Below are 115343 nucleotides of genomic sequence, written 5' to 3'. Positions count from 1 at the left end.
TTTATCTCCTCTCCGGTTAGGTCCATTACATACAGCATGTTCTCATACTTGTAGAGATTGAACATGTCGCTTACGGTAATCTCTCCCGCAGGAATAGACGCATCGTAGCTCAGCGGCGCCACAAACGATACGTCAGCGCCTGTAATGCCGAGCTGAAGTTCATGTATGAGGTCGACAAACGCCGACGGTCCGAAGTAGGCGTTGCGAGTGGTTATACCTCGTGTCATAGTACCGATAGGAGTGTCGACATACTCCTTTATCGTAGCCATCTGCGGTGCGAATTCTGCCATAAACAGACTGTCTGGCTCATAAGAATCCATGTCGGAGATATGTCCGTCGATTTTTTTGCCGACAACATGTCCGAGGCTGTCGACACTGAAAGTCATCTCGACATCCACAAGGTGCACGGCATTGTTGGCCGGATTCATCACCAATACGCTGTCACCGTCGACATTTACAGTCCATTTGTTTTCAGTGCGGTGGTCGTGTCCCATGAGTACAACATCGAACCCAGGCACCCGCTGAGCCACCTCGAGCGATGCATTCTCCTTGTAGTTTACAAGAATATTGCCGGCCTGACCCGAGTGGAACAGACCGACAAGCACATCGGGATACTCGCGCTCCATGATTACTGGCACCCATTTGCGGGCAGTCTCCTCCATGTCGTCAAAACGGAGCCCTTGCCACAATACCTCGGGCAACCACGCCGGTATGCCGGGGGTAATCATTCCGAGCACGGCAATCTTTATACCCTTGCGATTGATTACGGTATATGGGCGGAAGTGAGGTTCGCCTGTAGCGGTATTTATTACATTGGCGCCGAGCACAGGCATTGAGCACTCCGCGGCCCAGCGGTCCATCACCTTGCGTCCCGTCTCTACGTCGTGGTTGCCGATTGTGCCGGCGTCGTATCCTATAAAGTCGAGCATACGAGCTGCAATATGGGGAGAAACGGTATCGACATAATTATAATAATATACTGTAGGCTGCCCCTGAAGTATATCGCCGTTGTCGACAACGATGACAGCATCGTCGCCCATCCGGCTGCGCACGTCTCTGACGGCAGAGGCCACACGCGCCAAACTGCCGTCGGATGGCTCTCCGGTAATAAAATTGTAGGGATAGAAATTGCCGTGCACGTCGCTTGTCTGAAGCATTCGCAACTTTACATCTTCGGCAAAAAGAGTGGCTCCGCAAAGCGCAGCCATGGCAAGTATAGAGATTCTTCTCATAATTAAAATTTCATCACCGGCATACATCGCTACATGCAGCCGGCACATTAATCGGTAGCTTATAAAAATTGCATGGAAGCGGACGGTATGGACGCCACTTCCATGCAAAAATATCGAATTTTGATGAGACAGACAAAAAATCACAGAGCCTCAAGCACCAACACACGCGAAGAGAAGTCGGTGGCATCAGCTTTATCTACACTGTGGAACGCCGGCATCGGCAGACCGTTTGACATGAGAGCACGTCCGCTGAAAGTCTTGCCCTCAAACGGGAGCGCTTTGTTGTCGATGCGGTTAAGCTCCTTAACACGATAGATTTTATCGGGGTCGAGGCCATCCATAGGTACGCGGTGGAGCTGCTCGGCAGCCATCGACTCGGTCTTCCACCAGAAGAAAGCAGCCTGCTTCTTGTCGGGTGACACATACATCAGTGATGCCACTCCCTTCTTGTCGAAGGGCGACTGGAGACGATACAGGTCGCCGAGTTGCACCACAGGACGTATGGCTTTATAGTCGGCTATGGCACGACGTGTCTGCTCCTTTTCAGCAACGGTCATATCCTTAGGCTGAAGCTCCATGCCGAGACGTCCGGCCATGGCCACGTCGGTACGGTATTTCAACGAAGTACGCCGTCCGGTCTGATGATTGGGCGCGGCGCTGATATGGCTGCCCATACCTATCGCAGGGAAGAAATAGCTTGTGCCCCACTGGATATATACACGCTGCAGAGCATCGGTATTGTCGCTGGTCCAATACTCGTCAAACCATGGCAGATAGCCGTAGTTGACACGTCCGCCACCGCTTGAACACGCCTGTATCACTACATCGGGATGCTTGGCACGAATACGGTCGAGCGTCTTCGTAAGCCCACGCCAGTACTCGATATTGTTGTGGCTCTGACGGTCGGTCGACAGATACTGCGAGCCATGTATTGCCATTGCGTTGTTTGCATCCCATTTTATGTAGGCGATTTCCGGATACTTTGTCATTAGCGTGTCGACTATGGTGAACACTATATCCTGACATTTCGGATTGGCCAGGTCGAGCGCCACCTGCGCTTTACCGCGCCCGGGCATATTTGCACGGTTTGACGCCTTGATAATATACTCAGGATGCTTTTCATAAAGCTCACTCTTCTCGTCGAGCATCTCCGGCTCAATCCATATACCGAACTTTACACCCGACTTCTTTGCAGCACCGGTCAGTCCCTTTATGCCATTGGGGAGTTTATTGGTATCGACCACCCAGTCGCCAAGCCCCTGCTGATTGTTGTCGCGGGGATATTTATGGCCAAACCATCCGTCGTCCATCACAAACAGTTCGCCGCCAAGAGAGGCAATATCCTCCATCATCTGCACCATCTCGTGCTCCTTTATGTCGAAATAGACACCCTCCCATGAGTTAAGCAGCACATCGCGCAACTTGTCGCCATGGGCGAGTTTGGTATCACGGCCCCAACGGTGGAAGTTGCGGCTCACCTGCCCCATACCGTTGTTGCTGTATGTAACGGCCAGGACGGGAGTAGTGAATGTCTCTCCCTTTGCCAGATGATACGGAGAATGCTCCTCGTTGATACCGGCAAAGAAGTGAATCCAATTGCTGTTATCGTTAAGCGTGCGCAGCTTGAACGCTCCGGGGTAGCATAAAGCGGCGCCGACTATGCGGCCACTGCGTTCCTGAGGCTTGCCGTCGAGCGAGAACATCATTTCGCCATGAGCGGCATGATTGGGACGAAGCTGATCGCGCGACTTGACTACCTTCACGCCATGTGGAAGAGGCAACTCCTCAAGCCAGCCCTCCTTGGCCCATTCGCCATACAGATTGCTGGTCCATACGTCGCCGTAAGGGAGGGCAATATATCCGGAAGCGTATTCAGAAAGAACCACATCGCCCTTCTCGCCATGTGATATATCACTCCACATTTCTATGATATCAGTCTCCGGATAAGTGCGGTAATTGAGCCGCACGTAGAAGGGATAATACTTGTCTTTAAGACTCACCGAAGTGACATTTCCCTCACGCTCCACACGGTCGACAACAAGGTCGAGTGTCATATTGCCGTCGGTATGGGTGGCGGCCACGGCTGTCTCGCGACGCGTGTTCATTCCATAAGGAGGATATGCGTTTACAGCCGGAGCGCCGGATGACGTCATCGACCGGATATCCTCATCACTTAATTTATCACCGTAGTGGTAGAAGCGTAATTCCTTGCCCTTGTCAGCCTTCAGCACAAGCGATGTGGCAGGTGTAGACACATGGACAATCTCGGCAGAAATGTCTGACAAGCCGAGCATAGGCAGTGCCAGGAGAGAGGCATATGCCATGGATAACTTAAGGTTCATAAATTTACTTTAAGGTTGATAGTTTAGAATTGTTGTAGACAATCACTTAGAGCATGCTCTAATTCACATTCGGAAGCAAATTTAAAAATTATTTAGATGTTTCGCAAATGGTTTCATTGCATTTTCATATCATAACGAACCATTTTCGCCATGAAACAGGGCATTTCATTGAAGCAGACTGAATTTATCGGAAAAATTTGGGGAGTTGCCAACGTATTGTTAACTTTCCTCTAAAACGTATTTACCTTATAAGAATGTGATATCCCCATAAACGGACAAGAACTGAGACAAATGTACATAAACACGGGTTCCGGCAGTCATTAGACAGCGGAATATAGATATAAGATTGCTACTTTCCTCTACAAGCTTGGTTAGCTTATGCCGGTATCCAACTCCTTCCGATGCTATTGCAAATTTGCGAACCGGGCTGCGATGCACCACAAAGTTAATTACATTGCACCGGAAGGTATGTCGAATGGCCCTCAGGCCATTTTCGATTCGAAAGATTTGAGTTGCTCCTCCAGGAGCCTCTGCTGCTCAAGTCTTTTGAGGTAGATGTCGATGAAGTCCTGCTCTTTGGAGAGCATGTGCCATATGGCGACGAGTATCTTGCGTGCGATGGCCACCTGAATTTTCATCCTGCTCTTTTTCTTGACCGTGGTCTGGACGTAGCTGAAATTTGAGAAGAAACAGTTCCGGGTTCTTGATGCGACCCATGCGATTTCAATCAGTATTTCTCTGAGATATCTGTTTCCGTGCGTCACTTTTCTGCTTTTGTAGCGACCATTGCTGACATCGTTTCGCGGTTTGAGTCCGCACCATCCGACAAGAGATGCCGCTGTTGCAAACATCTTCATGTCAACCCCTGTCTCCGCAATTATTGCCGTGGCCGCGCGTTCCTTGACTCCGGGGATGGTCTGAAGACGTCTGTACTGCTGGGGAAAGTGTTTCCCGCACAGGGCGGTGAGTTCCTTCTGGCATTCCGCCATCTGTGCCTCTATCAGGTCTATGACCGCCTTAGTCTGCCTGAAGATGATAATATCTGTATCCGAGAAGCAGCCTGTGACGGCCGCCATTATCGTCTGGCGGCCATGCTTGTTGATGGTGCGGCCATGAACCTTGGCGATCAGCTTTCCCGGATCACGCTCACCGTCGATTATGCAGGAAAGTACCGACTGATAGCTTTTCCCCTTTATCCGGCTCACGTAGTTGCTCAGCCTGAACCCGCAGCGCTGAAGGGCCGCATCAAGCTTGTTGGTGTTGTAGGTCAGATCTTCGTTGAGATCCATGATGCGGCGGTTAAGCTTGCGCATGTCCTGAACTATTGTCTCGGGAACGAAACTTCCTCTGATAAGATTCTTCAGCAAACATTCGGCTATCCACTGGGCATCCTTGATATCGCTCTTGCGTCCCGGAAGCTGTTTGATGAAATAAGGATTGACAAGCTTGAGTTCCATCGACCCGCAAAGCTCGTTCCATACGGGCACCCAATATACAGCTGTACTCTCCATGGCGGCCTCGGTTACGCCCCGGGCTGTCATATCATTACACATCTGGCGCAGGTCGGGAGTAAGAACTCCATAGGTTTTTTCGAAAATGATGGCCTCGTCATGCCCCATAATACAAAGATAAATGCTATCTTTGTGGACATCAAGGCCGGCGACTGTTCGGTTTCTGTCCATACCATTGAATTTAAATTATTCCTCCAAATTACTAAAATTGTGACTAAGAGCACGCAGGAGGGGACAGAAATCGGCGCGTCAGCCTTGTTTTTATTCTGCCGGTGTAGAAATCTCGCTGTTTTTATGTAAATTTGACAAAAACGACCCATATGGATATCAGAGACCACATAACAGGCGTGCAGCATATAGGACTGCCCACCGATGACATCGACAGAAGCATGGCATTCTACAGTTCAATTGGATTCTCCCCTATTTATGAAACCGTCAACGAAGCCGCCGACGAGCGCGTTGCATTCATGTCACTTGGCAACCTTGTGATGGAAATATATGAAAATCGCCATGCGACTCACAGAACAGGAGCCATAGACCATGTGGCCCTTGACGTACACGATATCGACACACTGTTCACACATGTGACTGCTCTTGGATACAATGCTATTGAAGGCCATGTATGCTCGCTCCCTTTTGGGGAGAAGGGGGTGAAGTTCTTTACCATACAGGGTCCTGACGGCGAAAAGATTGAATTCTGCGAACGCCTTAGATAGGCTAAGGCCATTCCTTGCATATGCCGACAAACCGCCAGGCAGATTTGTTATACAAAAGAAAACAGCACAGACATGTACACAGCATCGCAAAAACGCAAAGAAAACATAGCTGAATATCTGCTATATATGTGGCAGATTGAGGACCTAATCCGCGCCAACAATCTCGATATAGACAAAATACGCTCTTCCATTATCGACCTCTACGACCTCCCCCCCGAGAAGAAAAAAGAGATGGAAGAATGGTATGAGTCGCTTATCGACATGATGCGGCGCGAGGGTGTAGAGAAAAACGGCCATCTGCAACTCAACAAAAATGTGATAATACAACTCGACGACCTGCATCGTCAGCTAATGGCCGACCCTAAGTTTGTCGACTATCAGTCGGCTTTCTACCATACGCTACCCTACATCGTGGAACTGCGAGCACGCCAGGGCGATGACAAACTCGGTGAAATCGAGACATGCTTCGCCGCACTCTACGGCACGTTGCTGATGCGTCTGCAAGGTAAGGAAATCTCGAAAGAAACATCCGCGGCCATCTCAGGCATAACCCGATTCCTATCCCTTTTGGCCCGCTATTTCAAGCTCGACCAGGAGGACAAACTGTTTGACAACCCCGATACAAAGTAACCCGCAAATACCCGCATTCAAATATGAGCATCCTTGATTACTTCAAACGCAAAGGCATTGACAAACGAAATTACGACCTTGTCGTAACTTCCGACAAGCCTTACCAGACAGGAGTGACAGACAAAGATGGCATAATATGCCACAAGACATTTACTCCTCCGCTAAACATGGTTGCAGGGGAGGAATATCACCTGCCGGTAAAGGTCAGTTTTGACAAACGGAATCTTTACAGCCTTGAGCTATATCTGCCGGATGCTTCTACTGTAGAAATGCTGAAATCATTGCCGGAAAATACAACCGTGATGATCAGTCTATGGCTGTTTCTTGATGACGGCTCTTTCTTTATCATTTTTCCCGATGAAGTAAATCCTTATTTCGATGAAAACAGAATGATTACATTCTATCGTATATCATTTTCAAGAGCAGGATTCCACTCCGAACGTAAAAATCTCAAGGATGTATTTACATCGGAAGAGATATGCAACTTTCTAAGGGAGGAGCTTACCACTCATGACATTGTCGAGATACAGCCGAGAATCCTTGGCACAACCGACGACGGCGTAGACTGCCGGTCAATAGAAATCAGCTCACCAACCGCAGAGTATATAGCCAGAGCCATTGAGTCAATACACAACTCCGGCATATGACACCAATACAAGGCGCCTTGCGTCACCCATCTGTGCCGATACAAACAGCGCTGTGTCAACGGGATTTTGACACAGCGCCACATTTTTTTTGATAGGGTCAGAGCAGAGCAAGCACTTGCGGAAGGAGTGGCTGCACGTCGTCATTGACAATAAGATTGACACATGGATGTTTCTCGGGATGCGCAGTACGCTGCTGAGCCTCTATGCGTGCCTTTACCTGCTCGGCAGTCATGGAGTTACGCCGCATCACGCGCTTTATCTTCAACTCTTCAGGAGCAGACACTTCCCATACATCATCAACAAGTCTGTCAAGACGGCTCTCATAAAGCAGAGCAGTCTCAAGCCATACACGCTCAACGCCTGCCGACTCTGCCCACCGGCGAAAATCAGCACGCACGGCGCCATGCACTATAGAGTTGAGCAGCTCAAGCAAAATTGCATCGGCAAAAACTACAGCACCAAGACGCTTTCGGTCGATATTTCCATCGGCATCTATGGCATCGCCGCATATCTGTGTGGCAATAGCCTGCTTAATTTCTTCATCGCCATCCATAATCACTTTGGCCCGCGAGTCACAGTCATAGACAGGATAGCCCATCGTGCGCAGCATTTCCGATACTACGGACTTGCCGCTGCCGATTCCTCCGGTAATTGCGGTAATCTTCATGGTGTAATAAGTGTTTTAGTAAGAGTTTGTAATAAATGGTATTAAAGATTATATAACAGGTATGATTTCAAAGAGATAATAGTAATGGGACATCATTACTGATGACGCTGCTCTACAATGTACTCGACGCTGTCGGGAGAAATGGTCACATCACGGTACAGTTCAGGCATGAGCGACATTGTAACAGGAATCTTCGATGTTGGAGCCGACAGAGCATCGGCAAAATCAACATAAGCCTTTATATCGTAAGGCTCTGTATTATATGCACTCATCGGAATAAGATAGCTGACCTCTATCTGTGACGGGAATGTAAGCAGTCCATAGCCATGGGGCATGTTCTTGACTACAACCGATGCCATCTGGCTGCGCGCGATAAGAGGCTCGACAGGTATGGTTACGGTAACATTGTCGGGAATGATACGCACACCGTCGATAGGCTTTATCTTGACCAATACGGAAGTAGTATCGGTAAGTTTTGAGCGTATGATTGGCATCGTCTCGACCGATGTAAGCGAATGTGGCATATCGGTGACAGAATATAAAGTCACCGAATCGGTATTGATAGTAAGCGGACCGTTTACGATATTGCCAAGGGCCGGGCGCACATCAGCATTGACATGCACAGCCACTTTGCGGCCCGGACTTGTAGTATATATAAGTTTAAGCGAATCGGGCGCTACGGTAACAATCTGTGATGAACTTCCGAAATAGTCGCGCAGACGCGCCCCGAGATCCTGCCGGCCCATCAGAAAACGGTTGTCATCAGTGCGTCCCACATACTCCGCCCAATCGATTTTCATCACCTTGGAGTTGTTGAAGCGGTAACGCATCAGTATCGACCCTTTGTCTCTTACACTTGCCTTTATCACAGGCGGTACGTCGGTAATAAATGTAACGCTGTCGGGCACATTGACAATGGCTATGGGCACATCAATGTCGTCCTGCGATTCATTGTTAAGAGTAAGAAGCAGCCAAAATATGTAGGAAATGGCCAGAAACAAAAGAAACAGACCCACTTCACGGCCACGTGAAGACGTGACCGCAAGGTGGATTCTGTCTGTTATTTTACGTATTTTTTCCGTCAGTGCCATCCTCGCTATAGTGATATATCTGAGGGGGTTGATTACAAATTAGGCGCATCCGGAATACCGACGGCCGAATTATTTCTGAGCAGTTGCCTCGGTGATTTCCTGAGAAGAAGGATATACCGAATTCTTGTCGATTGTAATGCGCACGCCTTCGGAAATCTCTACGTCAAAAGTAGTAGTGCCTACATTGCGGATTTTTCCGTAGATACCACCAGCAGTAATAATCTTGTCGCCCTTGGCAAGTGCGTCGCGGAATTTCTTAATCTCCTTCTGCTTCTTCTGCTGCGGACGTATCATAAAGAAATAGAATACGGCGAAAAGTATTACAATTAGACCGATATTCATTATTCCGGCACCGTTTCCGCCGGCAGCCTGGAGAGCTATTAGATTGTAAATCATGTTTAAAAAGTCGTTGTTGTATTTATTATTAAATTTCTTCTCCTGCAAATATACACATATTTGCCGAGAAACCATCACTCAAGGCCTTTTTTGAGGCAAAATACTCAAACCATCGCAACATTCCCGACAATGGCACAGGATTATGCCGACCTTGATGTCACTCCTTTACCAGTGTGCCGTCGCTCTTAAGTTGATTGATTATACCATAGAGCATGCCGGTAACAAACTGTCCGCTCTTTGCAGTCGAATAGTAGTTGGCTATTTCGGTATATTCATTAACTGTCACAACGGTAGGTATAGAGGGGAAGTTAAGTAGCTCGGCTATTGCAGTCTCAAGTATCACTATATCCATGAACGCGAGACGCTCAGGATCCCAGGTGCTACCCTCAAGGCGCGAGTCGATAAGAGCGCGGTACTCCTGCTGATGGGCCACAGCCGCATCAAAAAGACGCGGACCGAAGCGCTCATCCTCAATATCCTTAAACTTGGGCATCAGATTGACACTCTCCAGGTCGTCGCCGGCATGAGCGAAGCGACGTATAGTCTTCAGAACGAATGAGCCCATTATTGCCAGGTCATCATTCCAGAATACAGACTGAGCCTCAAGAGCCTCGGCCAACTCGTCGCTGTCGGCTATCACATTCTTGAAAAGAGCGTACCACAACTCACTGTCTTTTTCCATATCGCTCACCGGATCGGCCATGTAAGCCTTGTATATCTCCGACTCCATGATTTTGTCAAGCAGATGGCGCAGAGTCACCTGATCGTCAATCCAGCTTATGGGGGTAGCCTCAAGATATGCTTTCATATCGGCATTTTCAGCGATAGCGCGCACAAACTGATTCTCGACAAATTTCATATTCGGGTTGAGATCGTCATGGCTTGGGAGATATTTATGCTTGGCCTCGTCAATCTGTATCTCGCGTATATGCGTCAGGTCTATCATCAACTGCAGGAGCGAATGATAAAGTTCGTAGGCCTTATCGAGCGATGTGCCGAGCGAACGGCGGGCATCTATCAGCGAAGAGCGCACGTCGGCATAATCGTCAATCGTGGCATCAAACATTCTGAGAGCCTCGTTGTAGCCGTTGATTGTAAAGTCGGGATTGGAACGCACCAGAGTGTCGATACCCTTGTCGCGCAGAAGCACAGTGCGTATCAGATTCTTCCACAGGCGTGCTTCATCATCAATCTCCATCGGAGTGCGCTTGCGCATGTATTCCTTGAATATGGCCGATTCTTTCAGAGCGGCGCTGTATACTCCTCTCAGCGGAGTCAAGGCTTCAATCCATGAACGCTGCGCAGTAATAATCGGACGGAGTTCATCGTTGGTTGACAGTGCGGCAGCAATGCGGGTGTACGGCTGTCCTGATTTCGAACGTTCGGGAGCAATTATGCGCAATATGTTGTCGCTGTCGAATGTTATGCGATAACCCGAGTTGTCGAGAAGCAGCAACAGGAGTTCATTGTATAGCGAGTGGGCGAAGCGCTTGTCGCGTGAAGGTGCGTCGGGTGCCGGGATAATATTAAATCGGCTTCGTGTAAGAAGGTAGGAATAAAGCATTTGTACTACCTTCATTCTGATGAGTATTCTATTAATCATAACTCGCTTTTTTGAACTCTTTCAATTATCGATTCTGAACTCTTTCAATTTTTTTCGGCTGCAAAGTTACAAAACATTCTCCACTCCAACCTACTTTTATCCCGGAAAAAATGAAGATTTGTTAAAATATAGAAATATTCGCAAATCACGCCAATATCGCGCCCCATCCGTAGCTCAGTGTCACCGACAAAAATACACAATCAAGCATGTGCCGGTACAAAGTCATGACCCGCTACAAGGAATTACATTATAGTATGTCTACTTTACGAGCAGAGGCGCGATATACCTGCCTGTATAACTGCCGGCACATGCCGCAATCTGCTCGGGAGTGCCGGAGGCCACTACATTGCCACCGAGGTCGCCACCTTCAGGACCGATGTCAATAACATGGTCGGCACACTTGATTACATCAAGATTATGCTCTATAATCAATACGGTATGTCCCTGCGCAATAAGTCTATTGAAGCTGTCCATCAGTTTGTTTATATCATTCAGATGCAGTCCGGTAGTCGGTTCGTCGAATATAAACATTGTAGGCTCAGGCTTCTCCTGCGCGAGATAGTAGGCAAGTTTAACACGCTGGTTCTCTCCTCCCGAAAGCGTTGAGGATGACTGACCGAGTTTGATATATCCCAGTCCTACATCCTGGAGCGGTTTCAGACGCTTTACTATCTTCTTGGCAAGAGAAGTTGCGTCCTCGCCAAAAAATTCGATAGCCTGGTTGACAGTCATTTCAAGCACATCATTGATATTCTGTCCGCGATAACGTATATCAAGTATCTCCGGCTTGAAACGCTGGCCATGACACGTCTCACACGGGATGACGATATCGGCCATAAACTGCATCTCGATAGTGATGGTGCCCTCCCCCTTGCATTCCTCACATCGTCCGCCCTCAGTATTGAACGAGAAGAAAGCGGGAGTAAATCCCATCTGCTTGGCACCCTGCTGATCTGCAAACAGTTTGCGTATCTCGTCGTAAGCCTTAAGGTATGTAGCGGCATTGCTTCGCGACGAACGTCCGATAGGGTCCTGGTCGACAAACTCTACTGCCTTTATGCGCGACAAATCGCCACGCAACTCCTTGTGAAGCCCCGGAGCGTCGCCGGCTTCTCCGAGCCGACGCACCATGGCACGCCAGAATACATCGCGCACAAGCGTAGACTTACCGCTGCCGCTTACTCCGGTTACTACAGTCATAACCCCGAGCGGAAAACGCACATCAATATTTTTCAGATTATGTTCACGTGCACCGACCACTTCTATATAATCTTTCCAACGGCGACGTTGCGCAGGGAGAGGCACCGACAAATCACCGCGCAGATATTTTACCGTATACGAATCGGTAGAATCCTTCGGTAGTGGATTCACAGGACCCTGATATACAATATTGCCGCCAAGGCGTCCGGCATCGCGTCCCACATCAATAAGATAGTCGGCCGCACGCATGATATCGGCGTCATGTTCTACGATTACCACCGTGTTACCTATCATCTGAAGACGTCGGAGCACTTCCACAAGTTTGGCCGTGTCGCGCGGATGCAGTCCAATGCTCGGTTCGTCGAGTATATACAAAGAGCCGACAAGGCTACTACCTAACGAAGTGGCAAGGTTGATACGCTGGCTCTCGCCACCAGACAGAGTCGATGACAACCGGTCGAGAGTAAGATATCCGAGCCCTACGTCGCACAAAAATCCGATGCGGCTGTTGATTTCCGTAAGCAACCTTGTGGCCACACGCGATTCTGTATCGTCAAGCACCAGTTCTGAAAACCAACGGCGAAGGTCGGCAACCGGCATGCTTACAAGTTCCATAATGGTGCGGCCGCCGATTTTCACATACGACGCGTCAGGCTTAAGCCTTGAGCCATGACATTCAGGACATACCGTCTTACCGCGATAGCGCGCTTTCATCACACGGTACTGTATCTTATACTGATTCTCGTCGACCCACTTGAAGAAACCGTCGATACCGTAAAACTTGCCGCGCCCATGCCAGAGGATATCAAGCTCGTCGGGAGTAAGCTCGCAATATGGCTTATGGATGGGAAATCCGAGCTGAGGAGCCAGACGTATCAAATCGCGCTTGCATTCGCTCATCTTCTCCCCGCGCCAGCACACCACGGCGTCGTCATATACCGAAAGTGAGGTGTCGGGCACCACCAGCGCAGGATCAATGCCGACAGTCTTGCCAAATCCTTCGCATACCGGACACGCCCCATATGGATTGTTGAAATTAAACATGAGTTCGCTTGGCTCGCGGAAGGTAATGCCGTCGGCCTCGAACCGCTTGGAAAATCTATGCTCCTTCAACCCTTCGTCAGTCCACACAAGAAGCACCATCTCGTCACGTCCTTCGAAGAACGCAGTCTCAGCCGACTCTGCCAGCCGACTCAATTCATCACCGTCACCGGCCACAGCCAGACGGTCAATCAATAGCATAAGCCCGTCGGACGCCCCGGGCAAACTGTCCCCGGCGAGTATCTCCTCTATTTCAAGAAAATGTCCGTCGGGCACTGTCACGAGGCGCGAATATCCCCCTTTCATAAGTATCTCGAGCTGCTGCCGCAAAGCTCGCCCTTCGGGAAGGACAATCGGTGCTGCAACTGCAACACGTGTTCCCTCCGGATATGAACCGGCGACAGCGAGCACATCGCTTACAGTATGCTTGCGCACCTGCTCTCCTGAAACCGGAGAATAAGTGCGCCCTACCCGACCGAAAAGCAGACGCATATAATCATATATCTCAGTCGAAGTGCCTACCGTAGAACGCGGATTGCGGGTATTCACTTTCTGCTCAATGGCGATTGCAGGGGGCAGACCTCTTATAAAATCGACCTCAGGCTTGGCCATCTTGCCGAGAAACTGACGGGCATAAGCCGACAGGCTCTCGACATACCGTCGCTGCCCCTCGGCATAAAGGGTATCGAATGCAAGACTCGATTTTCCGCTACCGCTCACCCCGGTTATAACCACCAGACGATTGCGGGGAATCTCCACGCTTACATTCTTCAGATTGTTGACTCTTGCCCCTTGAATTAATATATTGCGTTCAGACATTGACTTTTCAAATTAACTTGCAAATGTACGAATTCCATGCCAAACGCTGATATATACAAAACTTAACCCTCTACAAAAAAGTGTTAACCATACACATCTACAATCAGACGCACCTTTTATCCGTGAATACATCCGGATTTTTCCGGCATTTTTTTTGGAGGATTCAACCAGAAGAACTATCTTTGCGTTATAAAGACAAAGGGAAAGAGATCCTGATGACACTCTACAGACATTCTGGATAGGCAATTTTTCAATATCCGAGTCTGAGATGTCGAAGATGATAACACCACATCAAAGTAGATTGGGAAACTCATCAATTAATAATGAAATACCGAGACAAGCTTAGCTGTCTGATGGCGGGCCCCATCCCTCTTTTTCGGAGAGTGGAGGTGTCTACGACACCAAGGCGGATTACAAAGGATGGCGAGCGCTCAAATCCTGTCATTCGGAGTTTCATCGCATTCCTTTGATGTGGCACTTTAAAAGAAAGGGCAGACCCTATTGCGGGCTGCCCTTCTTTTTGTTGTTTCGGAATACCCCCATTACATATGAAAGATATTACATACACCATGATATTGCGAGGCTGTGCTGTAGCCGCCGCATCTATTATTATCGCAGGGACGACTACCGCATCCGCACAGCAGAATGCTGACAGACGCACTGCCGGTGACAATCTGCCTGAACTCGGACTGCCGCTCGACATACCATTGATACTCAGTGGCAATTTCGGCGAATTGCGGCGCAACCATTTTCATTCCGGACTTGATTTCAAGACCCAGGGTCGCACCGGACTGACCGTACGCAGCGCCGACGACGGGTATGTAAGCCGAATCGTGGCCTCGCCATGGGGGTTCGGACGCGCGGTATACGTAACACATCATTCGACCGGACTCACCACAGTATACGGCCACCTCGAAGCATTCTCTCCGACAATCGACAAACGTGTGCGTGCCGAACAATATGCCCGTGAGACTTTCTCCATCGACATGAATTTTCTCCCGGGAGAGCTGCCCGTAAAACGTGGGGAGGCGATAGGCCGTAGCGGAAACGCCGGCTCATCAGGAGGCCCACACCTGCATATGGATGTACGCGACACCCGCACAGGCGATCCGCTCGACCCTATGGTATATTACCGACGCCATATAAAAGATGCCGTAGCCCCTGAAGTGAGAGCGCTTGGCCTGTATGCCGTCGATGGAGAAGGCACCGTTACAGGAGCATCCACACTCGTGCCGGCAAAATTCGCCCAGGGATTCACAGCCTGGGGACGTGTAGCTCCGGCAATAAAAGCCTACGACCGTATGAACGGCACAACAAATATCTATGGAGTAAAACATCTCTCACTGGAAGTTGACGGCAAAGAGGTATACCGACGCACAATTGACCGTTTTTCATTTGACAACACCAAGGCGGTAAACACTCTCACCGACTATGCCGGAGTAATCAACAGCGGCTCATGGATGATGTGGACACTGCTACCCGACTCCGAACCGCTTGGCGACATGATACGCACAGTCGACCGCGGCACACTGCTCATAAACGAAGAGCGGGATTACAAATGCCGCTGGATATTGGTGGATGAACATGGCAACCGGAAAACACAGCCCTTTACAATCCATGGCCGAAAAGCCGACATACCCGAAGGCTCGCGCAAGGGCAGTCTCATAGACCATCGCGGACGCAACACTTTCAATGTAGACGGCGCAGAAGTAACATTCCCCAAAGGCACATTCTACAATGACGGCTATATATCGATAACATCCACTCCTTCCGAAAAATATCTCACACCGGTGTATTCCGTAGGGAGCGCTACCGTGCCGGTTAGCGGTGAGTTTGAAGTCAACATAGATGTTCAGTGTCCACCGGCGACCGACACCGAAAAGCTATGCATGGTACGACTTACTCCAAAGGGTGGCTCTGCCCGTGTCGATGCCACATGGCGCGACGGACGCATGGAAGGACGTCCGTCGGCACTTGGCCGCTTCACCGTCACAACCGATACAGTAGCACCAAAGGTACGTCCCGTCAAACCGGAAACCTGGGGACGTAACGGGCGCGTGAAATATGTGCTTTCCGACAATCTCAGCGGTGTAAAGACCTACCATGGCACCATCGACGGTAAGTTCGCACTGTTTGAGCTCGACGGCAAAACGGCTACCGCGACTTTCGTAATGGACCCGTCGCGCTTTACAAAAGGTAAAAAACATGAGGTGACAATGACCGTTACTGATGCTTGCGGCAACACGGCGACCTCCCACGACACATTCATCTGGTGATAATTGACAGACTCCTGGCCAAACGGCAGGCTTCGGCCGAATTCTTCACCTGAAGTTTGGCCAATATTTCCTGACGATGACGACTTACGGTATGCACACTTATCGACAACACATCGGCAATCTCACGGCTCGAACGTCCCATGTCAATCAGTTCAAGCACCTGTTTTTCCCGTCTGGACAGAATACTGTCGTCGGAAGCGGATGTCAGAGGATGAAGTTGACCGGTAACGGAATTTACGGCAACACTCCTGCCGGGAAAGTCGAATGCCTGAGGGCCATAGAGACATAGCGCGTGACTCAAAGCATCACCGTCGGGAGTATATATATAGTACATACGGTGGAGCACATCTACCGGCGACACACCGCGAGGCAAGAAACGCAGTTTGGCGGCAAGGAAGTATACATGTCTGCGCCCGCGGGGCATATGTCGCAGAAAGTTATAGAACCTTAACTCTGCCAGATACTTCTCCTCACGGTCGGCCTCCGGAATCAGTTCAAGTATCTCCTTTTCCCAGATTGAGTTTTCAGAGATATAGCGTCGTAATCCTATGCTGTCACTGAACGCACCGTGAAATATACGGCTCGTGCCGGCCTTAAGGTCACTGAGCACCGCCACAACATTCTCCATCGTAGCTATAGCCTCGGCATAGCGCTCCACCGCCATCCGGTAGGTGCTTGCCGGCGAATGAGGCTGGTTTTTCATTATGGTATCGAGTCTGCGAAAGGTATCCATATGCAAAAATGGTTATTTTCAGCCATTGCCCACTATAAAGCAAGCCATTAACTTTGCAAAGTTAATTGATTGAATGGTTATTTAAAAATAATAAAGCAATGAATATAAAGGCAACATTAGCTACAGCATTATCACTTATTGCAGCTCAATCGGTTTGTGGGCAGAGACTTGAAAAAATGAATTGGTTTAACGAACCGGCACAATGGAACATAAGCGGAGGGAAACTCTCTATGGACGTCACTCCGCAGAGCGACTACTGGCGGATATCACACTACGGATTCACCGTTGACGACGCACCCTTCTATTATGCCGAATACGGCGGCGAATTCGAGGCAAAAGTAAAAGTGTCGGGCGACTACAAGGTGCGATTCGACCAGGCCGGAATGATGATACGCATTGATCATGAAAACTATATAAAGGCCGGAATAGAATTTGTCGACGGCAAATATAACCTCAGCACTGTAGTTACCCATCACACATCCGACTGGAGTGTTATAGCCCTCGACCGTCCAGTCGACTTCATATGGATAAAAGCCGTACGCCGCCTCGATGCCATCGAGATATTCTACTCTTTCGATGACAAGGAATACACACTCATGCGCAACGCATGGATGGAGGCCAACCGCCCGGTAAAAATCGGCATGATGGCCGCATGCCCCGACGGAAACGGCTTCCGTGCCACATTCTCCGACTTCTCGGTAAAGCATCTGCCCGACGCCACACGTCTGAAGTGGCTGGAGCAGAATGCCGCAGAATAAGAGCTTGTTTAAAAATATTGGATATCGGGAGAGAAAACCGATATCCATTTTTTCAAGAGTATCGTTATATCTAATTATTTAGAATCGATTCTTTTCATTTGTACCTGCACCACGGCCTTTGTAACGGTCGCGGCTTGAGTTGAATGTGTACTGTAGTGTCAAGTAGAATGAACGACTTAAATCAGTGACACAGACATAGCGTGTTATATCTCTGCTGAATGACATAACACCATAATTGCGCTGATTGAAGATGTCGTTTGCCTCGACAGAGACACTGAAGCTATTGTTAAAAAACGCCTTGTATAGTTTGGCATTTACGTAGGAGCAAGCCTTGCGATACAGGTTTCTGTCATTGCCTGCGCTCTCCCATGCCATATCGACGTTTAACCAAACGTCATAGGGAAGATGTATGGCATTCTGCCACTGAACCATCCCTTGTGGGTTATTCAAGTGTTTGCGCCCTTTCCAAGTGTCGATTGCAAACCACTGCTTCGTTAAGCCGAGATTTATGCGGGGGTCCCAAATGCCGATATTGCAACTCGCACCTATAAACGCGCGGATTGAATGTATTTCCGGGAAATTATCCAGAGTCATGAGCTTCACCTCGCCGCTTTCTCCGTAGGGCACGGTTGTAGATATGATGGGATCCTTTTTATAGGTATACGACAGTTGTGCGAAGAATCGTCTCCAAGCCCCGGTAAGTTCTACAGAGTGTATTTTCTCAGGCTTAAGATATGGATTCCCACCTTGAAGTGTATAGCGGTTGATATAGTCGATTGTGCCATCAAGGTCGCCGTAGTTTGGTCGTTTTGTCTTGCCTGTATAGTTTAATGAAAGTTGGACTTTATCTATTGTTGTCGACATAAAGAAAGAGGGGAAAAGATTATTATACGTCTTACTCTGATTCTCTTTTTTCTGCCCGTTTTCAAGATAATCGAAATTCACATGCTCATACCTCAATCCGGCTCCGAAATTGAAGCGACCGAATGTCTGTCGGAAATCAATGAATCCGGCAATATTGTTTTCGTCAACACGAGTATTGGCATCATCTACGATTTCCGCGTCAGTCACATAATCGGAAGAGAAGCGAGAGGATACGAATTCCTCACCTGCCTCAATCGTGCCGTTCCATACAGGATAACTTAAGACCAGTTTCTCTGCAAACATACGTCCCCGATTCGCGCCGAGGGAGTGTATCAACGATTTTCCATCTGTCAGGCTGATTCCATCCACCGTGACATTGGATCTTGACTTGTTCCACAGATAATCGGCATTCAGATCAATGCCGAGGTCTCCAATTTTGCCGTTATAATACATATTGGCATAATGCCGCGGGAGCTTCTTTGTGTCGCCTGAGCGCAGACTTGTGGCTACGTCTAAAATTTCATCGTCAGCCGACAAGTCAGTTACATGGGAGTGTTGCATCCTGTCGTTTGTGATTCCATTACTATAATAGGCTCCTATTGAATGCTTCTCATTAAACATATATGAGAACCACGCCTTTCCGAAGAAATCTTTCACGTTGCCGTAGCCGTTCTGAGTTATCTCTTCTTTCCACGACATAGAAGAGTTGGATATACCATATTGGTTACTCTGGAACTTTGCTATTGCCCCACCGAAATTGGCGAATACCTCCAGTCCTCCTGTCCTGTATTTGAAATTCGCTTGATTCACACTGGATACATATTTATTCTCCCTGAGGACACTCCGAAGTAAACCGCTAAAACCATCTCCCTGCGGTCGTTTCGTTGTTATACGGATTACGGAATTGACCGATGCGTCATATCTGACACCCGGATTTGTCACAACTTCAACGTTTTTTATATCAGCCGAACTTATCTGCATCAGTTCGTTGGAATCACGCACAAGACGACCGTTGATATAGATTGCCGGGGAGCCCTTGCCGAAAACCTCGAATGATCCGTCGCGTCCGACAACCATAGGTACTTGAACCAGAACATCCTCGGCTGTTCCGGCATGTTCAAGCTGTGTGCCTGCCACATTCGTCACAAGCGCATCTCCCTTGATAGCCGTTACTGGGCGATTTGATTTTACCACGACTTCACCAAGCATGGTGCTTTCGGTTGCAAGGACAATCATACCAAAATTTCCTGTCAAAGGAATGTCAAGTGTTTGTGAGGCATAACCGACAGAAGAAACTTTAATGAACCGTGGACTGTCATAATCCCCCTTGAACGCAAACGTTCCATCTTTATCCGTAATCGTACCTGCGAGATATGTAGAGTCAACTTTTAGTAAGACTACATTTACAAAATCTATTGGAGTCTTGTTTTCATCTACAACAACTCCTTTTAAATTGGGCGATATAGCAATATCAACTCTCGATTGACTCGTAGCATTTGTGTGCGCGAATGCCGCGGACGACATCACGGTCATTAGAAAAAATAAGATTGATTTAATTATTAGATTATTCATTTGCCGATATTATTCGGCAAAGTTCGGAAGACAAAATGACTTCGGCGTAAAACAAGTTTTATTCGCCCGTATTTATTGCGATAATCTTTCGGATTCGGCTGAGATATACGGGAGTAATAAGTAAATACGAAGCTATATCGCGTAGCGAAACTATGTCAAAAATCTGAGGATACTGATTGATCAAATCAATATAACGCTCTGTCGGAGTCTTGCGGTAGAGTTCAAGATAGCGAACATAAATCTCATTGAACAAGATGCCATTAAGAGAGGAAAGATTACCATCGAATGTGGTATTAATCAATTCCCTCGCTTCTGATATTCGGATTTGCGACACAGATGAAGCGGATCCGGCTTTGATTGTAATTTCAGATGGACAGCGATTATATGAGTTGTAAAAATCGACGACAATCTCACCCTCGAAGGCAAATCCAACAACGGCCTCTTTGCCGGAGGAAGTGATAACTTGATATTTGAAATAGCCGGATTCGACAACTCCAAGATATTTACCGACCTCTCCCTGTTGCACAAAGTGTTCCTCTTTTGCATAAAGGCACAAACTGCCTTTCTCGCGACAATAACTCTTTATCATCGAGAGGTCAATCAGAGAGTCATATAGATTAAACTGCGCCATATCGTTACACAAAATTAACGTTTTTTCTCAATACCCCTGCCATTCAAATCCTCAAAAATAATTAAGAGCTTGTTTAATAATAAATGTTGCTGCCAGGGTCGTATAGCTTGAGTCGATTTTCGACATGTGACGAAGGAGTGTACTTTATGTACATGACCACAGGAACCTCCGGCATTAACAAATATTGGGAAACAGAATATAATATTTTCATCGCCGCCATGCGTTAATATCTATACCGGAGTCATCCTAATTCCGGTCTGTTTATAATCGGCCCATACCAAAATGAAAGTACTCATATTCAACGGAAGCGCCCATATCAACGGGTGTACGGCACGCGCTCTTACCGAGCTTGAAAACACACTCCACGACAATGGTGTAGACACCGAGCTTATAAATATCGCCAACCGCGACATACGCGGATGCATAGCATGCAACCATTGTCGCGAGCACGGACAGTGTGTATTCAACGACATCGTCAACGAAACCGCACCCAAATTTGCCGAAGCCGACGGCATCGTAGTAGGCACTCCGGTATATTACGCACACGCCAACGGACAGGCTATTGCATTTCTCGACCGATTGTTTTACAGTACAATGACCACTGTCGACAAGACAATGAAAGTAGGAGCCGCCGTAATCTCATCACGTCGAGCAGGCTCTACATCGGCCATGGATGAAATCAACAAATATTTCACTATCAGCTCCATGCCGGTAGTATCAAGCACATATTGGAATGAAGTCCACGGCTTCAAGGCCGCCGATGTCGACAATGACCTGGAGGGACTTCAGACAATGCGCAACCTCGGACGCAACATGGCGTTTCTAATCAAAGCTATCCGCTCTCAAAGGGAAGCCAACGGAGGAGTGCCCGAACAAGAGCGCAGATACTTCACCAGCTTTTTCGATGATTAAACCCGCATTGTATCCTGCATGAACTCGGCACCACACGGCGCCGAGATAAAAACGTGGCGTTTCGTTTTGAAAAATGACAGGAAGTGACTAACTTTGCGTAGTGATATCGATAATCGAGCATATAGAATATCTGGTGCTCCGACATGACTGCGTTGTCGTGCCGGGCCTTGGTGCGCTTATAGCACACCATACTCCCGCATCTATTGACTCGGAACTGGAATGCATATTTCCACCCCGACGTTCGATTACCTTTAATGCCGAACTTGTACACAACGACGGACTGCTTGTAAGTTCCGTTGCCCGTCGCCACCGCCTTACATACGACCAGGCCGCACAGATTGTGACCGATTGTGTGAATGCGATGCGCTACCAGTTGCAACAGGAAGGTGAAACAGGCCTCGGACATCTCGGAGTATTGTCGCTGTCCGAAGAAGGTGTCCCGACGTTCGAGCCATTCGAAAGTGCTGATGTATCCCCACGCTATATCGGATTGAGCGCAGTAAAAGCCACTCCGCTGAGTTTACATTCATCAGCGCAGCATGTCGCCGATGAAAACTCACAAACGACTGAGGCCTCGGGTTCATATGCGCCTGTCAGGCGCGGAATACTCCAGGTAGCGGCTGCTATGGTAGCGCTAATTATGCTTGGACTCATGCTGTCGACGCCGATTGTCGACAACCGCGCCATGCGCGCTTCAATGGCCCCGTCTATCGAACGGAGCAAATCGTCGGCATGCGATGAGCTAAAGACACTTGACAGCCGCACACGCCGGCTCACTTTGGCGATAGCTATGCCTGACTCGACATACGGCACAGCCACAGTCATCACCACCCCTATCGTAAAACGCGAAGGACCTGCTCCGGTAGAAAGCATCCGCTGCGACGCCACCGACCGCTACTTCCTTGTTGTAGCATCCCTTCCTTCGGCTTACAAGGCCTCGGAATATATCGAAGAGCACCCCAACGGCAATGAAATGCATCTGCTTGAATGCGACGGCCGTTATCGCATATACGTGGCCACAGGCAAGACTTTTGAGGCTGCCCGACGTCCAATGTCGCAGGAAGGATTTTCCGACCGATACCCGCAGGCTTGGGTATGCCGCAGATAACCTTCATACCGTGAGTTTTCATGGCAATCGTACAGAGATTGCATATGTCAAATATATCCTTCAATACAATGACTTCATTCCACGACCTTATAACAAACCGTCGCAGTATACGCCGATATACCGACGAAGAGATATCAGCTGAAGATGTCAAGACCATCATGGAGGCTGCCTTAATGGCCCCCACAAGTAAAAGCAGCCGCCCATGGCAGTTTGTAATAGTAGAGGACGCCGCCAGGCTTGAAGCTCTCAGCAAATGCAAAGAAGCCGGAGCAATGCCGATTGCTAAAGCACCGCTTGCCATAGTGGTAGCTGTCGATGTGGAGGCAAGCGACCCATGGATTGAAGATGCTGCAATCGCCGCGACTTTCATACAGCTTCAGGCACAGGATCTCGGACTCGGCTCTTGCTGGATACAGATACGCGGACGATATACCGACCGCGACCTCGAGTCTGAAACTTACGTACAAAATGTACTTGATATGCCTGACACCATTCTTCCAGTTGCGATAATAACAATCGGACATCCTGCAGAAGAGAAAAAGCCACAGAATCTGGAAAAACTGCTATGGGAGAAGGTACATATAAACGAATGGAAGGAACGTTGACCGGGCAGTCATCAGACGATTCAGTGCGCATTGTACTGCTGGGCTCCGGAAACGTGGCCACACATCTGGCCAAAGTGCTTGCTCCGAATATCGTGCAGATATGGTCGCGCAATCCACGTCATGCCGAAACTCTTGCACACGACATCGGCGCCGAAGCCGTAGAAAATATCAATGACATAACACTCGAAGCCGACCTGTATCTGATTTCGGTAAGCGACGACGCCATAATCCCGCTTGCAATGCAGCTTAAAGGCCGCAAAGGCATATGGGCGCACACCTCCGGCTCAATACCGGCTACGGCTTTGGATGGTGTCGGCGATGCCCATGGTGTATTCTATCCGTTGCAGACATTCTCACGTGATGTAGATGTCGACATGGCACAGGTACCGGTATTCATTGAAGCCTCCACACCTGAGGCCGCCGGCAAACTGAAGAAGACCGCCGCGATATTCACATCCCACATATACGATGCCGACTCCGACAGGCGCCGCCGACTTCATATCGCAGCTGTTTTTGCATGCAATTTTGCCAACTACATGTGGCTCAAGGCCGACACTCTTCTCCACGATGAAGGACTTGACATACGTGTATTTGCACCACTTATCGAGGCTACGCTCACTAAAGCGATGACAACCGGGCCTCGCGACGGACAGACAGGGCCTGCCCGACGTGGCGACCGGTCGGTAATAGCATCCCACGAATCAATGCTCCAGGGCGATGACCGGGAAATATATTCACTGCTATCAGACTCAATACTAAAATATTTCAACAAATGAGCAAGATTGACTACGACTTGGAGCTCATACGCGGCATAGTATTCGATGTAGACGGTGTGCTATCACCCTCTTGCATACCTCTGGGAGGCGACGGGATGCCACAACGCATGGTCAATATAAAGGATGGCTATGCCATACAGCTTGCCGTGAAATGCGGCTACAAGATTGCTATTATCACAGGAGCCGACTCACAGGCCGTATACGACCGCTTCAGCGGACTCGGCGTTAAGGACATATATATGAAAGCCGGCGTCAAAATCAACATTCTACACGAATGGATGAAAAGCCGTGGCCTTAAACCGGAAGAGGTGGCATACGCTGGAGACGACATACCCGACTATGAAGTAATGCGCCATGTCGGACTCCCGGTAGCTCCTCGCGATGCGGCTCGCGAAATAAAGGAGACTGCACGATACATATCGCCATGCGATGGCGGATATGGTGTAGGCCGCGACCTTATTGAGGAGATAATGCGTGCACAAGGCCACTGGATGAAAGATGAAAAAGCCTTCGGATGGTAATACGCCAATAATTAAGAAATAAATAATCTACTGATTTTTATATTTGCCAATCAATCTTCAAACTATAACTATCCCCTTAAAATGAACCTAATGAAAACTATGATTTCAGCCGCAATGACTGCCGTCATATGCGCCACAGTACCAAACACAGCTGCAGCCGACGAAGGTGCGTTTGATCTTTCGTCGCAACGTTCAGAGGTACAGCAACTCAACCCTGTGCCCGGAAAAAAAATTGATCATCAGGGGCTGATAATAAACCCCACCCCCCACAGCATCGACATCGACCGCACATCAGTCTACACTCTCCCTGCCACAAAAAAAATCAACGATAAAAAAGGAAAATTTGCTTATACAATAGCAGAAGTCGTACCCGGAGGAATAGACCTGTCTATTGATTTCGGAGAAAAACAGGCTAAAAAAAATGGAGTCGAACTTCGACCGGAAGCCTATAAACTTACCGTTGATAAAAAAGGAGTCACCATAACAGGATATGATGAGGCAGGCGCTTTCTACGGTCTGCAGACCCTGCGCCAGATACTCACATCGGAAATTGCCTCATCTGGCACTATTCCGCATATGACTATCAACGACTGGCCATCGCTGTCGCGCCGAGGTGTCATAGAGGGATTCTATGGTGCTCCATGGAGCCACGATGTGCGCCTGTCGCTCATTGACTACTATGGGAAAAACAAGCTCAACAGCTATTTCTTCGGGCCTAAGGACGACCCCTATCACAGCACTCCCCACTGGAGACAGCCCTACCCTGAACCCGAAGCTAAAAAAATCAAGGAACTGGTAGAGGCCGCCAACCGCAACCATGTCGACTTCATCTGGGCAATCCACCCCGGGGGAGATATCCGCTGGAACGAAGCCGACTACGATAGCCTTGTCAACAAGCTCGATATGATGTACGACCTGGGAGTAAGGGCATTCGCTCTATTCTTTGATGATATCGACGGCGAAGGACGCAATCCGGTGAAACAGGTCGACCTGTTCAACCGTCTCAACCGAGAGTTTGTGAAAAAGAAAGGCGATGTAAGCAATCTCGTAGTATGCCCGACCGATTATTCGCGCCTATGGGCCAAAACCGATTCGGCCGGCGCACTGGCCACATACGGGCGCTCGCTCGACAAATCGATAGAAGTATTCTATACCGGCGACGTAGTTTGCAGCGACCTTACACACGAAACAATGGACTTCTTCAACGGTCTTATCCGCCGCCCCGGATTCTGGTGGTGGAACTATCCCGTATCTGACTACTGCCGGAATTTCATACTTCAGGGCCCGGTATACGGACTGGACACTACAATCACAGAAGAAGATGTTGTAGGATTCGGGACAAACCCCATGGAACATGGCGAAGCCTCTAAACTGGCTCTTTATGGTGTAGCCGACTATACCTGGAATACCCCCGCCTACAATGCCATCGACAACTGGGAACGCGCCCTATCCGATCTCGCCCCCGATGCCACTGACGCATACCGCACATTCGCCATACACTCTGCAGACACCGAAAACGGATACCGACGTGATGAATCGTGGGAAACTTCGACCTTCTCTCTCAACGAATACACTCCTGAAAAAGCCGCGGCTATGCTGGCTGAATTTGAGAAAATCGAGAAAGTGCCTGCCACTATGGAGGCGAAATGCAACAATCAACTGCTGATGAAGGAGCTTAAGCCCTGGCTTACCGAATTTGGCAAACTCGGCAAGCGCGGAGTTGAAGCCATCGGCCTGATTGAACAATACCGCGCCGGCAACGACTCAATATTTTGGACCGGATATGTAGATGCGCTTATGACTCCTGAAGAACGCAAAGCCTACGACGCCCACAAATCAGGCACCCTGAAACTGCAGCCTTTTATCGAGAATGCGCTCGAAGACATGGTAATCGGATTCTACGGTCGAGTTGCCGGAAACACTCCGGCCATTCATATCCCTATCGGCTCATATCCCAACCTGGCCACACGCCAGTCGCGCCTGATGACCGACAGAGATACCACAAACCACTATACCTCGGCTGAAGCGCAGAAAGATGGCGACTGGATTGGTCTCGACCTCGGCACACTCCGTAAAGTCAACAACATACGCGTGATGCAGGGACGTAACTCTACAGCCGACACCGATTATTTCGACAATGTCGTACTTCAGGCATCAGCCGACGGACATACATGGACCGACCTCACATCTCCGCTAAAGGAGACGTATGATATCATCTGGAAAGATGACAACGGAATCGATGCCCGCTACGTGCGCATAAAGAGACTCGACTCCAAGCGCACAAGCTGGACCACAGTGAGAGAATTCTTCGTAAATCCCGTCACCGCCGACAATCTTCCCTACAGCGCTACCGCATCTGCAGTCGACATCATGCTCAACGCCTTTGACAATAATCCCGACACATATTCTACCCTTGCGGGAGACACTTGGAACATCACTCCCGAGAGCGGAGCCAACTCAATTCTTGTACTCAGCAAGACAATCGACAATCCTGTCACTGTCGACCAGATAGACGCAAAAGGCAATATCGTGTCATCCGATACAATTACTACACCTTGGCGCAAAATCAATCTTGCAAACGGCACAACTAAAGTCAACTTCAGCTCGGCAGGAGCTGACATTTGCGAGATAGTAGTGCTCTGACACCGATAATTCATACACAGCCTACCATAATGGCAAAGTCAACAGTCCCTACCGATTTTATCAACGGCCGTAGATTGCTCCTCGCAAGCCATTCTCCTCGTCGACGTGAACTCCTCGCGATGCTTGACATTCCGTTTGAAATAGCCGAAAGCATCGACGTCGACGAAACATACAGCCCCGACATGCCAATCGAGGATGTGCCGGCACATCTTTCTCAGAAAAAAGGCGACGCTTATTGCAGCCACCTGAAAGATGACGAAATAATAATCACCGCCGATACCGTGGTGATAATCGACGGTATGATTCTCGGCAAACCAAAGGACGAAGCCGATGCCATAGAAATGCTGAAAGCACTTCGTGACCGGAGTCAGACTGTAGTTACCGGAGTCACCCTCACCGACTCAATCCACCGACATACATTCTCGGTAAGCACCGACGTACGGTTTGCCGCCATTTCCGACGATGAGATACAGTATTATGTAGAGAAATATCGTCCGCTCGACAAAGCCGGAGCCTACGGTATCCAGGAATGGATAGGTGCAATCGGTATCGAAAGTATCAGCGGCAGTTTCTACAACGTGATGGGACTCCCTGTACACCGACTATATAACGAATTGAAAAACTTCATTGACCCTGTATAAATTAGAGCATATCTATAAGCGCACATTCACACTCGGATAATATCCATGTGCAAAACATCATCCTAAATTGTAGAAGTGGGGTGGCCCGATTATTGGCCACCCCACTTCTACAATTTTACAGTTATGTCTAACGCAATTATCTTATAGGGATATTAAGCGTAGCCTTACGAAGCCCCGATGCAATAGCTGTAACAGTCACTACACCGGATGGATTGTCCGCATCATCGGCATTGATGCCCTCAATGATTGCTGTACAGCGCCCTGAAAACAAATGCATTCTTGGCTCTTGCAACGGGTCAAGAGAGGTGGGGTCACCATTAGCTGCAGCGCGGAACCGACCCTGACCTTTCACCTCGAATTCTACAAGCCGCGAGTCATCAGGACAAAAATTGCCATCCCGGTCAACAACACTTACAGTGATGTAAGCCAAAGGCCGGTCGGCATCGGCATTGGCAGTCAGCTCGGCCTGCGATGAAGAAAGAGATAACGCATAAGGTGTGTCTGCTGTACGCACCGTCTGCTCCATTGCTGCACGTCCGTCGTCATCATATGCAACGACACGTATTTCGCCCGGGGTGTAAACAACATAGTCCCAGACAAGACGATAACGACGTATCAGCGCAAGAGAATCACCTGCAGCTACGGCACTGTCAGCTTCCACAGCCGACAGTTTACGGCAACGGCCCATGCTTACCCCATTTATCCAAAGCTCGCCTTCATTAAAATCCGTATAGGCGATAACAGGAGTAATCTTTCCCTCGCGTCCGGGATGTGTCCAATGAGGAGCGACATATAGCGTGTGGTCATCTTTACGCCATTGTGAGCGATACAACCAATAACGGTCCTTAGGTATTGACGCAAGGTCTATTATCCCAAACAGAGAGCTATGGCTCGGCCATGCATCCGTATTGTAAGGCGAAGGTTCGCCAAGGTAATCAAACCCCGTCCAGACAAACTGCCCCATGGTCCAGGGAAAATCATCGGCAAGAGCAAAATCAACTTCGGGAATATTGGCCCACGCACATGATTCAACCTCATAGGCATTGCTTTGATGGTCGGGATACGTAGCATTGCCGGAAATCTCGACAGGCCATTTGTATACTCCACGCGAACTTACCGCCGATGCCGTCTCCGACCCCAGCACAACACGCTGAGGAAGCATATCGTAGGCTTCGTGGTATTTATGAGTGCGATAATTGAGTCCGGGCATATCGAGAGCGGCGGCAAAGCCGTTTTCGAGCGTACATGCCACCTGGTCCATTCCCGCAGTGACAGGACGTGTCGGATCCTCACGATGGCAGATATCGCGTAGCCATGCAGCCATAGCCGCGCCATCCTCGGAACATTGGGTAGGCACCTCATTGCCCACCGACCACATGACTACCGAAGGGTTGTTGCGATAGTGTCGAAGCATTTCTACCATGTCACGCTCGGCCCATTCGTCCCAGAAGCGATGGTAACCGTTGCGGCACTTGGCAATCTCCCATTCGTCAAACGGCTCAATCATCATCATAAAGCCCATCTCGTCACAAAGCTCTACAAGCTGAGGATCGGGCATGTTATGGGAAGTGCGCACCGCATCGCAGCCCATCTCCTTCAGCATCTCAAGCTGATGACGCAGAGCATTTCGATTGACTGCGGCACCGAGTGGACCAAGGTCATGATGGTTACATACTCCCTTAAACTTGCGATGATGGCCGTTTAGATAGAATCCACGGTGGGGTATCACTTCTATCGTGCGTATGCCGAAGCGGGTTGTCACAGAGTCACACAGATATCCTCCTGTATCGTACACACGTGTCACAGCGGTATACAGACATGGAGATTCGGGCGACCATAGCGCGGGAGAGGATACTTCGATATTCTGCTCCACACAGCCGGTCGAATCAATATGAGACACAATACCCGACATACGTCCCGACGAAATGCCATTCGGATTGATTATCTCCGTATCAACACGTACGCCGTGTGTCGGCGAAACGGCATTCACCAATGTGCGTATCCTTACAGTGGCAAAATCATCCTTGACATAGGGTGTGGTGATATGCACTCCCCATACAGGCACATACAATGAGTCTGTAGTAAGCAGATGTACGTTGCGGTAAAGTCCGGCACCAGGATACCAGCGCGAGCTAAACGGAAGATTTTCAAGCCGCACCATCACCACATTGTCTCGTCCATCGGGATTGAGATACGGGGTGACGTCGAAATGAAACGAGGCATAGCCATAAGGCCATTCGCCTACCTTATGTCCATTTACCCATACCTTAGCCTCGCTCATGGCTCCGTCAAAAACAAGTGTAGCCATTTTGCCGGGCCTCACATCGAAACTTCGACGATACCATCCTATGCCCATGTATGGCAGACCGCCGGTGCGACCGGTTTTCAACGTGGGATGCGTCTCTCCATCCTGTATGACCTGTACAGTCTGGAGATCGTTGCTCATGTCAAACGGCTGGTCGATAGCCCAGTCGTGTGGCACACTGACACTCTCCCACCCTGTCGAACGGTCGGCTTTCAAATCGATATTTGCTATATCGCCGCGATGAAATTCCCACCCTTTTCGAAGCGTAACCATCTCCCGGGCTGTTGAGTTCAAGGCCATAACGACCAGCGACAGTAAAAATATTCCGGTTCTTCTCATAAGCAAGTCAGAGTGTGACGGTGGCTGAAAGCAGCAGATTGTCGGAAGAATGGCCTACACGTATGGTAAAGTCACCCGGTTCTACGCGGAAACCTCCGAAATCCATATCATAAAAAGCAAATGCCTCTTTACCGAGCGTGATGGTGACATGACGTTTCTCTCCCGGTTGTAAAAACACCTTCTCATAGCCTTTAAGCTCCTTGGCAGGTCGGGGCACGGAGCATGACGAATCGGATACATATATCTGGGCTACCTCGGCTGAGGCAACACGGCCTGTATTCTCTATATCAAAATCGACAGTCACACTGTCGGAAGATATACGCGTCACCTTCAGCCCTGAATAATCGAAAGTAGTATAACTCAGTCCGTGACCGAAAGGATAAAGAGGCTTCACTCCCGTACGGTCATAGCCACGGTAGCCTGTAAATATGCCCTCGCCGTAGTCGATACGAGCCGATTCCCAACGCGGATTGGAAGTAGCATGGTAATATGCCGATGAGGGATTGTCAGCCTCTGTTCGTTCTATGCTTATCGGCAGACGTCCGGAAGGAGAGAGTTTACCTGTGAGAATTTCTGCAATGGCTTGCCCCCCTTCCTGACCGGTATGCCATGCCATCAGAATGGCCGGGACATCATTGTGCCACGATTCCATTTCTACCGCACCTCCGGCATTAAGCACTACGGCAACTCTGGGATTGAGTGCTGCGACACGCCTGATAAATTCCACTTTATATTCAGGAAGAGCAAAAGGACGGTCAAAGCCCTCGCCTTCCGTATCGCTGTCAAAACCTGTACACAACACTACATTATCGGCTCTCTTTAATTCTTTCGTTAAAGTATCATCATCAAATTCCATCATCGCAAAATCAATTTTCGCGTCGGATATATTGTCGAAATACTCGATACGCAGATTCAACGCCTGTCCGGCATCGACCGGAAGCTGTATCTCCCGTCTGGAGTAAGAATGATTTCCCCAGTCACCTGCAACCACTTTTCCATTGACGTATACACGATAGCCGTCATCACCGCCGACCGATAGCTTGAGATTACGCTTACTGTCGGCAGGCGCTACCCAACCGGTCCAGCGCACTGAGAATCCGTCAACAGGGATTGACGCGTCGGGCGAACCGCTTCCCCAGTCAAATGAAATAACCGAATCGCAACGCACTGCCGCAGGATTACCCTCAAATGATTTATTGGGGAAATACTCTCCGGTAAATCCGCGTGATGTGCGAGTAGAGTCAGTCCATACGTCACAGCCTACTATATCACGAAACAGAACGCTGTCGGTAAGAACAACGGTATTACGGCGAATTTTCTTCATTCCACCGGCAACCGTTGTCGTGCGGAACGGACTTACAAACCCACTGCCGCCTCCGGTAGTAACATGGTCGGCATAAGGACCGAGCACTACTGTGCGTCCCTTAAGCGGAAGCATGTCATTATCATTTTTTAGCAGGACTATTCCGCCACGCGCGGCATCAAGAGCTGTGAGCGATGATGACTGCGCGTCGAGAGCTATAGAAGAGTCACGTTGCTCGCGGTCGAACAATCCGAATCGGGAATATGTACGCAGAATCCTTGCTACCTTATCATCAACAGTAGCCTGCGACACACGGCCTGTCTCAATGGCGGCCTTGAGTTTTTCCGGAGTAAACCATACCGCTTTTGGCATTTCAAGGTCAAGACCGGCATTAGCGGCACCGACTGTCGAATACACTGATGTCCAGTCGCTCATAAGTATGCCGTCGAACCCCCATTCACCCTTGAGTATATCGTTGTTGAGCCATGCATTCTCGGTGGCATGTACGCCATTGAGTGGATTATAACTGTTCATTACCGCCCCGACACCGGCCTCCACAGCCTTTCGGAATGCAGGAAAATATATCTCATTGAGAGTACGCTCGTCGACCTCGCTCGACGCATGATGGCGGCTCCATTCCTGATTATTTGCGGCAAAATGCTTAACAGTAGCCATGACCCCGCGCGACTGCATGCCTCGGATATATGCTACAGCAGTTTCCGATGCGAGGTAAGGGTCTTCGCCCATGTATTCATAATTGCGGCCGCACAGGGGGGAACGATAGATGTTGACACCAGGTCCGAGCATAATGCCGACACCTCTGGCCCTGGCATCATCGCCGATGCTCTCCCCTACACGCCGGGCGATATCACGGTCCCATGACGCGGCGGTAAGGATGCCACACGGATAGAGAGTAGAGTGCGGTGCATGATTGCGCACACCCTGAGGGCCGTCGGCCAGCAGCACCCTGGGGATACCAAGGCGCGGTATGGCGCGTATAGAGAACGATGTTTCGCCCGACAGGAGCGAGATTTTCTCGTCAATAGTCATTTTGTCGACCAGTTGCCTGGCCCGGGCATCATGGTCAGTCACACCTGCCGCAAAAAGTGCAGTTGAGAGAGTGGCGGCTGCCAGTGTAGCAGCGCATTTTTTGTATAAATTCATGATAATAAAGTTATTCCATTACAAGATTTACAGTATGTGGGCCGACAATTATTTTGAAATCGCCCGGTTCAAGTATAATATTGCCGTCGGCATCAGGAAATGAAAGATGCTTCACCGGATCGATGACAAACTTGAATGTCGTTGTCTCACCCGGCTTTAACTCACGCTTCTCAAAATGCTTCAACTCCATTATCGGACGTGTGATTGATGCTGCCGGATCGGATATAAACCATAGTACCGCCTCAGCTCCGGCACGCGATCCGGTGTTGGTCACCGGTACCGTTACCGTCACTTTCTCGCCCTTCCTGAAAGTGGATGAACTTACCGACGGCTCTCCATATGCGAATGTCGTATAGCTGAGTCCATGGCCAAAAGGATACAACGGGGTCGACGGGATATCCTGGTAGAAACCCTGATGGCGGCGTGCAGAGCCGCGTCGGTTGTAATAGATAGGAATCTGGCCTGTAGAACGCGGGAATGTCATTGCAAGTTTGCCTGAAGGATTGACGTCGCCCGACAGTATATCGGCGGCGGCGGCACCTCCGGCAGTACCCGGTTGCCATACTTCAATAATCGCATTTGCAAGTGGCTCCATCTGCGAAAGGTCAAGCGGACGACCGCTACTGAGAAGCATCACTACCGGTTTGCCTGTAGCTGCAATTTTCTCGGCGAGCTGAAGCTGTGCCTCAGGCAAAGCGATAGTGCTGCGTGATGCATTCTCCCCACTCCAGCGGCGTTCCTCGCCGAGGCAAAGTATCACGACATCGGCCCAGCAGGCTGTATCTACGGCCTGTGCCAGTTCTACCTCAGTGGTTTTGTCCAGATCGGAGCCTTTGGCAAAGCGAATTTCAGCCTCCGGAGCAAAACGGTCAAGGATACCCTGATAGAGAGTTACGGTTTCATCATAAACGCCACGTCCGTTCCAGCTGCCCTGAAGTGATGCACTGCTTTTCGCAACCGGTCCAATCACAGCTATGCGACCGACACCATTGAGGGGCAGGATTCCGATAGAGTCGTTTTTGAGAAGAACCATAGACTCGGCGGCAAGCTGTCGGGCTGCGGATAAAGCGTCGGGACGCATGAATCTGTCGGGATGATTGCCGGTATAAGGTTTCTCAAACAAACCGAGCAACATCTTCACACGTAACACACGACGCACCGATTCGTCAAGAAGTACAGAGTCAACCTTACCCTCATCAATAAGATCTTCAAGATACTTGTCGTAGGCGTGGCTCATCATATCCATCTCCAGACCAGAGTTGAACGCCCGCAATCCGGCCTCTTTCTTGTCGGCTGCATTTCCTTGGTTTACAAGCTGCTCTATCGAGCCCCAGTCGCTCACCACAAATCCTTTATGTTTCCAGCGGTTCTTCAGGATTTCAGTAAGTGTGTAATAATTGGCAGAACCCGGTATACCGCTTATGTCATTGAACGAGCTCATAAGTGTCAGCGCTCCTGCATCTACTCCCGCTTTGTATGGCGGAAGATATGTATCCCAGAGTGTCTGTGGCGACACCTCGGTATATACATAATCGCGGCCGGCCTCAGATGCCCCATATGCCACATAATGCTTCAGACATGCGGCTATCGTTGTAGAATCGGCAAGCGACTTTCCCTGATATCCGCGTACAGTAGCGGCACAGAAAGCGGCATTGGCATAAGGATCCTCTCCATAGCCCTCCGACACACGCCCCCATCGAGGATCGCGGGCAACGTCAATCATAGGCGAGAATGTCCAGTCAATACCAGACATACGGCCCTCTGCGGCAGCATACGATGTCATACGCTCCACAAGAGGAACATTCCATGAACATGCCTGCCCGAGCGATATAGGATAAATCGTGCGGAAACCATGTATCATATCGTAGCCGAAAATACACGGTATGCCCAGACGAGACTCTTCCATACACCTGCGCTGGTAGGCATTACGCAAATCGGGATTATCATTGTAATATATTACAGAACCAAGTTCGGCAGGAAGCTCTCCAGCTACCTCTCCCACATTATTCTCATTGTTATTATTACCAAGCGTGTACTGATTAAGCTGCATCACCTTCTCATGGGTGGTCATACGGCTCAGGAGGTCATCTATACGTATCTCAACAGGTACCGAAGCATCCTTGTAGAGTACAGTTGACGGCTTCATCGCCGAAAGATTGGTAACCTGCGAGGGATGTTTCGCCGCAGCGTTGCCGGCAGCCTTGGCAACAGCTACAAGATCGGCATTCATGCCCTCTGGCATATATGAACTGGCAGTCACATCACGTCCTGTAAGTGCACCATACCACGCACAGGCAGCTGTGAATCGTCCGAAACCGAGGTCAAGATGGTAACCGTCGCGATTCAGATGGTCTCCGGCGAATGATGTACGGGCATTCTGTATTGCTGTGCCGGAGGGCATGATATACTTTATCTTATACTGTCGCGCGGCTTTATTGACAGCCCCCACGATGCTGCGGTACATGGAATCCTGGTTGCAGCCATAATTTCTGAAGCCGCTATGTCCAGAATCACCGGAATATGCCCATGTCTGGTGTAGCATGAGTTTTGCCTTTTTAGGCACACGTGCCTTCACATAATCCTTAAGTTCCGGGAGCCAGGCACTCCATGTAGAATAAATGCCGGAAATAGGACTTGACTGCTGCATGCTCACATAGTCCCAAGGCTCGTCGGCAAGAGCACGGGCAAGAGTCATACTCTTGGTCTCTACTCGCTTTCCGTCGACACGGACTTTGCGATATACATAATCAGGACGGTCGTTGCGCGCACATTGTACATGACGCTCCAGCGAACATCCGGGGATAAACAGATTACCGACAATCATTGTATCGCCGTCGGCCATTGCCAGTTCATGCAGATGCTGCTCTACGGCGTCTCGCGAAAAACTGTTGCCTACTGCAAGAACTCTTAGAGTACGCGCAGCCGACGGCATGACGGCAAGAACAACAAAAATTATTGAGAATAAGATACGATTGTGTATCATGGGATGAAATATAAGATTGGTTATAAACTATAATTCAGTGTTTGATGACCGGTTGTCACTGAGCACCATTTTTCTTTGACATATAGAAATCGTGCATCACATGCCAGGCTTTCTTCCTGTCGCCCCGATCACCGACCAGCCCCTTTCTGTTCCAGCCCTCCTGATTTAATGGATGGAAGCGGAACGGAGACCTGAAATCATAAAGTACCCATGGAGATATGCCGGCAAGATTGGGTATACGTGACATCATGGCGAGATTGTCACGATATAGTCTTTCCTGATATTCCTCGCTCCATGAACTCGCAATATCCTCACTGCCAGACTGGCCATACAGAGCCTCTCCACCGAACTCCGATATCAGAAGTGGCTTTCCGGAAGCAAAATCCCATACACATTTCTCAGGGTCAAGAGGCCATGGGGCATACCAGCCCATGTATTTATTGACAGCTACCACATCAAGAAGCGACGGTATATTGTCAGCGCCGGTAAATGTACCCGACTTCTTGTCGTAGCCGATATTGTCAAATGCAGCTGTGACGAGACGCGACGAATCAAGAGCACGCACGGTATCGATAAGAGCCTTTACAAAACGGTCGCGTTCGGGAGAAGGACGCGTCTCGTTGGCGACACTCCAGAAGGCAACGGCACATCGGTTTTTATCGCGGGTAATCATCTCGGTCATCATACGCTGTGCTTTGGCCAATGTCGCACTGTCGGTAAAACTGATGCCTTGCCATACCGGAATCTCCTCCCAAAGCAGGATACCGCGCTCTTCGGCAAGGCGCACGATATGCTCGTTCTGAGGATAATGTGCCGTACGTATCATATTCACGCCAAGCGCCTCGGCCTCTCCAACAAGCTGCACGGCATCCTGCATAGTGCACGCACGTCCTCTGCGCTGAGGTATCTCCTCATGGAAAGATATGCTACGCATAAACTCCGGTCTGCCGTTGACTAAGATTTTTGTTCCGTCGACTCCGAGAGTACGGAAACCGATACGCTCTGTAACAGTGTCGGCCGGCGATGCGACAACCACATCGTATAACACCGGAGCGCCCGGAGCCCAAAGTTTCAATCCCTTTGCGCGAAATCGGCCTGTTGCCCGTCCGTCGGCATCTGTAGTAAGCGTGACCTTGCTTTTAAGAGAAGGTATGGCAACATCAACCGGTACTCCTCCCTCGGGCTTCGACAATACCACCTCAGCCTCTACAATATCGGAAGTCCCCGGAGCAAGACGTACCGTATAGTCGGAGACATGCCGCTCAGGTAAATCGAGCAACAATACATCGCGGGTTATACCGCCATAGTTCCACCAGTCAAATGACTCGGCCGGTATTGCATCTGGCGTACGTCGGTTATTAGCTTCGACTACGAGAAAATTTTTACCGTCGGAAGACAGAAAGTCGGTGACGTCAACCTCAAACGGTGTAAAACTCCCCTCATGTGAAGCAATTTCGTTTCCATTGAGATAGACGGTCGCACGGTAGCTCACACCTGCAAAGTGGAGCACCGAGCGTCGTCCGGGTATTGCCCTCGCCTCAAACGGTCGGGCATACCATACTGTTCCCTCATAGTATTTGAGTTCGGGAGTCTGCGAATTCCAGTCACCAGGGACATCAAGCCGCAGACATCCGGTGTCGAAAGAATATTCATAGAAATCTGTGTTTCCCTGCGGCGTACGGTTTTTATATACTTCCATACGGCGGCCTTGGTCGTATAAATCAGGTATAGCCGACCACTTGCCGTTGAGCGAAACATGACTACGGCCATAGGCATTGACTGTCAGACCGGGTCCACCGGCGGCAATCGCCGGCGCAAGGAGCGAGAGGAGAACCGATAGTGTAAAAATACGAGGAAACTTCATATATATATATTTCGATAAACTTTTTGCGAATTATTTTTTTCTGCCGATTATTTTATATCTGTACATGGCAAACGAATCGGGATTACGCAAAGAGACTCTGATACGGCCATTCTCAGCCACCGACATTTGAGTCTGCCCCGTATCGCCAAGGACCGGGATAAGCTGCACATCGGTTCCCTCCGGAAGCCAAGTGTCGATAATCCGAGTAGATTCAGGAGTCGATTCACGATAGAGCAGCAGAAAACCCTCGTAAGGTGATATTACAGACTGGAATCCTGTAAAAGAACGGCCCGATGGCTCCTCCCCAACCGGGAGTATGGTACCTTGATGGAATGCGTGTTGCATACTGCGATACTCCTTTATCAAACTGCCGGTAGCGAAGGCCTCCTCGAGAAGATTCGCAGCCTCCATCCATGCCAGCGGCTGCCCGGCCATTGTAACGGCAAAAAGATAGTCAAACGAGTAATTGACCGGAGCAAACGGATCACCTGTCGGATATTTGTCGGGGTTTCGCCACTTGTTCAGGAACTCTATCTGAAGTATCTCAGCAGGCACATACTTCGAAAGCATCCACAGATTGCGCAAAGTATGATAAGGATAGTAATTACCCCAGTCAGTATACCGGTTTTCAAGAAATATATTTCCATAACGGTTGAGCATATGATATCCGGCGCGACGACCTGCGGTAGCGTCGAGATTAAACACAACCTCATTGCCTGATTCCAGCATCACCTTGTCAAACAGTCTGCGCAAGCGCTCTTCCCCGAGCTTTGAGTTTATCGCAAGTCCGTCAATCTTGAACATGCGTATGCCATAGTCCCGGTAAAGGCCGACAAGCGTGGCTGCATCCTTCTCCCAGTCGGCAAAATCATCCTGCACCGAAGGGTTAAACCACAGGCCAATTTCGATTCCAAGCTCATGGGCGCGGTCAACTACCGGACGAAGTCCGCGAGGATACTTCATCGTGTCGGGTTTCCAGTAATCGGCGTTGCGCCATATATCCTTAAACGAGCCTTTGGCCACTGCCGAGTTGGGGCTTTTGCCGGACTGCCATCCGTCATCAATCTGGAAATGTGTTATACCTAGACGTGACGCACGCTCAAGCTCGGCAAGGCAGAATGCCTCATTTACCTTTGAATCCTGAGATCGATCGCCCCACGTGTTCATCATCACCATCTCATCGCGTCCCGGAATCATGATTCGCCGTGTTTTCTGATATGACCTTAATGCCGTGAGCGCATCGAGCTCGCTGCCGCAATATGGAATCATCACCGTAGAGTATGCCTGTGTCCACTTGTCGGGAACGACATCGGCAGCATTCAGGCCGGTTCCTGTCACGGTGAAGTCTCCGAAATCAGAGAAAAAGTCGGCATTGGTATAAGATAGCTGCGAAGATGACGATGGAGCTTCCTTGAGCATCACTACACCTCCACGACTGCCTGTGCCGTCGCTTACAATCAGGATATTGCCGCGATGAGGAGTACGTCGATATGATATAAAGTCCTGCTCTGATACAAGATTATTGTTCCAGTCGGTCACATCACGGAATTCAACAGCACGACCATGCCAGTGAGCTCCGTTAAAGCGTATGCGGTCAAGCACAGAGGTAACCGTCGTAACCTTCATTGCCTCCTTGCTCTCGATGTTTGTACGGTCGGCAGCATTGTCATTACCTGTCGGAATGTTGTCGCCAAGGATTCCGCGAAGATATGTGTCGCAAGCAATAGCAGGCACACCCGGGACAATACGATATACACGACGCACGTCAAGAGGACCGGCCTTATATGAAACAGTGGCGAGAAACTGCTCTGGAGTGACTCCGTCGGGCGCCACTGTAATGGTGTCGAGTCTGGCATCGGCAGGTACCGACCGGTTGACTATGAAGTCGGGAGACGACGCATCAGCGACAAGCGGGGCGGCACCCTTGACGGCGATACGCGCTGTAGCAAGCGCGCCGTCATTCCATACGAGCACACGCTCTACAACAGAGTTGCCAATACGCAAGGTATCTCCATCAAGTGTGGCATAGCATTCCGAAGCCTTAGAAACCGATGTGGACAATGACAGTAGTAACAGAGGATATATGAAACGTGACATGGCTTGATTGGGTTATGGTCAGACTGTGACAATATGATATCGAGATGGTCAATGAATTAATATACGCTACTTGTCGCCGGAACAGTCAAGGAGCGCTCGGGGAGCGGGAAGCAGTTTGTTGGCGAGGTTGAAGCGCTGGTTGTCGGGAAGTTCATCAGCAGGCCGTCCGGCACCCTTCGCCATAAGTTCCTTCAATTCGGGAAGATACTGCTGGTACACCCCTCGCGGAGTGGTGCTGTTGCGGTAGCATATGCCGGCAGCCATACCGACCACCTCGCCCATCATGCCCGTAGTGCGCATTACACGTACCGTGCCGAGGGCCACATGGCTGACGCTGATACAGCGTCCGGCCATAAACAGATTATCGATATTGCGCGAGTATAGACAACGGTAGGGCACAGCATAGGGATGGATAAATATATGATTGGTGACAGCCTTAAACTCTCGGCCCGGAAAGTGGCGGGAATTTTCCGGATCGGGGAAATGAAGATCGATACTCCATGTAGTAGTAAACGATGCGTCTTCATGCGTCACACCTTTGTCGATATCATCCTGCTTAAGAATATAGTCGCCCAGCAGACGGCGGCTCTCGCGCTTGCCGTTGACATACGCCACCCAATCAAGCGAGCGGTTGCGGAATTTATCATTGTCCGCGAGCCTGTTCTTTAGATAACTCCAGTTGGCATATACAACGAGCATACCATAATCGCGTATTTTCTCGGCATCACGGACAGGATCGAGACGCATACCCGTCTCCCACTTCCACTCGCCCATAGTAAGCCTTTGGCATGTAGAATCGGAGAATGTTATCCCATAGTCAAACACCGGAAAACCGCTCTTTCGCCCATCATCCCTGCTATACCATTGTACCGAAGCTCCCATTACAAGCGAATCGGCAACTTCTGGCGCAAGCGGTTCTCCATAGGTAGACCGAGCCTCGCGTCCTACGGTCCAGTCGGCACCGGCCCAACAGCCGATAGACCCGTCGCCTGTACAGTCAGCGAAAAGAGGGGCTGACAGACGCACCCTGTCGCCTGTAGAGGTATGACATATTGTGACTCCGTTGATTCGATTGCCGTCGGTATCAACAGAAACCGCATGATATGGAGCAAACAGAGTGACCAGCTTTTCAGCGCGGATAAATGAATCTTTCTTTTCGTCCTCATAGTTGGCGGCAGGCTGTGCATTGCCTTTGCGGCTATGCCCGAACTCTCTAATCATACGTCCAAGAGCCGGATAAGGACCTATCTCCGAGTGGCCGCCAAGATGCACTCGTATCTCAGAAGAATTACACCCCCCAAGCACAGGACGGTCATTGACAAGAGCTGTGCGGAGACCCTGCCGTGCGGCCGACACAGCGGCACACATGCCGGCAATACCGCCTCCTACGACTACAAAATCAAACTGCTCGGTATCCGGAATATCGAGTGTCGCTGTTTCAGTATAAGAATCACCGGGCACAAATCCTGGCGTAGAACTCAATAGCACGGCATCACAACGTCCGTCGAAGCCGGTAAGGTCATGAAGCGCTATGGTTGCTTTCCCTTTTTTCAGATACACTTCTCCAAGACGCTGCCATTCCCACGCCGAACCCGAGTCGCCGGCTGTAGATGCAAGTCGGCGACCGTTGACGCTTACTCGGAATGCTCCCGGCCCCTTGCGGTCGGGTTCCCATGGAGAAGTCCAGTTATAGGTACGCACCCATGCTGTATATCTGCCTGCCTCCGGAATATCGACCGTGGTGACAGCATCCTCCACAGGCTTACCAAGGCCATGGGCAATAAGATAGGGCGAACCCATATGGTCCATAAACTGCTGGTCAAGACTCCATCCTCCGTGAGAATCAAAAGATTCGGCCTGCACAAGCAACTCGGCTCCGAACGCGCCACAGGCACCTAACAGAATCGAAAGCGCAGATAATATATTACGTTTCATCACCATAAATATTTGGAGCATGTCGTAAAATCGTTACTTTAATATGACGTCTGACAGTTTTACCCACCCTAACGTAGTCACGTTATTCCTGGCGGCAATTTTCAGGCCGATTTCATTCCCACGTGTAACATCAACAAGCCCCACAGCCCACACATACTTACCAGCCGGAACTCCGTCAATAGTAATATATGTAGTATACTCTGTAGGCGAGCCCTTGAGCCACAGGTCGAGACGTGTATTTTTGTCGGCCCATACCTTTACAGGCTCAAGTGTAGATGAATCGAGCAACGCAAATCCCACCTTGTATCTCTGATTCCACTGCGGGATATTGGTCGGGCAGTATCCCCACCCAAGATTATTCCAGCGATGTGTAATCGAGACTTTCTGACCGCGTGAGGCTGATAACGGTATTGATATCATATCCGGATATAGGCGATACCCTCCTTCGGCTATGAATTTCTTTACAAGCGGAAATGCCTCCTGAAACCATGAGCGCGTCTCGTCATTGATGCGGAAATCCATCATATTGACATGAGCCTCGCGTGAGGCTTTATACTCGCCTTCTCGCACGTCGACTGCATGTCCCTGACGATATTCGCCGGAAGGGTCAATCCAATAGCGATGGTGGGCACCGGTAATCCAACCGCCTTCCATTATGATGGGACGCGTGAAATTCCATTTCTTAGCCTGTTCTTTCTCCCACTCCTGATAATACCCTGTCATACCGAAAGCATCGTGACGTAAAGAGAACCCAAGGTCAACTGCCTTGCTGATAAGTCGGGCGGCGTTCTCAGGCACAGCACCCCAGCCATCATAGGTAGGGTCGCCAAGCATACGATGGTAGTGCACAAGCATCGGCACTCTCTTGAAGCAGCTTGTAGCAAGCGACACAACCCATTCAAAAACAGGCTCTTTATTGGCATTATCCTTGTAAATCATCGAATGGCTTTCACCCCACTTGCCAAGAGAGTAAGCGTCAATAAACTCTACTTTGTCGGGGTCATCGAATTCACGGGCCATCGCATGGAAAAATTTGGTATATTTCTCCTGAAACACAGGGTCGTCAGGATAAGGCGAATAATTTTTCCCGGGATTTTTAGGGTCATAGTATCCCTCGGCACCAGCATCGAACACATATTGTGGAGTATTCTGCGCCTGATCGCGACCATCAATCACCACACGGAAAGCGATACGCATACCGCGGTCCCATACTGAACGAATAAGTCGCATCAGTCGCGAATCCGGATCGTTCCAGGCATACTTTCCCTCTTCCGGCTCAAAAGAAGCCCATGATGTACGTATATATGCGCATGATGCATAATCACTGACCCGCACGGTATCGCCGGTGGATGTCACCATCGAGTCATAGCCGTTGGCAGTCCAGAAATCGGCGTCCCAGGTACGACCGAGATACATCACCCATCCCGTCAGAGGATTGCGAAAAGTGCTTACTGTATCAGGCTCAATAGTCACGGTAGTCATCTCCGAAGCGGCAACCGCAGGGACTGCAGCCCAAAGAGCACTACTGACAATAATAGATTTGCAGAATGTTGATAATGGTTTCATTTATATCGTGTTATCGTGGTTGTTGAGGTTAAGTGCACAGACATGGTGATAGCTCTCCGGAAATTTACATCCCGGACAACCAGCCGTGTATACTTGTCTTTGATTTGTGATTATCGTCTAACTTGCGGCGACAATCAAATGGAGTCATGACGGAAGGTCAGACTCCTGTATAGGACGCAATCTTACATCACGTCCATGACTCTCCATATTCATCGGAACGATTGTCTGGATAGAATTAAGTACCTCGGAAGCCTCTCCCTTGAGATTGAGTTTTCCGTAAATTTTGACCCCGGCAAGAGCCGAATCGCATGTCACATTGAGGTCATAGAAGGCATTCAGTCGCTTTATCACCTCGCTGAGAGGCTCACCGTCAAGATGCAGCTTGTAATCAATCCATGACGTATAGTCGGCCGGATTGACACTCTGCATGGAAGTAATATTACCAGCGCAAATGTCTACAAGGTGGTTGGGCTTCATTTTCACACAATTATGAGAATCAGTGTAAATCTCGACAGCACCTTCCACAAGAACCACACTGGCCGTGGAGTCAGAGGAGTTGCGTACATTAAAAGTAGTGCCGAGTACCCTGATATCAAATCCGTTGCTCTCGACAACAAAAGGATGGTCAGCATCTTTGGCGATGCGGCAATAAACCTCGCCATCTGCGAATATCCGACGCTCGACGCCATCGAATTCAGCCGGATATTTTACAACAGTACATGAATTTGCTATAATCACCGACCCGTCGGAAAGAGCTATTTCACGACGTTCTCCGGCAGGAACAGTCACAGTAGTGTATCCTGCCTCGGCAAGAGTCGCATCAGAGGCCTCGGATAAATCAATCGCTGATACCGGACGCATAATCCAGAAAGACACACAGACTACTACAGCCACTATTGCGGCCACTGCTGCCCATTGAAGTATATGGCGGCGCACAATCATGCGGTTTTGCATCCGCTCTCTGCGAATCTTATCGCGAGTGAGTATCTTGATACGTTCCACATCAACATCATTGCCTGAACGATAGTTGTCAAGAAACATGTCGATACGGCGGTCGACCGTGTTGTCAGATATATTTCGGTTATGTCGATTGTCGTAATTCATATTAATGTCTCTATAATATATGACGCAACTTCCCCGCGAATCTATAGGTTAAAAACGATATTTTTTCTAAAAAATTTTCATCGGGTGAGTAAAATACGAATTTTAGAGGGTTTCATGACAACAGTTATTTCCGGATGGTTCCCTCTTGTCAATCATGCCGGAGCACACGACGAAGAGCATCCATCGCATAGCCTACATGATAACTGACAGTAGCCACTGTAATACCAAGCATCAATGCAATCTCCTTGTATGGCATGCAATCTATCTTGGCCAGATAAAACACATGTCGGCATTTTTCAGGAAGCGATTGTATGGCTTGATTAAGTAACGATGCGTCCTCTCTGGAGATTATTTCCTCGTCAGGAGACGGAGCTGTGTCAATATTGAAGTTGACAATATCGTCAATAGACACACCTTCCGGACAGGAATAATCATGTCGCAAGGCAGTCACGGCCTTACAGTAAGTAACCTTTCGCATCCAGCTCTCAAGCGACGAAATTTCAAGAAGAGATCCGCGCATCTTCCATACTTCCATAAACACATCGCTGACAATCTCTTCGGCAACCTCACGTGAACGGACTATACCTAACGCATATCGATATAGCGATGGCGAACACACATCCATAAGAGTATCAAATGCATGCTCATCGCCTTGGCTAATACGATATATAATATTGGCTTCCATTCACTAATCAACATTCATTAATCCGGCATGAAAAAAGTCTCATTCACTCTTCAAAGTTAGTTCTTTTATGGTATATATTCAAATGAGTGTATATTTTTACATAACGAATACTAAAGCCAATACATCTATGCCCATAAAAATTCTATGCTTTGGCAGGAATTGCCAAAGCATAGATAAAAAGTAAGTAAGTGGTAAAATTTATTATAACTCAACGCATAACAGCTATCTTTCTGCCACCCATAAGGTATATTCCGGCCGGAAGTCGGTCAAAGTCAGCGACGCCATGGCCAACCTTTATGCCCGTAAGCGTAAAGATATCAGCATCGTCCTCCATATCGGCCACAACAGCCGATATGCCGCTTGTCGATATCACCACCTCATTGGATGCACCGGATTCACCGCGGTCATAACGTACACCTACGAAATATGCATGACTGCCACCAGCCCGGATATCAGTATATCCCGGAGCCACGACAGAAGCGAGCAGTTTGCCGTCGCGATATACATTATATCCCTCCACTACTGCAGAAGCTGCCTCATAAGTGATATCATCGACAAATAGAGCATAACAGTTGACAGATATCACATGGATGGCAAAATACCGTGTGCCCTCAGGCAGTTCAAATGTATACAGCGCCCATCCTGCGCGATTGGCTGTACGGCGACCTACCAATGTAGTAAAATCAGACAAAGAGCAGCCGCTGTCCGAGGCAAGAACCTCGAATGTCTCCGGTGAGCCATAAGGGTCAAGACTCCGGGCGTAGAAAGATATTGTCTGAGCATCGCCTGACAGCATCGGCGAAATCAGCCAGTCATCATTGCGCACATCACCTACATTGACGGGCTCTTCAGGATCGGCTCCGAAACATGCGAGAAACTGCTTTCCGGAGTGGGCCATGAACTCTTCCTCATCGCCATCAAGTCCGGCAGCAAGCGAAGGATTGAACACAATGAACGCATGAGGCTCCATCTTGCCCGGCCACTCTACATCGTATATTCCGAATGTACGGAATCCGTCGGCATCTACCGTTGTCCAATCGCCGATACCTGCAGTAGTCCACGGCTCGCAATGTTCAAACGATTCTGTGACAGTGCCTCCGACTATATTCTCAGGAGCACTCCATGACAAAACGACATCACTCCCGCTGACTGTAGCTGAAAGATCTATCACAGCATCAAGCCCTTCGGCGTCTGTAATCTCAATCTCGGCTTCCGGTGTAACATCATTTGCGGCCACCTCATCGGCTTCGGAAGATACAGCGGCGACAACCTTTAGCATTTCGCCATCGGCCAGAGTGGGTGTATATTCAATCATAAATGTGCGTTCCTCTCCGGAATCAAATGTATCGGTTATCTCCGGCATGTCAGCACCGTTGACTGTAACCTTCAGTGTAAATGGCGCATTGGCTGTACTGCCGTTGTTGGCAACAGTCACAGGAATTGAGACCGGGCATCCACGGCGAGCCCGTACAGGTGCTGACATCTTTACCCCGAAGTCGTTTCCTGGCATATCTGTTACAAGAATGTTGTCAATAGCTACGATAGCATTCTCTTCTCCGGCAAATCCCCTAAAGCGTATACTGATATAGTCGAGTGCCGATGCACCATCCAGAGTAAGCTGCATCTTGCGCCATCCCGTTTCGCCTTCAAGTTCTGAATAATTTACCGTAGCGAGATTTTTGATTTCCTTTCCGGCACATGACATATACACTCCCAGTCCGTTAGGTGTGGCAGGATATGCGTAGTACCAGAATGTAAGTACCGGATTTTCCGCACCTCGGGCCGAAATCTTTGCTGAAGCTATCCATGATTCTTCACCTGCGCCACCGGAACGCCATGAATTAGCGCCAAGGTCGCCATCCTGCGACATCAGAGTAGTGGCACGGAATGAATAAAGGCTGTTGGGGGACTCCAAAAACCAATGCTGGACCGGGGTGCCGCCGGCAAACGAATCTGCAAACGGAAGTTCTGCCGACGGACCGAGGAGCATCACACTCGATCTGTTCTTGGCACTCTCTCCCTTTGAGTTGGAAGCTGTGACGCGATATATTACTGACGATGGCACAGGTGTCTGCTCAACGGATGGTATCTCGTATGAAAGTCCAGAAATACCGGATTCAACAATATCATTGGAGGAAGTATATACGGAATATGTGACCTCATCGGGGTTGACATATCCGCCGTTTTCACCTACAATGGCCACAGACTCCCAGCGCAGGGTAGCAGAGCCGTCGCCATTGTCGATTAGCTCTATTCCGCTGACAGGAGCGGGAATGTCAGTACCGACATAACATCTTGCTGAAGCCTGCGCACCAACAAGTTCTCCGACATAAGCCACAATGGTATATATGTTGAATCCATCAGCAGGCTCATTGTCATCTACAGAATAAGCAACACCCGGCTGTGGAGTGTCGACTGTGGCGACAATACGGTCGTCCGACTTAACTACAATACGGCTTATCGAGCCAAGGGCATCGCCACCAACCGTCACCGACGGAGCTACAAATGTAATTCTGGCCCGGGAAGCGCCGTTGCTGCCGGGAGTAGCGACAATATCTCCACATACATCCGGCGCCGAAAGCATCGCACCTTCATCAATGCCGACATTTTTAAGCGACAGAGAGTAGAAACCGCTTGATGCGGTGCAGTGGAAAGCTATTTTGTAGTTGCCATCGCGCAGCGCCCGTATAGTGGCCTCCGTACTTGTCCACTCCTCGTTGTCAAGCTCGGAAAGCGGCATAATTACATCGGTATATTCGGTAGGATCGCTATCGGCACTACCCCACAACACTGTAAGAGCCTGCGGCATATATGCCTCTTCGACGCTCGTCATGAAGCTGACTGTGTAAGTGCGGTCGGCCTTGAGATGAATAGGAGGAGTGACAAGCCAGTCGTCATTGTCAGCATAATAGCTGTTGGAACATTTTGCATACCCTTGGGACATCCACAACCATGTCGACCAGTCTTTATCAACATCAATCACTTCAAACATTGAGAATCCATCGCGTGTGTCAAATGTTTCAAGCCAAGGTACTTCCAAAGCATTGCCGGCGATGAGCGAACCCGACCGTCCTGGCCGGCTCTGTTTGTCGTTTGAAGAAGCATACACATTATAATAATATGTGGCCAACGGAGCATCAGGTACTTTTTCAGAAAATTCAGTAGCCGCAAGCCCCTCTGCGACAATCATCTCACCCGGGTAACGCACTACGGTATATGTAATAGCCTCAGCATCGACATATCCATCATGCGAGCCTATCTGCCCGGGAGCGCGCCATCTAATGGTAAAGATGCCATCGGCCACTGTAAGCACGACATCGGAGGGAGCCTCCGGATTGTCATTTCCTACGTAGACCGAAGTCTTGGCTTCCTGTCCTACGCCATCGGCATTGGCTGTGACTACCGAGATATTGGCCATGCCCTCCGAAAGAGTAATATCGAGCGAAATATGGTCACCAGGTGTGCCGGCCCCCTTAGAATGCTCTTTGCCATTGACCGAAACCGTATACTCTACATTCCCATTGAGGAAATCGCCCACGACAGTCTTTTCGGGAAGGGTAAACGATATATTCCCCGCAAGCTCTCCACCGACAAACTCCGCCGTAAGATTAGCGACGCGCACAGGTGCGCCTGACACGACAGCATCGTTGACAACACGGAGTGACACAACATATTCATTGTTGGGGAAATCAACCAATTTCTGACAAGACTTTCCGGCCACATCTATGCAATATAGAGCAGTAGCTCCGTCGTCAGCCTTTGCCGTCCAGTAAAGTAATCCTGTATCTTCATCAAAGGCAGCGCTCTGAGGCTCTGACGCCACGTTTATGCCGGTATCCACAGCAGTCTGGGCGAAACCAAAACCATATTGGGTGTTCCAGAAACTGCATGTGCCTCGGCTGTCAATCCAATATACCACACCGTCTTTGCTCACGGCTATCGCCACAACCGGGAAACCGGTATATATGGTTGTGACCGGAGTTGTCTGCATTGTGGCAAAGTCAAGAGTCGAAATCTTTGATCCCTCATTAAAAATACCGTATACGAAACCGTCCTTCGGATTGTAGGCAATATCCCATGGCACAGCCGTGTCGTCAAAGAAAAAATTTCCGTCGACATTGCGCCAGTCGTCGGTGTAATCGTCGGCATACCAATTGCCCATGCCATACGACTCCCAGTTAATCCAATAATGCCTGCCGTCGAAATATGTGCCACCGCCATTTACGTTCATCGAAGTCTTATGCTTCAGCTGACGGAATTCAAAATTCTCGGCATCGGTCTGAAAAGAATACACACCGTAGTTGTCGCGCGGATTGTCCCACGCTGTGGAAGAGAGAATATTTCCCCACAACTCGGCCGCGTCGGCCAATGCGGGAGATACGAGCATCATTGCCGCAAAAGCCCATTGAGCAGTCGTCCTTGTCATACGTGGTGATATTATGAAAATGATTGGTAAAGAAATGTATATATTCGCAAATATATCGATTAAAATTCGTTTTTCACTTATTTTTTAGAAAATATTCCTATATATTATTAATAAATAGAGAACCAATATACTATTCGTTGCATAACATTACGTTACATAGATATCTCTAACTGTAAATACCGGTTCACTTCTAAAATGGATATAATCAATACAATCAATGATATTCTCTGGAGCTATCTGCTGATAGCAATCCTGCTTGGTGCGGGATTGTATTTTACCATACGACTTAAAGGTGTACAGTTTCGCCTATCCGGAGAGATGGTAAGACTGCTTTTGAACTCAGGTACAAACCGACAACACTCGGAGTCGGCGCCTATCGGACACCGGCGCATCAGTTCGTTTCAGGCATTCGCTGTATCTCTGGCAAGCCGTGTAGGCACAGGCAATATAGCCGGAGTAGGCATAGCCATCGCTGTAGGTGGCCCAGGAGCAGTGTTCTGGATGTGGGTTGTAGCACTGTTAAGTTCTGCCAACGCCTTTGTTGAGTCAACACTTGCCCAGCTGTTCAAGGTGAAAGGGAAAAACTCATTCTGCGGCGGCCCTGCGTATTACATACAGAAAGGCACAGGGCGACGGTGGTGGGCTACAACATTTGCGATACTGATTACAATCACTTTTGCATTTGCATTCAGCTCAGTACAAAGCAACACCATTGCAATAGCCCTACACGGCAGTTTCGGGTGGAGCCGTATGTGGATAGGCATCGTGCTTACCGCACTCACCCTTTTGGTTATCTGCGGAGGCATACAGCGCATAGCTCGTATCAACGAAATAGTGGTACCGGCAATGGCTCTGCTTTACATCGCTCTCGCGCTTTATGTAATAGTAGTGCGCATCGAATACTTCCCCCATGTGATGAAAATGATTTTTGAAAATGCATTCGGCATCAATCAGGCTGTCGGAGGTTCTCTCGGAATGGCAATGATAATGGGTGTGAAACGCGGACTTTTCAGCAATGAAGCAGGCGAGGGTTCTACTCCGAATGCCGCCGCCACAGCTACTATAAGCCATCCTGTAAAGCAAGGGCTGATACAGACTCTTGGCGTATATGTCGACACGCTGATTGTATGCACAGCCACAGCTTTCATAATACTTTGCAGCGGGATGTTTGATAGCGGCCTTACCGGTATAGAGCTTACCCAGGCCGCCCTTTCCGAAGAGGTAGGAATAGCCGCTACCGTTTTTGTTGCAATAGCCATAATGCTCTTCGGATTTACAAGCATAATCGCAAATTATTATTACGGCGAAAACAACCTTGATTTCATACACCGTAGCCGGCATTGTCGCTACATATTACGCATTTCAAGCGCGGCATTGGTGATGGTAGGCTCTGTGGTATCGCTCGACATAGTGTGGACGCTGGCCGACATAACCATGGGACTAATGACATTGTGCAACATAGCCGCCATACTTGTGCTCGGACGGTATGCACGCCTATGCCTTGATGACTATCTCAGTCAACTCCGCCAGGGGAAAGACCCCGTATACCGCAAGGAGACCATACGCGAGATTGCCGACCAGACCGAATGCTGGTAACACATTCTAAGACCCCGTTCCCCAATATTTCTTAACGCTGGGGTCGCATATCTCTGAGTGATTTTTGTCTTGTGATGAAGGAGCGTAGCCGTAGCTACGTGACTGAAGAACAAGGCAAAAAGCGCCGGAGAGATGCGATGATAAGGTAATTTATACATCAGCACACAATTAATTTCACCCCAATTTATAACTTGTTGGATTAGATTGGGATATACCACAGATTTGACACTTAGACAGTGCAACTTTATTTTAGAAAAATTTCCGAAAATTTTCAATACGAAATCAAAGGCTGATATATTCGAGATTATTATTAGCTCAGTGCAAAATGAGAAACTTGCATAAACGCTCGATTTTCATTGGGATGAAGCGGAGAGTCAAGATTCTCTCTATTGATTATCAGGTATTTATATAGATTTAGATAGCTGAGTAGTTACCTTAGGTCACAGATAGTCATATGATGGAGAGAAAGTGTCGCCCCGCAGCGGATCGCCGGAGGAGATACCACCGGAAAGCCATCGCACACGCTGCGATGACCGCCCGTGGTTGAAACTTTCGGGCTGCTCATAGCCATAGGCCTTGCGCTGCAGATAGTCATCACCGATTTTTGAGGCTGCATTGATGGCATTCTCGACATCACCCTCCTCGATAGAAGAAAACATTTTGTTATCAAGATTACCCCACACTCCGGCGTAATAATCGGCCTGTAGCTCAAGGCGGACGCTGATTTTATTAGCCTCACTCTCGGGAAGACGCGACATCGCAGAATGAGCCTCGTCAAGGGTGCCGAGCAGATACTGCACGTGGTGGCCTACTTCATGGGCAATCACATAAGCATAGGCGAAATCACCGCTTGCTCCTATCGACTGCTCCATCTGCTTGAAAAAATCGAGATCTATATATACCGTCTGGTCAGCCGAACAATAGAACGGGCCTACCTGGGAAGTGGCATTACCACATCCCGACTGTATCGAACCTGAATACAACACCATCTTGGGACACACATATTCGCCCCACCCCTGTCGGCGGAATTCCTCGGTCCATACATCTTCAGTGCCGGCAAGTACTTTCGAGGCAAGCTCGGCAAGCCGCTGGTCCTCGGCATCGGGCGTATATTCCTGACTGGCGTAAGAGTACGACCCCTGCCCCTGATTTACGACATTGGAAACTATATCGCCGATACCACCGCCACGCATAAGGGTGATTATGGCAACTATGATAGCACCCACTATACCTCCCCCGATGCCGAGGGTACGTCCTGTAGAGCGTCCGCGTCTGTCGCTGATATTGCTGCTCTGCCGTCGTCCGTCAAGTCTCATAATGTATGATTATACCTTTCTTTTTTAAACTGAATATAATGCCAGTTTGTTTTATTATTACACTAATAAATTTTATAATCATGGCATACAAGATTGAACAGGTGGAAGGCATAGGCGAATCTTATGCCGCCAAACTAAGGGAAGCCGGTATCAACACCACGGATGATTTGCTCGAAAAATGTGCCACCCGAAGCGGACGTGAGAAAGTGGCTGAGGCAACAGGCATCAGTGGTAAACTGATACTTAAATGGACCAACCACGCCGATTTGTTCCGTATAAAAGGTGTCGCCGGCCAGTTTGCCGAACTGCTTGAAGCCGCAGGAGTGGATACGGTAAAGGAACTGCGCCATCGTGTGGCCGATAATCTCGCGCCCAAACTTGTGGCTATCAACGATGAGAAGAATCTATGCAACCGCGTGCCATCTGTGACCGAGATACAGCGCATGATTGACCACGCTAAAGAACTTGAGCCGATTGTAAGCTACTGACGCACATAATGCATCGGTTATAACCGATTAGATATTAGCCGTGTATCCAATAATTACCGGGTACACGGCTTTATCTTGCATTTACGTCTGTTTAAAGAAAAATTAGTACCTTTGTATAGTAATTCAGATAAACGATGAACCAGTCAAAACTTGATAAACTCCGCAGCCGCATAGACGGCATACGTCCTGTAAAAGTATTGTTTGTATGCCTCGGCAATATATGCCGGTCGCCTGCCGGCGAGGGTGTGTTGCGTTCTATTGTAGAAGAAAACGGAGCAGATAACGACTGGGTAATTGACTCTGCCGGTACCTACGGCGGACATGCCGGACAACTGCCCGACCAACGCATGCGCATACACGCACGCCGTCGCGGATATGAACTCACACACCGTGCCCGCCGTTTCTCCCCGTCCGACTTCGATGATTTCGATATCATAGTGCCAATGGACAGTTCAAACGAGCGCAATCTGCGCGATATGGCACGCACAACCGAAGACATCGAAAAAATAATCCCTATGATTTCATTCGTCGGCATGGCCACACGCTACGATCACGTTCCCGACCCTTATTACGAAGGCTCGGAAGGTTTCGAGCTCGTGCTCGATCTGCTTGAAGACGGTTGCCGCAATATGTTCCGACAGCTCGCGCCATCGGAACATTGACACCCATTATGTAGCCGGCCTTTCCTCATCAAACACACAGTATCTTGCTTACCAAACATCACGCATGACCGACAGTCAGGAACAAAAATCCATATCCGATTTATCGACCCGCCCTATCGGACGTCTGCTATGGGAATACAGCATGCCCGCAATCGTGGGTATGGTGGTTATGTCGCTGTACAATGTAATCGACCGAATATTCATAGGCCGCGGCGTGGGCGCTGAGGCTATTGCCGGATTAGCCATCACATTCCCGGTAATGAACATCAGCGCTGCAATAGGCGTGCTCATAGGAGCCGGTGCCGCGGCAAGAGTGTCAATAATGCTTGGCCAGCGCGACAGGCGCGGTGCCGAGGAGGTGTTGGGCAACTCTACTGTGCTCATACTCGTAAACGCAATTGTCTACCTCACATTTTTTGCCATATTTCTGGATGACATATTAAGGCTGTTCGGCGCCTCGGATATCACTCTGCCCTATGCCCATGACTTTATGGCATACTTGCTTCCGGGAATGCTGATAATGAACGTCATGTACTCGCTCAACAATGTAATGAGGGCTACCGGATATCCTAAACAGGCAATGATAACCATGTTTATCGGCGCAGGATGCAATGTAGTGCTCGCTCCCATATTCATCTTTGTGCTCGACATGGGTATCAAGGGGGCGGCAATTGCCACAGACATATCAATGACTGTAGGCATGATATTCGTGCTCGCCCACTTCTTTAATAAGAAATCGACAGTACATTTCCGCCGCGGAATATACCGTCTGAAATGGCGCATCATAATTGGCATAATTGGCATCGGCGCTGCACCGAGTATCATCAACGCGGCATCATGTGCAATAAACATACTGATAAACCGCACTCTTGTAGATCTCGGAGGAGACCTCGCCGTAGGTGCCGCAGGCATATTTTCTACATTTACCTCGCTTCTGTGCATGGTAGTCGTGGGGCTGTGTCAAGGCGTACAGCCCATTCTCGGCTACAACTATGGTGCGGGCCATATCGACCGAATGAAACGCGCATTCTGGCTCTCGGTAACGATTGCCACGGCCGTAACTACTGCCGGATGTATATTCGGTCTCTTCACCCCTAAGTGGATTGCACTTGCATTTACCGACAATCCCGAGCTTATATCTGTCACTGTAAACAGTCTTGAGATATCAATGCTGGCATTTTGGGCTGTTGGATTTCAGATTGTATCGACTACGCTGTTCCAGTCTATCGGCATGGCCGGCAAATCTATATTTCTTAGTCTCATCAGACAGGTAATATTCCTGATACCGCTGTTGATAACACTTCCCAAGACTATGGGCCTCGACGGTGTATGGGCTTCGTTTCCTACATCCGATGCCTTTGCAACGGTAGTGACTCTAGTAATGGTAATATGGCAACTGCGACGCATGAACCGCCAACATGCGCTTAAGCCAATGGAATAAACAAAGATTGTGTGTCATACGTTTTTATTGTCGATACCGGCACTCCTATTTACTGCTCCTCCGCCGGTTTCATATCACTCTAAAAACGTATCTATATGAACACTACCGACAAAAAACTGGCCGACGCACAGGCCGCTGCAGCCGTAAGTATGGCTGAGGCACGCGAAAGCGCATGCGAAGCAAAGACAGCAGTAACAGATGCAGCATCGGCTGCAAAGGAGTCCGCTGCTGACAAACTCGGTGATATCAAGGACGCTGCTGCTGACAAACTCGGCGATATCAAGGATGCTGCTGCCGACAAACTCGGCGATATCAAGGACGCTGCTGCCGACAAACTCGGCGATATCAAGGATGCCACTGCCGACAAACTCGGTGATATCAAGGACGCCGCTGCCGACAAACTCGGCGATATCAAGGAAAAGGGATCCGACATCCTTGATAAAGTAAAAGGATTTGCCGCCGATATTCTCCACAAGGGTGCTGCAGGAGCCGAAAATCTGGCAGACAAACTCGACAACTGATTATACCCTCAATGTAAACATTCTATTCGTTTTGTAATAAAATGCACATTATGCGCCTTGACAAACGCGCATAATGTGCATTTTTTCTTACTATATTATGCTTTCTATCTATCTTCTAATCCTCGCTGTAGTGGCGCAGCACACGCCGGTATGAATTGAATATCTTTGATTTAGACACAAAGCCAATGTATTTACCATCCTCTACAACAGGTAGATTCCATGCCGACGTGCGGTCGAATGTCTTCATTACGCTCTCCATTGTGTCACCAACCTGTATCGTAGCTGGAGGAGTAGTCATAAACTTGCTGACATACATTTTCTTATAAAGATCGGGACGGAACATGATATTGCGTATATCGTCGAGCAACACGATGCCCATAAGCCGCCCCTCCCCATCAAGCACCGGGAAAAGATTGCGCGATGACTGCGATATTACATCGACCATCTGCTTGAGATTCATCTCCGGGCTTACAGGTTTGAAATCATTCTCAATTACATTGTTGACTTTAAGCAGACGGAGCACCGACTTATCCTTATGGTGGGTAAGGAGCTCGCCACGCTTGGCCAGACGTATGGCATAAATGCTGTATGGCTCGAAAATTTTTATTGTACCGTAGGATATCGTACTCACAATCAGCAATGGCAAGAATAGATCGTAGCCTCCGGTAAGCTCGGCAGTAAGGAATATCGCCATAAGTGGCGCATGCATTACACCCGACATCACTCCGGCCATGCCCATAAGAGCGAAATTTTTGACCGAAAGGTCAAATCCAAGTCCGATGTGATTTAAAAAGTACGCGAAGAAAAAGCCTGTCATGCATCCCATGTAGAGCGACGGAGCAAATGTACCGCCTACTCCGCCGGCACCGTTGGTCGACGATGTGGCAAACGCCTTTGCCAAACAAAGACCCGCAATATAGAGTCCGATAATCCACACTACATTGCGGTCGGCATAAAATATCGAGCCGTCGGCCACTGATGCCGTGTCACCGTTGATCATCGATGTAATCACATCGTATCCCTCGCCATACAGCGGAGGGAAAATGAAGATAAGTACCGCAAGGATACTGCCTCCGATAGCCGCACGCATCCAGGGATTCTTGATTTTCCCGTAGAATCCCTCCATCATGGCCATGACACGAATAAAGTATAGCGACGCAAAGCCACAGACTATACCAAGAAGTATGGCAAACGGTATGCGCACTGTAAGGAAGTTCTCACTCTGGGTAAAAAAGAACTGCACATCGTAGCCGGTAAATATATATGCCACAGAGGCTGCCGACACCGACGAGATAAGAAGGGGCATTACCGAAACGGTGGTAAGATCAAGCATCAGTACCTCCAGTGTAAACAGTGCGCCCGACAAAGGCGCCTTGAAGATTCCCGCAACACCGGCTGCGGCACCGCATCCTACCAGAATCATCAGAAGTCGCGGCGATAGTCTGAACATCTGTCCGAGTGTAGAGCCTATGGCCGACCCGGTATATACAATCGGTCCCTCCGACCCTACCGAACCGCCGAAACCGATAGTAATCGATGCAGCCACAACCGATGTATAACAGTTGTGGGGCTTCAGTCGGCTTTTATTCTGCGATATGGCAAAAAGCACTTTGGTGACACCATGCGATATGTCGTCGCGCACCACATATCGCACATAGCAACTCACTATCAGAATGCCGATAAGAGGATATACGAGATATAGATAGTTGCCCCCGGTAATATCGATATTGAGCAGAAGCGATGATGATATATAATGTATCAGCCATTTGAAAGCCAGAGCTGCAAAGCCGCATACGATACCTACTATCAGCGCAAGGAAAAGCACGAAATTTTTTTCCTTTATATGCTTCTCGCGCCACATGAGCAGACGGTAAAACCATGCGTTGCCTGTGGTCGATATGTTATGTAATACTGGATTCATGTGTAGTTACAATTATATTTACTGTATATATCATACACCCTTCCCGGTAATGACCGTGCGTATGGTATATATCATTATTTTAAAGTCGGTGGAGAACGAAATGTTCTCAAGATACATCAGGTCATAGCGCAGACGTTGCAACATCGCATCTATATCGCCGGCATATCCGTACTTGACCATACCAAGCGAAGTAAGGCCGGGACGCACCTGCTGAAGCAATGTATAATAGGGCGCACGCTCCATGATTTTCTCAACATAATATGCACGTTCCGGACGTGGACCGACGAGCGACATGTCGCCACGCACTACATTCCAGAACTGAGGCAGCTCGTCGATACGATATTTACGTATGAAATGTCCGATACGGGTCACACGAGAGTCATCGGGAGCGCTAAGTTCCGGCCCGTTAATCTCGGCATTGGCTCTCATCGACCTTAGCTTGTATATCGTGAATGGTTTCTTGTTTTTTCCTATACGCTCCTGAGAGAATATCGCCGGTCCGGGCGAGTCGCGACGTATAGCCAGTCCGAGGACAAGAATTATAGGCGCGGAAATCACAAGCCCCAAAGTGCCGAATACGATATCACACAGGCGTTTCACATTCAATGACGACTCCGAGGCCCTGGCATGTCCAATGTTGACCAACGGCTCGCCGGCAATCTTGTCGATACGCATCTGAGACGTGAGCATACGATAAAGATCCGGCGGTGTGAGCACATCTATACCAAGAGGCAGTATGCGGCATATTATATCCATAGCTACGGTGGCATCTCCGTCGTGAGGCATAACCACAAGGCAGTCAAGTCTGCGTACCTCCACTTGATGCATGAAGTCATCATCTGCCGAAAGACAGCCGAGTATGCGCATCCCGCTCCATTGGCTCTCATCGCGCAAGCGCGATGCCATAACCTCGGCGGCATCGCCATCGCCGACAATCATTGTGTTGCGCATCCATTTCCCGGAATAGACCTCGCGACGCACATATGCCGTTATAATCGAGCGACCGGCGTAGACAATGACAAAAAGCAGCCCCCACAGATATGCGGTGTTGAGATAAATTATCATGCGCCGGTGCTCAACATTGTTTATCAGAGCCAATGCAAAAAAGACGCAGGTGCCGGCAAGAGTGGACAGAATGGTGCAACCTAACTCCTGGGAACGCGACTTCAGAAACACATTATTGTAGTAGCCCGACAGCCAATATATCCCTATCATAAGAATCGGGAACAATGCCTGCTCAAGTACAACGCTGGAATCACACAAAAACTCGCACAAGGATCCGTGCCTTACTCCACTATCAATATAATAGCGCAATGTATTGTAAAGCAATACAGCAACACCCGTCGTAAGAAAATCGACAGTTATATATATCAGTCTATGACGTTGCATCTGCGTCACGGGCGCAATACTGTAATTTGACCGTTACAATCGATTTTTATCACTCTCGAGGGTGAACTCTCTGAAACTTCGTCGCGACGCGATGTGCATACATAGTCTACCGCTTTGATTATCGAAGATGATATATCAGAAAAATTTGCCGCTGCAGGCTCTCCACTGACATTGGCTGACGTGGACACAAGCGGACGTCCGAACTCACGGCACAGAGCGCTGACAAACTCCTCGCGCGGTATGCGCATACCTACGCTACCGTCAGCGGCAAGCACCTCCGGGGCCAGGTCTCTGCCACCGTCAATCACCATAGTGGTCGGCCGCTCATCGGGATTGGCAATCATCTGCGATACCACGTCGGGCAGCGGAGCAGCATGCGCACGCATCATGTCGCCATCTGCGACGAGGAGTATCAGAGCCTTGCTGTCGACCCGGCGCTTTATCTCATATATGCGTCTTACAGCAGTGCTGTCTGCTGCGTCACACCCGATGCCCCACACCGTATCGGTCGGATATAATATAATGCCGCCCCTGCGCAATACCTCGCAGGCACGCACGATATCAACACCATACATATAGGAATCGCAACTTTTATCCATACGTTGTTAATATGAATTTAAGAATGACTTGCATAACTTGGTAAGTCATAAAAATCATTATGACTTAATTACGCTTAGCCACACAACAAAATTAATCAATGAATCTTAATCCACGAAATTTAGCGTCCCTAAAAATCATATCCCATCCCCAAAACCTCATCAAGAGCACTATGGCAAGCTGTAGGCAATATGTCGCTTTAGCATTCATTGACAGAGGGGGTATTGTGGTGTCTGTTATCCGATGCGTTCACGGATTTTGTCCCATATCGGGTCGTGGTCAATACCTACCTCGGACATAAAAAGGGATAAAGATACGGCTATAATCAGTGGCAATATACCATAGTATTTATTCATGGCAACAGTGATAATGATTTTGCCAATTTATACAAAATACTTAAAACATGCAAATATTATCGAAATATTTTTTACATACACTTCTGTATAATAACTGAATGTATGATTTGTGGCCTGCAATACACGTCAGTCGGCACAGGAGCCATCGGGAAGGATGCGTTCGCCGCGGTAAGGTTCGATATGGCTTGTAACTATAGTAGACGGACCAAACGTTTCACACAACTTCCGCTCTACATCCGTGGCAATAGCATGCGCCCGGCTTACCGTAAGCATGGGATTGACCTTTAAGTGTACATCAATTATTATGGTCGAACCATTGCGGCGTGTACGCAGATGATGATATGTGTCCACTCCGGGGGTTGCAGCAATTACCTTACGTATACCGCTAAGCATGTCGGCAGGAAGAGCTTCTTCAAGCAGTTCACGCACTGCGGGTATGGCCATCTTTATCCCCACTATTATTATGAATACCGACACTACCATAGCGGCTATGGGATCGAGCACCCTGAACTGAGAGCCGAGCCACATCGCCCCGGCTACCCCCGCAACCGTGGCTACAGATGAAAAACTGTCGCTGCGGTGATGCCATGCATTGGCCACAAGAGCTCCGGAGTGTATCCGCTCTCCCGCACGACGCGTATAATGGTAGAGCCACTCCTTTACAACGATTGAGGCCACACACATGACAAGAGCAATCATGCCGGGCCGGGGAAGTTCCTCGCCATGCACAGTAAGAATCACTTTGTGAATCCCGTCGACGAGTATGCCAATGCCTACGATTACGAGCAGCACCGCTATCAGCATCGATGCAAATGTTTCATACTTGCCATGGCCGTACTCATAGCGGCTGTTGGCCTTGCGATGGCTTATAGTCACCATCACGAGCACAATCACGTCAGTAATAAAGTCGGAAAACGAATGTATGCCGTCGGCCACAACTGCACCTGAATTGCCGACTATGCCACCAACTACCTTGGCTGTACCGAGCAGGGCGTTCCATACAAACCCCACCCATGTGACATGACGGGCCACACGCAATCCCTCGTCACCAATCTGCGGCGGCTTGGAATCGTGATAATCTCCGTTTATATGTACATGGTCGGGCATCATATATAACAGTCAGACTGCAAAAATAGCTTTTCTTTTCGACAACAGCCCAAATCATCGTAAATTTGCGCCCAAATAATACACATATGCCATATATCAGACTGTTCAACCCAGAAAACGACATCATGCTGCAATGGCCGGCAGAGCGCACCATCGCATCGGCCCATACCCTCAGCCCCAATGTCGAGGCACTCCGGCGCGCGGGAGCCATGCTCCCCGTGTGGTGGTCGTCGCCGGGCGATGCTGTCATCGTGCATGACGACGACAGCCTGTACAGCAGGAAATGGCTCGATGAAATGTCGGCATTATTCCCATTCCTGTCGCATGTGTCAATCGTATCTGCGACCGATACCGGAAAACCGGGAGCCCCCTGGGGATGGTCGGGCGATGCGGCCCGCCGTCTGAGCCGCGCCGGAGCGGAATGCCCGTCAATCGCGCAACTTGAAAGGATGCGCATGCTGAGTCACCGCTGTACGTCATTAATGGTTATGGAATATCTGAAACAGAACTCCACCATTCCCCTACCCCTCCTACCTACCGAGGCAACGACAGTTGAAGAAGTGCAACTCGCCGTCGCATCTTCGCCTAACGGATTCTACATCAAATCGCCATGGTCGAGCAGCGGGCGCGGAGTAGTACGGTTCGACACTATCTCGGAGAAAGTCCTCCAACGCATCGGCGGCATGATACGCCGTCAGGGGAGCGTGATGGTCGAACAGGCTCTCAACGGCATACAGGACTTCGCCATGCTCTACCACATCGCCGACGGAAAAGCGCAGTGGAAAGGATATTCCCTTTTCTTCAACTCACACTCAAGCTATAGCGGAAACCTGCTCTGCGATGACGCCACAATAGAACACCGCCTCGTAAGCGCCGGAGCCGACCGCAAGACCCTTATCGCCATACGCCACTGCGTTGCAAATGCTCTATCGGAAATCATAGGCCGCGACTACACAGGATGGCTGGGAGTAGACATGCTGCTCGACCGCGACGGCATGATAGCACCATGCATAGAGGTCAATCTACGCATGACAATGGGCGTTGTGGCCCACTTTCTGGCCGAACGCATACTTGCGCCGGACACCGAGGCCGTATACTCGGTCGAGCCACATTCTCCACGGGAGAAAAACAATTCTCCGACAATCGTCGACGGGCGACTTATTGCCGGAGAACTAATGCTTACACCTCCCGGAGGAGCGTTTGACTTCAAAATATCCGTAACCGAAAGAAAACGCTGACACGGGGTGACGCGCACCGACATGCATGCAAGTCTACATGCGATTACGCCTTGGCTCCTTTCAGGCCGCCTTTGGCTCCACCGGTAAGATTGAATATATTCTGGTCGTATGACACTGTCTTCATACCCTCCTCACGCTTACGCCGCAGAGCGAGCTTCACAAGCTCGTCCATCAACTTGTCAAAGCTGAGCCCGGTAGCCTCCCACAGATAGAACGACAGAGAACCGGGAATGGTATTGATTTCATTTACATAAATCCGTCCGTCGGTACGGTCGATCATCACGTCGACACGGCTTACTCCGTGGCAAGAAAGCACGCGGAACGTTTCTCCGGCAAGATGCTGTATCTCTTTGGTCACATCATCGGGCAACTCGGCGGGAATACGCTTCTGGCTCGATTGCATACCCTCACTGCCTTTTCCGCCGCCCATGTACTTCTTTTCATATGTAAGGAAGTCGCCGCTCTTGATAGGCTCCTCAAGCACCGATGTACGGTAGTCGTCGCAGTCACCGAGCACCGAGCAATTGATTTCCTGCATGTCGGCAAGCATATGCTCCACGATTATGCGTGTCGAGTAGCGCTCCGCATCATCTATGCGTGCTTTCAGCTGATTGCGGTCGTGGGCTGAGCCGATACCTACGCTTGAGCCGAGGTTGGCGGGCTTGATTATCACCGGATAGCCCAGAGTGTCCTCAATCTGCTCGATAAGCGCGTCGCGGCGTGTGTGCCACTGCTTGTCGGTAAACCATACATAATCCACCACAGGCACATCATTGGCGCGAAGTATCATCTTCATCGTGATTTTGTCCATGCCGTTGGCCGACGAAAGCACGTCGCATCCGGCATAAGGGATACCTATGGTCTGGAGCACACCCTCGAAAATACCATCCTCCATATTGGTTCCGTGAAGCACAGGAATCACCACATCGAGCTTGCCCACAGGCTTCATGGCCGATGACGAAAAGAATCCCTTCGGATTGGCCGGATACAGATTGTAATCGCCATACACGGGGCGCATGTATACCTCGGTACACTGCTTCAGCAATTCCGGAATGTGACGGTAGTTCTTTACGTCAAACAGCGGAGCGCCGGTGTACCAGTGCCCTTGCTTTGTGATATATATCGGTGTCACGTCATACTTTTCGCGGTCGATTGCGGCCATGGCCTGCGAGGCCGATATCACTGAGATTTCGTGTTCGGTGCTTCGTCCGCCGAATATCACGCCTATGTTGGTTTTCATTATATTGTATATTATTTGAATGTATCTGGAAGATCGTTTTCATAAAGCACGGTATCCCCACTGCGCGCAATCGAGGATAGCACATTCTGCGCCTGTGCGAAAGTGTCTACAGCATGTATCCTGTCGGCAGGCATGCCACCGTCACGCAGTCCGGCAAGGATAGCGTCGCGGTTGTATGCGCCCACTACCACCGCTACATCGGCCGAGCGTGCCATGTTGCGCCCGAACTCCTCGTTGGCCTCCCGCTGGCGGTCGCCGAGCTCTATCATGCCGGGAGTAATCACTATACGCTTTCCGCTATCCATAGCACGCAACACATCGAGAGCCATACGCGAGCCGTGGGGATTGGAGTTGAAAGCATCGTCGATAATGGTAATGCCACCGGGCGTATGCTTCATATTGAGGCGGTGCTCCACCTGCTCCACTCTGCTCACGGCAAACCGCACCTTATCTACAGGCATGCCAAGGCGCAAGGCGATGGCGATGGCAGGAATGAGATTGGATATATTGCACTCGCCTACCAGTCGCGTCTCAAACGGATACTCTGCGCCCTCGGGCGTATGTACCACAAATCGCGTGCCCTCCTTGCCGTATACGATATCAGTGGCGTAGTAATCCGCATCCTTGGCCTCTATGCCATAGCGCAGGGCTGTGGTATTGGTCACCTCGCGCGACGCGGCATACGGAAAGTCATTGTTCACGAGCACAAAGCCCCCGGCCGGTATGGCATCGGCAAGTTCAAACTTGGTGCGCTGCACATTCTCGATTGTCTTGAACGACTCGAGATGCTGCTCGCCCACAGCTGTGATTATGCCCATGTCAGGATGCACGAGATCACATATCTCCTTGATGTCGCCTATATTCTTGGCACCCATCTCGCATATGAATATCTCGGTATAAGGCTTCATCATCTCACGCACAGTGCGTATCACACCCATCGTGGTATTATAGCTCCCCGGGGTCATGAGCACATCCCACTGCTCCTGGAGTATACGGTTGAGATAATGCTTGGTCGAGGTCTTGCCATAACTGCCTGTTATGCCAATTACCTTCAGTCCGGGCATTGAGCGGAGTATGCGGGCGGCATCGTCGTAATATCCCTTGTTGATACGCGCCTCCACAGGCTTCAGCATCCATACCGCGGCCATTATTATTACATGGCTCAGCACGTAAAGCGCTACCGTCCACCTGGCCACGAACACCGGATTGCGCGACACAAACCATGCGGCCACACAGGTAGCGAGAGCCACACCGGCAGCTACCCCGTAGATACGTCGCGCACGTGGAGTCCACACCAGCGGCTTTTTGTACTTAGCCGTAGTGAGCCGCAGGATATTGTACATTGACAGCAGCAGCACGCACGTGCAGGCCGTCACCAGCCCGACAAACGGCAACTGTATGATGACAAACACCACAAGAGCCGCCATACGTAGCCATGAGGTCATATCGCCCGAAGAGCGCAGCCAGCGCATGTACCGCTCGTTGCGGTAGCTGTTCTGCTGCATCATCATCAGGTCGCGCTTCAGTTCAAGCAGGAAACTTGCCGCACCGGCTATACCGGCCACCGCAAGAAATATTATTATCAATGCATTGATACACATAGTGATTATTTTTTTCATTCACCTCCTGAAGTCAGGAAACTGCGCAACACCGCGGCAAACTGAGCCGGGCGATCAAGAAAGCTGTAATGTCCGGCTCCGGGAAAGCTCACCAGACCGGCGTCAGGTATATGCTGTTCCATATACCGGGCGTCGGATATGGGTGTCGCCGTATCATCCTCGCCCCACACGAGTAGCGTCGGACAGGCGATAGTCGGCATGCAGTGTTTCAGATCCTCGTTTACCACACGGCTCAATATGGCCCGCATCATCGGCGTGGCCTTGGCATAATCGGCCGACCCGGCCTTCGCGCGCCTTGCCGCCAGTATATCCTCGGCGGCGACTTTGCCGTGCAGCAGATAGAGCAGACGCTTCATAGCCTTGAAAGTATACACCTTGTAATAATATTTCCATGTACGGCGCGGCTTGATGCCCGCTGCATCGACCAGAATCAGGCGCTCCACCTCCGACGGATAGCGCGACGAATAAAGTATGCCGACACGCCCTCCGAAAGAATGGCCCAGCAAAGCGGGGCGCTCCAGCCCCTCGGCCTCGACCACTGTGCGCAGACATGCCGTATACTCTTCGACTCCCCACACCTGCGTCGGCTCGCCCGACTTGCCATGTCCGGGAAAATCGATATTGACCACCTTTCTGCCACAGGCCAAAGCGGTCTTTTCTATTGAGGCAAGAGTGGTGGTGTCGCAGCCCCAGCCGTGCATCAGCACCACCGACGGCCCATCTCCCTCTACGGTATATACCACCCGCACGCCATCATGTTCGATATGCTTTTCCATAATTGCTCTTTCTGAAACCGTCACATACCTTAATATCCCTACACAAAGTTCCAAGGAGGGGACAAAATCAATTTCATGTGGTTTCTATGTGCAAAGTTAACATTTCAATGTGGAATACACTCCGCTTTTACCTTCAAATTACGGAATATTCCCACTACCGCACAAGCAAGCCCGACCATTGCGTATGGCCGGGCCATAATAAGGTATACCGGCAGGAGGCCGCCGGAATGAAAAGCACGGATAGAACCTGGACTGACAGGCTTGCTATATAATATTATTACTTCTTGGAAGCCTCGAGAGAAGCCTTGCGGAACTCTTTCATGAGCTTTTCGAGCTCAAGAGATGCCTTGCGGGCACGTGCGCCGGCAGCCTTGTTGCCATTCTCTACCTGTGATTCCGCCTCTTTCTTGAAAGCCTCGTAGAGAGAGGCAGCCTTTTCTACTAATGTTTTCATTTTAAAAATTGGTGTAACTTTTTAATAAGGTTAATAATATCTTGTCACAAAACTAAGAAAAGATTTCTTAACAAGCAACATTTTACTATGGCATTATTTACAAAGTGGTTAAAAAACATAAAATTATGTCGCATTCTGCTCCATTTCCCTCCAAACGTCTCACCTGTCGGGGGACGGGGCGCTCTTCCCGAGCCCCTTGTAGGTAAATGTCAGCAAAGCCTGGTCGCGATGCTGCTCCTGGTCGCCCACATGCTCGCGCACCGAACGTCCGATACGATTTATCATATCCCTGGCCGATAGATTGGGATAGTTGGCCATTATTATCGTCACGGTATGATACAGCGTATAGTCGGTATAGGCGGCACCACCGGCATTGGTGGCAGTGATGATGCCGTCGGTAAAGAACACCATCCGCGAGCCGGGCTTCAGCACGAGCGACGCCTGGGCGCACTCTTCGAGCACATCAACTCCCAGCGGCAGTGACGACGAGCCGGGGAGAAACTCGGTCATGCCGTCGGGCTGCACCAGCAGCGGAGCGTTGTGCGAGGCATTGGCATAGGTGAGCTCGCCGCTGTAGAGGTCAAGGGCCCCCACAAATACAGTTATGCTCATATCCGACTCAGGGTTGTCGTGGAGTACATTGCTCATGGCTTTTATAGTCATTTCAGGCCCCTGCGCGGCCGATATCGACGAGCGGAACACCGAACGGGCAACAGTCATGAGCAACGAGGTCGAAACTGTGCCGGCACACGACACAGTGCCTATGCAGAAATAAAACTTTCCATCGGCGAGCATGAAGTCGTAGAAATCGCCGCCGATTGTACTCACCGGATTGAGCATCGCAAACACATCGATGCCCGCGCCGGCGGCCGAGGTCGGAAACGTGCGCGGCATCGTCTCCTTCTGTATCGCGTGGGCGATGTCGAGCTCGCTCTGTATGCGTGCCTGGGCGAGTGTCGACTGGCGCAGACTCGCCACATAGTCGGCAAGCGACTGCTGCATGTGGGCGAAAGCATCGACAAGAGTGCGCACGCTACCGTCGGGAGTGTCGCGCGGCAGACGCGCCGAGAAGTCGCCGCGGGCTATCTTGTAGGCCACTTTCGTAAGGTCCTCCAGTGGCCGCGTATTGCGTTTTATCACATAGCGCAGCACTATCAGCAGCCCCACGAGCCCCACCACAAGCACGGCGAGCATGTAGCCCGTGACCATACCAAGATGATTTACCACCTCGGAATAGGGACTGAACGTAGCTATCGCCCATCCCGTGCGAGGGATGGTAGTGTAGCTGACAAGCATATCCTTGCCGCGCAGAGTGCGGCGGTCATATCCGGCCAGACCGCTCAGCATGTCGCGTCCGAGCTGTCTCATCGGCTCGCTGTCGAGGGAGTCGGCATAGGAGAATATCGTCTGGTTGAGTATCACGCTGCGACGGGGATGCACGATAAATGTGCCGCGACGACTCACCACAAACGAAAAGCTGTCGTGGTACGGACGCAGATGGGCCACATCCTTCACAAGCTTCTCAAGCGACATGTCGGCCGTCATCACCCCTATCATATTGCCATATTTGTTGAAAAGTGGCAGCACATAGCTTATCATCATCACATCGCCGCCGCCGTCGTCATAGTACGGCTCCGACCATATGCCTTGGCGCGCCTCTTTGGCCGACTTGTACCATTCCATCTTGAAATAATCATAATCCTTGCCGCCGAGATACACACTCACCGGCTTGTTGCCGAGCGTCGTGGTGACGTAAGGCATGAAGTATTCCCCCTTCTTGGAATAATAGTACGGCTCGAAGCAGATACTCCCTCCGATTACAAGCGAGTCAGACAATGTCCATTCCTCCACGAGCGCCATCAGACTGTCGGGGGTAGAGAGTGTTTTTTCCACTATAGGCTCATAGCGCTTCACTACATTCTCCACCATAAGCAGACGCTCGTTTATGCTGTATACCATCTCGTTGAGCATAAATCCGGCATAGCGGCCGCCGGCCTCTTCCTCGCGTTGGCTACTATAGGTGTGGAATATGGCGGCTATGCCGCTGAATGTAATCAGAATCAGCAGTGTGGCCCATAGGTACAGGCGGGTGGAGAAACTAAGATTGAATTTTCGTTTCATAGCAAAATCCTTACATTATCAGGAGTGCGTCGGCTCAATATCCCCGGCGAGAGAGTCGGCGCAACGGTCGCCGTCGATGGCGGCCGACACTATACCGCCGGCATATCCGGCGCCTTCGCCGCAGGGGTAAAGTCCGCGCAGACGCACATGGCCGAGGCTCTGGGGGTCGCGGGGCACACGCACCGGCGACGACGTGCGTGTCTCACACCCTATCAGCACTGCCTCGTTGGTAAGAAAACCCGGCTGCTTGCGCCCGAACTCGGCGAATCCCTTCCTCAGGCGCCCCGCTATCTCCTTGGGCAGCAACCGGTCGATACGCGCCGCATGTATGCCGGGGGCATACGATGTAGGCGGCAGGTCGGCTGACAGACGTCCGGCCACGAAATCCGCCATACGCTGGGCGGGAGCGTTCTGCGAGCCGCCGTCCTCCTCAAAAAATACCTTCTCGATACGCTGCTGGTAGCGCATCATCTTCAGCGAGGAGGGAGCGCCCTCCTCCTCGGCCACATCTTCAGGCAGTATCTCTACCACCATACCAGAGTTGGCCCAGCGGGTGCCGCGCGACGAGGGCGACATGCCGTTGACCACAAGCTGGCCCGGCTCGCTCGCCGCAGGGATGATGAATCCACCGGGACACATGCAAAAAGAGTATACCGCACGCCCGTCGACACGGGTGAGCATCGAATACTCGGCGGCGGGGAGCCAGCGCCCGCGCCCCTGTGGGGAGTGGTACTGCAGTCGGTCGACAAACTGCTGAGGATGCTCCAGGCGCACACCGATGGCGAGCCCCTTGGCCTCAAGCTCGACGCCCGCGGCGGCAAGCGACTCATAGACATCGCGGGCCGAATGCCCCGTGGCGAGGATTACCGCACCGCGGTATATGTCGCCCGTGGCGGTGGCTACGCCGGTCACAGTGTCGCCATCAGTCAGCAGACGTTCCACGCGTGTGCCGAAAAGCACCCGTCCGCCACATCTCTCTATGGTGTGGCGCATCGCCTTTATCACCTCAGGGAGGCGGTCGGTGCCGATATGCGGATGGGCGTCGACGAGTATATCCTCGCTCGCTCCATGTTGCCACAGCACGGTGAGTATCTTGTCGACACTGCCGCGCTTTTTGCTGCGGGTGTACAGTTTGCCGTCGGAGTAAGCGCCCGCTCCTCCCTCGCCGAAGCAATAGTTGGAGTCGGGGTCGACAACCCCCTCGCGGGCTATGCGGGCCATATCGCGGCGCCGTGCATCCACATCCTTTCCGCGTTCGAGCACCACAGGCCTTATGCCAAGCTCAATGAGACGAAGAGCGGCAAACAGACCGGCCGGACCGGCGCCCACCACTATGGCCTCCCGGGCGTCAGGGCCTACCGGACGGTAGACTATCGGCTCGGCTATGGCGGTAGAGTCTGGGAGAGTGTCGAGATAGAGGCGCACGCGCACATTGACCACCACCTTGCGCTGGCGGGCGTCGATGCTGCGCCTCACTATTTTCAAGGCCTTCACCCTGTCGGCGTCCACTCCGGCCTCCCTGGCCGCCTCGGCCTTCAGCAGCGTGTTGGGCTGTCCGGCTACAGCGGGCGCGACACGCATATCAATATCCAGGTACATAGCTTATAATTCGTTATTGTTCGATTGGCTTCAGACCCTTGAATCTGACGTTAAGACGCTTTACCATCACTATAACGGTGACGAGCGCGAAGATAAACGCTATCAAGTCGGAGCCGCACATCGAGGCCCACACACCCTTGACTCCATAATAGCGCGGCAGTACTATCAGGAAGGGTATCAGAAACAGCAGCTGGCGCGTGAGCGACAGGAAGATGGATATCTTGGGCTTGCCTATCGACTGGAAGAAATTCTGTATCACTATCTGGGCGCCCACCACAGGGTAGAATATGAAGTATACCCTGAATCCCTCGCGGGCTATCGTGGTGAGGGTCTCGTCGGTGGTGAACAACCGGCTGATGGCGTCGGGAAACGACTCACACACGGCGAAGCCCACGAATGTAATGCCGACTCCAATCCATATACCTATATATAATGTGCGCTTCACACGGTCCCACTTGTGGGCGCCGTAGTTGAAGCCGAGTATGGGCTGCATACCCTGGGTCACACCGAACACTATCATCACGAAAAACATCGTGGTGCGGTTGATGATACCGTAGGCGCCGACGGCGAGGTTGGAGTTGCCGCCGCCGTAGTCGAGGAGGGCGCGGTTGATAAACACCACCACTATGCAGGCGCATACGCTCATCAGAAAGGGCGACAGCCCTATCGAGTAGATGCGGCGTATGATCGAGGGGTTGAACCACCGGTTGTCGCGACGGAAATGGATGAAACTTTTCTTCGACATGAAGTGGCACAGCACCCATATGAACGAGGCTGTCTGGCCGCACACCGTGGCCCAGGCGGCTCCTGATATGCCCCAGTCAAACACAAATATAAATGTAGGGGCAAGCACCAGATTGACGGCCACCGACAGCAGGGCCGACACCATGGCCTTCTTGGGATACCCGGTGGCGCGCATCAGGTTGTTGAGCCCGATAAACACATAGCTGACAGGGGTGCCGTAAAGGATGATGCGCATAAACTCGCGCGCATAGTCGATAGTCTCGGGGGTAGCGCCGAAAAAGAGCAGTATAGGATCGAGAAACAGCAGGGTGACACCTCCGAACAGTACGGAGTGTATCAGACAGAGCACCATCACGTTGTTGACACAGTCGGTGGCGCGGCTCTCGTTTTTCTGCCCGATGAATATCGAGCTGATGGTAGCGCCCCCGACCGCTATCAGCGTACAGAAGGCCACCACGAGGTTCATAAGGGGGAAGGTGATTGCCAGGCCGGCTATGGCCATGGGCCCTACACCCTGCCCGATGAATATGCTGTCAATGATATTGTAGAGCGACACCGCTACGCTCGCTATGATTGCCGGCACGGAGTACTGTACCAGCAGCTGGCTGATCGATTTGGTGCCGAGTGTGAGCGGTGTGTCGCCACCCTTCGCCACGCTCTGTGAGGATATCTTGCTATTGTTGTTTTCGTCGCCCATGTCTAAGAAACCCTAAGAGCTTGTTTAATAATAAATATTACCGTCAGGTCGGTCAGTCGTAGGGCAGGTTTTCGCTTGTGATGAGGGAGTTATGGGGTTACATAACGACCGAAGAGCGGGCGGAAATATGCCGGCGAATGGCCGAAGGGAGGTAATTTGTTTCATATCTTTGATATATCTTTTTGTATTTGCATTACAAGCAGGCAAGAGATTGTAGTAGGTATAAAGTTACCTTTTGTCTCATATATCCTGGCAGCAACATTTATTATTAGACAATCTCTAAATTGTAATTCCATACAAAGTTACATATAAATCGCCGATATGGTTCACCTAAATTTTATTTATTTATCAAACTTTTAGTGAACATTTGATTAGCGGGTGTGTTATGTACACTGAGTATTATTCAACAAAATATTTGTTCATTAAACAAATTTTGCCTAATTTTGCCGAATAGTTTTCATCACAGCATGCTAAAATCATGCGGCTCATTGCTTGCGTCTACAGTCGACAGAGGGCTTATATCCAGCACAAAGCAGCTGGGCGCAGGGCTTGCGTATGAATGGATGCATACATAAATCTTATCAAAATTTTGAAACACTTGACATACTAATCAGCAAACATACACTTCACTTATTTAACATATCAGACCAAATTTTACCAAAATCAATATTCACTTTCAAGATGAAGAAAATCATTAGCGGAATGCTCATCTGCGCCTCTTTGGCTGGCGCCATGGGCTCTTTCACATCCTGCAAGGACACTGACGATGACCAGTATGCCGTATTGCAGCGTGAAGACTTTAGACTGATGCAGCTTATCCAGCAGCTCCAGGGCGATCTCGAAGCTGCAAAACAGCAGTTGCAGCAAGAGCTGAACAAAGCAATCAACGACCTCAGAACAGAGATTGCCAACGGCTACGTTACAAAGACTGAGTTTGAAGCTCTCGAACAGCGAGTTACGACTCTTGAGCAGCAGATTGCTAACATCGAACAGTGCGGATGCGACCTTGCTGATTTGGAAAACAAAATCAAAACCTGGGTAGGTCAACAAGGTTATCTGACTGCCGACGACCTCAACGGATATCTTAAAGAAGCCAATCTCGACCAGACTATCGCCACTCTTATTGCCGATAGAACCTCGCAGACATATCAGGCTCTCGTAGCTGCAGGTCTCGGCCAGGGCGGCACATCATACGATGACTCCACAATCAAGGCGCAGCTTAAAGCCGCTCTCGAGTCGCTCGGTTGCACTGTGAACGAAGACGGCTCAATCACATATCCCGAATGGGCTCAGACACCCCAGGATATCGCCGACGCACTCACTGCCGCACATTGGGTAGACCTTAACAAGCAGGCTCTTGATAAACTCCTTCAGGATTACGGTAACCTCGACCCCAGTACTCTCCTGACTAAAGATGATGCCGCCCAGACATATCTCACCCAGGCCGACTTTGAGGCATTCAAGAATTCGCTGAAGGATGACCTCGCCGAATTCGTTAAAATCTACAACGAAGTGGCAGGTCCCCTCGACATGAAAGCTGACTTCGCGAATCTCAACGAACTCCTCGCCGACTGGATTCAGTGGCGCTCCGATATCGCCGGTAAGGTTGCAGCCAACGAGACGGCCATCAAGGCTCTTCAGGAAAAATACAACCTCGTGGGCGAGCGTCTCGACGCCATGATTACAAGCATCGTGGCTGAAGGCACATGGAACCCCGTATTCGGCACATTCGCAGCTCCCGTGGGCGTGGCATCCAACGTGCTTATGACTTACTGCGGCGACATGGGTTCTGTACAGTTCCCCTACGACGGCTCTATGTATGAGTTTGACGGCGAGCAGATACTCACCACTAAGGATATGCAGATGCTCGGCGTTACTCCCAAGCAGTATAGCGGAGTTGTGCTTCAGGGCGACGAAAACAACTATGTGGGCAACGCCGGTACTCTCTATATGACCGTCAACCCCGGCAACGCCGACATGACAGGAAAGACCTTCACCCTCGTCAACAGCCAGAACCAGCAGACAGGCATGACCCTCGCCACTCCCGTGAAGAGCGACAAGGTGCTCACATTCGGCTACAACCACGGTCGTGCTACTCAGGACGTCTCTCTCTACGAGGCTGAGGCTACCCTCCTCCCCGCTGATATCGAAGGCTGCCGCATCACTATCGAGGAAGGCCTGAAATCAGCCGCCAAGGACTTCTACAACAACCGAGACAAGAACTCGCTCGTAAGCCTCATGAAGGCTGTATACGACCAGCTCAACGGCATCCTTCCCCGTATGGCAGTGAGGGCTGAATGGCAGTACAACACCTCGAAGTGGAACGACGTTACCTCTACTTGGGTTGACGCTACCGAAACCGGCATCGTACGCTCGGGCCTCGACATCGCAGCCACTACCTTCAAGCCCCTTTCTTACAAGTCGCTCGAAGGCAAGAAGTTCAACCGTAAGCTCCCCATCCTCGACGAAATCAGCATCGACTGGGACAAGCTCATCCCCGAAATCGAGAAGATTAAAATTGATCCTATCAATCTCGAGGATAAAGAATTCAACTTTACACTCTCCGGCGTCAATTTTGACAATATCGATACTAAACTTGAGGTGACAGTAACCGGTAAAGACAGTAACGGTAACGAAATCACACTGACCGGTGACGTATTACTTGATGACTTTGTCGAGAAGATGAAGGAAGACTTCAATACGGCCATGTCAAACTCAAGCGCAAATATTACCAAAGAGTTTGAGAGAATCATGAAGGAACTTCAGGACGAAATCAACGGTATGCTCACCAATGTTGAGGACCAGATCAACCAAACCATGAAGGATCTCATGAACCAGATCAAGAACAACATCGAGGGCGAGACAGGCAAGTACTTCGACAAGGTGAACAGCCTCATCAACAAGTACAACTCTATCGCCAACCGCATCAACGCCCTTCTGGAGAACCCCAGCCACTACATGCAGGTGACCATGCTCTACGGCAACAGCCAGGGTGGTATAAGCCTCCTCTCTACCAACGAGACCGCTCCCAGCAAGTTCAAGGGCACAGGTGCTATCATGTTCTACCCCACTACCTACAACCTCGAAATCGTATCTCCCGCCTTCAAGAAATTCGTAGGTATCTGCAACGCCGTCAACGTAGCTACCGGCAAGAGCGCCCAGGATGGCGACGCCGCTGCCAAGGCTGCTCTCGACAAGGCCAACAAGGGTACACTCTTCAATGAAGTAATCGACGGCCGCAACCTCCGCGTGGCTACCGGCGACCTCACTCCGGGCTTCATCTACGAGGTGGCTTACTCCGCTCTCGACTACCGCGGATTCACCTCTACCAACAAGTACTATTTCCAAGTTAACAACTAACACCAACTCCTGACCTATACACGCCATGCTGCCGGGGGACAATCCCCCGGCAGAGGCTGTAAAATCAGGCAAATCAAGGCTTAAATATGAAATTCAAGAAGATATTTCTCACAGCTACCCTTGCCGCAGTAGCCATGGGCATGTCAGCCCAGGAAACGGTAATGGTCGAGGAGTCGGAGACCGTATATCGTCCCAACTGGTACGTACAGGGACAGTTCGGCTTCCAGGAAACTCTCGGCGAGACCTCGTTTGGCAAGTTGATGGCTCCCAACGCACAAATTGCCGTGGGCTACAACTTCAATCAGGTGGTAGGTCTGCGTCTTGCAGCCAATTCCTGGCGCTCTAAAGCGGCCCTCAGCCTCGACGAGCACTACTACTGGAAGTGGAACTACATCGCCCCGATGCTCGACGTGACATTCGACATCACCAACCTCATCGGCGGCTTTAACCCCGACCGTCTCGTGAGCTTCGGCGTATTCGCCGGTGTAGGCGCCAATATCGCCTGGGACAACGGCGAGGCTGTGAAGATCAACGATATGCTCAAGCCCACTATCGGCGGCGAGAACGTTCTCCGCAACATCTGGGACGGCACCAAGGTACGCATGGCAGGCCGTATGGGCATCAACCTCGACTTCAACGTGGCCAAGAACGTACAGTTCGGCTTCGAGGCTCAGGCCAACTTCCTCAACGACGACTATAACTCCAAGCTCGCCCACAACGCCGACTGGTATTTCAACTTCCTCGCCGGCGTGAAGTACACCTTCGGCGGCAACTCCAAGAAGTCGACCAAGATGGTGGCCGCTCCTGTGGTTCCCTGCGAGCCCCAGATTATAGAGAAGATTGTAGAAAAGGTAGTGGAAGTACCCGTGGCAGCTCCCGCACAGGAGCAGGCCAAGGCTGAGCCCCTGCGCCGCGACGTGCTCTTCGCAATCAACCGTTCTACCATTGCCAACGACCAGCAGTACAAGGTGAAAGAGGTAATCGAATACCTCAAGGCCAATCCTGCAGCAAAGGTTGTTGTCACCGGATATGCCGACAAGGGCACAGGCTCTCGCGCTATCAACCTCCGTCTGGCCGACCAGCGCTCGAAGGTTGTGGCCAAAGCCATCATCGCCGGCGGTATCGCCGCTGACCGCGTGGTGACAAAGAGCATGGGCGACGACATGTACCAGCCCTACATCGACCCGATTCAGAACCGCGTGGCTATCTGCGTGGCCGAATAATCAAGAAACCGCTAATTCTCTGATAAAAGTGGCTGTGACAAATTTTATTTCGTCACAGCCACTTTCCTATATACACACCTTTATTATATACACATATTATATACACACGCACGCTTTTCCCGAACCGACACACACGGGAAGGCTACGGCCGGCAAAACCGTTAAAAATTGAAATACAAGCGATTTATTAACAGCACGATGTAATGTAATTGCAAAATAAATCGTAACTTTGCCGAACGTTTTCCAATACAACTTCTAACCGATCTGGATTGAACATATGAATAAGTTTTTACCTGTATTGTTATTGTCTGTGATATCTTTGCCGGCTGCTGCAGCGCTGCCCCCGACCGGCTACTATCGAGTACAGAATCAGACCACAAAACGCTACACATACGTAAGGGACAACAAGGGACGCATTGACGTGGGAGCCACTACAGCCGACTACGACGCGATATGGCTCATCAAGGATGACGAACGTCCGCACTACGACCCCTCAGGCATAATCCGCCTCATACAGAAAGGCGGCTCAAGATATGATATCGAGGCCCAGGGCACATCGGTATACGATCTTATAGAAATGCTTCCGAGTATCTATGATGTAAACGGTCAGCACTACCGCATCGGCGGCACCTCCAACGGTATGACAAAATATCTATGCGACGGCGAGGCCAACCTCGAAAAGGAACTGAGCTTCCCGCGCGACGCCGGAGGCACTGCCGCACAGAACCGACAGAGATGGGACATATTCCCGGTAGATGACATGTATTTTGGCATCAAACCCGAAGTGACATCCGAAGGGAAGGGATATGCCACATTCTTTGCCGACTTCCCCTACACCACACAGTCGGAAGGGATGAAGATGTATACCGTGGTTAAGACCGGCAACGGCATGGCCGCGCTCCGTGAGGCGACCGGCGTGATACCCGAAGGCACTCCCATGCTGATGGAATGCACCGGAGCCACTCCGTCCGACAACCGTCTGACAATCGGCGGCACCGCCTCGGCCGATGTCGACGGCAATCTCCTCACCGGAGTATATTTCAACAATACACACAGCACCCGCCACTGGAACGTGGTGGAATACGATGCCGCCACAATGCGTGTGCTCGGACTGGACGCCTCGGGCAAACCGGCATTCATCACCGCCGGCTCCGATCTGAAATATATTCCCGCCAATACCGCATACATCAAAGTATCGGCCGACGCCGATGCAGAGCTGCGCCTGGTAAGCGAGGAAGAGTTTGACAGCAGTTCGGCAATCGACGGCATAGCCGCCGACGACAATGCGGTATCAATCGACATAAACGGTCTCGACATCACAGTCACAGCGTCGGCAACAAGCGCGCCTGCCGCCGTAGAAATCATCAGCCTCGCCGGCAACACAGTGGCAAAGACTGTGCTCCAGCCTTCGGAATCGGCCACATTCACCCTCCCCTCCCACGGACTGTATATACTCCGCACTCCGGGAGCCGCCCGCAAATTTCATCTCTAATCCTCGGCCAACCGACTACAGATGCAGGTAATAACACTATCCCCGCCCCTTCTTGACCGGGCATGCGAAAGCATGTCGGAGATGGTCATGGACATGCTTGCCTCTGCACCGGATATCGTGGTCGGCATACAGTCGGGAGGAGCGCCGATAGCCGAATCGATAGCCGCAAGAATCGGCATAGCCAACATAGCCTATGCGAGCGCCACGCGCCCCGGAAGCACGGTGCGCTCGCTGATGGCCCCGCTGCTGAAGCGACTGCCACGCGGTGTCAACAATGTGCTCCGAAGCGCCGAGAGCCGACTGTTACGCCACAATCCCGGAGGCGACCGTAAAGTCGCATTCTCGATATCGGGCGAGATGGTGGCCATGATAGCCATGGCAAAGGCTCCCGTGCTGCTCGTGGTCGACGATGCTGTCGATTCGGGGAAGACTTTGTCGGAAGTGGTGACCCGCCTCAAAAGCATGTATCCCCACGCGCGTGTGGTGACAGCCGCGGTTGCCGTCACTACCCCCGACCCGATATTCCGGCCCGACATCAGCCTGTATGCCGACACTTTGGTAAGATTTCCATGGTCGGCCGACTATAGCAGCCCGGCGGAAGCCGACTGACACCGCGCCGACTATAGCCCGACAGCTACATATCTACTACACTTCTCCCCTCACACCGGCAATCCGTAAAAAAATATCCATCCGCATTCTATGACCCGCAAAGCTATTGCTGTAGATCTCGACGGAACACTATGCCTCAGGAATACGTTCAACATATTCCTGAGGCAACTTGTATATGCGCATCGCTTCCGGCTGCTCCGGCTGGCGGAACTGTGCGCATGGATAGGCGCGCGCCGGCTTCGTCTCATAAGTCATGCGCGCATGAAGCGACACATCCTCGGGCGATTCTGTCCGCCGTCGCCGGCACTGGTCGACTCGGTAGTCGACACGGTATGGCGCCACGCCAATCCGGAAGTGACAGCACTCGTGGACAGATGCCGGCGCGAGGGATATGCCACCATACTCGCCACGGCCGCTCCCGAGGCGTATGCGTCAGCGATAGCGCGCCGGTTCGGACTTGAATACTGCATAGCCACGCCGCAGCCCGACAGTGGGAAAGCATGGGGAGAGGCACGCGGATGCGCCAAGCGCGACGCAGTAGTGCGACTGGCCGAGGAGAAGTCGCTTGTCCTTGACATTGCCGTAAGTGACCATGCCGATGACATGCCCCTGCTTGAGGCCGCCGCTACGGCGATATTGGTAGAACTGCCGGTAGGAAATCTGCGACGGATTTAATATCTTTGCAGATGAATGCCCACGCCATGCGATGTGGCCCGAGCCATGGTCATGTATAGTTGGGAAATAACAATTCTCTATGGAAGATATAGTGAAGCTGCTGCCCGACTCGGTGGCAAACCAGATTGCGGCCGGAGAGGTAATCCAGAGGCCCGCCGCCGTGGTAAAGGAACTGGTGGAAAATGCCGTCGACGCCGGAGCGACAATAATCAAGATAAACATAAAGGACGCCGGACGCACCCTCATCCAGGTAATCGACAACGGATGCGGCATGTCGCCTATGGATGCCCGCATGGCCTTTGAGCGCCATGCCACATCGAAGATAGGCAATGCCGACGACCTTTTCGCATTGCACACGATGGGATTTCGCGGCGAGGCGCTTGCCTCGATATGCGCGGTAGCCGAGGTGGAGCTTAAGACAATGCGCCGCTCCGACCAGATAGGCACACGCATAGTAATCAGCGGCAGCAAGGTGGAGCTACAGGAGCCGGCAGTGACAGCTCCCGGCTCGACGATGACGGTAAAGAGACTGTTCTTCAATACGCCGGCCCGACGCAAATTCCTGAAAAGCGACCATGTGGAGATGTCCAACATCCTGCGTGAGTTCGAGCGCCTGGCGCTGGTCAATCCCAGTATCGAACTTGAGCTCAGCCACAATGACGTAATCGTGCACCAGTTGCTCAAATCGACATTCAAACAGCGCATCATCGACCTCTTCGGCAAATCGCTCGACAGACAGCTCGTACCGGTAGTGTCGGATACGTCGCTTGTAAAGATAAACGGGTTTGTGTCGCGCCCCGAAAACGCCCGACGCCGCGGCGCACTGCAATATTTCATGGTCAACGGTCGCAACATGCGCCATCCATACTTCCACAAGGCGGTGATGCAATGCTACGAGCAGCTTATCCCCGCCGACGAGCAGCCACAATACTTCATAAGTCTTGAGGTCGCCCCCGAGACGATAGATGTAAACATCCATCCGACGAAAAACGAAATAAAGTTTGAAAACGAGCAGCCGATATGGCAGATACTGACAGCTACCATCAGGGAGGGGCTGGGAAAGTTCAACGCCGTGCCGTCGATTGACTTCGACCAGACCAACGCGCCGGAGATACCGGTGTTTGACCCGAATGCCAACGGTGCCCACGGACTCGACCTCGACCCCGACTACAATCCCTTTGCCGGCAGTATTCCCCCGTCGGGAATGACCGATGCACAGGGAGGCACACCACTATCGGCTACTCCATCAGCAGCCGACTGGGAGAAACTGTATGCCGACTTCACAGCTCCCGGAAACGGAGCGGACACACACTACCGTGCGTCATCATCCGGCAACGGGAGAGTGGCCAGCAAGGGCTTCAACAGCATGAGGGACTTCGATATGCCGTCGCTGCAGGAGGGCCCGGACATGAAACTGCATGCAAGCGCGTTCAATGACCTGGGAGCCTCTCTGCCATCCTCAAGCAATGCCGACAAAGTGGCATCGATATTCAACAGCATGCGCCTTGAGGAAGCGTCGCAGCCAATCGACGAGGTTGCGGCAATCACGGCGTTGCAGATCAAGGGACGGTATATACTGACTCCATCCCACGACGGAGTGCTCGTAATCGACCAGCACCGCGCTCATGTGCGCATACTTTTTGACAGATATATGGAGCTTGCGGCCATGCAGGCATTCACATCTCAGCGGGTAATGTTTCCTGAAGTCATCGACATGTCGGCCTCCGACAGCGCTGTGCTTGAGGAAATCTGCGATGAACTCGCCACACTCGGATTTGACATGGCGTTTCTGGGCGGAAGTTCATGGAGTGTAAACGGACTCCCCTCGGTAATCGGCGACGCCAACCCGCGCAGTGTAGTAGAGCAACTCATAGCCACAGCTTCGGAGACAGGCAACGGCCTCGGCGACGACATGCGGAGCCGCATAGCCCTGTCAATGGCCCGCTCGGCGGCAATACGCCCCGGCCAAACGCTCACATCGTCGGAAATCGACCACCTGCTCAGCGACCTCTTCAAACTGCAATCACCGGCATATACACCCGACGGCAAGCGTGTGCTCGCCTCGCTCACTCTCGATGACATAGGCGCCATGCTGTAGCCCATGTCGGGCGAACACATACAAGTCGGCGCCACCGGAATTTTCCGATGACGCCGACTGTTGTATCAAGACCTCACGAGGGAGGTGTTACCGCATTATCAGCTCTCTGGATTAAAGATATGGCGCAGACGCGAGAAGATACGCTTCTTTATCGAGTCGGTAGCCTGCACGTTGGGCTGCCCCTGGAGGCTCTCTATAGCCTTGCGCTCGGTGTCGTTGAGCTCTTCGGGTATATATACCATTATGTTGATTAGCTCGTCGCCGCTGCCGTATCCTTCAGGCGAAGGGAGTCCCTTGCCGCGCAGACGCAATACCTTGCCCGGCTGCGTTCCGGCGGGAATCTTTACCCTGGCCTTGCCTGTGATGGTGGGCACCTCGACAGAGCCGCCGAGAGTGGCGGTAGGGATGTCGAGCATAAGATTGTACACAACATCGTTGCCGTCGCGTATCAGTTCAGGGTCGGGAATCTCCTCGATTACCACGAGCAAATCGCCGTTGACACCGCCATGGCGGGCGGCATTTCCTTTCCCCTTAAGCTGGAGAGTCATGCCGTCGCTTACACCGGCAGGGATGGTGAATTCCACCACTTCCTCCTGGCGTACGATGCCCTCGCCGTTGCAATACTGACATTTCTGGGTGATGGTCTTCCCCTCACCCTGACAGTCGGGACATGTCGAGGTAGACTGCATCGGACCGAGGAATGTCTGCTGCACATGCTCAATGACACCCGAACCATGACAGCGCTGGCATGTCTGGAACGCAGTGCCGTCCTTGGCTCCTGTGCCGTTGCAATGCTGACACTGCACGAAACGAGGAATCTTCAGTTTCTTTGTCACACCTGTGGCCAGTTCGCTCAGAGTAAGTTTTACCTTTATGCGGAGGTCGCTACCCTTAGGCTGACGGCGACGACGCGGCGCGCCGCCCGCTGCAGAGCCGAAACCACCGAATCCGCCATAGCTTCCGCCGCCGAATATATCGCCGAAATGAGCGAAAATATCCTCCATCGACATTCCGCCGGCGTGGAAACCACCTCCCCCGCCACCAAATCCGGTCGGACCCATGGACGGCCCCCACTGGTCGTATTTGGCTCGCTTGTCGGGATCTGAAAGAACATCGTATGCCTCGGCTGCCTCCTTGAATTTCTCCTCGGCTGCTTTGTCACCGGGATTCTTATCGGGATGGTATTTCAGGGCCAGCTTTCGGTAAGCCTTCTTCAACTGCTCGGGAGTAGCGTTTTTCTCAACCCCGAGCACTTCGTAATAGTCGCGTTTATTGTCCATAACGGCAGCTGTTTATATATTACTGGCCTACCACCACCTTAGCGTGGCGAAGCACCTTGTCGTGAAGTGTATAACCTTTCTGAACAGTGTCAATCACCTTGCCCTTCTGACTCTCGTCGGGAGCAGGGAACATAGTGACCGCTTCATGCAGTTCGGTGTCGAAATCGACACCAGGTGCGGAATCTATGGGCTTTACGCCGTTCTGTTCAAGATATTTTACGAACTTGTTGTAAATCAGCTCAACGCCCTCGCGTATCGACGCTGCATCGTCGCTCGACTTAATGGCCTCAAGCGAGCGCTCGAAATCGTCGACTACAGGAAGCAGACCCTTCAGAGCATTTTCGCCGCCATTCTTTATCAGCTCGCTCTTCTCCTTGAGTGTGCGCTTGCGGAAGTTGTCAAACTCTGCCATAAGGAACAGATACTCCTTCTTCTCCTTTTCAAGCTGCGCCCGAGTCTGGTCAAGCTCCTGCTGAAGAGCGTCAACCTTGTTCATCTCCTCATCGGCAATATCCTTTGCGGCCTCGGCCTCCTGCTGCTCGACAAACTCATTATCAATATCATTGACCGAGATTTCGTTGTCAGCTACATGCTGAGGTTCAGTTACATTGTCGTGATTCTTATTCTTGTCCATATATTTAGTCTTTTTTCTTTTCATCGTATATCATATTTATCACTGCAAAAACAATGCCGTATTTCTATTTATTCCTAAATATATAAACGTCATCGCAGTGATAACGTTCATTCACACGTGGTTGGTCGATACAAAGAAATCAAGCTCGGGGAATCTCTCTGCAGCCACAAGTGACAACTTGGCACTGTCAGCACCGGGGAATATGCCGAACACCGACGACCCCGAGCCAGACATCGAGGCGTATGCCGCACCCATGTCAAGCAACTCTTCCTTAAGAGCGGCAATCTCGGGATGAAGAGGGAACACACTATCCTCAAACTGATTGACCAGCCGTCCCTGCCACTCTTCGACAGGTGACGACAGGAGCGCGGAGAGGTCGATATCGGGAGTGCGGGGTGTGACACGCGAATATGCATCGCGTGTAGGCACATGCACCTTTGGCTTTACGATAAGCACCGGCACTCCGTCGAGATTCACCTCGCACGGAGTGAACACGTCACCGATACCGGTAGCCACCATCGGCCGGTCGTAGATGAAAAACGGACAGTCGGCACCTATCTCCGATGCTATTCCGGCCATCTGCGCCGTAGACATACCGAGACCGAAAAGATTGTTAAGCCCGAATATCGTAAACGCTGCGTCGGAACTGCCCCCGCCAAGCCCGGCACCATCAGGAATCACCTTATGCAGATATATGTCGACCGGCGGCAACGGCATCCTCTCCGCAACCGCACGATAAGCGCGCATAATCAGATTTTCCTCCGGCGCGCACTCCACGCTTCGGCCTGTGACTGTAAGAGTAGTCTCACTACCCTTTGCGGGCACGATTTCAAGTATGTCGCGCCATCCTACAGGATAGAACGCAGTAAGCAGGTTGTGGTATCCGTCGGGACGCTTTGCAGTAATATATAAGCCTAAATTAATCTTTGCGTTGGGGAAAAGTATCATATTGTAATTTTATTTGTCATAGGAACGGAGCCACAGCCTTGCGCTCAAGCATTACGTCACATCCGGGAAATCCTTGACGGATGAGCCTGTTGACGCGAGCCGTATCGGCCAAAGCCGTAGTCAAGGGAAACGGAAGCCGCACCAGGTCGGTAACTATCGCTCCAGGAATAACCATTTGTCGCAGATGTCTCAACGAGGGGGCCACAGGCAATGTACTATATTCGTCGTAGGTATATCGGGTAAATGCTGAATTTATACCCACGCCGTGGCGATCAAGCAGATATCCTTCCGCAAGCTCGACAGGAGCCACATCAGGATGTATGTCGGACGGTGCCGGAAACGAAACAATCTCCTTGCGGTTAGCGCTCATTATTATCGGCACATTTTCGTAAAACGGACCATTCGTTCGGTAGACCACCGCTTTCGGAATCATCGAGCTATGTCCCACAACCATACTCTCAGGCCGCGCGCTTACGACAGCATTCTCCGCCGTGACACCATTATCTTTCTGAGTGTGACACGCCGCAACAGCCATGACAAGAATTCCGACTGCAAATATCGCTATCTTTTTCATTTTCCTACAGTTCTTGAAAGAGATATCACCTCTCCGGGAAATACAAAATTAAGTAAAAAAGCATTAACAGGGTGCAGAAACCGGAATAATTTATATTCGTCATAGGAATATACGCTTTATTTGCAACGCATTACACCTATAAATCAAATAATCAAAAAACGCCGGAACAAGCCCTGCCGTATACTATGAATAACCCCTCATGCCGAGCGTTGGTTCAATTATCGCAAATCAGTATTATCCAATTCACTCTACAGCTTGCATAATATGATAGTTTTGCATATCTTTGTGATTATCACGACAATTATCATCACCTCAATTCCTCGCGCATATGGAAGGTTCCAGTCTTTTCACATTATTGATATCCATTGGCATCATCATTGCGATATGGCTTCTCATGATGCTACTCAGCCGGTTTAAGGCTTTTGAAAATAGACTTTATAATATCGAGTTGTTCCTCTTCAACAATTCGCGTCAGGAAACAGAGACATCCACTACACCATGCAATGAACCGGACGTACGTGCAGACGAAAACACGGCTGATGCATCGGTCATACCCGACATTCCGGAACATTCTATCCGCGAAGAATCCATGGAACTATATTACCCGGATGAGCCTGAAGAAGAGGAATACCATACTCTCCCTGCAAATATTCCCCCTATCCCGGCCGCCATTACAGAGCCATCCATATCTCCTGAGTCCAAGGATATCGAACCATACACGCGACGCCACAATATCGAACGTCAAATCGGGGTAAACCTGTTCAGCAAGATAGGAATCCTGGTATTGATTATCGGCGTCGGATTCTTTGTAAAATATGCTATTGACAACAACTGGATTAACGAAGTCGCCCGCGCTCTTCTCGGCATGGCCACGGGCCTCGGTCTCTGGGGCATAGCATACCGGCTGCGTGATTCATACCGCAATTTCTCGTCAGTTCTCGCCGGAGGTGGATTCGCGGTATGCTTCGTGACAATCGCCATTGCCCACAACATATACGCACTAATCAATCCTTTGGCTACAATGTGCTCGCTGGTGGCCCTTACCGCGGCCATGATAACGATTTCACTCGTTTTCGACCGCCGCGAGCTTGCCATGACAGCAATAATAGGTGGATTCATAGCTCCGTTTATCGCCAGCAATCCCGACAGTAGCGTTACAATCCTGCTGTCATATGTGCTCATACTTGACATTGCTATGTTTATAATCAGCATCAGACGCAACTGGTGGGAACTGTCGGCGGCCTCGACTCCGCTGACATGGATTGTAGCCACTATAGCATTGCACGCCACGATGTCATCCGGTTTCCCGCTATTGATATTCGGGATACTATATTTCATTCTCTTCTCTCTGCCACTCGCTCTGGTACTGAACCGCAACATTGACAACCGCCGGCTCTTCATAGCGCTCATAGGGGCTGTGTTGCTCAATAATTTCGCATTCCTTTCAATCGGTACTGAAGTAATCGCCAACATTCCGTCAGGCAATTACATGAAAGGGCTTATACCATTGATTGCAGCCACAGTCAACGGCATGCTCTATTTCCGTTTCTATACCGAAGACAACAACGGAATTATACGTAAAATCCTTACAGGACTCATAATCCTGTTTATCGCCCTCATATTCCCCATTCAGTTCTCTTCGCCCTCCATAATCCTGTCATGTATCGCATGCTACGGAGCCATACTCAATCTCGGATATGCGCGTCTCCACAATCCACTACTCGGAGCCGCAGCAGCCGTGATAGCCGTAATCATCATATTCGCGACTCTGACACCATTCATCGAGTTTTCCGGACTTAACAGATGTACCCCCGGAGGCAGAGCAACCACCGAACTCATATGTGCGATTGCCTTTGCAGCCTCGGCTTGGACCATCAACCGCTATAAAATGGCGTATGCCACACGTTTTGCCATATTCTACACCATACTCATTTGGGTTGCCGGTCTGTTGGCACTGTCAGGCATGGATACACTTTACAACATCGGCCTTGACACCACCACATCGTCGCGCGCACTTATGGTATCAGGCTTTATCATAATGCTTATATTATCGCTGACCACATCACGCGGAGGCAACAGCGGCTGGCTTTTCCCTGGCATAGGTGCGATATGGTTTGCCTACGCTCCATTCGCTGTGCCCGACGAAAACCAAATCATTGCCGACATTCTCCTATGGACCGGTGCCGCAGTATACATTGCTCTGGCCACAGTTGAAGCCATAAAGGCATTCCGCCACAAACTTGTCGGGCCAATCAATATGCCCGAATATACAGTATATTTCAACATCTCCGCAATTATATTTGCGATAGCCGCCACCGAGTATATGCTGCGTCAGTTTGGACTGCCACATCTGTATAGCGCCGGCCTGTCTGTAGCGCTTACGTTATGCGGCGCGACCCAGCTTATCATTGGCATGAGGGTTCATACGCGGCTTATGCGCATAATCGGGCTGTGTGTCATGGGTATCGTGCTTATGAAACTTACCATATACGACCTTTGGGTACTCCCGACCATCGGAAGAATTATTGTGTTCATATTGCTCGGCATAGTACTTCTTGTAATCTCATTCCTATACCAGAAACTAAGGGCGGCCATATTCAGTGACAACTGATTTTAAGGCAAAAATAAGAGCATGTTTCAGAAATTACAATGCTTTGGAGCAATCCTTTTGCATTTATAATTTCGAATTGCTAACTTTGCGAGGAATAGTGTCTGCTCCAGTATCTACCGGTCATTGCGTGCAGGCTGCAAATGATTTAGAATAATATGAACTTCAAGCAATTTTGCATGACCACACTGGCTGTAGTAGCCGGTATTTTCATCACAGGCGTGCTGAGCATGTTCGGCATGATTTACATGATGCTCCAGATGATACTGTTGAACCTCGGAAAGGAGCATCCGTCAACAGAAAGACAATCTATACTACATATTGAACTCTCTTCCGAAATAGTAGAGAGAGAGCAAGGCACGACAATCATGCAACAGCTTCAAGGAATCGAGAACAACTCCATATCCCTAAACCGATTGCTTGATGCATTGAAAATAGCCTCTACCGACCCAAAAATCGAAGGCGTATATCTCGATTGCGGCGGAGTATCGGCCGGAGTGGCTACATTGATGTCGGTCAATGAAGCCATCAATACATTCCGCAAGTCAGGGAAGTGGGTGGCCGCCTATGCCGACAGCTATGCACAGGGCGACTATATACTGGCCTCCGCAGCCGACTCGCTATGGCTCAATCCTGTAGGAGAAGTCGACATCCACGGTGTGGGTGCCGGACTGTTCTATTTCAAAGGCCTGCTTGACAAACTTGGTGTAGACGTGCAGGTATTCAAGGTAGGCACCTACAAAAGTGCTGTAGAGCCGTTCCTGCTTACACAACCGAGCGAAGCAAATATACGCCAGACCCGCGAATATCTCGACCCGATATGGGCCGATGTGCGCACTGTCATAGCCGCCGGTCGCAATGTAAGCCCCGAGACAATCAACACATGGGCCGACAGCATAATAGTGACCGAAGACCCGGCAAATTATACCGACATGAATGTAGTGTCGTCGCTACGCTACCGTCACGACGCAGAGCAACTGCTGAAATCAATGTCGGGTATAGATTCCGACGACGAACTGCGCCTCGTGACTCCTGCAGAATACCTCAACCAGTCATATGCGCATAAATACCAAAAAGAGACGTCAAAAGCCGATTACAAAATCGCGGTGCTTTACGCTGTAGGCGACATAGTACAGCAGGGCGACGAAGGCATCATAGGCGCCGACATGACTCCACTCATTTACGAACTCGCTGACGACGACAACATATCCGCACTTGTGCTCCGCGTAAATTCAGGCGGCGGAAGCGCATACGCCTCCGAACAGATATGGGAGGCTCTGGAATACTTCAAATCGACAGGCAAGCCATTCTATGCCTCAATGGGCGATGTGGCCGCTTCCGGAGGCTATTATATATCATGCGGTGCCGACAAAATTTTCTGCCAGCCCACCACACTCACCGGTTCGATAGGCATATTCGGCATGGTGCCGAATATTGAAGGGCTGCTTGACAAGCACCTCGGTGTCACATCCTACACAATCGCATCCAACCCTAACGCCATAATGAGCATCACAAAGCCTTTCACCCCTGTACAGCGCCGTGCCATGCAAAAGATGATCGACCGCGGCTACGAGACATTCGTAGGCCGTTGTGCTGAAGGTCGTGGAATGCCTGTCGACTCAATCAAAGCCATCGCGGAGGGTCGCGTATGGGCCGGTACAAAGGCACTTGAAATTGGCCTTGTTGACAGGCTTGGAAATCTCGAAGACTGCATAATGGCCTTGGCCGAGGAGAATGGAGCAAACTCATATTCGATTATTGAATATCCCGATCCCGAAGGCTCTTGGTGGGAAAAACTCATTATCAACAATGCCCAAATGAAGCAGGACGCTATTAAAAAAGAACTCGGCACAGCATACCCGATATACAAATCGATAGAATCCCTGAACAATATGGATCCCATCCAGGCTCGTATGCCGTTCACTGTCATCGAGTAGCCTCCTGAAAAAACAACATCCGAACCTAAAAAGCATATGCGCCACAGCAAAATAGCAGACTTACTGATTCTTAAACCATTGTCGTGGATTTACGGCATGGTGACAGCTGTGCGCAACAAGCTCTTCGACTGGCATATATTCAAACAGCACACATTCCCGGTCCCGGTTCTTGTAATCGGCAACCTTGCCGTAGGAGGCACAGGCAAGACTCCACATACAGAATATATCGTAGACCTGTTGCGCAAGGAATACCATATAGGAGTTCTGTCACGCGGCTACAGGCGTCGGACAAAAGGATTCATCCTTGCCGACAAACGCTCCACACCGGCAGCCATAGGCGACGAACCATATCAGATATATCAGAAATATGGCCACGACATACGTGTGGCTGTATGCGAAAGCCGGGCAAAAGGAATCAAAGAGTTGTTGCGGCTTGATCCGCGTATCAACCTCATAGTACTCGACGACGCATTCCAGCACCGATATGTAAAGCCATCGACATCGATTGTACTCACCGAATGGCACCGCCCGGTATATAACGATGAAATGTTGCCGCTGGGACGTCTGCGCGAATCGGTGCGCGCACTGCTCCGTACCGACATCGTGATTGTGACAAAATGCCCAACCGACATCAGACCCGGAGATGTAAGCATCATCTATGACAACCTCAAGCTGTTTCCATTCCAGCGTCTTTATTTTTCACATTACCGCTACGGGCATCTTGTAAGCGTATTTCCCGACGAAGTACGGTATGTGCCAGGACTTGAATGGCTCAATCCCGACGATGCTGTGCTTGTAGTGACGGGAATAGCCAACCCTCGTCCGCTTGTACGCTATATAAAAGGATTCAAGGCCAAAGTAAATGTAGTGCGCTTCCCAGACCATCACAATTTCTCGCGCCGCGATTTCAATGAACTGGCTAAAGCATTCAACCAGCTTGAAGGCACACACAAATACATTGTTACCACCGAGAAAGACTCGGTACGCATGGCCAATAATCCATACTTCCCGCCTGAGCTCAAGACATCGACATTCTATCTGCCGATAAAGGTTGAGTTCATGCCGCAGAAAATGCCACAGAACTCTAATCCATTTGATATGGAAATACGCCATATACTGCGCAATTTCAATAATCCTCAGGCATCACAGGTAAGGAAATAGATACCTACGGCATATCACATCCTGACGTATTAAAGTAAATCATATTGAAAACCATACATTCAAGAATCACGTTATAATCTCATGTTAGCAAAAATAAAAGAAACCGCCGAATATATCCGCGGACGTGTCAGCACACCTATCCCTACAACAGCCATAATTCTGGGCACAGGTTTGGGTGCGCTTGTCGACTCAATAGCCGACAAACAGTATATACCCTACAACGAGATACCCAATTTTCCTGTATCGACTGTCGAAGGACATAGCGGCAACCTGATTTTCGGTCGTCTCGGCGACCGTCCGGTAATGGCCATGCAGGGCCGTTTTCACTTCTACGAGGGTTATGACATGAAGACCGTGACATTCCCAATCCGCGTTATGCACGAACTCGGAATAAAAACCCTCTTTGTAAGCAACGCGGCAGGCGGCATGAATCCTGAATTTGAGATTGGCGACATAATGATTATCACCGACCATATCAACCTCTTCCCCGAGCATCCTCTGCGCGGCAAAAACTACGAGGAATGGGGTCCGCGCTTTCCCGATATGAGCGAAGCATACTCTCAGCGTCTTATAGCACACGCTAAAGACATCGCCAAAGAAAAAGGCATCCGTGTCATGCACGGAGTATATGTCGGCACACAGGGCCCGACATTCGAGACACCGGCCGAATACCGCTACTTCCACATCATCGGAGGCGACGCCGTTGGCATGTCGACAGTGCCTGAGGTAATCGTCGCACGCCATATGGGAATCGAAGTATTCGGAGTGTCTGTAATCACTGACCTCGGAGTCGAGGGCATAGTAGAAAAAGTGTCACACGAAGAGGTGCAGAAAGCCGCTCAGGCCGCACAGCCCAAAATGATGGAAATAATGACCGAACTGGTCAACCGCTTCTGACCACCCGTCAACCGCAACATATCATGATGCCGGCGGCCGTCGTGGGCTACGTCCCGACACCAGCCGGCATCAATAATTCATACAAGTCTGCCATATGGACCAAAAACTGACCGAAATATCAAGTATCGGCGAATTCGGCCTGATTGACCGGATTACCAGAGAGTTTCCACTGGTAAACGCAAGTTCTTTGCTTGGCGCCGGCGACGACGCCGCAGTGATGCGCTATGCCGATACCGATGTGCTCGTCACCACCGACATGCTGCTCGAAGGAGTACACTTCGACCTCACATATGTACCGCTCAAGCATCTGGGCTACAAATCAGCCGTGGTCAACTTCAGCGACATATACGCAATGAACGGCACACCCCGCCAGATTGTCGTGTCGCTCGGTATCTCGAGCCGGTTCGCCGTTGAGCATATCGATGCACTTTACGACGGCCTGCGCACAGCATGTCAGGCATACGGAGTAGACCTCGTAGGCGGCGATACTACATCGTCGCGTCAGGGTCTCGTGATATCAGTCACATGCATCGGTGACTCTCCCTCCGACAGAATCGTATACCGAAGCGGAGCCAAGGACACCGACCTTATTTGCGTAAGCGGCGACCTCGGTGCGGCATACATGGGCCTGCAACTGCTCGAACGCGAAAAAATAGCATCGGCCGGAGAAAAAGACTTCGTACCTAAATTTGACGGAAAGGAGTATCTTGTCGAACGACAACTGAAACCCGAAGCCCGCCGCGACATAATCGCCACACTCGCCGGCGCCGGCATAAAGCCCACAGCCATGATGGATATTTCCGACGGCCTGTCGAGCGAACTGCTCCATATATGCCGGGCAAGCCACACGGGATGCCGGGTATACGAGGACCGCATACCTATCGACTACCAGACCGCGGTAATGGCCGAAGAACTCGGCATGAATCTCGTTACGGCCGCCCTCAACGGAGGTGAAGACTATGAATTGCTCTTCACAGTACCACTCTCCGACCATGAGAAAATAAAAAATCTCCCCGGCATAAAAGTGATTGGACATATAACAAAAGAGAGTCTGGGATGCGCGCTTGTTACGCGCGACGGCAATGAAATGCAGCTGCGTGCACAGGGATTCAACCACATGGCCCCCTCATCTACCGATGCCTCATATCCAGCTACCGCAGAAAGTGAGGAAACAGCCGGATAAACACATCCACAGCGCTTGCATCTTACACCAAAAAGCATTATCTTTGAGGAAAAGTTTCTTTTACGAATGCTCAAATACAACACCCAGCAGCGGCGACTGATTCTTCCGGAATATGGCCGCAACATACAACAGATGGTTGAGCACTGTCTCTCTATAGAAGACCGCGACGAGCGCAATGCCTGTGCCCGTTCGATAATCGACTGTATGCTCAATCTGTTCCCCGATATCCGCCAGAAAGAAGGATACGAGCAACAATTATGGGACCATCTGGCAATAATGTCAAACTTCCGGCTCGACATCGACTATCCGTTTGAGGTAATACAGCCCGACAGTCTGGAGTCGCGTCCGCAACCGGTGTTCTATCCACGCAACGGCATAGGCTGCCGACACTACGGTCATAATCTGGAAGCCATGATTGAGACTGCCTCGCATATGGAGCCGGGAGAGGAACGCGATGCACTGATAAGCCTCCTTGCCAACCATATGAAAAAGATGCTGCTGGCAATCAACCCCGAGGGTGTCGATGATGCCAAAGTATTCAAAGACCTCGCCAACTATAGCCACGGAGCCATACGCCTTGACCCGGCCAGCTATCGCCTGCACCAGTTTAAGGTCGTAGCACCTCCCGCACCGTCAAAAAAGAAGAAAAAGAAAAAATGAGCACATTCATAGTAGAAGGCGGCCATCGCATGCATGGCGATATCACCCCACAGGGTGCCAAAAACGAAGCATTGCAGATAATATGCGCCACGTTGCTCACTCCCGAGCGGGTGGTGATAGAAAATGTGCCCGATATTCTTGACATAAACAACCTAATATCTCTCCTGGCAGAGATGGGCTGCAAGGTCGAGCGCCTGTCGCCGCATTCCTATGCCATACAGGCCGATAATGTCAATATCGAATATCTTTCAACTCCGGAATACAGACGTCGCGCCGCCGCTCTGCGAGGATCGGTAATGTTGCTCGGCCCCCTTGTGGCCCGGTTCGGATATGCGGTGCTTCCAAAGCCCGGCGGTGACAAGATAGGCCGCCGACGCCTCGACACCCACTTCATCGGCATACAGAGACTCGGCGCCACCCTCGAATATCGAAGTGATATTAAATCCTATGAGGTAAAAGCCGACGGCCTCAACGGATGCTACATGCTCCTTGACGAAGCCTCCGTCACCGGCACTGCCAACATAGTGATGGCGGCAGTGCTTGCCAAAGGCACCACCACCATCTATAATGCGGCCTGCGAACCATATATCCAGCAGTTGTGCCGTATGCTCTCTGCCATGGGGGCAAAAATCGATGGTATAGGCTCAAACCTTCTGACAATCCACGGAGTCGACACTCTCGGAGGAGCACACCACAAAGTGCTTCCCGACATGATTGAAGTCGGAAGTTTCATAGGAATGGCAGCGATGACCGGGAGCGAGATACGTCTGCGCAACGTTGCCTACGACGACCTTGGGATTATTCCCGACAGCTTCAGTCGGCTCGGCATAGCAATAGAGCGTCAAGGAGATGACATATTGATTCCATCACATGATTCCTATGAAATAGAAACATTCATGGACGGGTCAATCATGACATTTGCCGATGCCCCTTGGCCGGGACTGTCGCCCGACCTTCTTAGCGTATTTCTCGTGGTAGCCACACAGGCACGAGGCAGTGTGCTTATACATCAGAAAATGTTTGAGAGCCGACTGTTCTTCGTCGATAAACTGATTGACATGGGCGCACAGATAATACTCTGCGACCCACACCGCGCTGCAGTAATCGGCTCCGGACGGCTCAACTCGCTAAAAGCCACCACAATGGTATCGCCCGACATACGCGCAGGAATAGCTATGCTGATAGCAGCCATGAGCGCAAAGGGCACAAGCCAGATTCAGAATATCGATCAGATTGACCGTGGATATGAAGGCATCGACAAGCGCCTGAATGCCATCGGCGCAAAAATCATACGTGTGACCGACTGAATAACCCTGAAATCCACCACACTCTGATGATTACACTTGACCGGCTAACACCAATCGGGCGTCTTGGAAAACCTCACGGCATCAACGGCGAAATCAACGCATATCTCGATGTCGACATAGATATAGACTCCCTGAAGCGAATCATACTGATGATTGACGGAATATATGTGCCGTTTTTCATCGCATCCATGCGCCAGAAGCGGTCAGACACATTTATAATGGCGCTTGACGACATAAACAACGAGCGAGAGGCGGCCGAGCTTACCAACCATCCATTGTATGTGCTTACCTCCGACAATGTCATTGCAGAAGATGATATTGACGAAGACGACCGGGGCCTTTACGCTTCCGACCTTATCGGATTCACGGTAATTGACGACGCCACCCGACAGACTGTCGGAGAAATAACCGACATCAACGACAGCACCGAAAACGTGCTGTTCGTCGTAGCCACCCCATCGTCAGCCACAGTCTATCTCCCTGTTGCCGATGAATTCATAACGGAAATAGACACCGACCGGCGTATCCTCAGAATGAATCTCCCCGAAGGCATACTCGACCTTTGAGCTTATTCCGCCGCCCACCCGCATAATCGCAGATACAACCGGCACACATAATAAAATTTCTAAAATCGGCATATGCCGTTTGGCCGCATTACGCTTTTTTGCGTACCTTTGTGAGTTATGTTAAAATCCGTCATCAACGAGGACAACGTAAAAGCTGTGCGCAAACTGCTTGAGGAGAGCGAGCGCATCGTCATCACATGTCATAAATCGCCCGACGGCGACGCCATAGGCTCGGCATTCGGTCTGGCGCACACTTTGGCCAACATCGGCAAAGAAGCAAAAGTGGTCACTCCCGACCGACCGCCACGCAACCTGAGGTTTCTTCCCGGGGTAAAAGAAGTGGTACCCTACACCGTGTACCCCGATTTCGCACATCAACTCCTGCAGGATGCCGATTTGGTGTTCTGTCTCGACTTCAACGCACTTTACCGCGTAGACCGCATGCGCGACGAATTGGCGGCATCACCTGCTAAGAAAGTGATGATTGACCATCACGAAGGTCCGGAACCATTCACACATGTGACCATATCCCACCCCGAGCAGTCATCTACATCAGTGCTTGTATTCCGACTGCTATGCCGGCTGGAGCTTTTCGACCGCATCGACCGCAAAGCCGCCACATGCATCTATACAGGCATGATGACCGACACCGGCAACTTCACATACAACTCCAACGACCCCGATTTATATATAATAATTGCCGAACTCCTGCGTAAAGGCATCAATAAGGACGAGCTGTACAAAAAGGTAATGAACACCCGCAGCACATCCACACTCAAACTTCACGCCTATGCTGTCGCCGAACGCATGCAGATATTCCCGGAGTTGCATACCTCGCTCATCGTGCTTACCAAAGATGAGCTGAAAAGATTCGATTATCATCCCGGTGACGACGAAGGCCTTGTCAACGCGCCGCTCGGCATAGAAGATATGGTATACTCTGTATATCTGCGAGAGGATAAAGACCAGATAAAAGTATCGACACGCAGTATAGGCAATTTCCGAGCCGACTTGCTATGCTCGAAATACTACCACGGAGGCGGACATATCAATGCTGCCGGAGGTGAGCTTAAATGTTCGTTGGAGGAAGCCATCGAGATATTCCGCTCAACCTTCCCCGACATAGAAAAGTATCTTCACCAGTAACTTATCACATACACCCGCAATACGACACATATGAAATATCTGCAAAATATACTGAAGTTACTCGCAGTGGTGATTCCTGCTGCGATAACCATGAGTTCGTGCAGCCACACCAAAAGCTACGCCGAGCTACTGAATGACGAGACAAAATATATCAACGCCTATCTTGCCGACCAGAGAGTGATTGGCAGTGTACCCGCCGACAGCGTCTTCCTCCAGGGAGAAAATGCACCCTACTACCGAATGGACGAGGACGGCACGGTATACATGCGCGTAATCAAGGATAATCCCGACGGAGAGAAAGCAAAATACAACGACCTTGTATACATGCGTCTCACTCGCTACAACCTGTACAGCTACGCCAACGGAACTCTTCCGGAAGGAGAAGGCAACAACGACAACCCTCTCACCCAGTTCAATTTCCGTTACCAGAACATGGAGATTACATCTTCATCGCAATGGGGCGAAGGCCTGCAATTGCCACTCGATTATCTTCACTACGACTGTGAAGTAGAGCTTGTCATCCGCTCTCAGGCCGGTATGACCGACGAAATAGCATCGGTTATCCCCTACCTGTACCGCGTACGCTATACAAAGAGCAAGATATAATACATACACACCGCACATTTTTGGTTCACAAATCTTATTATACAAGCTGCAAATGTCACTTATTAAATCCATTTCCGGCATACGAGGCACAATCGGAGGCCGCCCGGGCGAAGGCTTGAGCCCGCTTGACATTGTAAAATTCACAGCCGCATATGCGCGCTTCATCAAAGAAAACACCACCCGTAAAACTAACGTAATCGTAGTAGGACGCGATGCCCGCCTCTCCGGCTCTATGGTATCTGACCTTGTCACCGCCACTCTGGCCGGCATGGGCTTCGACGTAGTAAATATCGGCCTTGCCTCCACACCGACAACCGAAATCGCGGTTGTTATGGAAAAGGCTTGCGGAGGTATAATACTCACCGCATCTCACAATCCGATGCAGTGGAACGCACTGAAGCTACTCAACGAAAACGGCGAATTCCTCAACGCCGAGCAGGGACAGAAAGTGCTTGAATACGCCGCCGATGACGACTACACATTTGCAACAGTCGAAAATCTCGGACACGTATATAAAAACGACACATATACACGCCGCCACATTGAGGAAGTGCTCAATCTCAAACTCGTGGATACCGAAGCCATCCGCAATGCCGACTTCACCGTAGCTGTCGACGCGGTAAACTCCGTCGGAGGTGTCATCATACCCCAATTGTTGCGTGCTCTTGGCGTAAAAAATATCATAGAACTCAACTGCGAGGCCAACGGAAAGTTTGCCCATACCCCTGAGCCAATCCCGGAAAACCTCACACAGATTGCCGACCTCATGCGCGAAGGCCGTGCCGATGTAGGATTCGTTGTCGACCCCGACGTCGACCGTCTGGCCATTGTAATGGAAAACGGCGAGATGTTTGTAGAAGAATACACCCTTGTGGCTGTAGCCGACTATGTATTGTCGCACACCCCCGGTGCTACCGTAAGCAACCTTAGCTCCTCACGCGCGCTGCGCGACGTTACAGTAGCACACGGTTGCACCTATTCGGCTGCCGCTGTAGGCGAAGTAAATGTTGTGGCAAAGATGAAAGAGACCGGAGCTGTCATCGGTGGAGAAGGCAACGGTGGTGTAATCTATCCCGAAGCCCACTACGGACGCGACGCCCTTGTAGGCGTAGCCCTGTTCCTTACCCTACTTGCTAAGAGCGGCAAGAAAGTAAGCGAGCTTAAAGCCGGATATCCCCCCTACTCCATAGCCAAGAACAAAATCGAACTTACTCCCGACATCAATGTCGACGCCATTCTTGAGGCTATGAAAAAGAAATACGCCTCCGAGAAGATAACCGACATCGACGGCGTAAAGATTGACTTCGAAGACTGCTGGGTTCACCTGCGCAAATCAAACACCGAGCCCATTATCCGCATATACGCCGAAGCCTCAACAATGGATAAAGCCGATGCTCTCGCGCTCGACATCAAGGAGGTTATCGCCGGCCTTGCATAAAAACAAGTCACCCCTCTCATTAATGGAAGAGTCCATGACCGACCACTCATACCAGGCGCCCGGCATAACAAAATATGCCGGGCGCCCCAATGATGACACAGTTCGTAATGAATCCGAGACCGCAGTCTATGATTATCTCGACCGCCTCGGCATAGCATATACTACATTGTGCCATCCGGCCGCATTTACTATGGAAGAATGCGAAGCTGTAAGAAAACGCCTTGACGCACCGGTATTCAAAAATCTGTTCCTCACCAACCGACAGCAGACCGAATACTACCTGCTTATGATTCCGGCAGACAAACCATTCAAGACCAAATATCTGTCGTCGCAACTCGGATGCGCGCGCCTGTCATTCGCATCCCCCGAGGCCATGATGGAGATGCTTCATATTGCACCAGGAGCCGTATCGCCAATGGGACTTATCCACGACACCTCCTCTCGCGTGCGTCTCATAATCGACAGCGACCTTGCAGCTATCGACACATATGCATGCCATCCGTGTGTCAACACAGCCTCTATAGCCCTGTCGCTCTCCGACCTGCTGAAAAAAATCATCCCCGCCACTGGACACACCTATACTTGGGTCACACTCCCCGTGGAAGGATAAACGGCACAGCACGATATCTACCCGTCAGCCTTCACCCCTCGCATCCGCCGGAGTGAAGGTTATTTTTATAGCCTCGACCGTGCTCTTGCCAATGGTCATATGCCGTGATGTTCGCAGTCCCACAGCCCATACAATCTGTCCTCCGACTGTTACAATCCAGGCATTTTCCTTATCCGAAGGCGAGTAATGGGCGTCGCTGAAAAGATCGCTCACCAGTTTTGTGCCGTTCATGCCATAAGGCGCTATTCTGTCGGCAAGCCTCCACCTGCGCACCACAATCTTGCGGCCTCCGACCTTGTCAGTGTCAAGAAAAAGTGTATTGCCGGTACGGTCGTATAACACGTAATCGACCGGAATTCTCTCTATGGAAAAACCCTCCGGACAGGTTGCCATATCATCCGGAGAAATGATGTAACTCTCCTCTGACAGCGCTACATCCTGATTCCTCGCTCTCACTGTCAGCATTCCCTTATAGAGCACCCCGACATAACCGCGAGAATAAAAGCGCCGGCTTTCAGACTCTTCAATACAGGAAATCATATCGCCACATTGCACAGCATTGAATCCATAGCCACGGAGCATCTCATAAAGCATCATCCCGGCATTAGTCATCTCTCTGCACAACCTTGATATATCGATATCACCATGCTTGTTGCGATAGCCCTCTGAACAATGCGCGATAAGTTCCGTATAGAGCGCCAGATTTCCGGTAAGATTATGTATCGAACGCGTCAGCGTGGTCTGCGCATCCGGGAAATAAGCCCTTACGGCAGGGAGAATCACATTGCGTAGACGGTTGCGTTTCACATCATTGAGCAGATTGCTTGAGTCCGTGACATAGGTCAGCCCCTTGTCGGCGAGATAATCAAGCACATCTTTGCGAGTAACGTCAAGCAGCGGACGCACAATCATTCCGTGGCGAGACTTCATTCCTGTAAGGCCGGTAAGCCCGGTGCCACGCAACAAGTTGAGGAAAAGAGTCTCCACATTGTCGTCATTATGATGACCTACCGCCACCATGGCACCGCCATGCCTGACAGAAAGCTCGGCAAACCAGTTGTAGCGTAGGTCGCGACATCCCATCTCAAGCGAAATCCCGCGCTCCACACAATATGTCGACGTATCAAAATGCTTCTCAACATACTTAGCGCCATGCATGCGTGCCATAGATTCCGCATGCATACGGTCGCGTTCCGACTCTTCACCACGCAAATGATAGTCGCAGTGTGCTGCCACACACTTGTAGCCGAGCGATGTCATTGACGACAGAAGTGCCACTGAATCAGCGCCACCGCTGAGAGCGACAATCACCGTCGCGCCGGGCTCAATAAGTCCGGCGCGCTCTATAGCTTTATATACTTTTTCCTCAAACGGATGTTTCATGAGGTCAAAGGTAGCAAAACTGCATGAAAAAGCGTAACTTTGTATATAACTTTAAGAAACAATACAGATTCACATATGAAAAAGCTAACCGCCGCCATCATGGCTTCAACAATTATGCTTATGAACCAGAACAGCGCGGCCGCAGCCACCCCAGGCACATCGGCCGACAACCCATTCTTTACTGAATACACCACTACGGTACTTGGAACCATTCCTTTCAGCCGTGTACATAATTCTGACTACGAGCCGGCTGTCGACCGAGGCATCAAACTCCAGAACCAAGAAATCGACGCGATAGTCAATAATCCCGACAAACCCACATTCCTCAATACCATAGTGGCACTTGAACGCTCCGGCGCCGACCTCAACCGAGTGCTCAGCACATTTTACCCACTGCTTTCTGCCGACAGCGATGACGAACTTATGGAAATATCCATGCGGCTGTCATCAAAGCTCTCTGACCACTCCACAAGTATCACACTCAATCAGGGACTTTGGAAACGCATCAAGAGCGTATACGACAAACGCGCTTCGCTGAATCTGAATCCCGAGGATGAAATGCTCCTCCAGCGCACCTATGATTCATTCGCCCGCAGTGGCGCAGGACTCGAAGGCCAACAGCGCGAAGAGTACCGACGTCTGGCATCAAAACTCTCTGACCTTACAACAAAATTCGGTCAAAACGTTCTCAAAGAACTCAACACATATGAAATATGGCTTTCCGGCGATGAGCTCGCAGGCCTTCCGACAAGCGTGCTTGAGGCTGCCGCACTCTCCGCTAAAGAAAAAGGACGCGAGGGCGAATACCGATTCACACTCGCCCAGCCTACATATATGGCCGTAATGAAGTATGCCGACTCTCCTGCCGTGCGCGAGCGGTTCTACCGTCTCTACAACTCTCGCAACACTAAAGGTGAATACTCAAATATGGAGATAATGAGCGACATAGCCGATACGCGCCGGCAGATTGCCGCACTCTTTGGCAAGGAGACATATGCCGACTATGGACTTGAAAAGACCATGGCCGAAAATACCGCCAACGTATACGCCCTGCTCAACCGGCTCGCCGAGGCTTACCGTCCGGCACAACAACGTGAATTTGCCGAAATCACCGAATTCGCATCCAAGGCTACCGGTGCTCCGGTAAAACTCAATGCCTGGGACTACAGCTACTGGGCCAATAAACTCAAAGAGGCAAAATATAAATACGATGAAGAAGCGCTCCGCCCATATTTCGAGCTCAACAATGTAATCGACGGTGTGTTCGGTCTCGCCACACGCCTCTACGGAGTCACTTTCCGTCAAAATCCCGATATCGAAGTATACCATCCCGACGTGCGTGCCTTCGAGGTAATCGACCCCGAACAAAAGGTGATGGGAGTCATTTACACCGATTTTTATCCGAGAGAGACAAAGCGTCCCGGAGCCTGGATGACCAATTTCCGCGAAGAATACATTGATGCCGACGGTGACACCGTACTGCCCCATGTGTCTATTGTGATGAATTTCACCAAGCCCACCGACACAAAACCGTCGCTTCTTACACCTTATGAGGTAGAAACATTCCTCCATGAGTTCGGCCACGCTCTCCATGGACTCTTCGCATCGACCAACTATGCGTCACTGTCGGGAACCAACGTCTACCGCGACTTTGTGGAACTCCCCTCACAGTTCAATGAAAACTACCTCACCGAAAAAGAGTTCCTCGATGGATTCGCCCGACATTATCAGACCGGCGAGCCCATCCCGTCGGAACTCGTCGAAAAGATTATTGACACATCACGTTTTGGTGCCGGATACGCATGCCTGCGTCAGCTCGCATTCGGACTCACCGACATGGCATGGCACACAACAACCACACATGTAGATGATCCCGCCGAACTTGAACGCCGGGCCACAGAATCAGTAGCAATGTTTGACGAAGTAGAGGGATGCATGTTCTCACCACAGTTCAGCCACATATTTGCCGGAGGATACGCGGCAGGATATTACAGCTACAAATGGGCCGAGGTACTCGATGCCGACGCATTCTCCATGTTCAAGCGCAATGGCCTGTTTGACAAGAAGACGGCTGATTCGTTCCGTACCAACATACTCATGCGCGGCGGCACAGAACATCCTATGACACTCTACAAGCGGTTCAGAGGACAGGAGCCTACAATCGACGCACTACTTCAGCGCGACGGCATACAGCCTGAAGAGCAGCCATCTATGCCCCAGCCGGTTCCCACTAAGAAAGACTGAACCATATTATGCTCACATATCTGATATTCCTTGTCACAGGCATGGCCGCAGGCCTTGTCATCGGTCACTTATGGGGCCATGGCAAGGCTGTAGCACAACGCAACGCCATTCTACTTGCCAAAGCCGAAGCTGAGACAACACATGCGCGTGAGATAGCCGAACTGCGTGCTGAAGCCGGCCGTGCCGAGGCTGCAGCCGAAAGCCGTATCCGCGCTCTTGAGGCTGAGAAAGCGATGCTTGATACAAGACTTGCCGATGACCGGGCATCTCATGCCAGAGAAATAGAACAGCGCGACGCCATGATGAAAGCCGCCGAACAGCAGGCTTCGGAACGTGCCGCACAGTTTCGCGAACAGCTTGACATGGCCCGTGAGCAACTGAAGACTACTGCCGCCGACCTGCTCGCAGCACGTACCGCCGACCTCAACCGCGCCAACGTACGCGATATCGATAATGTGTTACAGCCACTCCGACAGCACATCAAGGAGATGAAAGAGGCCATGGATGCCTCGCGCGACATAAACATCCGCAACACTGCGTCGCTCCATCAGGCAATATCCGACATAATGGAGCGCACCGCCGGAATAGGGGCTGAAGCCGACAAACTCGCCCGGGCTCTGCGCCATGAGAATAAGACCCAAGGCAACTGGGGAGAGGTGATTCTCAGCGAACTGCTCGACAGCCAGGGTCTGAAACGAGGCATAAACTACGAGGTACAGTCGACCATTGTCGACAAAAACGGCCGACCGGTGCTCAACGAGACAACCGACAAGCGCATGATTCCCGATGTCATACTCCACTACTCCGACAACAAGGACCTGATAATCGATGCGAAAGTGAGTCTGTCGGCATATCTCGACTATACAGGTGCCGAATCAGAGGAGGCCCGCGAGGATGCACTACGACGCCATGTAAAGAGTATCCGGGCCCACGTCAAGGAGCTCGCAGCAAAAGACTACCGCCGCTATATCCTCCACCCGCGCCAGTCGCTCGACTATGTAATCATGTTCGTGCCCAACGAGGCAGCACTCCAGCTCGCCATGAGCGTGGAGCCCACACTATGGCGCGATGCCATGAAAGAGGGTGTGTTTATATCCGGAGAGTGCAACCTCACTGCCGCACTGCGCATAATTCATCTGGCGTGGCGTCAGGAAGTACAGGCACAAAGCCAGCGAAAAGTATTTGAGGAGGCCAACCTGCTGATAGGCCGCGTAGGCGACTTCTACAAGACATTCACCGATATCGGAGCGCGCATCGACAAGGCTAAGGAGGCATTCACCGACAGCGCCAACAAGCTAATCAACGGACGCCAGAGCCTGATGGTGCCGGCAAGGCGTCTGCGCGACATGGGAGCAAAAGAAAAAGCCGGAGCGCCTTTGCCCGAACCGGAGTCCGAATCATTGCTAACCGAGTTGACCGACACCACCTCTCTCCCCACAGCCGACACCTAACATTTTCACCCTTATAATTGTTGTTATTACATGGGCATAGAAATCATCGAAAAATATTTTACACTTACCCCCCGACAACAGTCGCAGATGGAGGCCCTGAGCCGCTTGTATCCCGAGTGGAACGAAAAAATCAACGTGGTATCACGCAAAGATATCGACAATCTTTACGAGCACCACATACTTCACTCGCTGGGTATAGCCAAATTCCTGCATCCCGTACCCGACACTACATTTCTCGATTTGGGCACAGGAGGCGGATTTCCGGGCATCCCCCTTGCAATATTATGGCCTGAGTGCAACTTCCACCTGATTGACCGTATTGGAAAAAAAATACGTGTAGCCCAGGATATCGCCGACCAGACAGGTCTTACCAACGTCACCTTCCAGCATGGAGATATCGGTGAATGCCGTCGCCGTTACGACTTTGTGATAAGCAGAGCCGTGATGCGTCTTGACGAAATGATACCGCTTATCAGAAAAAACATAGCACCGGGCGGCAAAAACGGATACCCCAACGGAGTGATTGTACTCAAGGGAGGAGAACTCGCGGGCGAACTGTCAGGGCTAAAATGTCCGATTATTGAAGAATCGCTCAGTACATGGTTTGACGAAGAGTTCTTCAAGACCAAGAAACTTATTTATGCACAAATATAAACCCCGCCATGCTGAATATAAAGGCTTTTCAGTTTAACATGTTCGGTGTCAACACATATGTGGTATGGGACCCTGTAACACTCGATGCCGCCATAATCGACCCCGGAATGATTAACCGATCGGAAGAGGCTGTCCTCGACTCTTTTGTCGAGAAAGAGAAACTCAACGTCACTCAACTTGTCAACACCCACATGCATGTTGACCACACATTTGGCGTGCCACACATACGCAACCGCTACGGAATCGAGCTGAAAGCCTCGCCCGACGATACATTTCTCGGACGCCAGGCCCCGGCACAGGCACGAATGTTCGGTCTTGATGCAAGTAATGTCGAGCCTGTCGAAGCCAACGTAGCGCTCTCCGACGGTGACCACATTACAGTCGGAAGTGAAGAAGCCATCGTGCTCGGTGTTCCAGGCCACTCCCCCGGCAGTCTTGTACTCTATTTCCCGCAGTCAGCATTTGTCATTACAGGCGACGTGCTTTTCGAGGGAAGCATCGGTCGCACCGACCTTGTAGCCGGCAATCATCAGCAGCTTATTGACGGAATCAAGCGCAAACTTCTGTCACTCCCCGATAATACAAAGGTATATCCTGGACATGGCTCTCCCACCACAATCGGAGCCGAAAAGAAATCCAATCCATATCTCCGATAGATTACTGACCGACGCCCGCTGTACTTTGCCAATTCTTTCACCACACTTTTACAGAAAAGTTTTGTAAATTTGCGTGTCAAGAACTGAATAATGAAAAATTTCATTCTGCGCACCATCACGGGCGCTTTATATGTAGCTGTAATACTGTCCGGAATACTGCTCGGAGCAATCCCGTTCTGGGTACTATGTATGTCATTGAGCGTTCTCGCCACAATCGAATATACTTCACTCGGCAACATGAAACGACAACCCGACGGCAACGTCTGCCCTTCGGTTGACTGGGCATCCGCATCCATGTGGATTGATGTGGCCATGGCCTTGTCGTTGATTACAGCAGGATGGATGTCAATGCGCTATGCCTACATGCAGGTATGGGGCACATGGCTTTCGCTGCTACTTGTACGCCTTGTATACACCTTGTACTCAAAAGAGGAGAAGCCACTGCACTCCCTGGCCCGGTCAATGATGTCACAATTGTACATCGCCCTGCCGATGATGCTTATGCAGTATATCTACGCTCTTAGCTCTCACCTCGTACTGATGATGTTCGTGCTCATATGGGTAAATGACACAGGCGCATTCCTTGTAGGCTCGGCCATCGGACGCCATCGCCTCTTCGAGCGCATATCTCCCAAGAAATCGTGGGAAGGATTTTGGGGAGGAATGGCATTCTGCATCATCGCAAGCATCGCAGCAAAATCAATCTGGCCATCCTACTTCCTGTTAGACATATGGTTCATGGCAGTATTCGGTGTTATTGTATGCGTGTTTGCCACATGGGGCGACTTGATTGAATCTCTCATCAAGCGCACGGTAGGAGTAAAAGATTCCGGACGTCTCCTGCCTGGCCATGGCGGAATTCTCGACCGCATTGACTCTCTTCTTATAGTATCTGTAGCAACTCTGGCATATCTGCTTTTTATATAACAATCCAACATCACAGCATAATCTCTATGAGCAATCAGCGCTATGACCTCCGCGGAGTATCAGCCTCGAAAGAGGATGTGCACAACGCAATCAAGAATGTCGATAAAGGACTTTTCCCAAAAGCATTCTGCAAAATCATCCCCGACTATCTGGGCGGTGACAGTGAATACTGCAACATAATGCACGCCGACGGAGCCGGGACCAAATCGGCCCTCGCCTATATGTACTGGCGCGAGACAGGCGACCTGAGTGTATGGAAAGGCATAGCCCAGGATGCTCTGATAATGAATATCGACGACCTGCTGTGTGTGGGCGCTACCGACAATATACTTGTCAGCTCCACTATCGGACGCAACAAGATGCTCATACCAGGTGAAGTAATCGCTGCTATCATCAACGGTACAGAAGAACTGCTGTCGGAACTACGCGAGATGGGTGTGAATATCTACAGCACCGGAGGAGAGACCGCCGATGTTGGCGACCTCGTACGCACAATCATCGTCGACAGCACCGTCACATGCCGCATGAAGCGTGCCGATGTGATAAACAACGCCAATATCGCCGGAGGCGACGTAATCGTAGGTCTCGCAAGCTATGGACAAGCTGCCTATGAAAATGAATATAACGGAGGTATGGGCTCCAATGGTCTCACTTCGGCCCGGCACGACGTGTTCTGTCACGAACTTGCCGAAAAATATCCTGAAAGCTACGATCATGCAGTTCCGGCAGAACTGGTATATTCCGGGACATGCCGCCTGACCGATGAAGTGGAAGGCGCACCTGTAAATGCCGGAAAACTCGTACTCTCCCCCACCCGCACATACGCTCCTGTAATCAAGAAACTGCTTGACGAGATGCGTGCGGATATCCATGGTATGGTACACTGCTCGGGCGGCGCACAGACCAAAGTAATGCACTTTGTCGAAGGAAAACACGTGGTAAAGGACAATCTCTTCCCTGTGCCGCCACTGTTCGACCTCATCCAACGCGAATCAGGCACCGATTGGAAAGAAATGTACAAAGTATTCAACATGGGCCACCGCATGGAGATATATGTAAAACCGGAAGTTGCACAGCGAGTTATCGCCATATCCGAATCAATGGGCATACCGGCGCGCATAGTAGGTCGCGTCGAGGATTCCGAGTCCAACCGACTTACCATCATATCGGAAAAAGGCACTTTCGAATATTAATAAACCAATACATCCGGTCTATGCGTAAGTCAGCCGTTCTTCTCCCAATAGCATTACTGTTACTTGCAATCTGCTCGATATACTCGTGCGGACGGGGGAACGGCGCCGGAGGTTCAGACTCCGACTCAACTTCACATGCACTGCCGGATACCCTGCGCGTAGGCACCCTCTACAGTCCGACCTCATATTTCATCTACCGAGAGGAACAGATGGGATATGACTACGACATGGTGACACGCTTCGGTGCCGACAAAGGTATCGCCATCGACCTGCATGTAGCTCCCAGCCTGACCTCACTTGTCGAGATGCTCGACAGCGGAATTATTGATCTCGCTGCATATGAGATACCCATCACAGCGGAGTACAAACCGCATGTAGTAGCTGCAGGCGACGAGAATATCACGACCCAGGTACTTGTACAGCCCAAAAGCGACAACCCTATTACCGATGTGACCCAGCTCGCCGGACGTGAGGTATACGTGGAGGCCGGCTCGAAGTACCTCTACCGTCTTGAGAATCTCAACGACGAAATCGGAGGCGGAATCAAGATACATCAAGTAAAAAGCGACACACTTATTACCGAGGATCTTATCGAGATGGTAGCAAACGGAGAGATACCGCTAACTATCGTCGACAGCGATATCGCGCGTATAAACCGCACATACTATAACAGTCTCGATATAGGCCTCCCGGTAAGTTTCGAGCAACGTGCTGCCTGGGGTGTATCGCCTAAGAAACCGTGGCTCGCCGACAGCATCACCGAATGGATGGGCCAGGCCGAGCCTCGCAAAGCGCAGGCCCGGATTCTGAAACGCTATTTCGAGCTCAGCAAAGAATCGCCGGCGCTATCCATAGATTTCTCAAAGGGACGCATATCACCCTACGACCGCTTCTTCCGGCAATACGCAAATGAAATCGGGTGGGACTGGCGTATGCTTGCTGCACAAGGATATACCGAGAGCCGTTTCGACTCCACAGCGGTAAGCTGGGCAGGCGCAAGAGGTGTGATGCAGATAATGCCTCGCACAGCACGTGCTTACGGTCTATCCTCATCCAAAATCACAAATCCGGAGGCTAATATCCGCACTGCGGCGGCCATAATGAAAGCGCTCGACAAATCCCTGTCAAAAAAAGTGCCCGATTCAGAAGAACGCCGTAAATTTATCCTGGCAGCCTACAATTCAGGCATAGCACATATATATGACGCCATAGCCCTGGCAAAAAAATACGGAAAAAACCCAAAAATATGGGACGGGAACGTAGCCGATGCTCTACTCATGAAGGCTAAGCCAGAATACTACAACGACCCTGTATGCAAATACGGTTATTTCCGTGGCAAAGAAACTACGGCATATGTGCGCAAGGTCATGGATTTCTATAAACGCAGCACCGCACACATAAGGCTATAATCATGAATGATACATTATTCGTTTAACAACCTATAAAAATCCCTAACAACTGAATTTATGAAAAGAAGATATTTATTTGTAGGTCTTGTACTTGCGCTCGCAGGTTCGATGGTATCGACATCCTGTATAGGAAGTTTCGCTCTCACCAACAAGATTCTTGGCTGGAACCACACTGTAGGCAATAAATTTGTCAACGAACTCGTGTTCATCGCATTCTGTATAGTTCCCGTATATGAAGTATCAGCTTTGGCTGATGTACTTGTCATCAACAGTATCGAATTCTGGAGCGGAAACAACCCCGTAGCTTGCGGACGCAGTGTCATCGAAGGTCAGGATGGCCGTTACCTCGTTGACTGCGACAAGACAGGATATACCATTACAAGCGAAAATGACGGCAGCGTAGTGCGACTCGACTTCAATGCCGACGAACAGACATGGAGCGTACGCACCCCCGACATGGAGGAAGGTGTGGTATTCATGACTATGATTGATGACAACAATGTAGAGATGGTAGGTGCCGACGGCGACATGCATCGTGTGGCACTCGATGCTCAGGGCGTACTCGCCTATCAGCAGCAGGCTCTCCCCGCCATGCTTGCCACCCGATAAAAACGGATGAAACGTTTTCTATTAGCAATAATGATATTAGCCGGAGCCATGGCCTGTACGGGCCATGGCAACCGTGCTGTATCAGGTGAAGCAGCCTCAGGAAAAGACACGACAGCCTCCAGCGGTCTTAATACAGTCGACTTCAACGCCGACTCAGCCTACCGACATATCGCAACCCAGGTAGAGCTCGGACCACGCATACCCGGTACAGTTCCTCATGCGGCCTGTGTCGAATATATTGCCGGCAGACTCCGCTCATACGGAGCCGATACGGTAATGATACAGCAATCAAAAGTCGACAGTCCGTCAGGCGGTGTCATACCGGTATCAAATATTCTGGCACGGTACAACTCCGGTACAGGACGCCGCATACTACTTGTAGCCCACTACGACACACGTCCATGGGCCGATAACGATCCGAATGCCGCCAACCACAGCACACCGGTACCCGGTGCCAACGATGGCGCCAGCGGTGTAGGCGTACTGCTTGAACTTGCCCGACTGATGGGCGAACGGAATCCTGCTGCAGGAGTCGACTTACTTTTTGTAGACGCCGAAGACAGCGGCAATGACGGCGACGAAAACTCATGGTGCCTCGGCACACAGGAGTGGCTGCGCGGCAAGCCATACAAAGGCATGGTGCAGCCGGCCTATGCAATATTGCTTGATATGGTAGGTGGTGAAGGCGCTGTATTCCGGCGCGAAATCATCAGCGACCACTTCGCACGCAGTGTCAACGACCGAATCTGGGCCGTAGCCTCAGCATCAGGATATGCCGACAGATTCGTGAACACCTCTGGCGGAGGTGTGACAGATGACCACGTATTTATCAACCGTGCCGGGATACCGGCTGTCGACATAATCGACGCAGCCCATCCCTCGACAGGCTCATTTCCGCCGACATGGCACACCGTAGCCGATGACATGACCTCCATATCAACAGCCACACTTAAAGCCGTAGGACAGACCGTGGCCAACGTAATATACACTGAAAAAGCAGAATAAACAATGACTATCAACGAGATACAGGACGAGATAATCGAAGAGTTCGCCGATATCGACGATTGGATGGATCGCTACGCCTATATAATCGACATGGGCAACACATTGCCGCCGATGCCCGAAGAATACAAGACCCCGCAATACATAATCGAGGGATGTCAGAGCCGCGCATGGCTGCATGCCGATATAACACCCGAAGGACTGATACACTTTACAGCCGACAGCGACGCCATAATTGTCAAAGGGATAATCAGCATGCTCCTCAAGGTGCTCAACGACCATTCCCCCGCTGAAATAGCCGATGCCGACCTCTATTTCATCGACAAAATCGGACTTGCGGAGAATCTCTCGCCCACGCGTTCCAACGGACTTGCGGCTCTGGTAAAGCAGATGAAACTCTACGCTATAGCCTATAAGGCCAAACTCGAAAACGAAGGCAAATAATCGCTCGCCCGCTCCCTCCGAAACGAATAAACCATATTTAATATACCAATCATTATGTTTAAAAACCAACCCGCAGGACTGTATGTGCTGTCGCTTGCCAACACAGGCGAGCGTTTCGGCTACTACACCATGCTTGCTATCTTCCTCCTCTTCCTGCAGGCTAAGTTTGGCTTTGACTCGACTGTGTCGGGTCAGATCTATGCCGGCTTCCTTGCACTCGTTTATTTCATGCCGCTCATCGGCGGATGGGTCGCCGACCGCTGGAGCTTCTCCAAGTGTGTGGTCACCGGTATAGCCGTAATGTTCATCGGCTATATGGTAATGGCCATACCGACCGAAATCCGTAGCACATCTTCGCTTGTGATTCTGTGCGCAGCATTGCTCCTTATCGCCGTAGGAACCGGCCTGTTCAAGGGCAATCTACAGGTGATGGTAGGCGATCTTTACAACAACGCACGTTTCAGCGGACAGCGCGACGCCGCATTCTCCCTCTTCTATATGGCCATCAATATCGGGTCGATGTTTGCCCCGATGGCAGCGACAGCAATGTGCAACATGGCTATGAAAGCCCAGGGCCTGACCTATGTAAGCACACTCCCCGCAATGTGCAACCTCTATCTTGACGGCCATGAGAATGCCGCCGACATAATCGCTACCGCAACAGAAGCAGGGATGACACCCGGAGCCGACCTCACCGCATGGGCATCACAGTACATAACCACCCTGACCACCGGCTACAGCTATGGCTTTGCAGTGGCTTGCGTGTCGCTTATTGCCAGCTTCCTTATATATTCTCTCGGACGCAAGACATACGCCCACATACTTAACGACAAGAAAAACGGCACAGCCAAAGCCGCAGTATCGGCCGGTCCGGAACTCACTCCGGCACAGACCCGCCAGCGCGTTATCGCCCTGCTTCTCGTGTTTGCCGTAGTTATATTCTTCTGGATGGTATTCCACCAGAACGGAGCCACTCTCACCGAATTTGCCAAGACATGCACATCGCCCGAAGCCGGTGGATGGACACGCATAGGATTCAATGTATGGGCACTGCTCAGCATTGCCGTGGGTGTCTACGCCCTCTTCAACCTGTTCCAGACAAAGAGCAACCTCAGCCGACTGATATCTGTAGCACTGCTCGCGCTGGTGGCATGGGCCGTATACTATTTCTACAACACTACACCTGATCCTCTTACCGGTATCCAACCCCAGGAGTATCAGCAGTTCAACCCCTTCTATGTAGTTGCCCTCACTCCGGTAAGCCTTGCATTCTTCGGCTGGCTCGCAAAGAGAAAGAAAGAGCCATCCGCACCACGTAAAATCGGATACGGCATGCTCATGGCTGCCATCGCATATGGTGTGATGTGTGTCGGTTCGCTCGCCATCGTAGGCACATCGGCCGCTGTATCACCCAACTGGCTCATCGGCACCTACCTGCTCCTTACTTTCGCCGAGCTTCTTCTCTCTCCGATGGGTATATCCTTTGTAAGCAAAGTAGCACCTCCCAAACTGAAAGGCTCGATGATGGGCGGATGGTTTGCAGCGACAGCCGTCGGCAACTATCTCGTGTCTATACCTATGCTTCTTTGGGGTAAAATCTCCACGGCAGCCCTATGGGGTATCCTCATCATTATATGTCTCATCTCGGCAGCATTCATATTCTCAATCATGAAAAAGCTCGAGGCTGCCACCTCCGACGCTCCCGCAGCTGACACCGACTCACTCTAGACAGTAGAGAATGAAGCCATCTGATTGCCTTTAGCTCTCTATCCGTATTTCAGAACCTGAAATAATATGAAAAACGGCAAATTTCCCACAAAGATGTGCAGGGCAACCGCACCAAAATTATGTGTGATAAGTAACGGTTGCTTTGAGTCAACGATGATATATGTTGGCGAAATTCTTTGAATCCAGCATATCCGAAGTCATAATTCTTAGTAATTTTATAGCACTAAAAAATGGATAATTGTCTGATTTTTAGTGTTGTAATAATTGTGTATCTCATATATTTTTAGTATCTTTATGGTTGAAAATCAACAATATAGACACCGAGACTATGCTGAACGAAATCTTTATGACAGTACCGGATCATCGAGTTACAGGTCGTTGCACGTATGCACTTTCCGACCTTTTGACAATCGCTTTGCTGACCTATATCTGCGGAGGCGAGGATTATGTTGACATGAGCGAGTTCGCCTATTATCGGGCACGTGATTTTGGTCTTATTGCCGACCGTCCTGACCGCAGCCCGTCACCTGACACTTTCGAGCGGCTGATGAGCGCCGTGGATCCCGATGAGATTGAGAGATGTCTGGTTGAGCATGGCAGGAAGTTCCTTGACACGCTTGCTGAGAAGCAGGTTGTCATAGATGGCAAAAAGCTCAGAGGCACATCGCCTAAACAGCATGGCTCGAAAGGCGATTATATCATGAACGCCTATGTCAGCGAGAATCACATTGTAGTAGGACAGCAGCGTCTCAAAGACAAGGAAAATGAAATAGTCGCCATACCTCAGCTTCTTGAAAAACTGGATATCGAAGGTGCCACAATCTCGATAGATGCGATTGGTACACAGATTAATATCGCTCAGAATATCCTTGACCGGAAAGCTCATTACTTCCTTGCCGTCAAGGACAATCAGGGCGCTCTGAACGAACAGGTAATCGATGCATTCCGCTACAATAAGCCCACTGACTCGGCTTCGCAGATGGATGCCGACCACGGACGTATAGAGATACGCGATTGCCGGATACTCAAAGCCGATACAATCGAAGACAAGGATGTATTGGCTCGTTGGCCTGGACTGAAAACATTGGTAGAGGTCACTTCCTCGGTTGACTATGGAGACCACACGGCAACTGCCGTCAGAAGATACATTAGTGACGAGGATTATCCTAAGGCTGCGTACTTCAATATGTTGGCTCGAGGGCATTGGTCTATCGAGAATCAACTGCATTGGAATCTTGATGTGACATTCCTCGAAGATGCCTGCCGTGCAAGGAAAGGGTATGCGTCACTAAACCTCTCAACAATAAGGAAGTTGGCTATGCAGGTTATAAAAGAGCATGTTGACAAAAGCAGTCTAAAGAAAAGGCGCTTCAAAGCGAGCCTTTCCAACGACTATTTGACCGATATGCTGCTTAAAGCCAAATTTTGATGCGGTTGCCCTGCAAAGATGTGTGGGAAATTTGCCGTTTTCTAAATTTATGCCTATCTTTGCACCGCTTAAGCCCCGCTACAGGGGTTGGGTAAATGATTGTCTTATGGTGTAATGGTAGCACTGCAGTTTTTGGTTCTGCCTGTCTAGGTTCGAGTCCTGGTAAGACAACACAAATCAAGGAGTCAAGCATAAATCGCTTGACTCCTTGATTCTTTTATACCCTCCCGTCGACACCAATCGAGCCACGGCTACAGCATGTAGAATCGTCCAAACTATTGCTTGGTATCGCACCCCAATTCCTCTTCATCTCAACTTTCTCATGCGAAATCTATGCTCCGGCGTCACAAGTGGAATACCGGATGGGACTAGGCGTTATTTCACTTGTGACCTTGATTGCATTCATCCGCTATGAGATTATCATCCCACTCCGACAACATGCTCCAATACCATACAAGTATGATATTGTTTTTGCCGTAACTTCGAAGATGGAAGCACTGACATCCATATTCTCATCTTCCGCTATACCGATTAATTAATTTAATTCAAGCACATTTATGGCAACTATAAAAGTAAAATTCCGAGAGCCGTCTATGCCAGGAAATAAAGGAACCGTCATCTACCGGATTTCACATGGAAACAAAACGCGCTGTATCACAACCTCATATCTCATTCATCCGGCACAATGGAACTACCGACGAAACATGCCACTCACCGACATCAACATGAAATCATCGGATATTCCCGAGATTACCAGAAATATAAACCGCGATATAAGGCTTCTGGAAAGAATAATCAGGACACTTTCCGACCGGGCTGTTACGTTTGACGCCGACGATATTACCGAAAGATTCAATCGTACGACAACCGAAAACTCACTGTTCAATTTTATGAACGCCACGATAAACAGACTGATACAAAATGGGAGAATACGCACATCAGAAACATATACCGCAGCTCTACGCAGTTTTCGTAAATTCAGAGAGGGGCGCGACATCCCGCTTGACGAACTCGATACAGATACCATCGAGGCATATGAGGCTTTCCTGCGTGCGAATGGACTGGTTCCTAACTCAATATCTTTCTACATGCGCATACTCAGGGCCTTGTACAACCGCGCTGTTGAGGCCGGCATTACCCAACAGCAGAAACCATTCCGCCATGTATATACAGGCATTGACAAGACTGTAAAGAGAGCGCTTCCAATATCAAAAATACGACAATTGCGCAATCTTGAGCTATCTCAATCTCCTGCACTCGCATATGCCCGCGATATTTTTATGCTGAGTTTCTATCTGCGCGGAATGAGTTTCATCGACATGGCGTTTCTACGCAAAACGGCTCTGCACAACAACCGCATAACATACCGCCGCCACAAAACCGGGCAACAACTCACGATAGCATGTACACCGGAAATGAAAACAATTCTCAACCGATATCCCGGCAATGCATCTGACTATCTTCTTCCTATAATCCCTTTACATGTGACCGACGAACGCAAAGCCTACCGCAACCAAAGCTACAGCATAAACCGACGTCTGAAACAGATTGCCGTAATGCTTGATATAACCACCCCTCTCACACTGTATGTTGCGCGCCACAGCTGGGCCTCAGC

At 50.5% G+C, this 115343-nt stretch carries 87 protein-coding genes and 1 pseudogene (2 of these 88 running past the window's edge); 49 read left to right on the top strand and 39 right to left on the bottom strand.

What is annotated here, in order from left to right:
• The 3 genes from ADH68_RS08755 to ADH68_RS08745 all read right to left on the bottom strand — a co-directional run.
• Positions 1-1232 carry the 5' portion of a bifunctional metallophosphatase/5'-nucleotidase gene (locus ADH68_RS08755; protein WP_068962089.1) on the bottom strand. 499 nt of this gene lie to the left of the window's left edge, so the window shows 1232 of its 1731 coding nt (coding positions 1-1232); the start codon lies at positions 1230-1232; its stop codon lies beyond the left edge, outside the window.
• Between the two features lie 140 nt (positions 1233-1372).
• Positions 1373-3574 carry an alpha-galactosidase gene (locus ADH68_RS08750; protein WP_084274068.1) on the bottom strand — a complete coding sequence of 734 codons (2202 nt, stop codon included), beginning with the start codon at positions 3572-3574 and terminating at the stop codon, positions 1373-1375.
• Positions 3575-4056: 482 nt separating this feature from the next.
• A complete protein-coding gene (locus ADH68_RS08745) occupies positions 4057-5256 on the bottom strand; it encodes an IS110 family RNA-guided transposase (protein ID WP_068959705.1) in 1200 nt (399 codons plus the stop codon).
• A 149-nt stretch (positions 5257-5405) separates the two neighbouring features.
• Between ADH68_RS08745 and ADH68_RS08740 the strand changes: the two genes are divergently transcribed.
• The 3 genes from ADH68_RS08740 (at position 5406) to ADH68_RS08730 (ending at position 7078) form a co-directional block, all read left to right on the top strand.
• Positions 5406-5801 carry a VOC family protein gene (locus tag ADH68_RS08740; protein ID WP_068961144.1) on the top strand — a complete coding sequence of 132 codons (396 nt, stop codon included), beginning with the start codon at positions 5406-5408 and terminating at the stop codon, positions 5799-5801.
• Between the two features lie 72 nt (positions 5802-5873).
• Positions 5874-6431 carry a DUF4924 family protein gene (locus ADH68_RS08735; protein ID WP_068961145.1) on the top strand — a complete coding sequence of 186 codons (558 nt, stop codon included), beginning with the start codon at positions 5874-5876 and terminating at the stop codon, positions 6429-6431.
• 23 nt (positions 6432-6454) lie between these two features.
• Complete coding sequence (locus ADH68_RS08730) at positions 6455-7078, top strand: hypothetical protein (RefSeq protein WP_068961146.1); 624 nt, start codon at positions 6455-6457, stop codon at positions 7076-7078.
• Positions 7079-7175: 97 nt separating this feature from the next.
• On the opposite strand, the gene coaE is transcribed toward ADH68_RS08730, so the two are convergent.
• From coaE to uvrA, 5 genes are all read right to left on the bottom strand, one after another.
• Complete coding sequence (gene coaE, locus ADH68_RS08725) at positions 7176-7745, bottom strand: dephospho-CoA kinase (protein WP_068961147.1); 570 nt, start codon at positions 7743-7745, stop codon at positions 7176-7178.
• Positions 7746-7840: 95 nt separating this feature from the next.
• The gene (locus tag ADH68_RS08720) at positions 7841-8836 is read right to left on the bottom strand and encodes a YbbR-like domain-containing protein (protein WP_068961148.1); all 996 of its coding nucleotides are present in this window, start codon (positions 8834-8836) and stop codon (positions 7841-7843) included.
• 69 nt (positions 8837-8905) lie between these two features.
• Positions 8906-9232: a preprotein translocase subunit YajC gene (gene yajC / locus ADH68_RS08715; RefSeq protein WP_068962090.1), complete on the bottom strand. Its 327-nt coding sequence runs from the start codon at positions 9230-9232 to the stop codon at positions 8906-8908.
• A 157-nt stretch (positions 9233-9389) separates the two neighbouring features.
• The gene (locus ADH68_RS08710) at positions 9390-10811 is read right to left on the bottom strand and encodes a transcription antitermination factor NusB (RefSeq protein WP_157755881.1); all 1422 of its coding nucleotides are present in this window, start codon (positions 10809-10811) and stop codon (positions 9390-9392) included.
• Between the two features lie 282 nt (positions 10812-11093).
• On the bottom strand, positions 11094-13895 hold the full coding sequence (uvrA, locus tag ADH68_RS08705; RefSeq protein ID WP_068961149.1) for an excinuclease ABC subunit UvrA: 2802 nt from the start codon (positions 13893-13895) through the stop codon (positions 11094-11096).
• A gap of 548 nt (positions 13896-14443) precedes the next feature.
• Here uvrA and ADH68_RS08700 point away from each other — a divergent pair.
• Positions 14444-16171, top strand: a complete 1728-nt coding sequence (locus ADH68_RS08700; protein ID WP_068961150.1) for a M23 family metallopeptidase — start codon at positions 14444-14446, stop codon at positions 16169-16171.
• On the opposite strand, the gene ADH68_RS08695 is transcribed toward ADH68_RS08700, so the two are convergent.
• On the bottom strand, positions 16161-16904 hold the full coding sequence (locus ADH68_RS08695) for a response regulator transcription factor (RefSeq protein ID WP_068961151.1): 744 nt from the start codon (positions 16902-16904) through the stop codon (positions 16161-16163). The genes ADH68_RS08700 and ADH68_RS08695 overlap by 11 nt on opposite strands.
• 98 nt (positions 16905-17002) lie before the next feature.
• Between ADH68_RS08695 and ADH68_RS08690 the strand changes: the two genes are divergently transcribed.
• Entirely contained in the window at positions 17003-17662 is a 660-nt protein-coding gene (locus tag ADH68_RS08690; protein WP_068961152.1) for a DUF1349 domain-containing protein, read from the top strand.
• Between the two features lie 78 nt (positions 17663-17740).
• Here the strand turns inward: ADH68_RS08690 and ADH68_RS08685 are convergent, their stop codons facing one another.
• Both ADH68_RS08685 and ADH68_RS08680 read right to left on the bottom strand, forming a co-directional pair.
• Positions 17741-20050: a TonB-dependent receptor domain-containing protein gene (locus tag ADH68_RS08685; RefSeq protein ID WP_161953077.1), complete on the bottom strand. Its 2310-nt coding sequence runs from the start codon at positions 20048-20050 to the stop codon at positions 17741-17743.
• 106 nt (positions 20051-20156) lie between these two features.
• Positions 20157-20729, bottom strand: coding sequence for a Crp/Fnr family transcriptional regulator (locus tag ADH68_RS08680; protein WP_068961154.1), 573 nt, complete (start codon positions 20727-20729; stop codon positions 20157-20159).
• 282 nt (positions 20730-21011) lie between these two features.
• Between ADH68_RS08680 and ADH68_RS08675 the strand changes: the two genes are divergently transcribed.
• The 7 genes from ADH68_RS08675 (at position 21012) to ADH68_RS08645 (ending at position 27935) form a co-directional block, all read left to right on the top strand.
• On the top strand, positions 21012-21641 hold the full coding sequence (locus ADH68_RS08675) for a flavodoxin family protein (RefSeq protein WP_068961155.1): 630 nt from the start codon (positions 21012-21014) through the stop codon (positions 21639-21641).
• Between the two features lie 100 nt (positions 21642-21741).
• A complete protein-coding gene (locus ADH68_RS08670) occupies positions 21742-22749 on the top strand; it encodes an HU domain-containing protein (protein WP_068961156.1) in 1008 nt (335 codons plus the stop codon).
• Positions 22750-22817: 68 nt separating this feature from the next.
• On the top strand, positions 22818-23354 hold the full coding sequence (locus ADH68_RS08665; protein ID WP_068962092.1) for a nitroreductase family protein: 537 nt from the start codon (positions 22818-22820) through the stop codon (positions 23352-23354).
• On the top strand, positions 23339-24130 hold the full coding sequence (locus tag ADH68_RS08660) for a Rossmann-like and DUF2520 domain-containing protein (protein ID WP_068961157.1): 792 nt from the start codon (positions 23339-23341) through the stop codon (positions 24128-24130). The genes ADH68_RS08665 and ADH68_RS08660 overlap by 16 nt, the downstream gene beginning before the upstream one ends.
• Positions 24127-24651 carry a KdsC family phosphatase gene (locus ADH68_RS08655; protein WP_068961158.1) on the top strand — a complete coding sequence of 175 codons (525 nt, stop codon included), beginning with the start codon at positions 24127-24129 and terminating at the stop codon, positions 24649-24651. The genes ADH68_RS08660 and ADH68_RS08655 overlap by 4 nt, the downstream gene beginning before the upstream one ends.
• A gap of 90 nt (positions 24652-24741) precedes the next feature.
• Positions 24742-27294, top strand: a complete 2553-nt coding sequence (locus ADH68_RS08650) for a beta-N-acetylglucosaminidase domain-containing protein (RefSeq protein ID WP_162288386.1) — start codon at positions 24742-24744, stop codon at positions 27292-27294.
• Between the two features lie 29 nt (positions 27295-27323).
• Entirely contained in the window at positions 27324-27935 is a 612-nt protein-coding gene (locus ADH68_RS08645) for a Maf family nucleotide pyrophosphatase (RefSeq protein WP_068961160.1), read from the top strand.
• A gap of 136 nt (positions 27936-28071) precedes the next feature.
• Here the strand turns inward: ADH68_RS08645 and ADH68_RS08640 are convergent, their stop codons facing one another.
• The 11 genes and pseudogenes from ADH68_RS08640 to ADH68_RS08595 form a co-directional block, all read right to left on the bottom strand.
• Positions 28072-30579, bottom strand: coding sequence for a glycoside hydrolase family 2 TIM barrel-domain containing protein (locus tag ADH68_RS08640; RefSeq protein WP_068961161.1), 2508 nt, complete (start codon positions 30577-30579; stop codon positions 28072-28074).
• Positions 30580-30586: 7 nt separating this feature from the next.
• Complete coding sequence (locus ADH68_RS08635; protein ID WP_068961162.1) at positions 30587-33046, bottom strand: beta-glucosidase; 2460 nt, start codon at positions 33044-33046, stop codon at positions 30587-30589.
• Between the two features lie 10 nt (positions 33047-33056).
• Positions 33057-35192: a glycoside hydrolase family 3 N-terminal domain-containing protein gene (locus ADH68_RS08630; protein WP_394364987.1), complete on the bottom strand. Its 2136-nt coding sequence runs from the start codon at positions 35190-35192 to the stop codon at positions 33057-33059.
• A gap of 48 nt (positions 35193-35240) precedes the next feature.
• Positions 35241-35978, bottom strand: a pseudogene (locus tag ADH68_RS14155) (DUF4886 domain-containing protein); the annotation flags it as partial.
• Positions 35979-36084: 106 nt separating this feature from the next.
• Complete coding sequence (locus ADH68_RS08625; RefSeq protein ID WP_068961163.1) at positions 36085-37893, bottom strand: glycoside hydrolase family 2 protein; 1809 nt, start codon at positions 37891-37893, stop codon at positions 36085-36087.
• 30 nt (positions 37894-37923) lie between these two features.
• A complete protein-coding gene (locus ADH68_RS08620; RefSeq protein ID WP_068961164.1) occupies positions 37924-39990 on the bottom strand; it encodes an alpha-galactosidase in 2067 nt (688 codons plus the stop codon).
• A 66-nt stretch (positions 39991-40056) separates the two neighbouring features.
• A complete protein-coding gene (locus ADH68_RS08615; RefSeq protein WP_068962094.1) occupies positions 40057-41925 on the bottom strand; it encodes an FAD-dependent oxidoreductase in 1869 nt (622 codons plus the stop codon).
• A gap of 33 nt (positions 41926-41958) precedes the next feature.
• Positions 41959-43491 carry a DUF4832 domain-containing protein gene (locus ADH68_RS08610; RefSeq protein ID WP_068961165.1) on the bottom strand — a complete coding sequence of 511 codons (1533 nt, stop codon included), beginning with the start codon at positions 43489-43491 and terminating at the stop codon, positions 41959-41961.
• Between the two features lie 144 nt (positions 43492-43635).
• On the bottom strand, positions 43636-44595 hold the full coding sequence (locus tag ADH68_RS08605; protein ID WP_068961166.1) for a FecR family protein: 960 nt from the start codon (positions 44593-44595) through the stop codon (positions 43636-43638).
• Positions 44596-44743: 148 nt separating this feature from the next.
• The gene (locus ADH68_RS08600; RefSeq protein ID WP_068961167.1) at positions 44744-45280 is read right to left on the bottom strand and encodes an RNA polymerase sigma factor; all 537 of its coding nucleotides are present in this window, start codon (positions 45278-45280) and stop codon (positions 44744-44746) included.
• 208 nt (positions 45281-45488) lie between these two features.
• Positions 45489-49706, bottom strand: a complete 4218-nt coding sequence (locus tag ADH68_RS08595; RefSeq protein ID WP_107033552.1) for a choice-of-anchor J domain-containing protein — start codon at positions 49704-49706, stop codon at positions 45489-45491.
• A gap of 195 nt (positions 49707-49901) precedes the next feature.
• Between ADH68_RS08595 and ADH68_RS08590 the strand changes: the two genes are divergently transcribed.
• A complete protein-coding gene (locus ADH68_RS08590) occupies positions 49902-51302 on the top strand; it encodes an alanine/glycine:cation symporter family protein (RefSeq protein WP_068961169.1) in 1401 nt (466 codons plus the stop codon).
• 440 nt (positions 51303-51742) lie between these two features.
• Here the strand turns inward: ADH68_RS08590 and ypfJ are convergent, their stop codons facing one another.
• A complete protein-coding gene (gene ypfJ, locus ADH68_RS08585; RefSeq protein ID WP_068961170.1) occupies positions 51743-52618 on the bottom strand; it encodes a KPN_02809 family neutral zinc metallopeptidase in 876 nt (291 codons plus the stop codon).
• An 80-nt stretch (positions 52619-52698) separates the two neighbouring features.
• Here ypfJ and ADH68_RS08580 point away from each other — a divergent pair, with 80 nt between their 5' ends.
• The 4 genes from ADH68_RS08580 (at position 52699) to ADH68_RS08565 (ending at position 55730) form a co-directional block, all read left to right on the top strand.
• Positions 52699-53106, top strand: coding sequence for a DUF4332 domain-containing protein (locus ADH68_RS08580; protein ID WP_068961171.1), 408 nt, complete (start codon positions 52699-52701; stop codon positions 53104-53106).
• Between the two features lie 134 nt (positions 53107-53240).
• Positions 53241-53768: a low molecular weight protein-tyrosine-phosphatase gene (locus ADH68_RS08575; protein WP_068961172.1), complete on the top strand. Its 528-nt coding sequence runs from the start codon at positions 53241-53243 to the stop codon at positions 53766-53768.
• A 64-nt stretch (positions 53769-53832) separates the two neighbouring features.
• The gene (locus tag ADH68_RS08570) at positions 53833-55209 is read left to right on the top strand and encodes an MATE family efflux transporter (protein ID WP_068961173.1); all 1377 of its coding nucleotides are present in this window, start codon (positions 53833-53835) and stop codon (positions 55207-55209) included.
• Positions 55210-55304: 95 nt separating this feature from the next.
• Positions 55305-55730, top strand: a complete 426-nt coding sequence (locus tag ADH68_RS08565; protein WP_068961174.1) for a hypothetical protein — start codon at positions 55305-55307, stop codon at positions 55728-55730.
• A gap of 115 nt (positions 55731-55845) precedes the next feature.
• Here ADH68_RS08565 and ADH68_RS08560 read toward each other — a convergent pair whose 3' ends face one another.
• The 4 genes from ADH68_RS08560 to ADH68_RS08545 all read right to left on the bottom strand — a co-directional run bounded on the left by ADH68_RS08560 (position 55846) and on the right by ADH68_RS08545 (position 61103).
• Positions 55846-57651, bottom strand: a complete 1806-nt coding sequence (locus tag ADH68_RS08560; RefSeq protein ID WP_068961175.1) for a chloride channel protein — start codon at positions 57649-57651, stop codon at positions 55846-55848.
• Positions 57652-57681: 30 nt separating this feature from the next.
• Positions 57682-59040 (bottom strand): sugar transferase, encoded by a 1359-nt coding sequence (locus ADH68_RS08555; protein WP_068961176.1) that lies wholly within the window; start codon positions 59038-59040, stop codon positions 57682-57684.
• A 5-nt stretch (positions 59041-59045) separates the two neighbouring features.
• Positions 59046-59639 carry an L-threonylcarbamoyladenylate synthase gene (locus tag ADH68_RS08550; protein ID WP_232321362.1) on the bottom strand — a complete coding sequence of 198 codons (594 nt, stop codon included), beginning with the start codon at positions 59637-59639 and terminating at the stop codon, positions 59046-59048.
• A 480-nt stretch (positions 59640-60119) separates the two neighbouring features.
• Entirely contained in the window at positions 60120-61103 is a 984-nt protein-coding gene (locus ADH68_RS08545; protein ID WP_232321364.1) for a cation diffusion facilitator family transporter, read from the bottom strand.
• Positions 61104-61186: 83 nt separating this feature from the next.
• Here ADH68_RS08545 and ADH68_RS08540 point away from each other — a divergent pair, with 83 nt between their 5' ends.
• The gene (locus ADH68_RS08540) at positions 61187-62338 is read left to right on the top strand and encodes a hypothetical protein (protein WP_068961178.1); all 1152 of its coding nucleotides are present in this window, start codon (positions 61187-61189) and stop codon (positions 62336-62338) included.
• Positions 62339-62381: 43 nt separating this feature from the next.
• On the opposite strand, the gene ADH68_RS08535 is transcribed toward ADH68_RS08540, so the two are convergent.
• The 7 genes from ADH68_RS08535 to ADH68_RS08505 all read right to left on the bottom strand — a co-directional run bounded on the left by ADH68_RS08535 (position 62382) and on the right by ADH68_RS08505 (position 71588).
• Entirely contained in the window at positions 62382-63578 is a 1197-nt protein-coding gene (locus tag ADH68_RS08535) for a D-alanine--D-alanine ligase family protein (protein WP_068961179.1), read from the bottom strand.
• Positions 63579-63589: 11 nt separating this feature from the next.
• Positions 63590-65197, bottom strand: coding sequence for a UDP-N-acetylmuramoyl-tripeptide--D-alanyl-D-alanine ligase (locus ADH68_RS08530; RefSeq protein ID WP_084274072.1), 1608 nt, complete (start codon positions 65195-65197; stop codon positions 63590-63592).
• Positions 65194-65973, bottom strand: a complete 780-nt coding sequence (locus tag ADH68_RS08525) for an alpha/beta fold hydrolase (protein WP_068961180.1) — start codon at positions 65971-65973, stop codon at positions 65194-65196. The genes ADH68_RS08530 and ADH68_RS08525 overlap by 4 nt, the downstream gene beginning before the upstream one ends.
• A gap of 277 nt (positions 65974-66250) precedes the next feature.
• Positions 66251-66427, bottom strand: a complete 177-nt coding sequence (locus ADH68_RS08520; protein ID WP_068961181.1) for a histone H1 — start codon at positions 66425-66427, stop codon at positions 66251-66253.
• Positions 66428-66586: 159 nt separating this feature from the next.
• On the bottom strand, positions 66587-68548 hold the full coding sequence (locus tag ADH68_RS08515) for a SpoIIE family protein phosphatase (protein WP_068961182.1): 1962 nt from the start codon (positions 68546-68548) through the stop codon (positions 66587-66589).
• 18 nt (positions 68549-68566) lie between these two features.
• Positions 68567-70147, bottom strand: coding sequence for an NAD(P)/FAD-dependent oxidoreductase (locus tag ADH68_RS08510; RefSeq protein WP_068961183.1), 1581 nt, complete (start codon positions 70145-70147; stop codon positions 68567-68569).
• A gap of 13 nt (positions 70148-70160) precedes the next feature.
• Complete coding sequence (locus tag ADH68_RS08505; protein WP_370015232.1) at positions 70161-71588, bottom strand: MATE family efflux transporter; 1428 nt, start codon at positions 71586-71588, stop codon at positions 70161-70163.
• Positions 71589-72269: 681 nt separating this feature from the next.
• On the opposite strand from ADH68_RS08505, the gene ADH68_RS08500 reads away from it, so the two are divergent.
• From ADH68_RS08500 to mutL, 6 genes are all read left to right on the top strand, one after another.
• Positions 72270-74948, top strand: coding sequence for an AAA family ATPase (locus ADH68_RS08500; RefSeq protein ID WP_068961184.1), 2679 nt, complete (start codon positions 72270-72272; stop codon positions 74946-74948).
• An 86-nt stretch (positions 74949-75034) separates the two neighbouring features.
• Positions 75035-76171 (top strand): OmpA family protein, encoded by a 1137-nt coding sequence (locus ADH68_RS08495; RefSeq protein ID WP_068961185.1) that lies wholly within the window; start codon positions 75035-75037, stop codon positions 76169-76171.
• 276 nt (positions 76172-76447) lie between these two features.
• Positions 76448-77662: a hypothetical protein gene (locus tag ADH68_RS08490; RefSeq protein WP_128712315.1), complete on the top strand. Its 1215-nt coding sequence runs from the start codon at positions 76448-76450 to the stop codon at positions 77660-77662.
• 21 nt (positions 77663-77683) lie between these two features.
• A complete protein-coding gene (locus ADH68_RS08485; protein ID WP_068961187.1) occupies positions 77684-78271 on the top strand; it encodes a phosphoribosyltransferase in 588 nt (195 codons plus the stop codon).
• A 90-nt stretch (positions 78272-78361) separates the two neighbouring features.
• Positions 78362-78946 carry an HAD family hydrolase gene (locus ADH68_RS08480; RefSeq protein ID WP_068961188.1) on the top strand — a complete coding sequence of 195 codons (585 nt, stop codon included), beginning with the start codon at positions 78362-78364 and terminating at the stop codon, positions 78944-78946.
• A gap of 79 nt (positions 78947-79025) precedes the next feature.
• Entirely contained in the window at positions 79026-81044 is a 2019-nt protein-coding gene (gene mutL, locus ADH68_RS08475; RefSeq protein ID WP_068961189.1) for a DNA mismatch repair endonuclease MutL, read from the top strand.
• A gap of 98 nt (positions 81045-81142) precedes the next feature.
• On the opposite strand, the gene dnaJ is transcribed toward mutL, so the two are convergent.
• The 4 genes from dnaJ to ADH68_RS08455 form a co-directional block, all read right to left on the bottom strand.
• Positions 81143-82324 (bottom strand): molecular chaperone DnaJ, encoded by a 1182-nt coding sequence (gene dnaJ, locus ADH68_RS08470; protein WP_068961190.1) that lies wholly within the window; start codon positions 82322-82324, stop codon positions 81143-81145.
• A gap of 19 nt (positions 82325-82343) precedes the next feature.
• Positions 82344-82958 (bottom strand): nucleotide exchange factor GrpE, encoded by a 615-nt coding sequence (locus ADH68_RS08465; RefSeq protein ID WP_084274228.1) that lies wholly within the window; start codon positions 82956-82958, stop codon positions 82344-82346.
• 111 nt (positions 82959-83069) lie between these two features.
• A complete protein-coding gene (gene ispE / locus ADH68_RS08460) occupies positions 83070-83906 on the bottom strand; it encodes a 4-(cytidine 5'-diphospho)-2-C-methyl-D-erythritol kinase (RefSeq protein WP_068961191.1) in 837 nt (278 codons plus the stop codon).
• 16 nt (positions 83907-83922) lie between these two features.
• A complete protein-coding gene (locus tag ADH68_RS08455) occupies positions 83923-84480 on the bottom strand; it encodes a hypothetical protein (RefSeq protein ID WP_068961192.1) in 558 nt (185 codons plus the stop codon).
• Between the two features lie 328 nt (positions 84481-84808).
• Between ADH68_RS08455 and ADH68_RS08450 the strand changes: the two genes are divergently transcribed.
• The 12 genes from ADH68_RS08450 (at position 84809) to ADH68_RS08395 (ending at position 98599) form a co-directional block, all read left to right on the top strand.
• On the top strand, positions 84809-87091 hold the full coding sequence (locus ADH68_RS08450) for a DUF2339 domain-containing protein (protein WP_068961193.1): 2283 nt from the start codon (positions 84809-84811) through the stop codon (positions 87089-87091).
• 155 nt (positions 87092-87246) lie between these two features.
• Complete coding sequence (gene sppA, locus ADH68_RS08445; RefSeq protein ID WP_068961194.1) at positions 87247-89025, top strand: signal peptide peptidase SppA; 1779 nt, start codon at positions 87247-87249, stop codon at positions 89023-89025.
• 36 nt (positions 89026-89061) lie between these two features.
• Entirely contained in the window at positions 89062-90186 is a 1125-nt protein-coding gene (gene lpxK, locus ADH68_RS08440) for a tetraacyldisaccharide 4'-kinase (RefSeq protein ID WP_068961195.1), read from the top strand.
• Between the two features lie 81 nt (positions 90187-90267).
• Positions 90268-91083: a purine-nucleoside phosphorylase gene (locus ADH68_RS08435; protein WP_068961196.1), complete on the top strand. Its 816-nt coding sequence runs from the start codon at positions 90268-90270 to the stop codon at positions 91081-91083.
• A gap of 94 nt (positions 91084-91177) precedes the next feature.
• A complete protein-coding gene (thiL, locus tag ADH68_RS08430) occupies positions 91178-92266 on the top strand; it encodes a thiamine-phosphate kinase (protein ID WP_068961197.1) in 1089 nt (362 codons plus the stop codon).
• 66 nt (positions 92267-92332) lie between these two features.
• Positions 92333-92926 carry a DUF4290 domain-containing protein gene (locus ADH68_RS08425; RefSeq protein ID WP_068961198.1) on the top strand — a complete coding sequence of 198 codons (594 nt, stop codon included), beginning with the start codon at positions 92333-92335 and terminating at the stop codon, positions 92924-92926.
• Complete coding sequence (gene murA, locus ADH68_RS08420) at positions 92923-94233, top strand: UDP-N-acetylglucosamine 1-carboxyvinyltransferase (RefSeq protein ID WP_068961199.1); 1311 nt, start codon at positions 92923-92925, stop codon at positions 94231-94233. The genes ADH68_RS08425 and murA overlap by 4 nt, the downstream gene beginning before the upstream one ends.
• A 26-nt stretch (positions 94234-94259) precedes the next feature.
• A complete protein-coding gene (gene rimM, locus ADH68_RS08415) occupies positions 94260-94799 on the top strand; it encodes a ribosome maturation factor RimM (RefSeq protein WP_068961200.1) in 540 nt (179 codons plus the stop codon).
• Positions 94800-94916: 117 nt separating this feature from the next.
• Positions 94917-95945, top strand: a complete 1029-nt coding sequence (locus tag ADH68_RS08410; protein WP_068961201.1) for a DHH family phosphoesterase — start codon at positions 94917-94919, stop codon at positions 95943-95945.
• Positions 95946-95975: 30 nt separating this feature from the next.
• On the top strand, positions 95976-96551 hold the full coding sequence (locus ADH68_RS08405; RefSeq protein WP_068961202.1) for a DUF4827 family protein: 576 nt from the start codon (positions 95976-95978) through the stop codon (positions 96549-96551).
• Positions 96552-96603: 52 nt separating this feature from the next.
• Positions 96604-97989 (top strand): phosphoglucosamine mutase, encoded by a 1386-nt coding sequence (gene glmM, locus ADH68_RS08400; RefSeq protein WP_068961203.1) that lies wholly within the window; start codon positions 96604-96606, stop codon positions 97987-97989.
• A 22-nt stretch (positions 97990-98011) separates the two neighbouring features.
• Positions 98012-98599, top strand: coding sequence for a prolyl-tRNA synthetase associated domain-containing protein (locus ADH68_RS08395; RefSeq protein WP_198161553.1), 588 nt, complete (start codon positions 98012-98014; stop codon positions 98597-98599).
• A gap of 24 nt (positions 98600-98623) precedes the next feature.
• On the opposite strand, the gene tilS is transcribed toward ADH68_RS08395, so the two are convergent.
• The gene (tilS, locus tag ADH68_RS08390) at positions 98624-99982 is read right to left on the bottom strand and encodes a tRNA lysidine(34) synthetase TilS (protein WP_068961204.1); all 1359 of its coding nucleotides are present in this window, start codon (positions 99980-99982) and stop codon (positions 98624-98626) included.
• A gap of 120 nt (positions 99983-100102) precedes the next feature.
• Between tilS and ADH68_RS08385 the strand changes: the two genes are divergently transcribed.
• From ADH68_RS08385 to ADH68_RS08320, 13 genes are all read left to right on the top strand, one after another.
• Positions 100103-102226, top strand: coding sequence for a M3 family metallopeptidase (locus ADH68_RS08385; protein ID WP_068962100.1), 2124 nt, complete (start codon positions 100103-100105; stop codon positions 102224-102226).
• A gap of 8 nt (positions 102227-102234) precedes the next feature.
• Positions 102235-103677 (top strand): DNA recombination protein RmuC, encoded by a 1443-nt coding sequence (locus tag ADH68_RS08380; protein ID WP_068961205.1) that lies wholly within the window; start codon positions 102235-102237, stop codon positions 103675-103677.
• 36 nt (positions 103678-103713) lie between these two features.
• Positions 103714-104331: a 16S rRNA (guanine(527)-N(7))-methyltransferase RsmG gene (gene rsmG, locus ADH68_RS08375; protein ID WP_068962101.1), complete on the top strand. Its 618-nt coding sequence runs from the start codon at positions 103714-103716 to the stop codon at positions 104329-104331.
• A gap of 8 nt (positions 104332-104339) precedes the next feature.
• Complete coding sequence (locus tag ADH68_RS08370) at positions 104340-104987, top strand: MBL fold metallo-hydrolase (RefSeq protein ID WP_084274074.1); 648 nt, start codon at positions 104340-104342, stop codon at positions 104985-104987.
• A gap of 90 nt (positions 104988-105077) precedes the next feature.
• Positions 105078-105914, top strand: a complete 837-nt coding sequence (locus ADH68_RS08365) for a phosphatidate cytidylyltransferase (RefSeq protein WP_068961206.1) — start codon at positions 105078-105080, stop codon at positions 105912-105914.
• Between the two features lie 26 nt (positions 105915-105940).
• Positions 105941-107107 carry an AIR synthase related protein gene (locus ADH68_RS08360; RefSeq protein WP_068961207.1) on the top strand — a complete coding sequence of 389 codons (1167 nt, stop codon included), beginning with the start codon at positions 105941-105943 and terminating at the stop codon, positions 107105-107107.
• Positions 107108-107127: 20 nt separating this feature from the next.
• The gene (locus ADH68_RS08355) at positions 107128-108516 is read left to right on the top strand and encodes an MltF family protein (protein ID WP_068961208.1); all 1389 of its coding nucleotides are present in this window, start codon (positions 107128-107130) and stop codon (positions 108514-108516) included.
• 57 nt (positions 108517-108573) lie between these two features.
• Entirely contained in the window at positions 108574-109125 is a 552-nt protein-coding gene (locus ADH68_RS08350; protein WP_068961209.1) for a DUF3332 domain-containing protein, read from the top strand.
• 30 nt (positions 109126-109155) lie between these two features.
• Positions 109156-110130 (top strand): M28 family peptidase, encoded by a 975-nt coding sequence (locus ADH68_RS08345; protein WP_157755879.1) that lies wholly within the window; start codon positions 109156-109158, stop codon positions 110128-110130.
• A 3-nt stretch (positions 110131-110133) separates the two neighbouring features.
• Positions 110134-110571 (top strand): SufE family protein, encoded by a 438-nt coding sequence (locus ADH68_RS08340; protein ID WP_068961211.1) that lies wholly within the window; start codon positions 110134-110136, stop codon positions 110569-110571.
• A gap of 54 nt (positions 110572-110625) precedes the next feature.
• Positions 110626-112299 (top strand): peptide MFS transporter, encoded by a 1674-nt coding sequence (locus ADH68_RS08335; protein WP_068961212.1) that lies wholly within the window; start codon positions 110626-110628, stop codon positions 112297-112299.
• A gap of 346 nt (positions 112300-112645) precedes the next feature.
• A complete protein-coding gene (locus tag ADH68_RS08330) occupies positions 112646-113728 on the top strand; it encodes an ISAs1 family transposase (protein ID WP_232321368.1) in 1083 nt (360 codons plus the stop codon).
• 557 nt (positions 113729-114285) lie between these two features.
• Positions 114286-115343, top strand: the 5' portion of a protein-coding gene (locus tag ADH68_RS08320) for a tyrosine-type recombinase/integrase (protein ID WP_068961213.1). It continues 145 nt past the right edge of the window; only the first 1058 of its 1203 coding nucleotides appear in the window; it begins with the start codon at positions 114286-114288; its stop codon lies off the right edge, out of view.

It is taken from the genome of Muribaculum intestinale, from assembly GCF_002201515.1.
In the GTDB taxonomy this organism is placed as follows: domain Bacteria; phylum Bacteroidota; class Bacteroidia; order Bacteroidales; family Muribaculaceae; genus Muribaculum; species Muribaculum intestinale.
Note: the sequence above shows the minus strand (reverse complement) of the source record. Positions and strands in the feature narration are given on the sequence as shown.

Excerpts from the sequence above, each read along its gene's own strand:
- ADH68_RS08425 (WP_068961198.1), top strand. The coding sequence starts at position 92,333 with ATGCTCAAATACAACACCCAGCAGCGGCGACTGATTCTTCCGGAATAT.
- dnaJ (WP_068961190.1), bottom strand. The coding sequence starts at position 82,324 with ATGGACAATAAACGCGACTATTACGAAGTGCTCGGGGTTGAGAAAAAC.
- ADH68_RS08510 (WP_068961183.1), bottom strand. The coding sequence starts at position 70,147 with ATGTACCTGGATATTGATATGCGTGTCGCGCCCGCTGTAGCCGGACAG.
- ADH68_RS08565 (WP_068961174.1), top strand. The coding sequence starts at position 55,305 with ATGAACACTACCGACAAAAAACTGGCCGACGCACAGGCCGCTGCAGCC.
- ADH68_RS08615 (WP_068962094.1), bottom strand. The coding sequence starts at position 41,925 with ATGAAACGTAATATATTATCTGCGCTTTCGATTCTGTTAGGTGCCTGT.
- ADH68_RS08700 (WP_068961150.1), top strand. The coding sequence starts at position 14,444 with ATGAAAGATATTACATACACCATGATATTGCGAGGCTGTGCTGTAGCC.
- ADH68_RS08645 (WP_068961160.1), top strand. The coding sequence starts at position 27,324 with ATGGCAAAGTCAACAGTCCCTACCGATTTTATCAACGGCCGTAGATTG.
- ADH68_RS08405 (WP_068961202.1), top strand. The coding sequence starts at position 95,976 with ATGAAATATCTGCAAAATATACTGAAGTTACTCGCAGTGGTGATTCCT.
- murA (WP_068961199.1), top strand. The coding sequence starts at position 92,923 with ATGAGCACATTCATAGTAGAAGGCGGCCATCGCATGCATGGCGATATC.
- tilS (WP_068961204.1), bottom strand. The coding sequence starts at position 99,982 with ATGAAACATCCGTTTGAGGAAAAAGTATATAAAGCTATAGAGCGCGCC.
- ADH68_RS08410 (WP_068961201.1), top strand. The coding sequence starts at position 94,917 with ATGTTAAAATCCGTCATCAACGAGGACAACGTAAAAGCTGTGCGCAAA.
- sppA (WP_068961194.1), top strand. The coding sequence starts at position 87,247 with ATGAACTTCAAGCAATTTTGCATGACCACACTGGCTGTAGTAGCCGGT.
- ADH68_RS08595 (WP_107033552.1), bottom strand. The coding sequence starts at position 49,706 with ATGACAAGGACGACTGCTCAATGGGCTTTTGCGGCAATGATGCTCGTA.
- ADH68_RS08680 (WP_068961154.1), bottom strand. The coding sequence starts at position 20,729 with ATGGCGCAGTTTAATCTATATGACTCTCTGATTGACCTCTCGATGATA.
- ADH68_RS08750 (WP_084274068.1), bottom strand. The coding sequence starts at position 3,574 with ATGAACCTTAAGTTATCCATGGCATATGCCTCTCTCCTGGCACTGCCT.
- yajC (WP_068962090.1), bottom strand. The coding sequence starts at position 9,232 with ATGATTTACAATCTAATAGCTCTCCAGGCTGCCGGCGGAAACGGTGCC.
- lpxK (WP_068961195.1), top strand. The coding sequence starts at position 89,062 with ATGCGCCACAGCAAAATAGCAGACTTACTGATTCTTAAACCATTGTCG.
- coaE (WP_068961147.1), bottom strand. The coding sequence starts at position 7,745 with ATGAAGATTACCGCAATTACCGGAGGAATCGGCAGCGGCAAGTCCGTA.
- ADH68_RS08360 (WP_068961207.1), top strand. The coding sequence starts at position 105,941 with ATGAGCAATCAGCGCTATGACCTCCGCGGAGTATCAGCCTCGAAAGAG.
- ADH68_RS08640 (WP_068961161.1), bottom strand. The coding sequence starts at position 30,579 with ATGAGAAGAACCGGAATATTTTTACTGTCGCTGGTCGTTATGGCCTTG.
- ADH68_RS08480 (WP_068961188.1), top strand. The coding sequence starts at position 78,362 with ATGACCCGCAAAGCTATTGCTGTAGATCTCGACGGAACACTATGCCTC.
- ADH68_RS08540 (WP_068961178.1), top strand. The coding sequence starts at position 61,187 with ATGCCATATATCAGACTGTTCAACCCAGAAAACGACATCATGCTGCAA.
- ADH68_RS08455 (WP_068961192.1), bottom strand. The coding sequence starts at position 84,480 with ATGAAAAAGATAGCGATATTTGCAGTCGGAATTCTTGTCATGGCTGTT.
- ADH68_RS08605 (WP_068961166.1), bottom strand. The coding sequence starts at position 44,595 with ATGAATTACGACAATCGACATAACCGAAATATATCTGACAACACGGTC.
- ADH68_RS08730 (WP_068961146.1), top strand. The coding sequence starts at position 6,455 with ATGAGCATCCTTGATTACTTCAAACGCAAAGGCATTGACAAACGAAAT.
- ADH68_RS08560 (WP_068961175.1), bottom strand. The coding sequence starts at position 57,651 with ATGAATCCAGTATTACATAACATATCGACCACAGGCAACGCATGGTTT.
- ADH68_RS08450 (WP_068961193.1), top strand. The coding sequence starts at position 84,809 with ATGGAAGGTTCCAGTCTTTTCACATTATTGATATCCATTGGCATCATC.
- ADH68_RS08530 (WP_084274072.1), bottom strand. The coding sequence starts at position 65,197 with ATGAAAAAAATAATCACTATGTGTATCAATGCATTGATAATAATATTT.
- ADH68_RS08685 (WP_161953077.1), bottom strand. The coding sequence starts at position 20,050 with ATGTCGTCCGCGGCATTCGCGCACACAAATGCTACGAGTCAATCGAGA.
- ADH68_RS08335 (WP_068961212.1), top strand. The coding sequence starts at position 110,626 with ATGTTTAAAAACCAACCCGCAGGACTGTATGTGCTGTCGCTTGCCAAC.
- ADH68_RS08550 (WP_232321362.1), bottom strand. The coding sequence starts at position 59,639 with ATGGATAAAAGTTGCGATTCCTATATGTATGGTGTTGATATCGTGCGT.
- ADH68_RS08650 (WP_162288386.1), top strand. The coding sequence starts at position 24,742 with ATGAAAACTATGATTTCAGCCGCAATGACTGCCGTCATATGCGCCACA.
- ADH68_RS08620 (WP_068961164.1), bottom strand. The coding sequence starts at position 39,990 with ATGTCACGTTTCATATATCCTCTGTTACTACTGTCATTGTCCACATCG.
- ypfJ (WP_068961170.1), bottom strand. The coding sequence starts at position 52,618 with ATGAGACTTGACGGACGACGGCAGAGCAGCAATATCAGCGACAGACGC.
- ADH68_RS08590 (WP_068961169.1), top strand. The coding sequence starts at position 49,902 with ATGGATATAATCAATACAATCAATGATATTCTCTGGAGCTATCTGCTG.
- ADH68_RS08660 (WP_068961157.1), top strand. The coding sequence starts at position 23,339 with ATGGAAGGAACGTTGACCGGGCAGTCATCAGACGATTCAGTGCGCATT.
- ADH68_RS08495 (WP_068961185.1), top strand. The coding sequence starts at position 75,035 with ATGAAATTCAAGAAGATATTTCTCACAGCTACCCTTGCCGCAGTAGCC.
- ADH68_RS08385 (WP_068962100.1), top strand. The coding sequence starts at position 100,103 with ATGAACCAGAACAGCGCGGCCGCAGCCACCCCAGGCACATCGGCCGAC.
- ADH68_RS08600 (WP_068961167.1), bottom strand. The coding sequence starts at position 45,280 with ATGGAAGCCAATATTATATATCGTATTAGCCAAGGCGATGAGCATGCA.
- ADH68_RS08580 (WP_068961171.1), top strand. The coding sequence starts at position 52,699 with ATGGCATACAAGATTGAACAGGTGGAAGGCATAGGCGAATCTTATGCC.
- ADH68_RS08570 (WP_068961173.1), top strand. The coding sequence starts at position 53,833 with ATGACCGACAGTCAGGAACAAAAATCCATATCCGATTTATCGACCCGC.
- ADH68_RS08330 (WP_232321368.1), top strand. The coding sequence starts at position 112,646 with ATGACAGTACCGGATCATCGAGTTACAGGTCGTTGCACGTATGCACTT.
- ADH68_RS08745 (WP_068959705.1), bottom strand. The coding sequence starts at position 5,256 with ATGGACAGAAACCGAACAGTCGCCGGCCTTGATGTCCACAAAGATAGC.
- ADH68_RS08350 (WP_068961209.1), top strand. The coding sequence starts at position 108,574 with ATGAAAAGAAGATATTTATTTGTAGGTCTTGTACTTGCGCTCGCAGGT.
- thiL (WP_068961197.1), top strand. The coding sequence starts at position 91,178 with ATGGACCAAAAACTGACCGAAATATCAAGTATCGGCGAATTCGGCCTG.
- ADH68_RS08365 (WP_068961206.1), top strand. The coding sequence starts at position 105,078 with ATGAAAAATTTCATTCTGCGCACCATCACGGGCGCTTTATATGTAGCT.
- ADH68_RS08380 (WP_068961205.1), top strand. The coding sequence starts at position 102,235 with ATGCTCACATATCTGATATTCCTTGTCACAGGCATGGCCGCAGGCCTT.
- mutL (WP_068961189.1), top strand. The coding sequence starts at position 79,026 with ATGGAAGATATAGTGAAGCTGCTGCCCGACTCGGTGGCAAACCAGATT.
- ADH68_RS08500 (WP_068961184.1), top strand. The coding sequence starts at position 72,270 with ATGAAGAAAATCATTAGCGGAATGCTCATCTGCGCCTCTTTGGCTGGC.
- ADH68_RS08345 (WP_157755879.1), top strand. The coding sequence starts at position 109,156 with ATGATATTAGCCGGAGCCATGGCCTGTACGGGCCATGGCAACCGTGCT.
- ADH68_RS08355 (WP_068961208.1), top strand. The coding sequence starts at position 107,128 with ATGCGTAAGTCAGCCGTTCTTCTCCCAATAGCATTACTGTTACTTGCA.
- ADH68_RS08520 (WP_068961181.1), bottom strand. The coding sequence starts at position 66,427 with ATGAAAACATTAGTAGAAAAGGCTGCCTCTCTCTACGAGGCTTTCAAG.
- ADH68_RS08370 (WP_084274074.1), top strand. The coding sequence starts at position 104,340 with ATGCTGAATATAAAGGCTTTTCAGTTTAACATGTTCGGTGTCAACACA.
- ADH68_RS08675 (WP_068961155.1), top strand. The coding sequence starts at position 21,012 with ATGAAAGTACTCATATTCAACGGAAGCGCCCATATCAACGGGTGTACG.
- ADH68_RS08735 (WP_068961145.1), top strand. The coding sequence starts at position 5,874 with ATGTACACAGCATCGCAAAAACGCAAAGAAAACATAGCTGAATATCTG.
- ADH68_RS08485 (WP_068961187.1), top strand. The coding sequence starts at position 77,684 with ATGCAGGTAATAACACTATCCCCGCCCCTTCTTGACCGGGCATGCGAA.
- ADH68_RS08695 (WP_068961151.1), bottom strand. The coding sequence starts at position 16,904 with ATGGATACCTTTCGCAGACTCGATACCATAATGAAAAACCAGCCTCAT.
- ADH68_RS08625 (WP_068961163.1), bottom strand. The coding sequence starts at position 37,893 with ATGAAGTTTCCTCGTATTTTTACACTATCGGTTCTCCTCTCGCTCCTT.
- ADH68_RS08515 (WP_068961182.1), bottom strand. The coding sequence starts at position 68,548 with ATGAAACGAAAATTCAATCTTAGTTTCTCCACCCGCCTGTACCTATGG.
- uvrA (WP_068961149.1), bottom strand. The coding sequence starts at position 13,895 with ATGTCTGAACGCAATATATTAATTCAAGGGGCAAGAGTCAACAATCTG.
- glmM (WP_068961203.1), top strand. The coding sequence starts at position 96,604 with ATGTCACTTATTAAATCCATTTCCGGCATACGAGGCACAATCGGAGGC.
- ADH68_RS08720 (WP_068961148.1), bottom strand. The coding sequence starts at position 8,836 with ATGGCACTGACGGAAAAAATACGTAAAATAACAGACAGAATCCACCTT.
- ADH68_RS08655 (WP_068961158.1), top strand. The coding sequence starts at position 24,127 with ATGAGCAAGATTGACTACGACTTGGAGCTCATACGCGGCATAGTATTC.
- ADH68_RS08535 (WP_068961179.1), bottom strand. The coding sequence starts at position 63,578 with ATGAAAACCAACATAGGCGTGATATTCGGCGGACGAAGCACCGAACAC.
- ADH68_RS08340 (WP_068961211.1), top strand. The coding sequence starts at position 110,134 with ATGACTATCAACGAGATACAGGACGAGATAATCGAAGAGTTCGCCGAT.
- ADH68_RS08545 (WP_232321364.1), bottom strand. The coding sequence starts at position 61,103 with ATGATGCCCGACCATGTACATATAAACGGAGATTATCACGATTCCAAG.
- ADH68_RS08525 (WP_068961180.1), bottom strand. The coding sequence starts at position 65,973 with ATGGAAAAGCATATCGAACATGATGGCGTGCGGGTGGTATATACCGTA.
- ADH68_RS08610 (WP_068961165.1), bottom strand. The coding sequence starts at position 43,491 with ATGAAACCATTATCAACATTCTGCAAATCTATTATTGTCAGTAGTGCT.
- rimM (WP_068961200.1), top strand. The coding sequence starts at position 94,260 with ATGATTACACTTGACCGGCTAACACCAATCGGGCGTCTTGGAAAACCT.
- ADH68_RS08395 (WP_198161553.1), top strand. The coding sequence starts at position 98,012 with ATGGAAGAGTCCATGACCGACCACTCATACCAGGCGCCCGGCATAACA.
- ADH68_RS08575 (WP_068961172.1), top strand. The coding sequence starts at position 53,241 with ATGAACCAGTCAAAACTTGATAAACTCCGCAGCCGCATAGACGGCATA.
- ADH68_RS08435 (WP_068961196.1), top strand. The coding sequence starts at position 90,268 with ATGTTAGCAAAAATAAAAGAAACCGCCGAATATATCCGCGGACGTGTC.
- ADH68_RS08555 (WP_068961176.1), bottom strand. The coding sequence starts at position 59,040 with ATGCAACGTCATAGACTGATATATATAACTGTCGATTTTCTTACGACG.
- ADH68_RS08635 (WP_068961162.1), bottom strand. The coding sequence starts at position 33,046 with ATGAATTTATACAAAAAATGCGCTGCTACACTGGCAGCCGCCACTCTC.
- ADH68_RS08505 (WP_370015232.1), bottom strand. The coding sequence starts at position 71,588 with ATGGGCGACGAAAACAACAATAGCAAGATATCCTCACAGAGCGTGGCG.
- ADH68_RS08465 (WP_084274228.1), bottom strand. The coding sequence starts at position 82,958 with ATGGACAAGAATAAGAATCACGACAATGTAACTGAACCTCAGCATGTA.
- ADH68_RS08740 (WP_068961144.1), top strand. The coding sequence starts at position 5,406 with ATGGATATCAGAGACCACATAACAGGCGTGCAGCATATAGGACTGCCC.
- ADH68_RS08710 (WP_157755881.1), bottom strand. The coding sequence starts at position 10,811 with ATGAAGGTAGTACAAATGCTTTATTCCTACCTTCTTACACGAAGCCGA.
- ADH68_RS08665 (WP_068962092.1), top strand. The coding sequence starts at position 22,818 with ATGACTTCATTCCACGACCTTATAACAAACCGTCGCAGTATACGCCGA.
- ADH68_RS08490 (WP_128712315.1), top strand. The coding sequence starts at position 76,448 with ATGAATAAGTTTTTACCTGTATTGTTATTGTCTGTGATATCTTTGCCG.
- ispE (WP_068961191.1), bottom strand. The coding sequence starts at position 83,906 with ATGATACTTTTCCCCAACGCAAAGATTAATTTAGGCTTATATATTACT.
- ADH68_RS08630 (WP_394364987.1), bottom strand. The coding sequence starts at position 35,192 with ATGAAGCCGTCAACTGTACTCTACAAGGATGCTTCGGTACCTGTTGAG.
- ADH68_RS08690 (WP_068961152.1), top strand. The coding sequence starts at position 17,003 with ATGAATATAAAGGCAACATTAGCTACAGCATTATCACTTATTGCAGCT.